95 protein-coding genes, 4 tRNA genes, 1 pseudogene and 1 other annotated feature (1 of these 101 running past the window's edge) are annotated in these 115,343 nt (G+C 44.8%); of the genes and pseudogenes, 60 read left to right on the forward strand and 40 right to left on the reverse strand.

The window, feature by feature from the left end; translation table 11 throughout:
- Positions 1 to 453: 453 nt before the first annotated feature.
- The 3 genes from ITG12_RS00005 to ITG12_RS00015 all read left to right on the forward strand — a co-directional run bounded on the left by ITG12_RS00005 (position 454) and on the right by ITG12_RS00015 (position 5,059).
- A complete protein-coding gene (locus tag ITG12_RS00005; protein ID WP_248873281.1) occupies positions 454 to 2,523 on the forward strand; it encodes a UvrD-helicase domain-containing protein in 2,070 nt (689 codons plus the stop codon).
- Between the two features lie 502 nt (positions 2,524 to 3,025).
- Positions 3,026 to 4,000, forward strand: coding sequence for a DUF1852 domain-containing protein (locus tag ITG12_RS00010; protein ID WP_248873282.1), 975 nt, complete (start codon positions 3,026 to 3,028; stop codon positions 3,998 to 4,000).
- Positions 4,001 to 4,030: 30 nt separating this feature from the next.
- Positions 4,031 to 5,059, forward strand: a complete 1,029-nt coding sequence (locus ITG12_RS00015) for a methionine synthase (protein ID WP_248873283.1) — start codon at positions 4,031 to 4,033, stop codon at positions 5,057 to 5,059.
- A gap of 606 nt (positions 5,060 to 5,665) precedes the next feature.
- Here ITG12_RS00015 and ITG12_RS00020 read toward each other — a convergent pair.
- Entirely contained in the window at positions 5,666 to 6,685 is a 1,020-nt protein-coding gene (locus ITG12_RS00020; protein WP_248873284.1) for a DUF2955 domain-containing protein, read from the reverse strand.
- A 9-nt stretch (positions 6,686 to 6,694) separates the two neighbouring features.
- Entirely contained in the window at positions 6,695 to 7,759 is a 1,065-nt protein-coding gene (locus tag ITG12_RS00025) for an HlyD family secretion protein (RefSeq protein ID WP_248873285.1), read from the reverse strand.
- Between the two features lie 114 nt (positions 7,760 to 7,873).
- On the opposite strand from ITG12_RS00025, the gene ITG12_RS00030 reads away from it, so the two are divergent.
- The 3 genes and pseudogenes from ITG12_RS00030 (at position 7,874) to ITG12_RS00040 (ending at position 9,924) form a co-directional block, all read left to right on the forward strand.
- Entirely contained in the window at positions 7,874 to 8,734 is an 861-nt protein-coding gene (locus ITG12_RS00030) for a LysR family transcriptional regulator (RefSeq protein WP_248873287.1), read from the forward strand.
- 116 nt (positions 8,735 to 8,850) lie between these two features.
- Positions 8,851 to 9,393, forward strand: a complete 543-nt coding sequence (locus ITG12_RS00035) for a hydrolase (protein WP_248873288.1) — start codon at positions 8,851 to 8,853, stop codon at positions 9,391 to 9,393.
- A gap of 54 nt (positions 9,394 to 9,447) precedes the next feature.
- A pseudogene (locus ITG12_RS00040) lies at positions 9,448 to 9,924 on the forward strand (GNAT family N-acetyltransferase).
- 129 nt (positions 9,925 to 10,053) lie between these two features.
- Here ITG12_RS00040 and ITG12_RS00045 read toward each other — a convergent pair.
- The 3 genes from ITG12_RS00045 to ITG12_RS00055 form a co-directional block, all read right to left on the reverse strand.
- Positions 10,054 to 11,496 carry a hypothetical protein gene (locus tag ITG12_RS00045; protein WP_248873289.1) on the reverse strand — a complete coding sequence of 481 codons (1,443 nt, stop codon included), beginning with the start codon at positions 11,494 to 11,496 and terminating at the stop codon, positions 10,054 to 10,056.
- 96 nt (positions 11,497 to 11,592) lie between these two features.
- Positions 11,593 to 12,927 carry a LysM peptidoglycan-binding domain-containing protein gene (locus ITG12_RS00050; RefSeq protein ID WP_248873290.1) on the reverse strand — a complete coding sequence of 445 codons (1,335 nt, stop codon included), beginning with the start codon at positions 12,925 to 12,927 and terminating at the stop codon, positions 11,593 to 11,595.
- Positions 12,928 to 13,257: 330 nt separating this feature from the next.
- A complete protein-coding gene (locus tag ITG12_RS00055; protein ID WP_038871923.1) occupies positions 13,258 to 14,154 on the reverse strand; it encodes a 1-aminocyclopropane-1-carboxylate deaminase/D-cysteine desulfhydrase in 897 nt (298 codons plus the stop codon).
- A 264-nt stretch (positions 14,155 to 14,418) separates the two neighbouring features.
- On the opposite strand from ITG12_RS00055, the gene ITG12_RS00060 reads away from it, so the two are divergent.
- Complete coding sequence (locus ITG12_RS00060; protein ID WP_248873291.1) at positions 14,419 to 15,657, forward strand: leucine-rich repeat-containing protein kinase family protein; 1,239 nt, start codon at positions 14,419 to 14,421, stop codon at positions 15,655 to 15,657.
- 110 nt (positions 15,658 to 15,767) lie between these two features.
- Here the strand turns inward: ITG12_RS00060 and ITG12_RS00065 are convergent, their stop codons facing one another.
- On the reverse strand, positions 15,768 to 17,066 hold the full coding sequence (locus tag ITG12_RS00065) for a HAMP domain-containing sensor histidine kinase (RefSeq protein ID WP_248873292.1): 1,299 nt from the start codon (positions 17,064 to 17,066) through the stop codon (positions 15,768 to 15,770).
- A complete protein-coding gene (locus ITG12_RS00070; protein WP_038880564.1) occupies positions 17,063 to 17,740 on the reverse strand; it encodes a response regulator transcription factor in 678 nt (225 codons plus the stop codon). The genes ITG12_RS00065 and ITG12_RS00070 overlap by 4 nt, the downstream gene beginning before the upstream one ends.
- Positions 17,741 to 17,892: 152 nt before the next feature.
- Here ITG12_RS00070 and ITG12_RS00075 point away from each other — a divergent pair, with 152 nt between their 5' ends.
- The 8 genes from ITG12_RS00075 (at position 17,893) to ITG12_RS00110 (ending at position 27,696) form a co-directional block, all read left to right on the forward strand.
- Positions 17,893 to 18,933, forward strand: a complete 1,041-nt coding sequence (locus tag ITG12_RS00075; RefSeq protein WP_248873293.1) for a glycosyltransferase family 2 protein — start codon at positions 17,893 to 17,895, stop codon at positions 18,931 to 18,933.
- Between the two features lie 2 nt (positions 18,934 to 18,935).
- The gene (locus ITG12_RS00080) at positions 18,936 to 20,342 is read left to right on the forward strand and encodes a glycosyltransferase family 39 protein (protein WP_063344526.1); all 1,407 of its coding nucleotides are present in this window, start codon (positions 18,936 to 18,938) and stop codon (positions 20,340 to 20,342) included.
- Positions 20,343 to 20,346: 4 nt separating this feature from the next.
- On the forward strand, positions 20,347 to 20,733 hold the full coding sequence (locus ITG12_RS00085; protein ID WP_248873294.1) for a GtrA family protein: 387 nt from the start codon (positions 20,347 to 20,349) through the stop codon (positions 20,731 to 20,733).
- A 389-nt stretch (positions 20,734 to 21,122) separates the two neighbouring features.
- Entirely contained in the window at positions 21,123 to 23,219 is a 2,097-nt protein-coding gene (locus ITG12_RS00090) for a methyl-accepting chemotaxis protein (protein ID WP_042603293.1), read from the forward strand.
- Between the two features lie 554 nt (positions 23,220 to 23,773).
- Positions 23,774 to 24,442, forward strand: coding sequence for a PAS domain-containing protein (locus ITG12_RS00095; RefSeq protein WP_039974952.1), 669 nt, complete (start codon positions 23,774 to 23,776; stop codon positions 24,440 to 24,442).
- A 24-nt stretch (positions 24,443 to 24,466) separates the two neighbouring features.
- A complete protein-coding gene (locus ITG12_RS00100; RefSeq protein WP_010447452.1) occupies positions 24,467 to 24,850 on the forward strand; it encodes a RidA family protein in 384 nt (127 codons plus the stop codon).
- 40 nt (positions 24,851 to 24,890) lie between these two features.
- On the forward strand, positions 24,891 to 26,297 hold the full coding sequence (locus ITG12_RS00105) for a cation:dicarboxylase symporter family transporter (RefSeq protein WP_020197900.1): 1,407 nt from the start codon (positions 24,891 to 24,893) through the stop codon (positions 26,295 to 26,297).
- A gap of 76 nt (positions 26,298 to 26,373) precedes the next feature.
- The gene (locus tag ITG12_RS00110) at positions 26,374 to 27,696 is read left to right on the forward strand and encodes a CoA-disulfide reductase (RefSeq protein ID WP_248873295.1); all 1,323 of its coding nucleotides are present in this window, start codon (positions 26,374 to 26,376) and stop codon (positions 27,694 to 27,696) included.
- Between the two features lie 80 nt (positions 27,697 to 27,776).
- On the opposite strand, the gene ITG12_RS00115 is transcribed toward ITG12_RS00110, so the two are convergent.
- The 5 genes from ITG12_RS00115 to ITG12_RS00135 form a co-directional block, all read right to left on the reverse strand.
- Positions 27,777 to 28,730 (reverse strand): hypothetical protein, encoded by a 954-nt coding sequence (locus ITG12_RS00115; protein ID WP_248873296.1) that lies wholly within the window; start codon positions 28,728 to 28,730, stop codon positions 27,777 to 27,779.
- 3 nt (positions 28,731 to 28,733) lie between these two features.
- Positions 28,734 to 29,681, reverse strand: coding sequence for a hypothetical protein (locus ITG12_RS00120; RefSeq protein ID WP_248873298.1), 948 nt, complete (start codon positions 29,679 to 29,681; stop codon positions 28,734 to 28,736).
- A 3-nt stretch (positions 29,682 to 29,684) separates the two neighbouring features.
- The gene (locus tag ITG12_RS00125; protein ID WP_248873300.1) at positions 29,685 to 33,206 is read right to left on the reverse strand and encodes a T6SS effector BTH_I2691 family protein; all 3,522 of its coding nucleotides are present in this window, start codon (positions 33,204 to 33,206) and stop codon (positions 29,685 to 29,687) included.
- A gap of 380 nt (positions 33,207 to 33,586) precedes the next feature.
- On the reverse strand, positions 33,587 to 34,069 hold the full coding sequence (locus ITG12_RS00130) for a hypothetical protein (RefSeq protein WP_248873302.1): 483 nt from the start codon (positions 34,067 to 34,069) through the stop codon (positions 33,587 to 33,589).
- 308 nt (positions 34,070 to 34,377) lie between these two features.
- Entirely contained in the window at positions 34,378 to 36,741 is a 2,364-nt protein-coding gene (locus ITG12_RS00135) for a YgiQ family radical SAM protein (protein ID WP_248873303.1), read from the reverse strand.
- A gap of 409 nt (positions 36,742 to 37,150) precedes the next feature.
- Between ITG12_RS00135 and ITG12_RS00140 the strand changes: the two genes are divergently transcribed.
- The 3 genes from ITG12_RS00140 (at position 37,151) to ITG12_RS00150 (ending at position 40,777) form a co-directional block, all read left to right on the forward strand.
- Positions 37,151 to 39,607, forward strand: coding sequence for an EAL domain-containing protein (locus ITG12_RS00140; RefSeq protein WP_248873306.1), 2,457 nt, complete (start codon positions 37,151 to 37,153; stop codon positions 39,605 to 39,607).
- A 75-nt stretch (positions 39,608 to 39,682) separates the two neighbouring features.
- Positions 39,683 to 40,393, forward strand: coding sequence for a hypothetical protein (locus tag ITG12_RS00145; protein ID WP_038871898.1), 711 nt, complete (start codon positions 39,683 to 39,685; stop codon positions 40,391 to 40,393).
- 183 nt (positions 40,394 to 40,576) lie between these two features.
- On the forward strand, positions 40,577 to 40,777 hold the full coding sequence (locus ITG12_RS00150) for a DUF4250 domain-containing protein (protein WP_005445023.1): 201 nt from the start codon (positions 40,577 to 40,579) through the stop codon (positions 40,775 to 40,777).
- A gap of 21 nt (positions 40,778 to 40,798) precedes the next feature.
- Here ITG12_RS00150 and metR read toward each other — a convergent pair whose 3' ends face one another.
- Entirely contained in the window at positions 40,799 to 41,710 is a 912-nt protein-coding gene (gene metR, locus ITG12_RS00155) for an HTH-type transcriptional regulator MetR (RefSeq protein WP_038871949.1), read from the reverse strand.
- 263 nt (positions 41,711 to 41,973) lie between these two features.
- Here metR and metE point away from each other — a divergent pair, with 263 nt between their 5' ends.
- A complete protein-coding gene (gene metE, locus ITG12_RS00160) occupies positions 41,974 to 44,256 on the forward strand; it encodes a 5-methyltetrahydropteroyltriglutamate--homocysteine S-methyltransferase (protein WP_038880533.1) in 2,283 nt (760 codons plus the stop codon).
- 103 nt (positions 44,257 to 44,359) lie between these two features.
- On the opposite strand, the gene ITG12_RS00165 is transcribed toward metE, so the two are convergent.
- The 8 genes from ITG12_RS00165 to ITG12_RS00200 form a co-directional block, all read right to left on the reverse strand.
- Entirely contained in the window at positions 44,360 to 44,761 is a 402-nt protein-coding gene (locus tag ITG12_RS00165) for a GspS/AspS pilotin family protein (protein ID WP_038880531.1), read from the reverse strand.
- A gap of 3 nt (positions 44,762 to 44,764) precedes the next feature.
- Positions 44,765 to 45,061 carry a YciI family protein gene (locus ITG12_RS00170; RefSeq protein WP_038871892.1) on the reverse strand — a complete coding sequence of 99 codons (297 nt, stop codon included), beginning with the start codon at positions 45,059 to 45,061 and terminating at the stop codon, positions 44,765 to 44,767.
- Positions 45,062 to 45,181: 120 nt separating this feature from the next.
- On the reverse strand, positions 45,182 to 45,577 hold the full coding sequence (yciA, locus tag ITG12_RS00175) for an acyl-CoA thioester hydrolase YciA (protein WP_038871890.1): 396 nt from the start codon (positions 45,575 to 45,577) through the stop codon (positions 45,182 to 45,184).
- A 137-nt stretch (positions 45,578 to 45,714) separates the two neighbouring features.
- Positions 45,715 to 46,287 (reverse strand): septation protein A, encoded by a 573-nt coding sequence (locus ITG12_RS00180; protein WP_038871887.1) that lies wholly within the window; start codon positions 46,285 to 46,287, stop codon positions 45,715 to 45,717.
- A 132-nt stretch (positions 46,288 to 46,419) separates the two neighbouring features.
- Positions 46,420 to 46,662 carry a hypothetical protein gene (locus tag ITG12_RS00185; RefSeq protein WP_038871884.1) on the reverse strand — a complete coding sequence of 81 codons (243 nt, stop codon included), beginning with the start codon at positions 46,660 to 46,662 and terminating at the stop codon, positions 46,420 to 46,422.
- A gap of 94 nt (positions 46,663 to 46,756) precedes the next feature.
- Positions 46,757 to 49,300, reverse strand: a complete 2,544-nt coding sequence (locus ITG12_RS00190) for a hybrid sensor histidine kinase/response regulator (RefSeq protein ID WP_248873308.1) — start codon at positions 49,298 to 49,300, stop codon at positions 46,757 to 46,759.
- The gene (locus ITG12_RS00195; RefSeq protein WP_038880524.1) at positions 49,293 to 50,492 is read right to left on the reverse strand and encodes an acyl-homoserine-lactone synthase; all 1,200 of its coding nucleotides are present in this window, start codon (positions 50,490 to 50,492) and stop codon (positions 49,293 to 49,295) included. Before ITG12_RS00195 ends, ITG12_RS00190 begins: the two co-directional genes overlap by 8 nt.
- Before the next feature lie 158 nt (positions 50,493 to 50,650).
- Complete coding sequence (locus ITG12_RS00200) at positions 50,651 to 51,910, reverse strand: dicarboxylate/amino acid:cation symporter (protein WP_038871875.1); 1,260 nt, start codon at positions 51,908 to 51,910, stop codon at positions 50,651 to 50,653.
- Positions 51,911 to 52,063: 153 nt separating this feature from the next.
- Between ITG12_RS00200 and ITG12_RS00205 the strand changes: the two genes are divergently transcribed.
- Positions 52,064 to 52,213, forward strand: coding sequence for a hypothetical protein (locus tag ITG12_RS00205; protein WP_248873310.1), 150 nt, complete (start codon positions 52,064 to 52,066; stop codon positions 52,211 to 52,213).
- A 35-nt stretch (positions 52,214 to 52,248) separates the two neighbouring features.
- On the opposite strand, the gene trpA is transcribed toward ITG12_RS00205, so the two are convergent.
- The 7 genes from trpA to ITG12_RS00240 all read right to left on the reverse strand — a co-directional run bounded on the left by trpA (position 52,249) and on the right by ITG12_RS00240 (position 59,302).
- Positions 52,249 to 53,055, reverse strand: a complete 807-nt coding sequence (gene trpA / locus ITG12_RS00210; RefSeq protein ID WP_248873312.1) for a tryptophan synthase subunit alpha — start codon at positions 53,053 to 53,055, stop codon at positions 52,249 to 52,251.
- A complete protein-coding gene (trpB, locus tag ITG12_RS00215) occupies positions 53,055 to 54,245 on the reverse strand; it encodes a tryptophan synthase subunit beta (RefSeq protein WP_005376781.1) in 1,191 nt (396 codons plus the stop codon). Before trpB ends, trpA begins: the two co-directional genes overlap by 1 nt.
- 64 nt (positions 54,246 to 54,309) lie before the next feature.
- Complete coding sequence (gene trpCF, locus ITG12_RS00220; protein WP_248873314.1) at positions 54,310 to 55,749, reverse strand: bifunctional indole-3-glycerol-phosphate synthase TrpC/phosphoribosylanthranilate isomerase TrpF; 1,440 nt, start codon at positions 55,747 to 55,749, stop codon at positions 54,310 to 54,312.
- A 13-nt stretch (positions 55,750 to 55,762) separates the two neighbouring features.
- Positions 55,763 to 56,773, reverse strand: coding sequence for an anthranilate phosphoribosyltransferase (trpD, locus tag ITG12_RS00225; RefSeq protein WP_248873316.1), 1,011 nt, complete (start codon positions 56,771 to 56,773; stop codon positions 55,763 to 55,765).
- Positions 56,774 to 56,810: 37 nt separating this feature from the next.
- Complete coding sequence (locus ITG12_RS00230) at positions 56,811 to 57,419, reverse strand: aminodeoxychorismate/anthranilate synthase component II (protein ID WP_038871864.1); 609 nt, start codon at positions 57,417 to 57,419, stop codon at positions 56,811 to 56,813.
- A gap of 16 nt (positions 57,420 to 57,435) precedes the next feature.
- Positions 57,436 to 59,001, reverse strand: coding sequence for an anthranilate synthase component 1 (locus tag ITG12_RS00235; RefSeq protein ID WP_038880509.1), 1,566 nt, complete (start codon positions 58,999 to 59,001; stop codon positions 57,436 to 57,438).
- A gap of 125 nt (positions 59,002 to 59,126) precedes the next feature.
- Positions 59,127 to 59,230, reverse strand: a sequence feature (Trp leader region).
- Entirely contained in the window at positions 59,177 to 59,302 is a 126-nt protein-coding gene (locus tag ITG12_RS00240) for a trp operon leader peptide (RefSeq protein WP_038880506.1), read from the reverse strand. Its footprint overlaps the feature before it by 54 nt.
- A gap of 94 nt (positions 59,303 to 59,396) precedes the next feature.
- Between ITG12_RS00240 and ITG12_RS00245 the strand changes: the two genes are divergently transcribed.
- Both ITG12_RS00245 and ITG12_RS00250 read left to right on the forward strand, forming a co-directional pair.
- Complete coding sequence (locus ITG12_RS00245; protein WP_038880503.1) at positions 59,397 to 60,272, forward strand: PHP domain-containing protein; 876 nt, start codon at positions 59,397 to 59,399, stop codon at positions 60,270 to 60,272.
- Between the two features lie 39 nt (positions 60,273 to 60,311).
- Positions 60,312 to 60,932 (forward strand): L-threonylcarbamoyladenylate synthase, encoded by a 621-nt coding sequence (locus ITG12_RS00250; RefSeq protein WP_038871858.1) that lies wholly within the window; start codon positions 60,312 to 60,314, stop codon positions 60,930 to 60,932.
- A 112-nt stretch (positions 60,933 to 61,044) separates the two neighbouring features.
- On the opposite strand, the gene ITG12_RS00255 is transcribed toward ITG12_RS00250, so the two are convergent.
- Positions 61,045 to 61,755, reverse strand: a complete 711-nt coding sequence (locus ITG12_RS00255) for a calcium-binding protein (protein WP_038871856.1) — start codon at positions 61,753 to 61,755, stop codon at positions 61,045 to 61,047.
- Between the two features lie 345 nt (positions 61,756 to 62,100).
- Between ITG12_RS00255 and rluB the strand changes: the two genes are divergently transcribed.
- Complete coding sequence (gene rluB, locus ITG12_RS00260) at positions 62,101 to 63,039, forward strand: 23S rRNA pseudouridine(2605) synthase RluB (protein ID WP_248873317.1); 939 nt, start codon at positions 62,101 to 62,103, stop codon at positions 63,037 to 63,039.
- A 164-nt stretch (positions 63,040 to 63,203) separates the two neighbouring features.
- Here rluB and ITG12_RS00265 read toward each other — a convergent pair whose 3' ends face one another.
- On the reverse strand, positions 63,204 to 63,524 hold the full coding sequence (locus ITG12_RS00265) for an HI1450 family dsDNA-mimic protein (RefSeq protein ID WP_005431208.1): 321 nt from the start codon (positions 63,522 to 63,524) through the stop codon (positions 63,204 to 63,206).
- A 2-nt stretch (positions 63,525 to 63,526) separates the two neighbouring features.
- Positions 63,527 to 64,093: an elongation factor P-like protein YeiP gene (gene yeiP, locus ITG12_RS00270; protein WP_005431209.1), complete on the reverse strand. Its 567-nt coding sequence runs from the start codon at positions 64,091 to 64,093 to the stop codon at positions 63,527 to 63,529.
- Between the two features lie 187 nt (positions 64,094 to 64,280).
- On the opposite strand from yeiP, the gene ITG12_RS00275 reads away from it, so the two are divergent.
- A complete protein-coding gene (locus tag ITG12_RS00275; protein WP_038880500.1) occupies positions 64,281 to 65,048 on the forward strand; it encodes a nucleotidyltransferase in 768 nt (255 codons plus the stop codon).
- 26 nt (positions 65,049 to 65,074) lie between these two features.
- Here ITG12_RS00275 and ITG12_RS00280 read toward each other — a convergent pair whose 3' ends face one another.
- Complete coding sequence (locus ITG12_RS00280) at positions 65,075 to 67,438, reverse strand: DNA polymerase II (protein WP_248873319.1); 2,364 nt, start codon at positions 67,436 to 67,438, stop codon at positions 65,075 to 65,077.
- Between the two features lie 429 nt (positions 67,439 to 67,867).
- Between ITG12_RS00280 and uvrY the strand changes: the two genes are divergently transcribed.
- The 10 genes from uvrY to nspC all read left to right on the forward strand — a co-directional run bounded on the left by uvrY (position 67,868) and on the right by nspC (position 78,162).
- Positions 67,868 to 68,512 carry a UvrY/SirA/GacA family response regulator transcription factor gene (gene uvrY / locus ITG12_RS00285; protein ID WP_005434947.1) on the forward strand — a complete coding sequence of 215 codons (645 nt, stop codon included), beginning with the start codon at positions 67,868 to 67,870 and terminating at the stop codon, positions 68,510 to 68,512.
- Position 68,513: 1 nt separating this feature from the next.
- A complete protein-coding gene (gene uvrC / locus ITG12_RS00290; RefSeq protein ID WP_096030925.1) occupies positions 68,514 to 70,346 on the forward strand; it encodes an excinuclease ABC subunit UvrC in 1,833 nt (610 codons plus the stop codon).
- A 46-nt stretch (positions 70,347 to 70,392) separates the two neighbouring features.
- A complete protein-coding gene (pgsA, locus tag ITG12_RS00295) occupies positions 70,393 to 70,950 on the forward strand; it encodes a CDP-diacylglycerol--glycerol-3-phosphate 3-phosphatidyltransferase (RefSeq protein ID WP_005530466.1) in 558 nt (185 codons plus the stop codon).
- A gap of 399 nt (positions 70,951 to 71,349) precedes the next feature.
- Positions 71,350 to 71,423: transfer RNA gene (locus ITG12_RS00300), tRNA-Cys, on the forward strand.
- A 21-nt stretch (positions 71,424 to 71,444) separates the two neighbouring features.
- Positions 71,445 to 71,520: transfer RNA gene (locus ITG12_RS00305), tRNA-Gly, on the forward strand.
- Positions 71,521 to 71,600: 80 nt separating this feature from the next.
- Positions 71,601 to 71,687: transfer RNA gene (locus ITG12_RS00310), tRNA-Leu, on the forward strand.
- Positions 71,688 to 71,698: 11 nt separating this feature from the next.
- A tRNA-Gly gene (locus tag ITG12_RS00315) sits at positions 71,699 to 71,774 on the forward strand.
- Between the two features lie 753 nt (positions 71,775 to 72,527).
- Positions 72,528 to 75,419, forward strand: coding sequence for a pyridoxal phosphate-dependent class III aminotransferase (locus ITG12_RS00320; RefSeq protein ID WP_248873321.1), 2,892 nt, complete (start codon positions 72,528 to 72,530; stop codon positions 75,417 to 75,419).
- A gap of 18 nt (positions 75,420 to 75,437) precedes the next feature.
- Complete coding sequence (locus ITG12_RS00325; protein ID WP_009706907.1) at positions 75,438 to 76,691, forward strand: carboxynorspermidine synthase; 1,254 nt, start codon at positions 75,438 to 75,440, stop codon at positions 76,689 to 76,691.
- Positions 76,692 to 77,028: 337 nt separating this feature from the next.
- The gene (gene nspC, locus ITG12_RS00330; RefSeq protein ID WP_248873323.1) at positions 77,029 to 78,162 is read left to right on the forward strand and encodes a carboxynorspermidine decarboxylase; all 1,134 of its coding nucleotides are present in this window, start codon (positions 77,029 to 77,031) and stop codon (positions 78,160 to 78,162) included.
- 78 nt (positions 78,163 to 78,240) lie between these two features.
- On the opposite strand, the gene ITG12_RS00335 is transcribed toward nspC, so the two are convergent.
- Positions 78,241 to 78,753: an ACT domain-containing protein gene (locus ITG12_RS00335; protein ID WP_038871841.1), complete on the reverse strand. Its 513-nt coding sequence runs from the start codon at positions 78,751 to 78,753 to the stop codon at positions 78,241 to 78,243.
- Between the two features lie 240 nt (positions 78,754 to 78,993).
- Complete coding sequence (locus tag ITG12_RS00340; RefSeq protein ID WP_038871838.1) at positions 78,994 to 79,896, reverse strand: DUF3943 domain-containing protein; 903 nt, start codon at positions 79,894 to 79,896, stop codon at positions 78,994 to 78,996.
- Positions 79,897 to 80,095: 199 nt separating this feature from the next.
- Between ITG12_RS00340 and ITG12_RS00345 the strand changes: the two genes are divergently transcribed.
- Both ITG12_RS00345 and ITG12_RS00350 read left to right on the forward strand, forming a co-directional pair.
- Positions 80,096 to 81,328, forward strand: a complete 1,233-nt coding sequence (locus tag ITG12_RS00345) for a CinA family nicotinamide mononucleotide deamidase-related protein (RefSeq protein WP_039977600.1) — start codon at positions 80,096 to 80,098, stop codon at positions 81,326 to 81,328.
- 122 nt (positions 81,329 to 81,450) lie between these two features.
- Positions 81,451 to 82,654 (forward strand): IS3 family transposase gene (locus ITG12_RS00350; RefSeq protein WP_248873087.1). Its coding sequence is split into 2 segments (ribosomal slippage): positions 81,451 to 81,833 and positions 81,832 to 82,654, totalling 1,206 coding nucleotides; the frame shifts between segments, so codons are not numbered across the junction.
- A 46-nt stretch (positions 82,655 to 82,700) separates the two neighbouring features.
- Here ITG12_RS00350 and yfaE read toward each other — a convergent pair.
- The 4 genes from yfaE to ubiG form a co-directional block, all read right to left on the reverse strand.
- Positions 82,701 to 82,979, reverse strand: a complete 279-nt coding sequence (gene yfaE, locus ITG12_RS00355) for a class I ribonucleotide reductase maintenance protein YfaE (RefSeq protein ID WP_038871832.1) — start codon at positions 82,977 to 82,979, stop codon at positions 82,701 to 82,703.
- Positions 82,979 to 84,112 (reverse strand): class Ia ribonucleoside-diphosphate reductase subunit beta, encoded by a 1,134-nt coding sequence (gene nrdB / locus ITG12_RS00360; RefSeq protein WP_038871828.1) that lies wholly within the window; start codon positions 84,110 to 84,112, stop codon positions 82,979 to 82,981. The genes yfaE and nrdB overlap by 1 nt, the downstream gene beginning before the upstream one ends.
- Before the next feature lie 80 nt (positions 84,113 to 84,192).
- The gene (gene nrdA, locus ITG12_RS00365) at positions 84,193 to 86,475 is read right to left on the reverse strand and encodes a class 1a ribonucleoside-diphosphate reductase subunit alpha (protein WP_038871826.1); all 2,283 of its coding nucleotides are present in this window, start codon (positions 86,473 to 86,475) and stop codon (positions 84,193 to 84,195) included.
- A gap of 498 nt (positions 86,476 to 86,973) precedes the next feature.
- Positions 86,974 to 87,681: a bifunctional 2-polyprenyl-6-hydroxyphenol methylase/3-demethylubiquinol 3-O-methyltransferase UbiG gene (gene ubiG, locus ITG12_RS00370; protein ID WP_248873325.1), complete on the reverse strand. Its 708-nt coding sequence runs from the start codon at positions 87,679 to 87,681 to the stop codon at positions 86,974 to 86,976.
- Between the two features lie 309 nt (positions 87,682 to 87,990).
- On the opposite strand from ubiG, the gene gyrA reads away from it, so the two are divergent.
- The 3 genes from gyrA (at position 87,991) to ITG12_RS00385 (ending at position 91,981) form a co-directional block, all read left to right on the forward strand.
- Entirely contained in the window at positions 87,991 to 90,639 is a 2,649-nt protein-coding gene (gyrA, locus tag ITG12_RS00375) for a DNA gyrase subunit A (RefSeq protein ID WP_038876068.1), read from the forward strand.
- Between the two features lie 121 nt (positions 90,640 to 90,760).
- The gene (locus ITG12_RS00380; RefSeq protein ID WP_248873327.1) at positions 90,761 to 91,384 is read left to right on the forward strand and encodes a tetratricopeptide repeat protein; all 624 of its coding nucleotides are present in this window, start codon (positions 90,761 to 90,763) and stop codon (positions 91,382 to 91,384) included.
- Between the two features lie 42 nt (positions 91,385 to 91,426).
- Positions 91,427 to 91,981 carry a hypothetical protein gene (locus ITG12_RS00385; RefSeq protein WP_039977597.1) on the forward strand — a complete coding sequence of 185 codons (555 nt, stop codon included), beginning with the start codon at positions 91,427 to 91,429 and terminating at the stop codon, positions 91,979 to 91,981.
- A 105-nt stretch (positions 91,982 to 92,086) separates the two neighbouring features.
- On the opposite strand, the gene nrfA is transcribed toward ITG12_RS00385, so the two are convergent.
- Complete coding sequence (gene nrfA / locus ITG12_RS00390; RefSeq protein WP_248873329.1) at positions 92,087 to 93,514, reverse strand: ammonia-forming nitrite reductase cytochrome c552 subunit; 1,428 nt, start codon at positions 93,512 to 93,514, stop codon at positions 92,087 to 92,089.
- A gap of 449 nt (positions 93,515 to 93,963) precedes the next feature.
- Between nrfA and nrfB the strand changes: the two genes are divergently transcribed.
- The 15 genes from nrfB (at position 93,964) to ITG12_RS00465 (ending at position 108,477) form a co-directional block, all read left to right on the forward strand.
- On the forward strand, positions 93,964 to 94,566 hold the full coding sequence (gene nrfB, locus ITG12_RS00395) for a cytochrome c nitrite reductase pentaheme subunit (RefSeq protein ID WP_038871811.1): 603 nt from the start codon (positions 93,964 to 93,966) through the stop codon (positions 94,564 to 94,566).
- Position 94,567: 1 nt separating this feature from the next.
- The gene (nrfC, locus tag ITG12_RS00400; protein ID WP_248873330.1) at positions 94,568 to 95,254 is read left to right on the forward strand and encodes a cytochrome c nitrite reductase Fe-S protein; all 687 of its coding nucleotides are present in this window, start codon (positions 94,568 to 94,570) and stop codon (positions 95,252 to 95,254) included.
- Positions 95,251 to 96,222: a cytochrome c nitrite reductase subunit NrfD gene (gene nrfD, locus ITG12_RS00405; protein ID WP_248873332.1), complete on the forward strand. Its 972-nt coding sequence runs from the start codon at positions 95,251 to 95,253 to the stop codon at positions 96,220 to 96,222. Before nrfC ends, nrfD begins: the two co-directional genes overlap by 4 nt.
- Positions 96,223 to 96,231: 9 nt before the next feature.
- A complete protein-coding gene (gene nrfE, locus ITG12_RS00410; RefSeq protein WP_248873334.1) occupies positions 96,232 to 98,139 on the forward strand; it encodes a heme lyase NrfEFG subunit NrfE in 1,908 nt (635 codons plus the stop codon).
- Complete coding sequence (locus tag ITG12_RS00415) at positions 98,117 to 98,650, forward strand: DsbE family thiol:disulfide interchange protein (protein WP_038876074.1); 534 nt, start codon at positions 98,117 to 98,119, stop codon at positions 98,648 to 98,650. Before nrfE ends, ITG12_RS00415 begins: the two co-directional genes overlap by 23 nt.
- On the forward strand, positions 98,637 to 99,047 hold the full coding sequence (gene nrfF, locus ITG12_RS00420) for a heme lyase NrfEFG subunit NrfF (RefSeq protein ID WP_104048554.1): 411 nt from the start codon (positions 98,637 to 98,639) through the stop codon (positions 99,045 to 99,047). Before ITG12_RS00415 ends, nrfF begins: the two co-directional genes overlap by 14 nt.
- A 144-nt stretch (positions 99,048 to 99,191) precedes the next feature.
- Complete coding sequence (locus tag ITG12_RS00425) at positions 99,192 to 99,368, forward strand: hypothetical protein (RefSeq protein WP_038871948.1); 177 nt, start codon at positions 99,192 to 99,194, stop codon at positions 99,366 to 99,368.
- 227 nt (positions 99,369 to 99,595) lie between these two features.
- Positions 99,596 to 100,243 carry a GTP cyclohydrolase II gene (gene ribA / locus ITG12_RS00430; protein WP_170946265.1) on the forward strand — a complete coding sequence of 216 codons (648 nt, stop codon included), beginning with the start codon at positions 99,596 to 99,598 and terminating at the stop codon, positions 100,241 to 100,243.
- A 177-nt stretch (positions 100,244 to 100,420) separates the two neighbouring features.
- Positions 100,421 to 101,683: an imelysin family protein gene (locus ITG12_RS00435; RefSeq protein ID WP_248873336.1), complete on the forward strand. Its 1,263-nt coding sequence runs from the start codon at positions 100,421 to 100,423 to the stop codon at positions 101,681 to 101,683.
- A gap of 94 nt (positions 101,684 to 101,777) precedes the next feature.
- The gene (locus ITG12_RS00440; RefSeq protein ID WP_038871799.1) at positions 101,778 to 103,160 is read left to right on the forward strand and encodes a di-heme oxidoredictase family protein; all 1,383 of its coding nucleotides are present in this window, start codon (positions 101,778 to 101,780) and stop codon (positions 103,158 to 103,160) included.
- Between the two features lie 10 nt (positions 103,161 to 103,170).
- Positions 103,171 to 104,208, forward strand: coding sequence for an imelysin family protein (locus ITG12_RS00445; protein ID WP_248873337.1), 1,038 nt, complete (start codon positions 103,171 to 103,173; stop codon positions 104,206 to 104,208).
- The gene (locus tag ITG12_RS00450) at positions 104,189 to 105,271 is read left to right on the forward strand and encodes a DUF1513 domain-containing protein (RefSeq protein WP_045422410.1); all 1,083 of its coding nucleotides are present in this window, start codon (positions 104,189 to 104,191) and stop codon (positions 105,269 to 105,271) included. Before ITG12_RS00445 ends, ITG12_RS00450 begins: the two co-directional genes overlap by 20 nt.
- A 104-nt stretch (positions 105,272 to 105,375) precedes the next feature.
- Complete coding sequence (locus ITG12_RS00455; RefSeq protein WP_038876084.1) at positions 105,376 to 106,968, forward strand: L,D-transpeptidase family protein; 1,593 nt, start codon at positions 105,376 to 105,378, stop codon at positions 106,966 to 106,968.
- A 173-nt stretch (positions 106,969 to 107,141) separates the two neighbouring features.
- Positions 107,142 to 107,690, forward strand: a complete 549-nt coding sequence (locus ITG12_RS00460) for a DUF882 domain-containing protein (protein ID WP_038871788.1) — start codon at positions 107,142 to 107,144, stop codon at positions 107,688 to 107,690.
- 130 nt (positions 107,691 to 107,820) lie between these two features.
- Positions 107,821 to 108,477 (forward strand): MBL fold metallo-hydrolase, encoded by a 657-nt coding sequence (locus tag ITG12_RS00465; RefSeq protein ID WP_038871786.1) that lies wholly within the window; start codon positions 107,821 to 107,823, stop codon positions 108,475 to 108,477.
- 25 nt (positions 108,478 to 108,502) lie between these two features.
- Here the strand turns inward: ITG12_RS00465 and ITG12_RS00470 are convergent, their stop codons facing one another.
- Positions 108,503 to 109,171, reverse strand: a complete 669-nt coding sequence (locus ITG12_RS00470) for a DUF2982 domain-containing protein (protein ID WP_038871784.1) — start codon at positions 109,169 to 109,171, stop codon at positions 108,503 to 108,505.
- Between the two features lie 271 nt (positions 109,172 to 109,442).
- On the opposite strand from ITG12_RS00470, the gene ITG12_RS00475 reads away from it, so the two are divergent.
- From ITG12_RS00475 to ITG12_RS00500, 6 genes are all read left to right on the forward strand, one after another.
- A complete protein-coding gene (locus ITG12_RS00475) occupies positions 109,443 to 109,832 on the forward strand; it encodes a MarR family transcriptional regulator (RefSeq protein ID WP_038871782.1) in 390 nt (129 codons plus the stop codon).
- Positions 109,833 to 110,244: 412 nt separating this feature from the next.
- A complete protein-coding gene (locus ITG12_RS00480; RefSeq protein ID WP_038871780.1) occupies positions 110,245 to 111,339 on the forward strand; it encodes a TRAP transporter substrate-binding protein in 1,095 nt (364 codons plus the stop codon).
- A gap of 131 nt (positions 111,340 to 111,470) precedes the next feature.
- Positions 111,471 to 112,010 (forward strand): TRAP transporter small permease subunit, encoded by a 540-nt coding sequence (locus ITG12_RS00485; protein WP_248873339.1) that lies wholly within the window; start codon positions 111,471 to 111,473, stop codon positions 112,008 to 112,010.
- A 12-nt stretch (positions 112,011 to 112,022) separates the two neighbouring features.
- The gene (locus tag ITG12_RS00490) at positions 112,023 to 113,309 is read left to right on the forward strand and encodes a TRAP transporter large permease subunit (protein WP_038871776.1); all 1,287 of its coding nucleotides are present in this window, start codon (positions 112,023 to 112,025) and stop codon (positions 113,307 to 113,309) included.
- 134 nt (positions 113,310 to 113,443) lie between these two features.
- Positions 113,444 to 114,799, forward strand: a complete 1,356-nt coding sequence (locus tag ITG12_RS00495; protein WP_042602708.1) for a cache domain-containing protein — start codon at positions 113,444 to 113,446, stop codon at positions 114,797 to 114,799.
- Positions 114,792 to 115,343 carry the 5' portion of a response regulator transcription factor gene (locus ITG12_RS00500; protein WP_038871772.1) on the forward strand. 87 nt of this gene lie beyond the right edge of the window, so only the first 552 of its 639 coding nucleotides appear in the window; its start codon is at positions 114,792 to 114,794; its stop codon lies beyond the right edge, outside the window. The genes ITG12_RS00495 and ITG12_RS00500 overlap by 8 nt, the downstream gene beginning before the upstream one ends.

The raw sequence follows: 115,343 nt of genomic DNA on the forward strand, positions 1-115,343 counted from the left end.
GTAATAAAAACTTATATTTGTGGAAAAACTGCAAGTAAAGATGAAAAACAGCCTGTTAAGTTACCTGCCGCTTTAGATTATTATGAGTCAGAGAATGGTAGATTTAAGCTTGTATATCAGAAAGATGAGATTAATAATTACTATTCTTCAAGTTTTGAGGAGGCTTTTATTCTCACGAATTATGATAATCTAATTTTAAATAAAACTCTCAAAGAGCTAAAGCCAAAAATTTATGAACGTATAGTGGGTAAAGATCTAGAATTAGATTATGAAAAAAATAAAATTAGCTCCTATGAGTGGCAGAAAAAACTGAACAGTAGTAAAAGCGACTTTGCTAATACACTCATATACTACATGCTTTCTTCAGACTCAGAAGACCCTAAGATGCCATCATACATTAATAGTGGGATTGATTGGCTTAAGTCTAAACTAAATGCTTAATTGGAGTGCGTAATGGAACTATCTATTGAGAATTTAGAAAAACTAGAAGATGAAAAGAATTGTCAAAATATCATAGAGAGAAAAATTGACTCTATGAGTGACTTTGTCTTTGAAGCAGGAGCTGGATCTGGTAAAACTTATGCGTTAAAAGAAAGTATTAAATATATTCTGGTTACAAAGTCAAAACAACTAAATAGAAATAACAAAAAAGTTCTTTGTATTACCTATACAAATTCGGCTTCAAGCGAGTTAAAATCTAGACTTGGTAATACCAAATTAGTTGAGATATCAACAATTCATGATGCTCTTTGGGGGATTGTCTGTAATCAGAAAAAAGCTCTACGTAATGTCCATAGAAGTAAAATAAATAGAGAAATAGACATTACAGAGAGAGATTTTTTAGAAAGCGATAACGGAAAGGTTAACTCTTGGTTTAAAAGCCAGAACGATATTTTTATTAGAAAGGAATTTATTCAGAAGATATTGAGCAAAGACTTTCTTGATTTGTATTTTTCAAGAAAGAGAAGAAAAAAATTAAAAGAATTTAAGGATGAAGTTGAGTCATTTGGTTATACATTCAATAAGAATCAAGGAAAGTTTGAAAAAACGGTTTACTACGTTAATAAAATCTCAAAACTAATACGTGCTAAGGATAAACTTGATACAGAAAATAATATATTGGTAAAGTATGACCCCAATACCAATAGGGATGCTCTACACAAGATGAAGTTTAGTCACGATACATTGTTAGAGCACTCGCTATCTATCTGTAATGAATATCCTTCTATGCTTGATATCATAATAGATAAATATCCATACATATTCGTTGATGAGTTTCAAGATACCAGTCCGACAGTAATTAGTCTTCTTAGTAAAATTTCGACTAGAGCGAAAGAGCGAGCAAGGGATATGTGTGTTGGATACTTTGGTGATCCAATGCAGGCAATATACAGAAAAGGAATTGGTAGTAAAGTTCATTGCGTTCATAATGGACTTTGCACTATAAACAAGCGTCACAACCGAAGGTCTTTCAAAGAAGTAATAGAAGTATTTGATAAATTCAGGACAGATGACCTTTCTCAGTTTTCTATTTATGATGATTGTGAAGGAGGCTCATTCGAATACTACTATTGTAAATTAGACTCCGGAGATAAGACCTCTGATTTAGTTAAAGTATTTCTACCTGAAATTAAAGATAAGCTAGAGTTAGGTGAAGATGATAAAATATGCTGCTTAGTATTGAAAAATTCTACGATATCTGAACTGGTAGGATTTCCGGATCTTTATAGATCTTTTAGCAGACTTTTTTATCATGAAGATGCATCCAGACTTATAATTAGCAATAATGTTAACAACTTAGATCAATTTATCAGGCGTGTATATAATATAATCAACTTTTTATATAAAAGTGAGGCTAAAAATAAGTCACTTAGATATTTTACAGAAAATACTTCTAGAAATATTACTCTTAAGGAAAGTCTAAACTATATCAAAGAAGTTAGGAGCATAAAACTAGATCGAGATGTTAGCTTGTCAGAGGTAATAAATGATGTTCTGTCAAGCTATAGCTCCTATTCTAGATTATTACAAGAGAATATTCAGGATTTGTTTTTTATCTGTAATGGTGAGTACAATTTAGACCAATTCATTAATAACTCTGTGAAAGAAGTTTCCGAGTACTTGTTTAAGGATATTGACGAAGTAAATGATATAATTACGGAAGCTCTCGGCTTAAAATTAGACGAGTTTATAAAATGGTATGAATACTTAGATAAAGATATCAAAAGTAATGAGGTCTTTATGACTTGTCATAATTCAAAAGGTCTAGAATACAAGAATGTTGTTGTTTTTCTAGAAGAGAGGTTTGAGAGAAAGTCAGATTACATTTCTGCATTCTTTGATGACATTGACAATGAAAAATACCAAAGCAGAAGAAATCTACTCTATGTTTCCCTTTCTAGAGCAGTTAAAAACTTGATTGTATGTTACTTGTGTAATGATGAAGAATCTGCAAGTAAACCGCGTCCATACTTCGGTGAACCTAAAAAGTGGGTATTAGGTAGTAGATTGTCTAACTCGTAGAAGATTGTGAAGTAGGAGTGCTGAGGTGTTCCTACTTCATTGAAGCTGAATCGTCTGTAGTCTTTTTGATATAATCATTATATGTGTGGGGTTAATCTAGCTTGTCCTTTAAGGTATTGATCTCCAAGCGACCATATTCGTCCCATACTCCCCGTCACTATCTAGCTGTTGGAACATTCTGGGCAGTTCAGTGAGGTACGGAAAAATTGCAGAGTAACTAACAATCGTTGTGTCTCTCTATCTCAAACAATCCCAAAAACTCAAACCATGAAATTCCTTCATGTTCAACGTGAAGTATTACCAATGTTATTCAAGTAACGAAGCAAGTATAAAAAACAGACTGCTCTGGTGTTAGGCACTGTGACAGCTGTTTTTGAACTGAATTTTCGAAGTAAACGCTGCACACACTGACGATTGGGAAAATCAAAAAACACAACCATCCCCAAGAACAGAGTTAGGAATCAGTCAGCGTTTATCTAAGGAAATAGGATACCAACTCACCATGAATAACGATTTCAACTTTGCTATTAAGAGCATCCGTTTTGATGAGAACTACCAACCATCAGACAGCACGCGCATCACGACCAACTTTGCCAACCTAGCTCGTGGTGATAGCCGCCAAAATAACCTTCGCAATGCACTGCGAATGATCGACAATCGTTTTAATGCCTTGGCACATTGGGATAACCCAAATGGCGATCGTTATAGTGTCGAGTTGGAAATCATCTCTGTGGATATGGATATCCAAGGCAGTGGTGAAGCGTTTCCTTCTATTGAAGTGCTCAAAACCAACATTATTGACCGCAAAACTAACGAACGTATCGAAGGTATTGTCGGTAACAACTTCTCTTCTTATGTGCGTGATTACGACTTTAGCGTTCTGCTGCTAGACCACAACAAAGACCAGCCTCAATTTAGCATTCCTGCTGATTTTGGTGAGTTGCACGGCAAGCTGTTTAAAGCGTTCGTGAAGTCGGAATCGTACCAACAACATTTCCAAAAGCCGCCAGTGATTTGCTTGAGTGTGTCGGACAACAAGGTTTACCGCCGTACTGACAACCAGCATCCAGTGTTGGGTTTTGAATACCAGCCAAACGAATCGTCATTGACCGAGCGGTACTTCAAAAAGATGGGCTTACAGGTGCGCTACTTTATGCCGCCAAACAGTGTCGCTCCGTTGGCGTTCTACTTCTTCGGCGACTTGTTGAATGACTACTCAAACCTAGAGCTGATCAGCACAATCAGTACCATGGAGACGTTCCAAAAGATTTACCGCCCAGAGATTTACAACGCGAACGCGGTAGCAGGTCAATGTTACCAACCGAACTTGAAGAATCTCGATCACTCGTTAACCCAAATCGTTTATGACCGCGAAGAGCGCAGCCAGCTTGCGAAAGAGCAAGGGAAGTTTGCTGAGGAGCATTTCATCAAACCTTATCAAGCGATCCTTGAGCAATGGTCTGCAAATTACGCGTAATCGAAAACGAGAATCTAGAAGGGAATGACGATGAAAACACTATTACCGACTTCAACGGCGGGCAGCTTACCTAAGCCTTCTTGGCTGGCTCAACCAGAGACGCTTTGGTCACCGTGGAAATTGCAAGGCGACGAACTAATTGATGGCAAACGCGATGCGCTGCGAGTCTCTTTACAAGAGCAAGAGTTGGCAGGGGTCGATATTGTCAGTGACGGTGAACAAACGCGCCAACACTTTGTGACGACCTTTATTGAACACCTAAACGGCGTAGACTTTGAGACCCGCAAAACCGTGACCATTCGTAATCGCTATGACGCGAGTGTACCGACGGTCGTTGGCCCAGTAAGCCGAACCAAACCTGTATTTGTGGAAGATGCGAAGTTCTTACGTCAGCAAACCAAACAACCGATCAAGTGGGCGCTGCCGGGGCCAATGACGATGATCGATACGCTGTATGATGATCACTACGGTAGCCGTGAAAAGCTGGCTTGGGAATTCGCAAAGATTCTTAACCAAGAAGCCAAAGAGCTTGAAGCGGCGGGTGTCGATATTATCCAATTTGATGAGCCCGCATTTAATGTGTTCTTTGATGATGTGAACGAGTGGGGCATTGCGTGTTTAGAGCGCGCTATCGAAGGGCTAAAGTGCGAAACTGCAGTGCATATCTGCTATGGCTATGGCATCAAAGCCAACACAGATTGGAAGAAAACATTGGGCTCTGAATGGCGACAATACGAAGAGGTGTTCCCGAAGCTCCAAAAGTCCAATATCGATATTATCTCGCTTGAGTGTCACAACTCGCGTGTACCTATCGAACTATTAGAACTTATCCGAGGCAAAAAGGTGATGGTTGGCGCAATTGATGTGGCAACTAACGAGATTGAAACACCAGAAGAGGTTGCAGAAACTCTGCGCGAAGCGCTCAAGTACGTCGATGCCGACAAACTTTACCCATGCACCAACTGCGGCATGGCGCCTCTACCTCGCGAAGTTTCAACTGCGAAGCTCAATGCACTCAGCGCAGGCGCAGAGATCATTCGAAAAGAGTTGGCTGGCTAATATCAAAACTTAGGTTCGACGCAATAAACTAAAGTCAGGGTCATTCCAGCGAATCTAAGCGAGACTAGGAATCTGCTAACCACTCGCTGGAAAACGGCGATAGCCTTCGAACTTCACAGCACTCGGTAGGTAGATCCTGAATCACCTCGTCCCTCGCTGTTCAGGATGACGGTTGTTGGGAGATACGTTGCTCACGATGTCCTTATAAGTGGAGTGTATCCAAAGTCGGGTCATTCCAGCGAGTCTAGACGAGACTAGAAATTCACTAACCACTAGCTGGAAAACGGCGATAACCTTCGAACTTCACAGCACTGGGTAGGTAGATCCTAAATCACTCGTTCCTCGTCGTTCAGGGTAACGGACGTTGGTAGATACGTTGCTCGCGATATTTTTATATTTGGTCTGTATCCAAAGTTGGGTCATTCCAGCGAGTCTAAACGAGACTAGGAATCTGCTAACAACTCGCTTGGAAAATGGCGATAACCTCAGGACTTAATAGCACTCTTTGGGTAGATCCTAAATCACTTCGTTACTCGTCGTTCAGGGTGACCGGTTCTAAATAAAAATGCCGCTCCCAGTAAAGTGAGCGGCATACTTCGTTTCCCGTCAATTCAATTCCACATTCTTCATCTCAGGATGCTTCAATAACATCACGCGAATCCAGTGGTGTACTACCCACATCACCATTGCGGTAAGCATTACCGCTACGAATATCGAACTGAATCGGTACCAGATGGAGAAGAACGCGTCTTTCTGCTCAGGCACCAATGACGTGGTCAGTGGAACAGACAGGGCAGACATCGCCGAGAACGCAATGGCGGCTTTGACTTGTCCTTTCGTTAGCCACAAACAGAATGGCCCCATAGCGATGGTAAACGCCAGCCAGAACAACAGTCCATGACCAAACCAACTGCCCAAGATTAACTGCACCGCCATACCTGCGATACAACCCAACGCTGTACCGATGATGCGGATTTTCGCCATGGCCATTGAGCCTGCCAATGTCATTGGCGTTAGGATGATGAGGATCGAAGCCTGCGCCGAAAGTGAGTCGTACAAATCACCTATTTGGAACACCAAAAATGCGGCCATGGCAACCACCCAGCCCATTGCTACTTGGCTGATGTAGTCGATATCGCTTTTTACTGGCGTAGTCATTTCTGTTTGTAAGATCTTCGATTCTGGCTCTGGGAATAGCCAATAGGCGAGGGCACAGACAAAGATATTGCTGAACGAAATCACCCAAAGGTTGACGTTGAACTCCTCGATATCCATGAAATCGTAGCTCGCGAAGTTCAGCACGATCGAGCCAACCAATAACCCCATGTAGCCAAACAGATAGGTTTTTGGGTTCATCATTGCGATGCATTTAAACAGCATCATAATGCCCACTGCCGCGAACATCAGTGTGGGGTGGAACTGTAAGTATTCGAGAATAAAGGTGGCTTGAACTGTCGTCCAAACCGCCGAGAACAGCACCATCAATACCAATGGCAGACTGAAGTGGTCCATACGGCCGAGTACAAACAGTGGTAGCATGACGGCAAAGAAACCGTAAGACCAACCAAAGATCATGCTCAACGCCAAACCCATTGAGCAGCCAAACCAAATACGTAAGGTTTTCATCGCAGCCGCCTAGTAGATAAAGTGGAACCAGCTAGCAAGGTAGATTTGAACTTGTGCCATCAGCGCCCAAAACGGACTGTTGTCTGGGTAAAGCACGATGGTGGCACGAGAACCAACGAACAGAGAGGAAGGCAGTGCTTCTTCGCTGGTTAGGTTCACACGAGTGCGCTGCGCATCACGTACCCAACGGTTGTTCACTTCAACTTTGGTCAATGCACCGTTTGGAGTTTGCTGTGCCGCGGCAACGCCGTAATCTCGACTAGATAGGTCGAAGTCATAAACCGAACCTGGGTTAGCATCAAACGCAACCATTGCGTGGTAACTGTTGTCGACGCCCGCTACCGATTTCTCACGAAAATCCGCAACAACCCACATTGATCCGGTTGGTACAAAGGTAAGCAATGGCATGTTGGTGTTTGCCATGGTGCCGACTTCCAATTGCAGGTTAGTTACTACGCCGTCACTCGGAGCAAGGACTGCGGTATTAGTTAGATCGAGTTGAGCTTTCTCAATGCCATTTTGAGCAATGCGTACTGCGGTGCTTTGGCCTTTTTTGTCCCCAAGTTGTGCTTCAATCACTTTCAAGTTTTGTTGCTCGGCTTTGAGCGCAGCTCGTGACACTTGGTTTTGTGCGTAGGCACTGTCTAAGTTGGATTGAGAAATGACTTTTTGCTTCGACAACTTTTGTAAACGTGAGTACTCACTGTGCGCGTTGTTGTAAGTCGCTTGAGCACGAGCAATGTTTGCCAGTGCAGCTTCCCGCTGCGAATACAGTGTTGCTTCTTTTTCGTAAGCGGATTGCAGTGATAGCTGCGCTTGTTCAAGGGCGATTTTGTATTTACGAGCATCAATGGTGAACAGCACATCGCCTTTGTGTACAGACTGGTTGTTGGCAATCAGCACATCGGTCACTTTACCTGAAACTTCTGGTGCAACTTGCACCACGTAACCTTGGACTCGCCCTTCGGTCGTGATTGGTGCGTGTCGATCCGCAATGATGATGTAGAAAAATAGTACAATGAACAGGACAATAAGTGTTCGCATCCAGTGTTTGAATTTATGATCTGCCGTCATAATAGATACCTGAATTTATGGTGCTCGCAAGCAAATTAGACAGGCGATTATAGAGAACTTGGTCACAATTCAGTAGAATGACAATAAGCACATGAATGACCTAAAAGTAGGACAATGAACGTTAGTTTTGATGATCTTCACCTGTTTAGCCAAACCGTCGTGCACGGTGGTATCAGTGCGGCGGCAGAGGCGAACCAGTTACAACGCTCTAAAGTGAGCCGACGTTTGCAAGAATTAGAGAAAGCGTTGGGCTGCCAATTGCTGATTCGAACCACGCGAACCATTGAGTTGACCGAGCACGGCAAGCGTCTGTTTGAGCTGGTGGGGCAACCCATAGAGCACATTCAACAAGGTTTGAATGTGATGCATGAATACCAACAAGAGTTGACGGGTAAAGTGCGTGTTGCGATTCCTTCTGCATTGATGAGCTCGGCGGCGTTTAATTCGATCATTAACGAATATACGACCCGTTACCCTGAGATGTCGGTAGAGATTGAGAACCACCAAGAGAGTGTCGATCTTAAGCGACAAGCGTTTGATCTTCAGCTTTTACCGAGCGTAGCGAAAGTCTCGGACGACAGCTATGTTCAGTTCAGCTTATTGCCTTATCGCAGCCATTTTGTGGCGTCTAAAGCCTACCTAGAGGCGCATTCACCATTAAAAACCATGGAAGATTTAAAGCACCATCGTTTGCTCACCAACCGTTACAACGCGGATTTACTCGACTCTGAATTGCATGTGGCATTGAAATCCGACGATTTGAATTTACTTCGTTCTATGGCGATCGCAGGCAACGGCATCGCCTTTATCCCGCAAGTGCACTCTAAGCCAGCTTTAGAAGACGGCCAGTTAGTCGAAGTATTGCCAGAGTTCACGCACCCTAAACAACATCTGACGTTGATTTACCCGTCTAATTTGTTTTTACCCAACAAGGTCAAAGTGTTAATCGAACTGTTTCGAGAACGATTCAAATAGCGTGAGCGGACAATAATTTTGCGAATTTGCTCATCTGATTATGCTGGGCTTCTGGTACATTCTTTATATTCAAATGCTTGAGCAGAGTTATGCTCTTGTCGCTCTAGGAGATGAGAATGTTATCGAAGAATACCACGGGTCTAATTGTTGTCGACGTGCAGGGTAAACTGGCAACGCTAATGCACGAAAGTGAAGCACTGATTGAAAGTACGACTAAGTTAGTCAAGGGCGCAAAGGCTCTCAAGCTCCCTATTGTTTGGCTTGAACAAAACCCAGACCGATTAGGCCCGACGGTAGAACCGATCCGCGAAGTGTTAGCGAAGGACCATTTGCCGATCGCTAAACACACTTTCGATGGTTGCAAAGAACCGACATTCAAACTCGCGGTAGAAAACGCCAAAGTCGATACATGGTTAGTTTGTGGTATCGAGGCGCACATTTGCGTGTATCAAACCGCGGTGTCGCTGCGTCAAATGGGCTACCGAGTGGAACTGGTGACGGATTGTGTCTCTTCCCGAACGCCAGCCAACAAAGCGTTAGCGCTGGCAAAACTGACTGCGAATGGCGTTGGTCTAACAGGCGTAGAAATGTGTTTGTATGAAATGGTAGAAGATTGCCGAGCACCAGAGTTTAAAGAGATCTTAGGACTCATCAAATAGTAAACAATAGCAGTAGCAGACAATTGCTACGGTGAAACAATGGCAGAGATGAAGATGGAACTGAGAGCATTTGAAAAGGAAGATTACGAGGTACTCATCCGTTGGATTGATTCAGAGCAACTGAACTATCAATGGGGTGGGCCAAATTTCAACTTCCCTCTAGACCACCAACAGATTAGCCTCCATTGCGCGAAACCTGAAGTCTTCCCTTTTATGCTCGTTTTTGACGGGAAGCAGGCTGGCTATGTTGAGCTGTTTAAAGAGTCTCAATCCCAATTTAGAATTTGTCGTGTTTTTGTTTCCAATGATTTTCGAGGGAAAGGTCTTTCGAAAGTCATGCTCACGCAGCTCATCGAACTGTCTCAAACTCAGTATCATGCTTAAGTCTTGTCGTTGGCGGTCTTTGAACGTAACACCGTGGCCAAGAATTGTTATGAATCTCTTGGGTTTGAAGTGACGTCGCGTGAATCAGGAGAGCGTTCTTTTGATGGCGAGATCTGGGATTTGTTATTCATGGAAAAGCGTTTTTAGCACGAATATAACCCCCCTTACTATCGACAAATTCAGGAAGAAACAAACACCACAACGTGAGCAGTATGAGTTTGTATGCATCTCCCCTGGCGCTATCGGCCTGCCAAGGGAAACACGTCTTATTATGGCTTACGCTTCATCATGTGTATGACTCGACTCTTCATATGGATAGAGTGCGGCATTCGTCTCATCTAACCCTTCCGGCTCAAACTGATAGCCAGACCCCATGCTCATGTCTTTGTACTTCACCAACATCTTTTCAATAACGAGAGACTGAATACGCAGAGGATCTTTTCCTAACGTTGAGGCGATGTATTCACTGAACGCCTGAACCGTCACGTTATGCTTTTGTACGTTTGGTTTTGTACCAGTTTTCACTTGAATGACGAGGTTTTTTTCGTTCTCAGATATTTGAGTCAGATGCGCTTTAAACTTGTTATTGTAAACGTTGGATGTTGCCTTTAATCGCAGCTTGTTGATTCTTGGATACTGACTTTCGAGTTCGTCATCGAGCTTTTGGTGTAGCTTCAGATCTTTTAACGCAATGGATTTTTGCTGATCAATGCTGTTGAAGAACTTCATTTCGTTGGAGACATCAATATCTTCTGAAGAAGAGATAAATGCAGGGTCAAACAACACATTGCGGTTGAGCATAGTGAACTGTTCGATTGGTCTGCCTTTTACTGCCCCTTCATTGAGCAAGCTGTTTGGTGCTTTTGCGCCTTTCTCGTAGGTGTCACCACTTGTGACACCAAGTGCAATATACAGCGTGGTATCGTCTTTGACTTCTGATGTCGCCTCTTCTGCGGCTGAGATAAGATCCATTTCAGACATGAGTACGTTGCAGTCCATCATGGTGATTTTTTTAAGGTGGTTGAGTTTACAAAAATCCACGACAGCTTTTCTTGTTGCACCGAAACCAACGGTACCGGACTCGAATGACCACCCAACCAAACCTACGCCAGCAGCTTGAAGTAGTGTCCCCATTTGTTCTTGATATAAGTTCAGCTCACTTTGGTGGACGAACAGATAGACGGGGCGACTCATCCCCTCAGTGTACCAATACAGTTCTTGCAGCTTTTCTTTGGATTTAAACTCTTCCGGCATTCCGACAGAAGGTACCATTAACGCGGTACCTGAGTTGGATTGAGGTGGGATCTTAATATCAAATTGAGACATGCTTTCCGAAGCAGAATCGCGGCTTTGTTGCCGAGTTTGCATTGGGCTTGGGTCATTGATTTGTCGGCGATAATAAACGCGCTCTAGCTCATCATAGTTATTTAAAACCTGATCGACGGTGACTGGCTCGTACTTCAATGCGCCGGTGTTGTCATTAACGACATAACGGTAGTTAAAACGAATTAGCGCTTCTGGCGGTCTGTCTTGGATTGCCAAGTCATTTTCTTCAACGTGGTTTTGCCAGTTGAGTTGGAACTCGTTCCACTTCGCTAAGTTTTGAACGTCTCGTAATCGTTTCGCCGGAGCGCCTTCTTGTGAATGGTGAGACGCGTCATTCTTTCTTTTTTTTGTTTGGCTTGAAGAAGAAGCCGGTTGGTTATTTTCACCGTACATAAACGTGTTCACTTTTTTAAATTCAGGCGACGATAGGCTGATTCTTATCGTATTGGCATTTGGTTAGGCGCTTTGTTCGAGCGCAGCTGGCGGCCTTTAAGCCTTTGATACACTGGTTATATGCGTCAGTTGTATGTCGTCTTCAATAAAAGAAACGGCCACACGTAACAACCGATTTTCCACCTTCTGTACATTCAACACAGGTGTATTCTGTGACAAGTTGGAATGGTTAAAGATATTGATGACGGTTGATGGTTGGTTTGCACCGCAATACTCTCCCCATACATCTCGCTTTGAATATTTTCCCCAAATATCCCCAAGCGGATAGGCATGTCCGACGATGAAGTCGTTCTGTGGGCAACTTTGGTCAGAATTGCCCGTTGCTTGAGCCGGCTGCGTAATGTTGACCGTTAGCACATCGCCAACTTTTAATGAAATAGGATCACTTTCAAACGTCGGATTGAGTTTGAGCAGCGCTTTTGCTGACAAACCGTAGAGAGGAGCAATGTCTGTCCACCATTCTTGTTTTCCGTCGTCTTTTGTTCTCACCTTATGATTTTTTATGTGGACGGGTTTAATGTCCGATTCAGTGGTTGTTTTGGTTCGTGGCAGCAAAGGCTGCTTCCCCACAGCTTTAAGTGCAGCAATATCGATTAAAGTGGCGTGTTGATCGAGCCAAGTTTGGTTGATTTCTGCAAGCGCGTCATTGGTAAGTTTTTCGCGACGATAGAAAATATGTTGCGCCGCTGCCTTCTTACCTTCAATAGCGACAGGGGCGAGTATCATGTTAAACGTTTTTGGGCTAATGAGCTCATCTGTCATGCCGTTGGCCGTAGAAGCCGTCACTTGCCAAGAGAATTTATCATTCCCTAGGATCGCCATTTCATACATTAGCTTCCCGTCATGGAAATAATAGTAATAACCTTGCGCTGCCCATCCTAATAACCCCTTGGTTTCTACCGCTGGAATAAATGGTAAGAACTCAGCATTAATATATTCACTACCAACTGGCTTGGGGGTGATTTTAAATTTTTGATTCAGGCCGATGTCTTGAAAAAGTTCATGTAAAAGGGTTTTGTCTTCGGCTTCGAAACACTCGGCAGATAACACCGTGCAGAGTGATGGTTGATTTTGCTCCAATTTGCTCCAGCGTTTTATCAACGGTTCATTTTGTGTTTTCGCTAAAGAAAAAACACCAGACTGCAGGGTATTTAAGTCATCTTTGGGAGCATGAATTTTTATTCGACATTCGAATCCAGCCTCGGCTTGAGATTGACTGTTGCTAACAACCGCACCGTAGCTTGCTTGAGTCGCGTTCTTTGACGTTGATGAGTAGTTTGTGCGTGAGCGGTTACTTGACGAAGACGTTACTGAATCGATAAGTGGCGCGTAGCCAGCTCCCCTCACACGTGTTGATGTTGGACGCTTCATTAATATCGCCTCTTGAATTTAATTGGTGATAGCTTAGCGGCAAATAAAAGAACGCACTATAGACAAAACAACCAATTCCTTTTGCTTACTTACTAAATCTATAGTCAGAACGAAAGTCACGCAGGGTAAGGTATTTAATGATAATAATGTTTTTTAAAGCGAGGAGGTGATGCAATAAATATTATTAATGCGAAGGGAGGGTAGATATATTTAAGGTTTATTTTAGCAAAGCGTGAAGCGCTAATTATTGGTTATTATTGACGAAAACTTAATAACCAATAACTGTTAATCACTCACTAGCGCTGTGGCTTATTAGAAGTACTAACAAGCTTATTCAAACTCTCTTTGGTATCTCGGCAGCATGGACTCATTGCCAAGCAACCCGCCTTGATGGATGTAGATGAGCGTTTTATCCTCGTTTTCTGCTAACCAAGGCTGCAAACATTGCCACATGTAAGGATCATAAAGCAGGTCAAACTCGAGGTTGGTATGGTCGTACAAGGCATTCCAGGTTTCGTAGTCGCTTTGGTATAAACGGCCAAAATGGTGTTTATTGCGCACCGAAAGTATGGTTGGGTGGTTTTCAGTTTCCAGTGTATTGAATTGCTCAGTCAGGTAGTCGGCATCCCCTACGCAAGCACAGGTAAGGACTTCGATTCCATGTGGCTTTAGGTGTTTACTCAGGTACAACGCGGTGGTTCCGGTTCCCGATGGCAACGCTACGGCAAACTGTTTTTTGCCTTCAAGGCGTGTCCAATCAAGCAGTTCACGCGCCAGTTGTTTTACCCCGGCTTCGGCAATCGTCGCTTTTCCGCCTTCTGGGACAACCAAGGTTGTGTCGTCCAACCCACGTACTTGCTCGATATACTCGGTTGGATGCAAAGTGGACTCGATGTCCTGCATCGCCGTGATATTCATACCTAAATCGAGCGCGCCTCGATAGTTGCCGATAGGGGAGTCTTTAAGCCAAGACGGAATATGTTGAACGTAGAACTCGAAGTTCCAGCCTTTGATTTGCGCCAGAGCGGCAAGGGAATACATCGCGTTGGATTGAGCTGAACCGTAACTGATGAGTGTTTTGATTTGGCTATTTTGCGCTTCCATCAGCGCCATAAATTTACGTGCTTTGTTGCCCGAAAAGTGAGAATGAAGCATGTCATCACGTTTAAGAAAAAAGGTGTGACCGTAAAAGTTATGTTGAGTTATCGGGCTTTCAGAGAGTTTCATGCTACTGCTGACGTGTCCAACCACGCGACCTGCCGTTCAAAAGGGCGCGTAGTGTAACGCCATTAAATCCAGATCAAAAGTCTGTGTTTGAGCGGTAGCCGGATTCGACTTCTTGTTAAAGTGGCAACCTTTCTTCACGCCCCGTTTCAGTTAATGTCCTTTTTTGAGTGTTTTTTTTTTGTGACATTCTTAACGTTCCTCGCCTTTCAAGGTTAAGACACGTAAACTACGCCGCTTATTTCAACTCAATCAGAAGGCTTGGTTTTGCAAACTCTAGAACAATTAAAAACAGGACAATTAGTAGGAACGAAACAACTGAAGTTGGCGGAAGGGCTAACTGAGTTTCCTATGGAAATTTTAGAGCTTGCAGAAACGCTTGAAGTGTTAGATTTATCTGGTAACGCACTGTCAGATTTGCCACCAGAACTGGAACAGTTGACCAAGCTAAAAATCATCTTTGCTTCTAATAACCAGTTCACGCACTTACCAGAAGTCTTGGGCAAGTTGCCAAACCTAGAAATGGTTGGCTTTAAAACCAACAAGATCAAAGTGGTGAGTGAAGCCTCACTACCAACTCAGTTACGTTGGCTTATTCTGACCGATAACGAGATTGAAGTTCTCCCAAACAGTCTGGGTGAAAGACCGCGCCTAAGAAAGCTTGCACTGGCGGGCAATCGCATCAAGCAACTGCCAAATAGCATGGAAAACTTGGTTAATTTGGAATTGATTCGTCTCTCAGCGAACCAGCTAGAGCAGTTCCCTGATGTGTTGATGAAGCTGCCTAAGTTGGCGTGGTTTGCTTTTGCAGGTAACCCATTCTGCAAACACCCATCGTCGCTAAATAGTGTGCCGAGAGTGACCACAAACAGTTACTCGCTTAACCATGTTCTCGGGCAAGGTGCGAGTGGCGTGATTTCTCATGCTAACTGGACTGACGTTCAATACGACTTCCCGAATGAAGTGGCGGTAAAAGTGTTTAAGGGCGAAGTGACCAGTGATGGTTACCCACATGATGAACTTGAAGCATGCTTGCAAGCAGGGCATCACAACAACTTGGTGAAATCCATCGCGCAGGTGGATGACGGTAATGAGCTTGCTTTGGTGATGGAGCTGATCCCAAACAGTTACTACAACTTAGGTTTGCCGCCAACGTTGGAAACCTGCACCCGAGATACATTCCCACAAGGGTTTACGCTGACGGTCGAGCAAGTGAATTCTATTGTTGAACAGATGGTGGACGTGTTTAATCATCTGCACGACAACAAGGTGTGCCATGGCGATTTGTATGCGCACAATACTTTGGTGAATGACCAAGGTGAGATGATCTTCGGCGATTTTGGTGCGGCGAGCATTTACGGTTACTTATCGGACGAGCAGCAAGCCGCAATCAGAGCCATTGAATCGAGAGCGTTGAAGTGCTTTATCGAAGATGTGTTTTCTGTTTGTGAAGCGTCGGAATCGGCATCGCAAGCATTCAATCGACTCGCTGCGCTTGCGGCATAAGACTTTATTTAACAGCGAAAGGTCGACAGACGATAGAAAGAGGTATCGAATTGCTCGTTTTAATACTGAGCCAATGAGATACCTCTTAATTGAATCAAGTGCTGAGGAAGTTACTCTGAGCAAGTCTCTTGATGCTCTGACGCAAGATCAATCATTGCCTCACATCCACCCTCTGGATGTGTACCAATCTTAAATTGCCAGCCATAACGCTGGCATAAATCATCCACAATCATCAAACCCAATCCGTGCCCATCAGAATGTGGAATGGTCGAAAAGCCTTCGCCTTCATCACGTACCGAGATGGTGTTCTCCCCCATGCTGATATGAATTGATCCCGATGGTGTCGCGGCGATGCCGTTGCGAATAAGGTTGCCAAGAATAATGGTCAACACAGCATTGGTCGCGCGCGTTTTTGGGTTTCCGTCGATCTGTACATCAAAGCTGAGTGCTTTCTCATCCGCCTGAGCTTGGCTTTGGAAGATGATTTGGTTGAGTTCTTCTTCGGTGATGCTACGCACCGGTGAATCGTCTGCATTGCGCTCGTAACGCACTAAGCCGAGTAGGGCATCCACCATGGTCGACATCTGCTGCGTTGCATCTTGAATTCGGTTCACTTGGCGGGTTTGGAAATCCGTGTTCGCACTTCTCGCCAGTAAGCTACTTGAGCCTTTCATCACGGTTAACGGTGTGCGCAGTTCATGGCTCGCGTATCGCGCAAAAGCTTGTTCGCGTTTGATGACCTGATTAATTTTATGACGGTATTCATTCAGCTCATCGGCAAGGGCTTGGAACTCTTTGGCTGAGCTGTCTGGCACATTGAACGTTTGTGAAGGGTCACCTTGATGTTGGTCTAGCTGGTTTTTCAGGGTGTTGACTGGTTCAATCAAACGTTGCGACAGACGGAGCAATAAACTGCCAAACAAGAAAATCAAAACCGCAACGATAGAAAGCACCATGGCGACGACCATAATGAATTCTTCAGAGGTAATTTCGATTTCATCGATTAAGGAAATCAGAATGATGGGGTGTTCGACACCTTTGTAAGTGTACGTGCTCATGTAGATCATTCTGGAGCTTGGCTCGTCACCCACTTCGTCTAAAAATCGGCTTTTTCCAATCAGGTATTGTTGGAACTGTTCTGGTATGAGCTGAATGTCATTGTATGCGGTAGTGAGAACGTCGAGTTTAATCACGCCTTGCTCAGGGTGAGACTGAAAGTGCTCGATGGCTTCTTTTTTATCGATCATGATACGGCGTTCACCGACACGATCCTCAGACCAAAGCAGTGCGCCTGTAATCAAAAGAAAACAAAAAATGCCAATCACGACCGACACCAAAGAGAAAAACAGAGCGAGCCGCCCTGTCATACTTTGTGTGCTTTGCGTGCTAGCAAGTAAGCGATTGATCATGCATCTGGCTCCAAGCGAAAGCCAACTTTCGGCACGGTGATCAGCACATGTTGTTCAAATGGCTTATCGAGTTGGTTACGTAGCTGGTAAATGTGGCTGCGCAGAACGTCGTTATTCGGCTCGTTCTCTTGCCATAGCTGGAAGGCGATTTCTTCACGCGTCACCACATCCGGTGCGCTTTTCACAAGCATTTCCAGAATGGTGTAAGTGGTTGGATTGAGCGCCAGCAGCTTATCTTGACGGTACGCTTTACGCGTTCTTTGGTCGATAGACACTTCACCGTATTCCAACTTGCTCGATGCGACCGTGCCACGGTAACGACGAATCAGTGCCATCATGCGCGCTTCAAGAATATCCAGATCGAAAGGTTTGGTCAGGTAGTCATCGGCGCCGTGTTGGAAGCCTTTGAGCATATCGTCACGGCTATCAAGTGCGGTCAGCATAAGTACCGGTGTGTTGTTGCCCGCATCGCGAAGTTTATTACACATGGTCAGGCCATCCATGCGTGGCAACATGAGATCGAGCAAGATGATGTCGAAGGTGTTTTCCATCGCCAGTTTCAGGCCGAGCTCGCCGTTGTCTGCATAATCGAGTTCCATACCTGCACACTCGAAATAATCGAACAACATGCCTGCGATTTCTCGATTATCTTCGACTAAAAGTACGCGTTTCATGTATTTCTCTCCAAGTGGGCGGGTTTTCGAAAATAAGACTTCGTCTTAACCGAACATTATTCACTAAGAACGTGAAAAAGATGTCAACAACATCTCTTTCACATTGATGTTTGTAGACTGGATTCATTCATCGGATTTAGTGGAAGAGTAGCATGTCAACCTTCAACATTCACGCTGCAGCCTTTTCAAAGGTGAGCCAAAACACTGAGCCTAAAACAGTTTTGTCTGTTGTGGTGCCATTCTTTAACGAGCAAGAAGTCTTGCCTGAATTTCATCGTCGTTTAGCCGCCGTTTTGGATGAAATGCCAGAACGCTGCGAAATCGTTTATGTCGACGATGGCAGCAAAGACGACAGCCTAATGATCGCGCAAAGCTTTTCTCAATCTTCTAGCGACGTTCGTTGTATTGCATTAAGCCGTAACTTCGGCAAAGAGTCCGCCATGAGTGCGGGTTTGGAACACTGCCAAGGTGAAGCGGTGATCGTGATTGATGCCGATTTGCAAGACCCGCCTGAGTTGATCCCGCAAATGGTATCAAAATGGCGTGAAGGGTATGACGTGGTGAACATGCAGCGCAGTGAACGCCACGGTGAAACTTGGTTCAAACGCTTTTCGGCCGCTTGCTTTTACAAAGTGCTTAACAGCATGGTGAAATTGGATGTGCCGGAGAATGTGGGCGATTTCCGTTTATTGAGCGCAAAAGTGGTTAAACACATCAATGCGCTGCCAGAGCGTAACCGATACATGAAGGGCATTTTCTCGTGGCCTGGCTTCAAACAGGTGACGGTGCAGTTTGAGCGTGATGCTCGTTTCTGCGGCGAGACCAAGTGGAACTACCTCAAGTTGATTGGCCTAGCAATGGACGGCATTACCTCGTTCTCGATTCGTCCTTTGCGTTTAGCGACGTTAGCGGGTGCGTTAGTGGCGTTAAGTGCCTTTCTTTATGGCGCATTCATCGTGATGAAAACCGTAGTATTTGGGGAACCTGTGACGGGTTACCCATCCATGATGGTGGTTCAACTCGCATTGGGAGGCGTTCAACTGCTGTCGATTGGCCTTTTGGGCGAATACATCGGGCGTATTTTTGTCGAGACCAAGCAACGTCCTCTTTATCTTGTTCAGTCTGTTTATGAGCAGCCTGCAAAACATCAATCCATCCAAACCATGAAGTTTAAACTGGGAGAAACCGCGTAATCATGAGTATTAATAAAACCCATCTGTGGTTGTTGTTGGCGTTTGCTCTTTTACTCCGTCTTATTTCACTTGCCGCTTACCCTTTGATGGACACCACAGAAGCCCGCTACGGCGAAATGGCGCGCTTAATGGTGGAAACCGGCAATTGGCTTACCCCACAGTTTGATTACGGCGTGCCTTTTTGGGGGAAACCACCCCTATTCACGTGGATGAGTGCTTACGGCATTGAGCTGTTTGGATTGAATGAATTTGCAGTGCGCGCGCCTCATTGGTTAGCGGGTGTTGCGACGATTGTTTTTGTTGCTTTCATGGCGCATCGTGCAGGCTTTAATGCAGTCATCGCAGCGTTGGTATTAGCGACGTGTGGCATCTTTTCAATTGCGGCGGGCGCAGTGATGACCGACATGGCACTGACGTTGGCAATGACCATGGCGATGGTCGGCTTTTACTATTGTTGGCTCGGCAAAGACAAACACAGCCGATTGTGGGGTTACCTCGGTTTCTTTGGTTTGGCTTGTGGGTTGTTGGCAAAAGGTCCCGTAGCGATAGTGATCATGGGCATCGCAGTATTTCCTTGGCTTGTGATTCAGCATGGTTTCTTTGGCGCTTTTAAAGCCTTGTGGCAGCGGTTTCCTATCGTATCGGGTTTGGCGCTTATGCTGGCGGTTGCTCTGCCTTGGTACATCATGGCAGAAATGGCAACGCCGGGCTTTATTGATTACTTTATTGTTGGTGAGCACTTTAAGCGTTTTGTTGTCAGCGGTTGGGAAGGGGACCTGTATGGCTCTGCTCATGATCAACCACGTGGGATGATCTGGGTATTCTGGCTGCAGTCGGCTGCGCCTTGGTCAATTGTATTGCCTATCTTGGCGTGGAAACGTCGTAAGGTACTCAAAGCCATTGAAACTGATCATCAAGGCCTATTTAGCTTCCTGATGTGTTGGCTGATTTCCCCAATGATCTTGTTCACCATGGCAGGGAATATTTTGCCTGCTTACGTACTACCGGGTGTGCCTGCATTGGGTATCTTGATTGCGATGCTGGTGGATAAACACGATTTTAAATGGTTGACTGGAACGGCGGCGGTGTTACCAGCTTTGCTGATGATTGCGATGTTGGTTTTGAATATGGGCAAAGCAGACAGCCGCAGCGACCGCATCATCTTCGCACAAATTAATGACAACGCTCCGGTATTTTACATTGGTAAGCGCCCGTTCTCAGGCCAGTTCTATAGTCATGGTCAGGCGAAAAAGCTTGAAGATAAGAATGACTTAAACAATCTGAAGAAATTCCACCTGATTGGTAAATCGCAGCAAGTGGATAGCATGATTCATGAAAATGCGTTGAGTTGTACCAACGAGTTCACAGCAAAATCGAAACGCTCACTCTACACCTGTGTGATTGGGTAACGGAATGCACAAATTAATCAGGTTTGCTCTGGTTGGTGGTGTCGGCTTTATAGTCGACACCCTTATCTTTTCGCTGTTGTTCCATTGGTTTGGTCTGGAGCTGATGTTGGCTCGTGGGATAGCATTTTTGTTTGCGGCAACCACGACTTGGCTTGGCAATCGCTGGCTGACTTTCTCTCAAGCAGAAAAAACCGATCCGTTTGCTCAATGGCAAAAGTTTATGGTGAGTGTTTGTATTAGTGCAGTGCCGAACTTTGCGGCTTTCAAAGGTTTGACGCTTATGTTTGGGACTCAAAACTATATGGTGTACGTCGCGTTGGTTTTCGGAATATTGGTAGGCATGATGAGTAACTACTTACTCAGTACAAAATGGGTATTTAGCGAACATTGATCCTAGCTTATTTGCTTTAATACTGAATAACTGCATTAAAAACAGGGAGATGAAGAAAATTAAACGTGACTCAAGTCACGGTTTGGCTAATCTAATACTCAGTATAGGAGAGTGAATAGCTATGGGTACTTTCGTATAAGATTCATCTTGAATGTTGATTTTAAATTCTATAAATACAATGACTTAATGATCGATTCTCTAGGTTTTATTTATTGTGGGGCTCATGCGCTTAAAATATAAAACTGGCCTCATACGTAACCCTGTTAATAAGTTTGATCTTTCCATTCTCTTTTCATTCATATCTTGACGTCTTCTGTTCACCTCTGTTGTTTAAAATCCATGAAATTTCAGAAAATAATGCCAATCTATCATCAGTTACAGAGGTGACTATGTTTAACAGTATACGTACGCGAATCGCAGTCAGTGCGGGCGGTGCCATGGCCTTCACCTTATTGATTGCAATGGGTATGACAACCAACGCATTTACTGACGTGAACAAGCAAGTGAACGAGAAAGTAAAAGCGCAATTGACGGATGCGACTAGCACCGATTTGCAAAATACCGCGATTCAGCAGGGGTTGGATATTGCTAACCAACTTGATCCTGTATTGGCAAACTTAAAACAAGTACGTTCGATCATTGAGTTGAGTGCAGAAACCAACGCAAGCGCAGACCTTATTGTTAAACAGTTTACTGCCGCGCTAGAAGCACAGAATAAAGCCGTATTTGCGGGCTACATGGTTTGGCAAGACAAAACGTGGCCAGAACAAGTGACGTTTAATCCAGAAGAGGGTTTTAACAGCCAAGGCTATCTGGCGCCTTTCTTCTCGCCAAATGACCAAAATAGCTTTGATGCAGTGGCGATGGAGAGCTTTAGCAACACGGAGCTAAATAGCAGTGGTGAACGTAAAGACGATTGGCATTTAATGCCTTATGAAACGGGTAAAACGTTCGTCATGGAGCCGTACTTTTATCCTGTACGTGGTAAGCAAGAGCTGATCACAACGATCAGTCAACCAATCAAACAAGGTGGCAAAATCATTGGCTCTCTTGGGTTTGATCTGTCTCTTTATGAGCTACAAAGCCAGAGCGAGCAATCTGCACGTAACTTGTTTGATGGCAAAGGTAAAATCCTCATCACATCATGGAAGGGCATCACCCTAGCGAATAGCCGCGCTGCTGATATGGTCGGTAAGAAGGTCTCTTCTGAACTGGCCTCTGAATGGTCTAACATCCAATCTATTGCAAAACGTCAAGGCGCTGGTCTTGTGACCTTTGGCGGTGATGAATATGCGATTACTTCTATCGATACGAGTGACGCTCCATGGGTAGTCATGGTGTCGGTTCCCAGTAGCCACCTTGCAAGAAGCGTCGATGACTACGCGCAATGGAGTGATGAACAGAATTCAAAAGCGCTTGAAAAAGGTGTGTGGGCGGGGATCATCGCTGCTCTTCTAGGTATTGCCTCGATGGCTTTGATCGCGAACTCTCTGGGTAAAGTGCTAAACAATCTGGTTGAGCGTTTTAAAGATGCCGCGCAAGGTGAAGGTGACTTAACTTACCGTATCGAAGTGAAAGGTAAAGATGAAACTGCGCAATTGGCACATTGGTTCAATACTTTCCTATCGCGTATGCAAGAGATGCTGCTGACCGTGATGGTGACTGCTGATCAAGTCGATAAGAATGCGACCGAAGGTCAAACGCGCGCTGCGGCTTCTCGCGATCAATTGAATACGCAAGTGAATGAGGTGAACTCATTAGCGACGGCCATCAATGAAATGAGTGCAACCGCGCAAGAAGTGGCGAACTCTGCGGTCCAAGCGGCAGCGGCGGCGAGCCAAGTACAAAGCAACAGTCTAAATGGTATGACTCGCATGGACAATGCTGCGAGTGCGGTAGATAGCTTGGCAATGCAAGTCAACGATGCGCAGCAACAAACACAAAACCTAGTGGATTCTAGCACGGCGATTCAAGGTATTTTGAGTGAGATTGGTGGCATTGCAGAGCAAACCAATCTGCTGGCTCTGAACGCGGCTATTGAAGCTGCACGTGCAGGTGAAGCGGGTCGAGGCTTTGCGGTGGTTGCCGATGAGGTTCGTAACCTTGCAAATCGTACTCAAGGATCAACTGAAGAGATTCGTACGATGCTGGCCCGTCTAGAACAAGAAACTCAATCAATTGTGGTCTTGATGGAACAAAGCCAAAAGCAAGCTAATGATACTAAAGGTGAAACACAAGCTGCCCACTTAGCGCTGTCTGAAATCAACCAAGCGATTGAAGTCATCAATGATATGAACAACCAAATCGCTTCGGCAGCAGAAGAGCAGAGCTCAGTATCAGAAGAGATTAACCGCAATGTAGTGATCATCAACGACACGGCGGTAGAGGTGATGGATACGATGACCTCTTCAGTAGAAATCAGTAACGAGTTGACGGTAAAAGCGAGCGATCTTCACGGTGAGCTGAGTAAGTTCAAGCTGTCTTAATTCGTCTTTCCTCATTTTTCATACAAAGCCGAGCAGGTAAATCTGCTCGGTTTTTTTGTTCTGTACTTTCATTTTTGCACTTCAATAACCGCTTTTTCTCGGTATTTTCTTCAACGTTTGCGTCTTTTTAAAATTCACGTCGTCTTATCAGCATGGACTAAGGTTGGAGAGAGCAGTTATTGATGTTTTATTCATTCACAACCATTGTTTTGTATCGTAAATGAATGGCATTTTATAAATATTATCGCCTTTTAAATTTGTTATTACCGTACGCGATTTTTACTGACTTTAAGAACTTGTTCTAGATCATTAAAGTGTTCAAAAGTGCAATCTTTGATTTTAAATATTTAAACTTTGATGAGGTTTAAGAAATTAAACCCAATTCATATGTTTTTGGTGATCTTGTTCAACTATTGTGCGTGATTTCGATCAATTCTTCGGTTTTTGGCGGTGTTTTAGACGCATTTTTTAGGTTTACAGAAGTTTACCCTGTATTGCTCAACTAACTCGAAAGGAGTACTTTTTAGTCATTGAGTTCAAAAATGTAAACCGAGATGATGAGTGTAAAGCAAGTTCGATTCACCGACGAAGACAGAGAATGTTTAAGCAATTATTTTCGTTTAGCAGACACGATTGCCGATTTAATCGGGCCGTACTGCGAAGTGGTCATTCATTCATTTGAAAGCTTAGAAAATTCAGTCGTGAAAATCGTCAATGGTCATCATACTGGCCGCGAAATCGGCTCGCCTATCACGGATTTGGGTCTACGTATGTGGAGCACATTCGAGAAAACCGGAGAGGTCTCGCCAAAGAGTTACTTCACTAATGCTGCGGATGGTTCGTTACTGAAATCGACCACATGCATTTTGGCGGGCCCTGAGCAAAAGCCGATTGGCATGCTTTGCATCAATATGAACTTATCCTTCCCATTCCCAGAAATCGTTAAAACGCTTATGCCGCAGTGCAATGTGTCTCAAACCTTAGTCAGTGAGACGTTTAGCAAAAATGCCAATGAGGTCATTCAAAAAGCCTTGAGCGCTGCGATCACAGAGGTGGAGCAAGACGAGACGATTTCTTGCAAAGGCCGTAACAAAGCCATCATTCGTTGTCTGTTTGATAACGGCGTATTTGAGCTAAAAGAGACGACCACACAAGTATCAGAGCAGCTTGGGATCAGCCGTCAGGCCGTTTACAAGTTTATCCGTGAATTTAAATCAGAATAAAATTAATAACTTAGGAGTTACATCGTGAAACAGATCATTGCCACTGAACAAGCACCAGCAGCTATCGGCCCTTACTCACAAGGTACGGCTTATGGCGACATGGTTTACACATCAGGTCAACTACCACTGGTTCCAGAAACCATGCAGTTTGTTGAAGGCGGCATCAAAGAGCAGGCACGTCAGTCTCTAGAAAACTTAAAAGCGGTTCTAGAAGCAAGCGGTGCTGGCTTAGACACAGTATTGAAGACGACATGCTTCCTATCAGACATGGAAAACTTCGCCGCATTTAACGAAGTGTACACAGAGGTATTTGGTACAGAAAACGCACCAGCTCGCTCTTGTGTTGAAGCAGCAAGACTACCAAAAGACGCATTGGTTGAAGTTGAAGCCATTGCATACAAAAAGTAACCGATTTTCGGACATAAATGGGTATCAATAGGAGATTCTCATGAGCGTTTCATTTATTGGATTGAGCATCCTGTTCTTTGGGTTCTACGCACTACTTGCGAACTTCAAAAAACAAAAGAAAAGCTTTAACTTCCGCGTACTGAGTGCGCTTGCTGCTGGCCTGTTATTCGGCGGTGCGATTCAGCTCGTATTCGGTGTAGGCAACGTTGCAACGGCAGGTTTTGCTGAACTGATTTCTGTGTTCGGTAAAGGCTACATCAAGCTTCTACAAATGATCGTAATCCCGCTAGTATTTGTGGCGATGATCTCTTCGATCATGAACGTAGAAGGCGGTGGTGCACTATCGCGTATCGCACCAAAAATCATCGGTATTCTACTTTTCACTTGTGCTATCTCTGCGGCAGTGGGCATCGCAAGTATTTACCTATTCGGTATCGATGCTAACGCGCTAGTCAGTACTATCGGCACTAACAGCGCTATCGAAGCGCGTGGTGACTCTCTGATTGCAACACAAGATGCGATGGCAAGCAGCGGTCTGTCAGGTATGGCGCTGTCTATCATCCCAACTAACATCTTTGACATGCTAACGGGCTCTCAACGTACTTCGACGCTATCAACGGTATTGTTCGGTATGTTCCTTGGCTACTGTATCCTGCAAGTGAAAAACCGTAAGCCTGAGAAAGTGCAAAACTTCGTTGATTTCATCAACTCTGCAAAAGAAGTCGTACTTTCAATGGTACGTGAGATTCTGAAACTGACGCCTTACGGTGTATTCGCTCTGATGACCACGTTCATGATGACAAACGATTTGTTCGCACTAGCAGAAATGGGTCGCTTCCTACTAGCAAGCTACGTGGCAATCGGTGTAATGTTCGCTATCCACTTCGTGATGGTGTCTATGTTCGGTCTGTCTCCTGCGAAGTTCATGAAGAAAATCTGGCCAGTGCTAGTATTTGGCTTCGGTTCTCGCTCAAGCATGGCGGCAATCCCACTAAACGTTGAAACTCAAACTCAACGTCTAGGTGTGGACGAAGAAACAGCAAACATGTCAGCAACATTCGGTACCAGTATCGGTCAGAATGGTTGTGCGGGTATCTACCCAGCAATGCTCGCTATCATGGCGGCTCAAGTAATGGGCATGCCAGTTGACCTAGGCTTCATCCTACAACTGATTGCTGTAATCGCGATTGCTTCATTCGGTATCGCAGGTGTTGGTGGCGGTGCAACGTTCGCAGCAGTAGCAGTACTGACTATCATGGGTCTAGACATTACGGTTGTGGCGATTCTGGTTTCTATCGAAGCGCTTATCGATATGGCTCGTACCGCGCTTAACATCTCTGGCTCAATGTTGTCAGGTGTACTAACCGCGAAGAAGAATGGCTCACTAAACACTGAGCAATACAATGCTGACGTTACTGCAACAGTAACGAAAGAAGCAGCAGTGTAATTTCCAAACTTAATAAAGAGCACCCAACGCGGGTGCTCTCCGTTTTTCCTGAGTTCAGGTTATCTAGGTAATAAATATGAAAGTTGTTGTCGTAGGCGGTAGCGCTGCAGGTATGAGTTTCGCAGCGAAATACAAACGTAATCAGCCATCGGATGAAGTGATTGTGCTGGATAAGCGCGATTACATCTCGTTCGGTGCGTGTGGTTTACCTTACTTTGCTGGTGGCATGTTTGATGACACTGAGCGCATGATTTCTCGTACGCCAGAACAAGCGATTAAATCTGGTTTAGACGTACGCATTGAAACCGAAATGGTGGCACTAGACCGCACAGAAAAGCGGATTAAAGTTCGTCACCAAGGTGAAGAAAGCACCATCGATTACGATATGTTAGTGATTGCCACGGGCGCACGTCCAATCGTGCCATCTTTCGGTGAGTTCAACCCAGAACACGTATACACGCTAACCAGCATGGAAGATGGTTTGGCAGTAAAAGAAGCGCTTAAGGACAGCAACAAACAACGCGTTTGCGTTATCGGCGGCGGTTTTATCGGCTTAGAAGTGTTCGATGCAGCGCACCTACTAGGCAAACACGTCACCATCATCGAGCGTGAACAACACGTGATGAGCCGTCAGTTCAGCCCAGAAATGATTGAAGTGGTAGAAGGTGCGATTCGTGAATCTGGCGCTGAGCTAAAAACCGGTTGTAGCGTATCAGCCATTCGCGACGCAGAGCAGGGCGGTTACATCGTAGAAACCGACAACGGCAATGTTGAAGCAGACGTTGTGATCATGTCACTTGGTTTCAAACCAAACACAGAAGCATTCGAGTTACCAAAAGCAGCGAATGGCGCATTGTTAGTCGATGAGTTTGGCGCAACAGAAGATGCACACATTTACGCTGTTGGCGACTGTGCAGTGGTTCACCACATGGCGCTAGGTAAATCAGTGTATGTTCCACTGGCAACCACAGCTAACAAGCAAGCGCGCATGATGGCTGACAAACTTGCTGGCAAAGACACTTACATGACTGGTTTCTTGGGCTCGTCTTGCTTGAAAGTGTTAGATTACGAACTGGCATGTACAGGCGTATCGGAACTTCTAGCTAAAGAATACGGTTTGGAAGTGAAGGTTTCAACCATTTCAGATAAGAACCAAACTGATTACTACCCAGGGCAAGAAGACATTAAAGTGAAGCTGGTTTACCACCCTGAAACCAATGTACTGCTTGGTGGCGAAATCGTTGGCAAGAAGGGCGCAGTGGGCCGAATCAACGCACTCGCTGTTGCCATCACAGCGAAGATGACCACACAGCAACTAGGCTACATGGACTTCTGCTATGCACCACCATTTGCACGCACTTGGGATGCACTAAACGTTGCAGGTAACGTAGCGAAATAATTTAGCTATCCAAGTTCATTCAGACAAAACAAAAGGGCTCCAGAGTTATCTCTGGAGCCCTTTTTTAGTGCTTGTTTGAACTATGAAGCGGGAGTGGCTTGCTGTTCACCAGCCGCTTTTAAGCGTTCGATTTCTGATTCAGTTTGCCACTTACCGTTGTAAAGGTATTCACGCTCAGGAAGCGGGGCATTTGACGCCCTTAAATCAAATACCTCATCGGCTTTATATTCTCTATTACAAACAGGAATGTTAAACAGTCTAGCTTCTGGCTTCGATTCAAACAGCTTTTTGTGGTCATCTACCTCTGTACAATCCAGCTTATATTCCGTAGCTAACTGATTTACCATCGATTCTAAGTCCGTTTCAGTTTTGAAAAATATGTAGCAATCAGATCTACTATGTGAACGGACAATAGTGTTGTGTTCCATATCGATATATTCACACTTATCCTGCTTAAAGTAGAACTGGATCACTTTGCGCTTTTTGTTGTAGTCGGCAAACAACCAATCTTCACGCTCTCCAACTCTCACTTCTGTTGGCTCATCAGGCTGACGTTTTAACATACCAAATGAAAGCAAAATGAAGGCACCTGCTCCCGCTAATGCCATTGGACCAACCAGTGCTACCATAACCACACACACCACTGCGCCTATCCAGCCAACAGCTTGCGTAGCGGTATTTACCCATTTAGGCATATTGCGACGTTTTTTCATCACAAAGCCTTTATCTGAAAAAATGTAGTCATATCGATAATCGAGGCCAATCGTAAGGTAAAAGACTCCGGCCATCATCACTGACAAAATAAAGGCAAAAATGGTTGCACCAACCGTATCGCTTGTATGTATAAAAAAAACCATTAGGAATGGTGCGATCACAAATGGAAGCGCAGTTAATTTGTAATGGTAGCGAAAAGGCTCCTCTACATCATACTTATGCCATGTTGTTAAATTATCCCCTGTAAGAATCTCTTGCTCTTGCGCTTCTTGATAAACCGCCAATTCTTCTGGGGTGATATAAAATGGTGAATATGCCAAGGGTTACTCCTTGGCTGTTGTTGGTTCAGATTTAGATTTTTCAATCTCAGATTCGGTTTGCCACTTGCCGTTGTAAAGGTATTCTTGCTCTGGGAGCGGGGTTTTCGAAGCCCTAAAATCAAATACCTCATCGGTTTGATATTCTTTACTACAAACCGGAATACTAAAGAGCCTTGATTCTGGCTTTGCTTCAAACAACTTTTTATGGTCATCAACCTCGGTACAATTCAGTTTGTAGACCTTTGACAGTTGCGCGACCATGGATTCTAAATCCTCTTCAGTTTTAAAGAAAACATAACAATCTGATCTATCTTGTGAGCGAAAGATAGTCTTATGAGCAGTATCTCGATATCTGCATATGTCATGCTTAAAATAGAACTGGATCACTTTCCTTTTCTTGTTGTAGTCCGCAAAAAGCCAATCTTCTCGTTCGCCCACTCTCACTTCTGTTCGTTCATCAGGCTGGCGTTTTAACATACCGAATGATAATAAAATAAGGGCACCAGCTCCCGCTAACGCCATCGGGCCAACTACCGCAACCATCACTACACACACTACTGCGCCTACCCAGCCAACGGCTTGTGTGACGGTATTCACCCACTTAGGCATGTTGCGACGTTTTTTCATCACAAAGCCTTTGTCGGAAAAAATATAGTCATAGCGATAATCGAGGCCGAACATCGTGTAACTGATGAAATAAGTTATCAAAGTAACAATGATGGCTACTGTATCCTTTATAAAGCCTCCACTCCAAAAACCCACTAAGTAGAAAATTGCAACTGCTGGAATCATAGCCCCTAAAGAGAAGAGTAAATAGAAATATCTATTTGGCTCCTCTACATCATACTTATGCCATGTAGTCACATTATCGCTTTCCAGTATTTCCTGCTCTTGCGCTTCTTGATAAACCGCCAATTCTTCTGGGGTGATATAAAATGGTGAATATGCCAAGGGTTACTCCTGAAAACCTAGTGTGCCAACAACGGGGGTCAGTGCTTTTTTTATAATGTCTTGTTTAGTATTGTCTGAAATCATGCCATAAGTTGCACTCTGTTTTATGCTGTTTTGGAACCAATACTCACGCTTAGTTGGGGCATCATCTTCCATATCGTACGTCACTTGAATAGCGAGGTATTGATCGGCTTCTTTAATCGGTAATGTCACCTTATACACCAGTAATTCTTTGCTAGCTTGGTTCTGGGGTTGTAGCGTGACTAAATCTGCGTTTTGATGCCACGAGCCGGACGTTAAATCATCTTCTGTTGCCTTGGTATTGGTACTCACTGTAATACCATTCGTTGCTGCTCGTCTTGGCAGTTGAATATGCACTTCCAAACCGATTAACTCACGATGCGTGTAACCTGGGTAAGCTTGTACTTTTTCAATAGGTTGATGGTATATTGTAGGTTGCTGAATAATCGACTGTAAGTCAAACAGAGCTTGCTGCACCAAGGCTGAATTATGTTTTTCTCTTTCAGGCAAGCTCGCAGATTGGCTCCAATGAGTTCGAGACGGATGGTACCCCCATGGCAGTTTATCTAACCATTTTTGGTAGTCATCTTGCTTTAATTTACTCAAAATATTATTCGCAGTTAAAATAATTATGGCTGCTACAACTAAAGCAGCCATAACTGGGGCACCAAACAAAAAGTTTGTAGAAACAGCACCGCTAGAGGCTCCCAAAAGCTGGAACACACCAACCGCACTTGTAAAACCGAGAGTAACGGTATTTATAGTTTGAAACACTAACTCTCGACCATACAACTCATCTTCCCGTTGCCAAGAACGGTAAGCCTCTATACCTGAAGCTAGCGCACCTAAAGCCCCTGTAATCGCGAGCCATTTATTAAAGACTTTTAAGTCATCAAGAATCAGGTTTTCAAAGCCTTTCGTATTTCGTTCTACTAACTTTTTAAGAGTTTTTAGCGAGTGCTCTCTGAGTTCGTCATTTCCCTTAACTTTATCCCATAACTTCCCTGTTCGAATGCCCGTCCAAGCACCGGCCGTGTAAAACAGCTTTTGTTGAATATCTAAGAAATCATCTTGTGACATTAACCCTGTTTCTTGAATACTGTTCATTGCATCAGCAAGTGCGAGGCAGTTGAAAATCAGAGCTAAGAAGCCTAGACCGCCTACATTTTCAAACCGTTTATTAAGGTTTTTTAATCTGTTATCCCATATGTCTTTACGCATTTGAATTGTTGCCTCAAGTACGTCATCTGGAAGCTCTACGTACTGTGGGTATTCAAACGTCGCAACGGCTAAGCTTTTTTGAAGGTGCCGCTGTTGCTGGAGAGCCTTCTTATACTGCGTATTTGATATAGTTTTATCACCCTTGTTGAAGGCTGCTAAAACTTCCTTGTTTTGGTTCGATGCGATGAGTTTTTTATCATGATTGGATTTCCAAGAACCAAAATTTTGTGCGTAGCCTTTGTTGACATTGAGTGGAGTATCCATCGACAAACGCTCTACAACGGCAGCTCTTAGGTAAAAACTTGTTCGGGTGAGCGGTTTTGACAATAGAGATATCATTAAGATAGACGCTTGGGCTGTTAGGCTAACGCCAACCTCTATTACCCCCTTGAGTAAAGCGCTGTTAGTCGCTTTGAATATGCTATCTAGCCCATCGAATCCTTTTGCTATATCTCTTAGAAACTCGGTTTCTGCAGTATTTGGGTTAGAAATAAAGTCCATTACTTTTGCATACATACCCACACGGTTACTTGCTGCCGAAACGTAGTCCATAAATTGTTTGTCTGAGCTTTCAGTGTTTGGAACAATTTTAGCGACGTCTACTTCACCTACCTGATTTGAAACTTGTTCAGGAATTAACTTCTCCACTTGTTTAAAGAGACTACGACTAAATCCGGAAGTGTAGAGAGCGAGTAAGCTGGTTGGTTTCTCCCATTGGCTTTCTGCCCATTGGCGGTCTTCTTCTTGTACCACCAAAGTAAATGACTCAACCGCTTGCTTATGAAGTTGATACAAGCTGTATTGTGTGTCTTCACTATATAGGTCGAAGGTTCTCTCGAGATGATGCGGCGTCAAAGATTCCATTACAGCAATAAAGTCCCTTTTTACCGAGACAATCTGGGCTAGCATGACTTCTTTTTGTTCTGACAGCTCTTGCATCTCGCTCAGCATTTGCTTCCAGTTGAGCTGCTTACGCCAGCGCTCAGTCGCTATCCATTGTTCGTATTTACCAAATCGGCTTGCAGAAATTCGATATTTGTCCTGTATTGCTTTGGCAATGTCACTTTGGGTATGTTGGTGTGATTCAATCGCTCCAGCGGAAAATTTAGCAGGATAGCCTGATTGAACTGAGCTTTTATTTTGCTCTGCCAAATCAAGTTGGTTAGAGGAATCATAATACTCAGCCATGTCGGTATAAAACGACAGCTCTTCGCCGTTACGCTTAACGCTAGCTGGCATGTCTATCTCGTCACTTGCCCCGAACATGCACAGTTGCATGGCGGTCTGCATCAAGCTCCACTGGTTCGAAAACTGGTCAGTGAAAAGACGGTAAGGGCTTGCAGCGCCAACAAAATGCAGCGACATATCTTGAATGTCTGCAGCGTAATCTTTTATCGCGACGAAGTAGCCTGACTCTTCTTCTGGAATCGCAGAGGTTAAATCACTCTCGGCTGCGACAGGTTTAAAGACAGAGCCATCTTCGTCAGCTTTGGTGGCGATGCCAGAATCTGCAAATCGCCCATCATCAACGGCAGAAGGTTCAATATCAGCCACTTGAGTTAACTTATCGATTGGTGCAATGTTGGGTTGATTCTCGTTTGCAGACAGAACAACAGTCTGCATGCGATCGATATGATTACTCGGATTGTTAAGGACGCGCATGAACATGTTCCATGTCCAACGGTGTTCAGAGTAACAAATCGACAGCACGCTCCCGTCGTCGTAAGTAAGAAAAGGTTTTGCACCTTCTGGTGTTCCACGCTGTTCGGATTCTGGACTTTCCGACTCTCCCAGCTTGTAGAGCGTGAATTGCGTTCCTTTGATTTCGTATTCGTCTAGGCTTTTGTTGATTGCATCATAGACATACAACCAACCATCGCGAAGCTGACGCAGGGTGTAGCCAACGGTATTGAGTTTAGCTGGGCCTTGGCCTTTCCATTCTTCAGGCAAACCAAAAGGTTGTGCTTCTTCTGTTTCTAGCTGATCGATGGCGTAGCGAACAGGGATGAAGTGTGCAGGTAAAGCCTCTGTTGGTTCTTTCTCGGTTTTTAAATTGAGAGGTTCTGGTTCAGACGGCGGTGGCGGATCGATTTTTTTTGTTTCTCCCTCCCAAAACATACTGCGCTCTGGAGGCGAGCCAGCCATATCATCGGATGCGGTGGTTGGAACGGTATTTAGAGATTTCAACGTGCCATCGCTTTCAAATGCCTGAACAGCTTCTCCGTGGGTATAGCTGTTGTCGTGCCAAAACATCGAAGTTTTTGGAGGAAGTGGATTACTCATCGTCAGCCTATGTTTAAGAGTTTTACTCCATTAGGCAAATATCGCACCAAAATAAAACGACTAAAAATCAGTAGTTTAATTCTTTCCAGATCCTGCTTTAACCAAAAAGTTGTTTGTTTTTCCAATAAGTTGGTTGGCGTATACCATTTTTTGTATCGATAGGGCTTAAGTTTGAGTTAGGGCTTAATTGTGAGTTGTTATCGGGACAGTTAGAGCTGCATACAAAACAAAAAGGCCCCGGAGTTACCTCTGGAGCCTCTCTAGTATCTGTTTCTAGGATGATTTTTGGGGAAGCTGATGGCTTTAAAAGGGAATATGAAGTTTAGAGCATCAGTTTTATTACCATCGATTACTGTAGGGGAGCTTAGCCCCAAAATCGCTTAGTAGTTTCTGGTCATGAGACCAAGAATCGAAGCGCTATTCTCACCAAAATGCAAAGTGACGGACTTCGTTTCTCCTTGAGCGAATTTATCATCCTGCTCAATCGACGAAGGGGGTAAGTACACTTGGCCACCAAAGTACGCTTTGATTTGAGATGTTTTGAGCTTAATACCACCGCCTGAGTTGTTGGTGATAACGGCTTGAATCATACGCTTGCCAGAAGGGCTGCTGAATATGTCGTAGCTCTCTATCGAGAAGTAACTGTAAGAAGGCATATCTTTACTGTGTTTGGGTTCCGGCACAAAGGTTGAACCAGAAACCGATCTCACGAATTGCATGGTGTCTTGCGATTGAGAGAGGCTATCTTGGATATCGCCAATTTTGTTTTTAATGTTATCAATGTCATCTTTGCTTTCCGCATTCGCACTCGAGGCGAAGGCACACAACAGCATTAAGGTGGTTACATAGTTCTTGTTTGACATACTTAGACTTCCTGTTTTAATTATGCGAAACACAGTAAAATTGATTTAGATCAATTATGTCAATGTTGCGTCAATTCAGTAATTTGTATTCTTGCGCTCTTGTACATGACTAGATATCACGTGCTTGCTTACCTTAATCCGATTATAGAAAGGGATACTCGGATGCTCTAGAAAGGCGGTTCTCTGAGGGGGTAGTTTCTAGTGTGAAGTTCTTAATGGCATCGCAGTGATAGTCACAAACGAAAGACAAAACAAAAGGGCTCCAGAGTGACCTCTGAAGCCCTTTTTTCTATTCAAGCTCTATTGAATTAACGGCGCTTAGGTTTGCGTTGACCCGCTGGTTTGCCTTGTCCTTGAGGACGACCTTGACCTTGTGAACCTGTACCGTTTGAGCGGCTTTGGTTGTTGCTACCAGGACGTGATCCCGTATTAGGACGCTGACCGTTTTGGTTGCCACGACCTTGGCCGTTTTGACCACCTTGCGCTTTACCTGAACCGTTGCGGTTGCCAGATGGCTTGCCGTCGCGAGAGCCGCCTTCAGAGCGTTTATTCAAGTGACCACCGAAACCCGGTTGGTTCTTGGTGTGTTTGGTCGCAAAACGGTTTGCACCGTGACGACCAGACTTACGACGCTGTGCTGGAGTTTGCGCATCAATGTCTTCTGCCGGAACCAAACATGCTGGCTTGTCACCAATTAGGTGCTTCTTGCCCATGTTGATCAGCGCTTCACGGATCATTGGCCAGTTCGCTGGATCGTGGTAGCGAAGTAGGGCTTTGTGTAGGCGACGCTGACGTTCACCTTTCGCCACTGGTACATCTTCACGTTGTTTGTACTTCACGCGTTTCAGAGGGTTTGTCTCTGAGTAGTACATAGACGTTGCGTTACACATTGGCGATGGATAGAAGTTCTGTACTTGGTCACATTCGAAGTTGTTCTTCTTAAGCCATAGTGCCAAGTTCAGCATGTCTTCGTCTTCTGTACCTGGGTGTGCTGAGATGAAGTAAGGGATTAGGTATTGTTTTTTACCTGCTTCCGCGCTGTACTTCTCAAACATCTCTTTAAAGCGGTCATAAGTACCCATGCCCGGCTTCATCATCAGATCCAGTGGACCTTTTTCTGTATGCTCAGGTGCAATCTTTAAGTAACCGCCGACGTGGTGCGTCACAAGCTCTTTCACGTACTCTGGTGATTCAATCGCGAGGTCGTAACGTACGCCAGATGCGATCATAACTTTCTTCACACCTTCCACTTTACGCGCCGCACGGTAAAGATCGATGGTGTGTTTGTGGTCGGTATTCAGTTTGTTACAGATGCCCGGGAACACACAAGAAGGGCGACGACAGTTTGCTTCTGCTTTTGGATCGCTACAGCCAAGACGGTACATGTTTGCTGTAGGACCACCCAAGTCAGAGATCGTGCCAGTAAAGCCAGGCACTTTGTCGCGGATTTCTTCCAACTCATTGATGATGGATTCTTGTGAACGGTTTTGGATAATACGGCCTTCGTGCTCGGTAATCGAACAGAAAGAACAGCCACCAAAACAGCCACGCATGATGTTAACCGAAGTTTTGATCATGTCGTAAGCAGGGATCTTTGCCTTGCCATACATAGGATGAGGAACACGCGCGTACGATAGGCCGAATACGTAATCCATTTCCTCTGTAGTCAAAGGGATTGGCGCTTGGTTCACCCAAAGCTCACGGTCACCATGACGTTGCAATAGAGCACGACCCGAGTATGGGTTGGTTTCTAAGTGCAGCACACGGCTTGCATGCGCATAAAGAATGCGGTCGTTGTGCAGTTTTTCGAAGGTTGGTAGGCGCACTGCTGTGTTCGCTGCATCATGACGTGATGGGCGAATAGTGATTGGCTGTGCAACAGGCTCTTCTTTTTTGGTATCGCACTGAGTTTCCACTTCGTAAGGGTTCTTTGGTACGAACGCTTCTTTACGAGGTTTCTCAATACGAGAAGAATCAATAACGGTGTAACCTTCTGGTTCGGCTGGCAGGTTAACCGCAGTACCGCGAATGTTGGTCATGGTCGAGATGTCTTCGCCATCAGCAAGACGATGCGCGACTTCTACGAGGGCACGCTCAGCGTTACCAAAAAGAAGAATGTCTGCTTTTGCATCGAACAGAACAGAGCGACGAACTTTGTCTGACCAATAATCGTAGTGAGCAACACGACGCAAGCTGGCTTCGATACCACCAAGAACAATAGGTGTGCCTTTGTAGGCTTCACGACAACGCTGTGAGTACACCAAGGTTGCACGATCTGGACGCTTGCCGCCTTCATTGTTTGGAGTGTAAGCATCATCGTGACGAAGCTTTTTGTCCGCCGTGTAACGGTTGATCATGGAGTCCATGTTACCCGCAGTGATCCCGAAGAACAGATTTGGCTTACCAAGCTGCATGAAAGCGTCTTTGTTGTTCCATTCTGGTTGAGCAATGATACCGACACGGAATCCTTGTGCTTCCAACAGACGACCAATGATTGCCATACCAAAGCTTGGGTGGTCCACGTACGCGTCACCCGTGACAATGATAATGTCACAACTATCCCATCCTAGGGCGTCCATTTCTTTGCGGCTGGTCGGCAAGAAAGGTGCCGTACCAAAACACTCAGCCCAGTATTTTTTGTACTCATGAATAGGAGTAATGTCGTTGGTCATATTTTGCTCTCTGTTCCAGGGAGCGCGAATTATAGCGATTTGATGATCAGGTATCTATACCCAAGTGATTATATAAAGCTTTGTTCGACTAGATTTATTTGGAGATGAAAATCACTCTCAATTCCATCGCTGAGTTTTACGCCATTATGTCCTTCAATCCCTTATGGTTATTGAGTTTTTTAACCTTGTAAAAATTAGCAATAAGCAATGGTGTGCTTATCGAATTCTGTTCCTATAATTGTATTAGTGCATACTAAAATGCACGCGCTTGTTGACTGAAGCGTGCCGTAAACATCGTTGATGTTTCAAATGGTATTGACCGATTTGCAATCAAAAAACTACAGCAAACAATCGTCATACATGGGTGGCGCTCTCAAAGTCTTAAGCCGATACAATAGGGGGCTAGGTTATGAGTGAAATGCTATCCGTAGCACAAGGAGAAGTGCAGCCTGCGTCCGGTCATTCTCAAGTGATCGAGTGGTCTTATGATATAGAGACACATGAGTTTGAATGTGACCAGCAAAGCATGATGTCTGTTTTGGGCTTAAAACAGACAGTGAATAGTTTGGATGATGTTTTTCAATACATGTTGCTTGGTCAGGGTGACAGCGCGAAGCGACACATCTTAGATGTAGAACAAAATGGTGGGCATGGTAAGTTTTCTGGTTGCCTGATGCTAGATAATGACCGACTCGTGCATGTAGCGTTGAGCTTTGAGTGCCTTAATGGTCATATCGTGCAAGGTGCCATCATCCCGCAATTGAGTATTACCGGGTGCGAAGAGTTAGCCAAAATTCTGGAAACCATTTTCGATTTACCCAACGTAGGCGTTTTGGTCGCTGATCAAGACACTCGCATATTAGGCTGCAACCCAGCGTTCGAGCAGCAAATGGGTTATGAAAACCGTGACCTTGTTGGTCTGAAAACATATATTTTAAGTTCTGAACATCATAGTAAAGCGTTTTACGAACAGATCTGGCAAGACATTGATACTGAAGGTTTTTGGAGTGGTAACCTTCTTAGTCGTACCGTGAATGGGAGTAACCAAGCGCATCATCTTTGCATTTATCGGTTAGTGTTCAATTCTGGTCGTACGCTTTACCTCGGTTTTTCTACCGATATTTCTGCCTCATTATTGTGGATGAAAAAGGCCAGTGACCAACCTCAACAGTGGACTACGTTTCTTCCCCCTCGCGAAGAGTTTGAACAACAGTTAGCACGGTTAGTGGATGAAAATAGCCACAAAGATCTCAATATCATCGTGACAATTAGACCGAAATTCTCACAGCAGTCCCTACTTGAGCAGCAGTTAGGTTTTTCCGATTTTGTGATGCGAAGTCGCCACGCCAGTATTGCGGGTCAGTTGTCGCGGGACGTATTTGTAGTGTGTTTGCAAACGCCTCGATGCCAATGGTTAAGCCCACTGCGTCTTATTCAGATTGCGTTACGAGGCTTTTTTTCGGAATTAAGAAGTGAGTTGGGATCAAGTATGCATGATGCAATAGTAGAAGGACAAACTGGTGTGTCGGTGCTCGGTTACGATACTGATAATCCAAAACAAGCACTGGTGCATGCAGCGCAAGCGATGGTTTCCTCTCCGAGTGGAGGCCAGAACTACTTCAGTTTTTATAATAGTGAACTGCATGATGAACTCGTCAAGCGTCATCATCTCGAAGCCTTTCTAAGAACACAAATTGAGAGCCAACTTGTTGATGTCTATTATCAGCCGATCATTGAAACACGTACGGGAAAAGTGGTGAAGTTCGAAGCGTTAGCGCGTTTCTATCATCAGAATAAAACCTATGATACCCAAGAGATGATCGCAGTTGTCGAGGATTTAGAGTTGATTGCTGCGTTGGATGATCTCGTTTGCCGCACAGCACTCAAGCAACTTCCTCATATCCAGAAAGTTTATGGAGAAGAAATAGGATTAACGTTGAATCGTTCACTGAATACCAAGTTGGATGCGCTGCAAGTTTTGCAAAGTTCCTATGATTTGATTGCTGGAAGTGGTGTTGATCCGAATCGAATCACTATCGAACTCACGGAAACTGCGTATTTTGAACAAGATAAAGAGCATACCCTTGCTTTGAGTGAACTGCGTGACAAGGGCATCAAGATCGCTATTGATGATTTTGGTACTGGCTACTCTTCCTTTTCTTACCTTGAAGAAGGGCAGTTTGATCTGCTCAAAATAGATCGAAAATTTATCAGAGGTATCGAAGAAGGGAGCACTCGTTACAACATCGTCAAAATGATCACTGAGTTAGCACACAAGCTTGGCGTGAAAGTGGTTGCTGAAGGGGTTGAGTCGCAACAAGAACTAACAGAGCTTGCAGACCTTGGTGTTGATTTTATGCAGGGTTTTTTGTTTTCTCAAGCGGTACCTGTGGTGCTACTGGACAAGCCACAGTGTCACAAAAAGCACTTTAACAACGTGAAAGTAAAACCGACGCAAGATGCACCACTGATGTCTCTCAGCCATACCGATGTTCGTCGACTTGATCCGGGTGAGCCATTGTCACTCGCCGTTGAGTACATGAACTTGAGCCCGACGGCGCCTTTGGTGGTCATTAATGAAAAGCAATGCGTTGGTCTGATTACTAAAGCTCAAATCAACTTGCACTTAACACCAACGATGGGGACTGATTTGGAATCGGAACGTGAGAATAGGATTTGGAAGCGACCAGTGAATCAAATCATGAGTACAGAGTTTGAGCTGGTGGATGCGAACTTGCCTGTCTCGACCGTTCGAGAGCTAGTGACAGCAGGAACGGTCTTTCCATGGATACTTTGTGATTCACAAAATCAGTACCGTGGTTTGTTAACTCAAGAAGATGCGTTGAGTTATTTGTCTTCGACCTAGCACAAATAAACGGTTTGAGCGTGTTGCGTTTAGGTGGTTTGGCGATAGGTGATTTGCTATTATCGCCACCCCAAAATGACTTTTGAGTTTGCATTCAACATGATTCAACAATTGCTGTTAACTTTTCCTCCAATGCTATTTGGCGCTCAAGCGCTGTTGACCTTACTTTTGATTAAGGGTGATATCTGCCCTGGTCAACGTGGTCGCCTGCATAAGATGTTGCCATCAATTGGCGTACTTTGGTTGGCAGTGGCGTCGCTTCGTATTGAAGCTTTCATGATCGTATTCGCGATCTTTTATTTTTACTCTCAAGTTCAGACTAAGAAGACACGTGAGAAAGGGCCATTATGGGCTCTGCATCTAGCGAACGGTTTGGCGTTCGCGTACGTGAGCATTCAACTATTTGAGCAACCGCATTGGGCGGCAAGCGCTTCAGTGGCATTGATGATCTTCTTCTTAGGTGCCGTGTTTGCGCAGTTACTTCTGGTTATCGCACGTAGCCGCTTGCAAGCATTTCACCGAATCTTACCGGTTACGGGTGTTGTTTCGGGCATGCTGTTGGTCGTGATGACGTTGTTTTCTGCTTATCAGTTGGATGAAGCGACATTGAATGGCGTGACACAACATATTCTAGCGTCACTGGCGATGCTGATTATGGCAATCGTGGTTTGGTGCTGGCATATCTTCACTCATAAAGCGCCAAACAAAGTGCAATTGGCGGCAGCGTTGCTTCTTGCTTTGGCTTCAATGACAAGCTTACAGGGGCTGTTCCTATTGGGGGCATAGACCGAACGAACTAACACTTCTGTCTTCTTTTCTTTTTGTGAGCTCGGGATTTAGATCGAGCTCACTTTCAAAACATTCGATTAAGTCTACGCTTTAGTTATAGCCTCATTCATTTCAAGAGAGTCTTGACGCACGTGCTCAACGGAATTGGGGTCAAATACCTTGTCTTAGAGGAGTATCGCGATGGATTTAAGCAACGTAAGTAACTGGGACAGCATTATCTTGTTGGGTATCGTTAATGAAAAGCTGCGCTTAGAATGTGATAGCTTTGAAGAGTTGGTATCGATGTACGAGATGGATGTGGAATCGGTAGTGGGCAAGCTCGATATGCTTGGCTATCAATATGACCCACTGACCAATCAATTTAAATCTTACGAACGTTAGTTTCGTTTCAATGGTCGATCTTTAAGCCATCTTGATCCCATCAAGGTGGCTTTTACATTGCTGGCGAGCTGTTGCAAAGAAAGCCTGTAAGTAACGCTTCTCTTTTTCTGAGTTACGTGTTGCTGCGAACAATCTACGCCATAACCCCTCTCCAAAAGGCATGCTGGTAATCAAACCTTGGCGCGAGAACTCAGAAATCGCCCAATTTGGTAATGCTGCTACCCCCAATCCTGCTGACACCATTTGTACGAGCATTAACGTGTTGTCCGCTTGTTTCCACTTGGCTGGCTCAACTCCCGCAGGGTGTAAGAAGTGTTTGACCACATCCAATCTTTGTTTCTGTACTGGATAAGAAAGCATGGTTTGATCAGCAAGATCTTCAGGCTCAATGACGTTTTTGTTCGCTAATGGGTGGCTAGTCGAAGTAATCAAGCGCATTTCGAAGTCAAACAACGGTTCATAATGGACTTCGGAGCGTGGCTGAATGTCTGATGTAATGACCAAATCAAGCTCGCCAGCCAACAGGGCTGGTAGAGGTTCAAAACCGAAGCCGGAAGAGAAATCGAGCGTCACACTTGGCCAAGTTAATTGGTATTCCTTCAGTGCTGGCATTAACCATTGGAAGCAAGAGTGGCACTCAATCGCCATGTGCAAACGACCGTTCACGTCCTCTTTCAGGCTTGCAAGCTCGTTTTCTGCTTTGGCGAGTTTTGGCAAGATTTCATCAGCGAGACGAAGCAAAATTTCACCTTCTGAAGTGAATTTAACGGGGCGGGTTTTGCGCAAAAAAAGCTGCCCACCAATACGAGATTCAAGATCTTTGATTTGATGAGAAAGGGCAGATTGCGTCAGGTGTAAAGCGGTTGCGGTTGCCGTTAATGAACCAGTATCCCTCAGTGAAGTGAGTGTGCGTAAGTGTTTCAACTCTATCATGAATCCCATTCATCCTTTTATGTCTGCCATGAGCTTTATTAACTTACCCATAAAAAATGGATATGTAAACGTCTAGACGTCCATTTGTTTTAGTCTAGTGCGAGTGAGATCGCTCAATATGAAATTTTTTAATAAACAAGTTGAATAATTGGATGTTGTTCAATGCGGTTGCCAGAGCGATAGTTTTAGCCATCCAGACATCTTGATGGGTTTTCTCTCGATGCTCTGACCTCAACATCAGACACTGAATAAGGAATACGGACATGGCAACGACAACGCATATTCTTGGTTACCCACGCATTGGTGAAAAACGAGAACTTAAGTTTGCTCAGGAAAAATACTGGCGTGGTGAAATCGATCAGGCGGAGCTTAAGCGAGCAGGGGCAAGCTTGCGAGCACAAAACTGGAACACACAAACAGAGGCGGGTTTGAGCTTCACAACTGCGGGTGATTTTGCTTGGTACGATCATGTCTTAACCACAACATTGCTATTGGGCCATGTACCAAAGCGACACGCAAGTGGGTTTCCAGATTTAGACACACTATTTAAAGTCGGTCGTGGTCAATCTCAATCTGCTTGCGACTGTGGGGCGGCGGCAGCCTCTGATATGACGAAGTGGTTTAATACCAATTACCATTACATTGTGCCTGAGTTCAGCAAGGACGATACGTTTGAAGTCAGTTGGCCACAGCTTTTTGAAGAAGTGAATGAGGCAGTCAAAGCCGGCCACAAAGTAAAACCTGTTTTGCTTGGGCCGCTCAGTTACCTCTATCTAGGTAAGGAAGTGGAAGAAGATTTTGATCGTTTGACTTTATTGCCAAGGCTACTCACCGCGTATCAAGCCATTCTTTCTAAACTTGCTAGTCAAGGTGTGGAATGGGTACAAATTGACGAACCGATTCTCTCGCTTGAGCTGGAAAGTAAATGGTTGGATGCGTTCAAGCTAGCTTATCAGGTCATTCGTAGTGACGTAAAAGTGTTGCTAACCACTTATTTTGATTCGGTCACGGACACGTTGGATAAAATCATCGAGCTTAGTGTTGATGGACTTCATGTCGATTTATCTGCATCGCCTGAGCAGTTCGAAGAAGTGGTAGCAAAACTGCCTAGTGGCTGGGTATTGTCTGCGGGCGTGGTGAATGGACGTAATGTGTGGCGATCGGATTTAAGTGCTCAATTAGAGCGCTTACAGCCCGTTAAAGAAAAACTTGGCGACAATTTATGGGTAGCCAGTTCGTGTTCATTGCTACACAGCCCGGTAGACCTAGAGTTAGAAACGGAGTTAAGTGACGAAGTAAAAAGTTGGTTTTCTTTCGCCAAACAAAAAGTAACGGAAGTTGCCTTGCTTGGCCGTGCGCTTGATGGAGACCAAAATGCGATTTTAGCTTGTGATACGTATAGTCAACCCATTAAAGATCGTAAAGCCGCTTCACATGTTAACAAACCACACGTTCAGTCTCGTTTGAACCAAATCACGGCGGCGCTCAGTCAGCGCAGTGCACCTTATGAAGAGCGTGCCGTACACCAAGCTGAAGTGCTTGGCTTGCCAATCTTGCCGACTACGACTATCGGGTCTTTCCCACAAACGGGAGAAATTCGGGTTCAGAGAAGTGCGTTCCGCAGTGGTCAACTTTCAGAATCAGATTATAAACAGGCATTGAAAGGACACATCGCTGATGCGGTGAAACGCCAAGAAGCGCTCGATCTTGATGTTCTTGTGCATGGTGAGGCTGAGCGTAATGACATGGTGGAGTATTTTGCTGAAAACCTGGCGGGCTTCCAAACCACTCAATTTGGTTGGGTACAGAGCTATGGTTCTCGTTGTGTCAAACCAGCGATTGTGGTCGCAGATATTGAGCGCATAAAACCGATTACGGTGGAATGGTCGACGTATGCACAATCGTTGACCAGCAAGCAAATGAAGGGCATGTTGACCGGTCCAGTGACGATTCTGTGTTGGACATTCCCACGTGAAGACATTACTCGCAAACAAATTGCAGACCAGTTGGCCTTTGCACTTCGTGATGAGGTCTCTGACTTGCAAGAGGCGGGTATCAACATTATTCAAATCGATGAGCCAGCGATTCGTGAAGGCTTACCATTGAAGAAGCGTGACCATAAAGAATATCTAAATTGGGCCGTCGATGCGTTTAAGATCTCTGCGGCTAGCGCAAAACCAGAAACGCAAATTCATACTCACATGTGCTACAGCGAGTTTAACGAAATCATTGATTCAGTTGCCGCGCTTGATGCCGACGTGATTACTATCGAGACATCGCGATCCAATATGGAATTGCTGAAAGCGTTCGAAGACTTTAATTATCCGAATGAAATTGGTCCGGGTGTGTACGACATCCATTCTCCGAACATTCCAACGGAGGAGTGGATTGAAGGCTTACTCAAGAAAGCAGCTGAAAAAATACCGGCGCAACGCTTGTGGGTGAACCCTGATTGTGGACTTAAAACGCGTAATTGGGCAGAAACTGAAGCCGCATTAGGTAACCTTGTCTCTGCTGCTAAGAAGCTCAGAGCTGAACTCGTATAAGCGCTTAGTTTTTCAAACTGGCCGCAGAAACAAAAAAGCGAGGATATCTATCCTCGCTTTTTTATTTTATCGAGCGTCTAACTCAAGAAGATTGAGTCGCGTATTACTGTACTTTTTGACCTGCGCTGCATGTTTGCGCTGACACCAACTCATCCGCCATTAATTGGCCGCGGGAGTTGCGTACTTTGATTCGGTACATCAAGCCCATATCAATTTGCTCACGCACCGCTGGTGTATTGCAGTAAGTGTATATACTGGTGTTCACTACTTGATTTAACGGCTTGGCACCAAGCGCATCATCGTTATAAATCATCATCATCTCAACCACATTTTTGTTGGAAGAAATGCGTAAGATTTTTAATGGACCGTATTCAAGCGGTAAACCTGCAGAAAGAACACCAGCGCGGTTAGAAGCCATCAACTCAAGTTGATGTTGCTTGTCATCACTTGATGAACAACCTGCTAGTGCACCGAATACGAGGAAAAGACACAGTAATTTTTTCATAACTTAAAACACTTTCTTGAACGGTTTTACGATGACATTTTCGTAAACGCCCGCTGCAATGTATGGATCGGCATCAGCCCATGTTTGAGCTTCTTCCAAAGAGGAAAATTCTGCTATGACTGTCGAGCCAGTAAAGCCTGCTTCACCCGGATTATCGGAATCAATGGCTGGCATTGGACCTGCAGTGAGTAGACGTCCTTCGTCTTGAAGTTGCTGCAAGCGCTCAAGATGTTGAGGGCGAACACTCAGACGTTTTTCTAATGAGTTCTCGATGTCCTGAGAAAAAATGACGTACCACATAGCATATTTCCTTAATTGGTAGGGTAAAGTCCTAATTTAACGCCTTTTTTGTGCCACTCACAAGTCAACAATGGAATTTGTGAGGTTGTTCCTAGCAATTCGTTATATTAAACCAAGTTATTACTTTTGAACTGGGCGTGGTTTACCTTCGCTATCGATCGCAACATAGTTGAATGTGGCATCACAAACCATGAAGCGCTCTTCTACACCGTCGACTTTAACAGGCTTCACCCATACTTCTAGGTCTACACTCATCGAAGTTCTGCCGATCTTTGAGCATACTCCGTAACAACAGACAACATCGCCGACGCTGACAGGTTTTTTAAATGTGATGCTAGAAACCGAGACAGTAACAACTCGGCCTAAGGAGATTTCTTTAGCCAGAATCGCACCAGCTAAGTCGAGTTGGGACATGATCCAGCCGCCGAAGATATCGCCATTGGCATTAGTATCAGCGGGCATAGCAAGGGTGCGAAGCAATAATTGGCCTTTTGGTGTATGACCTTCTTGATTCATGATGACATCCTACAATCTTTATTAAGCTCAAAAATGGAGCAAATAATGCACCAAGATTTCTGGCGCAAACAACAAAACAGCGACCCTGAGGTCGCTGTAAATAATCAATGTAAGAAGATTATAGCAAAATTGAGCTTTTAATCATCAACCGAAACATCGGATGAGTTTTCTTTCTTCTCTTTTTGATCTTTTGGCATGTGCTTGTAGATGTAGAAGCCCGTAGCGATCATGTAAGCGAATGTCGCGATCAGTAAACCGAACACTTTGAAGTTAACCCACACATCGAGTGGGAGCTTAAACGCTACGTATACGTTTAGGCCGGCACAGAACGAGAAAAAGCCAACCCATGCCCAGTTGATTTTGGTCCAGACCGCTTCAGGCAAAGTGATTTCTTTACCAAGCATGCCTTTGATCGCGGACTTGCCCATAGCATGACTTACGGCTAAGCCAACAGCGAACAGTGCATAGATGATGGTTACTTTCCATTTGATGAAGTTGTCATCGTGGAAAAATATGGTCATGCCACCGAAGATAGCCACCATTGCGAAAGTAACCAATTGCATCTTTTCTACTTTCTTGTAGAGAGCAAACGTCAACACGATTTGAATAGCCGTTGCGATGATAAGCGCGCCTGTCGCAACATAGATATCGTGCATCTTGTATAGGACAAAGAAGACAATGAGTGGAATAAAATCAAGGATTTGCTTCATGATGCAAAAAACTACCTAGTTATTGAGTTGAGGACAGTCTAGCGGAATCTGAGGCAATGTGAATATTTATAGAATATAGAGGAAAGAAATAGCCGCATTCAGCGGCTATTTTGTTGGACAGAAGGAAGAGGTTCAGGCAACGTTTTGATAACGAGTGATGAGGTTTTTCACATCTTCCAAATAGCCTTCGCGTAACAGGTTATCGACTGTTGCTTCTAGTTCGTCATGGGACATGGTGAAGCAGGTTGATTTTCCCGTCATCAGGTTGAGGTACTGATGGTATTCTTCTTCTGTATAGTGTCCAACACGGTCTAAAAGTAAGGTTTTAATACCGTGGTGAATCAAGCCGTAATAAGTATGTCGATGAAGCATCATGGTCATCTCCTTATCAAGTTTCCCCGCTAATAAAGAGAGGGCTTGAATCTATGGATAATTCGTTTGTACTTCAGTAATGCATATCAGATGCCAATTATTCATTCTCAATTTCGAAAGAACTCGACGCGGTGTCTTTGTTCAGCCAGTTGTTCAGGACATGCCTGAGGGCATTTAAAGTCGTTGGCTTTTCCAAACGCCCATCCATGAGCTTGGCAATCATTTCAAGCTCGCGTTCTCCAGACTCTCCTGAGAGCGCAATGATCGGCGTGTTAGGCGATAGCGCTTTTATCTTCTCACTGGCTTCAAATCCATTCATTACAGGCATTTGCACATCCATTAAAATCAAATCGATGTGGTTACCTTCAAACAGTTCGACTGCATTCTCTCCGTTCTTGGCTTGCAAGCTATTCACACCAAGTTGGTTTAAATACATTTGCACTAATGCTCGTTGCACTTCTTTATCATCAACAATGAGTACGGTTGGTGCGTGTTTATCTATTTGTACGTTCGATTTGGCTTTTTGTTCAGTGTGACTATTCTTCCAATCCGTGAAATAAGGCGTACGTAAGGTTTCAGCTTTTGGCGCATTAGGAACAACAGGGAAATAAAGGTGAAACTCGGTGAACTCTTCCAGTTTTGAGTGGCACTCAATTCTCCCGCCAAATGAACGCATTACGCGTTGGCAATAACCAAGCCCCAAGCCGCTACCACCACTTTTCTGGTAAGAGAAGAAGTCGTCAAAGATTTTGTGAGAGATGGTCTCGTCGATACCAGGACCGGTATCGCGGAACACAAGCACGTTTTCATAAGCCCCAGTACTGGTGCTGATTTCAATTTGACTATCTGGATAGGAATCAAAATAGTAAATTGCGTTACGAATGAGGTTAAAAATAACGAAGTTAAATAAGGTCTCATTTAGCTTGGCCACAAAATCAGTATGTTGTGGTAAACGAATTCTCTCAATTATCTTCTCATTTTCAAAACCGTAGTGGCTGACCGCTTGATCGACCGCTTTATGAATTGAAGAGAGGGCAATGGGCTCATGTTCAGGGGCGCTGTCGCTGACCTCCCGAAGAATGATATCAATCAACTGACGGCCACGTTGGATGGCCGCCTGACCATTTTCGATGTCAATTTTTATCTGCTCAATCGGCGCTTGGTTTTCAATATGCTGCTTCAGAGCCTCAAATTGCAATTGAACTTGAGCGAGAGGATTACGCATTTCGTGGGCAATTGAGTTAGCCAGCGCACGGCTTTGACGAATACGTCGATCGGCCTCAATGGTGCTTTGAACACGTGTAAGCAAGGTTTGCAACGCGGAGATCTCTTCATTTGAGAACAACTGATTGTTGATCTTATGTGGTGAGACCAATAGGTGCGTCACGGATTTGCCTTGCCCGAAGAGTGGCATAACCAAAGCCGTATTGTTTGAACTCATTTTTTCGTACAAGGCTTTTACGGAGCCCTTTGATGAGGTTGCATAGTCAATCTCGTCAGAGAGTTCGTCTAACACTAAGACAGATTTGTTTGACGACAAGTAGTCTTCGTAAAATGTCTCAGTGTAATTACTGGTCACCAAGCGGAGCTTGTCGTTCGGGATTTGAAGTAATATTCCCAAACGTCTCATCGCATCATCAATCGACAGTTTGAACTCATCCTCAAGCGCTAAGATTTGTTGCACGGGTGTTTTCTTATTGCCGTAAATCAAAAACGATGAATAACGGCTTACTCGTTTATAAAGTAGATGCCAAGTAATGCCGATTAGGGCGCAGATTGGTGTGGCGATTAACCATTGTTTGCTATCTGTCATTGGGATGAAGATTGCACCTAAAGGCAAAACGAATATCGCGCATACGAGCAATGCGCTGAGTGACATGTATGCGAGGTATTTGACGCTATAAAAACGTGAGGTGAGTAGCGCATAACCTACGAATAACATTTCACTGATAGACAACGCTGGTGGTAGCCAAGTCAGTGAAAAGTCACCCATGAAGTAAGTCATGCCAAGGTGTATGGTTGCCGTTGATAGCATGAACACCAAGATGCCTGCGATCATGTAGTTGGTTTTGGCTAGCGTTAGTCTGCTGCTGTTAGCGCGCATGGCGACTAAGTTGACCAAAGTGAGCACAACGAAACTTACCAAACCTATGAAGAAGTAGGAGGTCTGTGGGCCAAACTCAATGACAAACTCACTAGGCCCAACGATTTCGACATGCTCTACCGTTAAGTTCGGTTGTAAGTTGATAAATAATGAGTAGACCGTCAGGGTGACGAAGATCAGTTGTTGCCAAGGGTGTACTTTGCCCTTTCTTTGCTCGGCAGAGAGTTGGCAAGAAAAGTAATAGGCGAACGCAAATGCGAAGAAGGACGCAAGGTTAGCAAACTTTGCCATAAAGATGCCGACATCCGGCCCCAAATCAGGCAAGAGCTCAGTATGGAAATACGCATTGCTGCTTATCCAAGCAATGATGCAAACAGAGTAAGCAATGTAAGGCGCGTGATGCGTCCCAAAGATAACCTCGTTTTTTTGTTTTAAGCGAAAGCAGTAGTAAATCAGCCACATAAAAACCACTGCTACCGTGGCAAGTAGCGTAATGGCTTTTGCGTAGATGATTGTCTCTAAACCGAAATCAAACATATTCATCCCTTTCGGATGACGCTCGTTTTCGGTTGGCTCTCACTGCGCGTTTGTAGGCGCGGAAATCGGTTTGATTGAATGCTTTGACCATCATTTCGAAATTCCAGAATCCCCGGTAAGTTTCTTTGCCGTCATTATTGAGATCGCAATATCCAGAATGGAAATACGCTTTCTTATCGATCGACTGATAAAAGTTGAGCATGAAAGGTTGCTCAATGATGGTGAAGCCTACTTTATAACCAGCTTGATACAGTACGTTCATTAGCTCTTTTTGTGCAAGGTAGAGAAAGTAGAGTTTCTGCTGGGCATTTCCACTTACTGTCAAGCGCAGGACTTCACACACGGATTGTGTATCGGATAATAGTAACTTGAATTCGCGATCAAATTCTGGGAGAGAGTAACATTTTAACAGTGTAGATGATGTAAAAAGCTGTAATCGCGTTAGTTCTTCGTACCCATGGTTTGGTAAACAGTAGTGCCATTGTTCGTTGCTAAATTGTGGTGCGTAGCTCAACCAACGGTTGTGAATCGCCCAATCCTGAACCAAAGCAGAGGCAACAAGGGTAGGGACCGCTTCATTGTCTGGATGTTTTAGTAATATAAAGTGCTTCCCTGTTTGCGACAGCGACAGTAACGGCAGCATTTCGTACCACTTTTCACCTTGTATAAAAAGCTCAAGATTACTTAACGTGACTGCATCACTCAGTGATATTGCTTGAGAGTGAGAGGGTGTTTTTACCATAAGTTGAGCATCTTCTATGCGTTCAATCATGGCACCGTAATAAGCGCTATCTTCAAAGGGCAATTTGGTACTTATTGTAGAGATTTCCTGTACAGGAGGCTTCGTCTTGATTGCTGCAATTTCACATTCACACCAAAACTCCAGCCAGTGCGTAAAGCACTGAGATGCGACAAGCTCTAACGCCGTAATGTAAGGCGATAAGGTGGAAGGGTAACGTTGTACTAAATCACGATAGTCCATCGATTCAAACAGCACTGAAAAGCTCTTAGCCTTATGTTCTGGGAAGAGTGCAATGAGTTGATTTCTTCGGTAATCAGTAACGGATTGGAATATAACTTGACGTTCTTGCGTATCGAAACCACTAAGAACCGCATTGATCAGCGCGAGCTGCTTTTTTTCAATAGGCATGCTGCTCGCAGATAGCACCCCTAAAGACGACGTAAAATTCATGAGATAACCTAGCCAAGGTTTATGGTTTTTTATTTGTGCCGCTCTTATATCATTTAAAACAAAATATGCCATTAGTTTCTATTTAAACGGTTACCTAAGGCAGGTTTATCGTAAAAAAAGCCGCTCGATGGAGCGGCTTGAATGAGCGTTAATTTAAATTATGCTTCTTGCTTTTGCAGCTCAGTTTGTTGTGCTTCTTCTTCAATAAGTGCATCCACGATAACGGCACATGCTGCGTCACCTGTGATGTTTAGTGCGGTACGAATCATGTCGAAGATACGGTCAAGCGCAAACAATAGTGGGAGACCTTCGATTGGAATACCAGCAGCAAGCAGTACCGCGACTACTAGGAATGAAGGACCAGGAACACCCGCTTGGCCTACTGCGCCCAGTGTCGAAGTGACGATGATCGCAACGTAAGCGCCCATGCCTAGGTCGATGTTGAACAGTTGCGCAAAGAAGATTGCCACTAGGCCGTAGTAAATCGCGTTACCTGACATGTTGATGGTTGCGCCTAGCGGCAAAACAAATGAAGCGGTTGAGTTTCTTACGCCCAACTCTTTCTCACACGTATCCATTGTTACAGGCAGCGTTGCCATTGAAGAGGCGGTAGAAAGGGCAACTGCTTGTGGCTTCTTCATTGCTGATACGAATTTCTTCGCCGATGTCTTAGTGAAGATATGTACCATTGCTGGGTAAACCACGAAGCCGAACACTAGGATTGCCGCTACGTAAACGACGAACAGTTTGAAGACCACCATTAGGGCACCAAAACCGAACGTACCTACCGCTTCAGCCATCAGACCAAATACACCGATAGGCGCAATGATCATCACTTTGTTGATCATCCAAACCATAGCGTCAACGATGCAGTTAACACCATTGATGATTGGCTCGCGACGTGATTTTTCTTGTTTTGAAATCGCGATACCGAAGAACATACAGAACACAAGGATCTGAAGGATGTTCGCTTCGTTTAGTGATTGGAAAACGTTAGTTGGGATCATACCAGTGATGGTTGCCCAGAAAGTAGGTAATTCACCTTTTGAAGCGTATTCAGCTGAGAACATACCTTCAACGCCAGAAACGTCGATGCCCATGCCTGGTTGGAATACTTCACCCATAAACAGTGCTAGTGCGACAGCTAGGGCAGACGTTAGACCAAAGTAACCTAGCGTTACCAAGCCCACTTTACCTGCAGATTGGCTGTTGCCTAGACCTGCTGCACCTGAGATAAGCGCTACTGCGACCAGAGGGATCACAAGCATCTTGATCAGGTTGATGAAGATAGCACCTAGTGGTGCAAATACTGTCGCGCTTTGACCCATGAAGGCACCAACGGCAGTACCTACGATCATTGCAATGACGACTTGTACGCCAATGTTGTTTAGCAAACTCTTTTTGTTTAACACTTCCATAACCTCTGTGCTAATAAAATGTAAAATCCTAAAATTACCCACCAATATAAAGTTGTTATTTGGATAATTATATCGCCTTGCTTTTTACACTTATCATTCACAATTAGCAATACAATTTCCGTACAAACTTATCAACTGATCGGGAATTCATTGATGAGTGGTAGTTTTTTAATCGCAAGCAAACGATTGCCATCGATCGTGCTGATATTTTCACTTGGTGGTGTTTATAAAATATATGGTAAGAAAGAGGGGGAATTTAGAGAATGGATGTTAAAAAAAAGATCGATTCCGAATGGTAAATAAGGAATCGATCTCATATTTATGCGAGTAGTAATACGTTATTTTTGTGTTGCTGCTTTCATAGCAGAAACGAATTCACTTAGCTTGTCTAGCATGATTTGTGGCTGCTCAACGTGCGCTTCAATGATCTTCACCACGGCTGAGCCAGAAATCGCACCAGCGGCACCAGATTCTAGTGCTTGTTTCACCTGTGCTGGCTCAGAGATGCCAAAACCAAGTAACGCTGGTGGCGCATCAAATTGGTTCAGCCTATCGAGCATGTGACCTACAGGCATGTTTGCTTTGGTTTCTGCGCCAGTAACACCTGCACGAGATAGTAGGTAAGTGTAGCCGCCACCCAGCTTCGATACTTGCTTCAGTGTTTCATCACTTGCCGTTGGTGGTGCAATGAAGATTGGGTGAATACCAAACTTCTCTGCAGCTGCGACAAACTCTGCACTTTCATTGGTTGGTACATCTGCGATCAAAACAGAATCGATGCCTGCTTTTGCACAACGCTCATAGAAGTTCTCGATACCACGAGAGTAAACAAGGTTCGCGTACATCAGAAGACCAATAGGCAACTCTGGGTACTTAGCTCGGATCTCACCAATTTGCTCGAAGCAGATATCTGGTGTTGCGCCTGAGTCTAACGCGCGAATGTTAGCGCCTTGGATGGTTGGGCCATCGGCTAGCGGATCTGAGAATGGAATACCAAGTTCAAGGGCATCTGCGCCAGATTCAACCAGTGTTTCCATGATTTTGTAAGACTGCTCTGCGTTTGGATCGCAAACCGTTACGAACGGTACAAATGCGCCTTGGTTTTTCTCGTTTAGACGCGAGAACATCTTTTCATAACGGCTCATTAGATCGCTCCTTTTTCTTCTAGGATGGCATGCACAGTGAAGATATCTTTATCACCACGACCAGATAGGTTGACTACCAGCAATTGTTCTTTCTCAGGATTCTCACGAGCCATACGCAGTGCGTGTGCCACTGCGTGAGAAGATTCTAGGGCAGGGATAATGCCTTCATGGCGTGCAATCTCTTGGAATGCTTCTAACGCTTCATCGTCTGTTACGTTGTCGTATTCTGCACGACCAATTGCGTTTAGGTGTGCGTGTTGTGGACCAACTGAAGGGAAATCAAGGCCAGCAGATACTGAGTAAGACTCTTCAACTTGGCCGTTAGGATCTTGCATCAATGGCGCTTTCATACCAAAGAAGATGCCTGTTTTACCATGCTTAAGTGGCGCACCGTGCTGGTCAGTATCGATACCTTTACCTGCTGGCTCAACACCAATTAGGCGAACACTTTCTTCTTCGATGAAGTCAGCAAACATGCCAATCGCGTTTGAACCACCGCCCACACATGCGATAACCGCATCAGGAAGACGACCTTCACGTGCCAAAATCTGATTCTTCGTTTCTTCACCGATCATGCGTTGGAAGTCACGCACGATCGTTGGGAATGGGTGAGGACCTGCCGCTGTACCTAGTAGGTAGTGCGCGTCTTCGTAAGTTGCAGACCAGTCGCGCAGCGCTTCGTTACATGCATCTTTAAGTGTCGCTGAACCCGAGTGGACAGGAATAACTTCTGCGCCCATTAGCTTCATACGGAATACGTTCGGGCTTTGACGCTCAACGTCTTTTGCACCCATGTAAACGCGACACTTAAGTCCAAGCAGCGCACACGCTAGTGCGGTTGCAACACCGTGTTGGCCTGCGCCTGTTTCTGCGATGATTTCGTTTTTACCCATGCGTTTCGCAAGCAGAGCTTGACCTAACACTTGGTTGGTCTTGTGCGCGCCACCGTGAAGTAGGTCTTCACGTTTTAGGTACAGTTTGGTTTTCGTACCTTTGGTTAGGTTACGAGTTAGAGTCAAAGCCGTTGGACGACCCGCATACTCTTGAAGAAGTGTCATGAATTCGCTGCGGAATTCTGGATCTTCTTGCGCGTCGATAAACGCTTGCTCTAGTTGCTCCAGTGCTGGAACTAGAATTTGCGGAACGTACTGACCGCCGTATTCGCCAAAGTAGGCATTCAGTTTTGCCATCGTTATATTCCTTCTCGTATTTTTCGCTACGAATAGCTTTAAATTTTTTAGCTGATATCCAGCTTTAGTAGTTGCGAATGGCGGTGAATGCCGCAAGCAACTTCTGTGAATCTTTTTTGCCTGGTGCGCTTTCTACACCAGAGTTTAAATCTAATCCCAAGCAACCTAGTGTCGCTGCTTGTTGAGCATTTTCTGGCGACAGTCCGCCCGCTAGCATAATTTGACTTGGGTCGCCGATTAGTGACCAGTCGAACACTTGACCGGTTCCGCCAGTTTGGGTGCCAACTTGCGCATCTAGTAGATGGCGGTCAATGTTGTCTGCAAGCAGTTCTGGCTTCGCATCTGTCACGCCGTAAGCTTTCCAAATTTCTACCGCTGCTGGCAGTTCGGCTTTGAGTTGGTTTACGTAAGCTTGGTCTTCTTGCCCGTGCAGTTGCACCGCTTTTAAGCCCAAAGAGGTTGCGACTGAAGCAACAAAATCGATATCGTGATTTTGGAAAACGCCAACGTAATTCAGTGGGGCACCGCTCATGGTTAAGCGAGCACCTTCAAGGTCAACCGCACGCTTCGACTTCTCGACAAAAATCAGGCCACCAAATACTGCGCCAGATTGATACGCTTTTGCTGCGTCATCTGGGTGCGTTAAGCCACAGACTTTGTTTTCGCCTAACGTCACTTTACGTACTGCAAGTTCAAGGTTGTCTTCTGCCATCAGAGAACTACCAATCAAGAAGCCGTCTGCGTATTCCGCTAAATCACGAACTTGTTGATGCGTATAAATGCCAGACTCTGAAATCACGGTCGCGTTTGGTGCTAATTCGCGAATTGTCGGTGCCAACTCTTTAGTACGATTCAAATCAGTACTTAGGTCGCGCAAGTTACGGTTATTGATGCCGATAACACGTGCGCCTAGCTTAACGGCACGATGAAGCTCTTCTTCGTTGCTGACTTCGGTCAGGATGCCCATGTTCAGGCTGTGTGCTGCTTCTTCTAGCGCTTTGTACTCTTCGTCATTGAGGACAGACAGCATTAGCAAGACAGCATCAGCACTGTAATGACGCGCTAGGTAAACTTGGTAGGTATCTACCATGAAGTCTTTACAAATAACTGGTTGTTTGACTTGACCACGCACTTGAGGAAGAAAGTCAAAGTTACCTTGGAAGTACTTTTCGTCTGTTAAGACTGAAATGGCATCTGCATGGTTGTTGTAAACCGATGCGATGTAATCCAAGTCGAAGTGATCACGAATCAAACCTTTAGAAGGAGATGCCTTCTTACATTCGGTGATGAATGCCGTCTTTTCGCCACTCAGAGCATCGTAGAAGCTGCGGTCCGATGGCAGCAAATCAGACTGAAATGTGCTTAGCGGTTGAGACACCTTACGGTCTGCTACCCACTGATATTTGTCGCGGACAATTTTCGCCAGTACTTCTGCCATTTCTGCTTCTTTCTTAGAAACGTGTTCAGACAGGTTGCCAGCTTGCTGAGTGTTGAAGTCAGTCATCTTCTTCAATTCCTTAAGCGTGTGCGGCAAGTTGTTGTACCAATTGGTACGCCTTGCCTGAATTCATTGCCTCAATCGCTTGTTGCGTGTTGGCTTTTAAATCTTCGTGGCCGAATAGACGCATTAGCAGAGCAACGTTTACTGCCACTGCGCCCAATTGTGCGTCTGTACCTTTACCCGTCAGAATATTGGTAATGATCGCTTTGTTTTCTTCAGGATCGCCACCTTTGATCGCTTCTAGTGGGTGTGCTTCTAGACCGAAGTCTTCAGGCGTTAGTTTGTATTCTGTGATCTTACCGTCTTTGATTTCGGCAACGGTTGTTTCACCGTGAATTGCTACTTCGTCCAAGCCACTGCCGTGTACCACCGCGGCGCGCTTCATACGCATTTGTAGCATGGTTTCTGCGATAGGACGAACCAGTTCTTCACTGTAAACACCCATCAATTCGATGTTTGGACGAGCTGGGTTAATCAGTGGGCCAAGAATGTTAAAGATGGTACGTGTTTTCATGGTTTGACGCACTGGCATCGCATGGCGCACACCACCGTGGTATTGAGGTGCAAATAGGAAAGCAACACCGATATCGTCTACCGCTTTGCGCGTATCTTCTGCGCTCATTGCTAGATTGATACCAAATGAATCAAGAAGGTCAGAAGAACCAGATTTGCTCGAAACGCTGCGGTTACCGTGTTTCGCTACTTTTAGACCACATGCTGCAGCAACAAACGCGGCAGTGGTTGAAATGTTGATGGTGTTGTGACCGTCGCCGCCAGTACCTACGATATCTGCGAAATCGTAATCTGGGCGAGGGAATGGGTTTGCGTTTGCCAGAAGTGCTTTCGCCGCGCCTGCAATTTCATCTGGTGTTTCGCCTTTGATTTTTAGTGCAGTCAGTGCTGACGCCATCAAAATTGGGTCTAGCTCACCACGGATAATGATGTCGAATAGCTGTTGGCTCTCTTCCTGAGTAAGCGATTCTTGCTCGTACAGTTTAGTAATAATAGGGTTGATGATTGCTTCCATATTTCCTCTCCTAAATTTCTTATGTGCCAAGTGCTTTTTAAGCAGTGAGTGGGTTCGCTGAAGTTTGTTCTTCAAGTGCCCATTCAATGGCATTGGCCAACAGTGTTGCTCCGTAGGTCGTCATAATAGATTCCGGGTGGAACTGGAACCCGCAAACTTTATCTTCTTCTTGTACAACAGACATTACCAAGTCATCCACTTCTGCTGTGATGGTTAGGCTTTCAGGAACCTTAGTCGCAACCAACGAGTGGTAACGTGCAATCGCAAGTGGTGATGGTAGGTTTTGGTAAATCGCATGGTTTTGGTGCTCCATCATGGAGACCTTACCGTGAATGATTTCGCCTGCGCCAGCAACGGTGCCGCCGTACGCTTCAACAATCGCTTGGTGACCAAGACAAATGCCGATCATTGGAACTTTGCCTTTCATCAGTTGAATCAGTTCTGGCATTGAGCCAGCTTCTGACGGTGCACCAGGACCAGGCGATAGCAGAACCACTGGGTTTTCAAGCTCGTTCACCGCTTGTTCAATGGTTTGCGCTGGGATGTTATTTCGGTAAATCTTGACTGAGTGACCTAGCGAGCGGAATTGATCCACAAGGTTGTAGGTGAACGAGTCAAAGTTGTCGATAAAAATGATATTAGCCATCTCTGAACCCTATTCCTTATTGTGACTTATGCGCTGCTTGGATAGCAGAGATTACTGCTTGTGCTTTGCCGCGCGTTTCGTCTGCTTCCGCTTGTGGATCAGAATCGAATACCACGCCAGCACCAGCTTGAACTTGAGCAATGCCGTTCTCAACGTACGCTGAGCGGATCACGATACAGGTGTCGAGTGTGCCTTCACCAGTTAGGTAACCCACAGCACCACCGTAGCTACCGCGACGTGCGCCTTCTACATCGCGAATCAACTGCATTGCACGAATCTTTGGTGCACCAGTGAGCGTGCCCATGTTCATACAAGCTTGGTATGCGTGCAGTGCGTCTAGGTCTTCACGTAGTTGACCAACCACACGAGATACCAAGTGCATTACGTGGCTGTAGCGGTCGACTTTTAGAAGGTCTGCTACGTGGCGAGTGCCAGCTTGAGCAATACGAGCGACGTCGTTACGTGCCAAGTCAACCAACATCATGTGTTCTGCGTTTTCTTTCTTGTCGGTGCGCAGTTCAAGTTCGATGCGGCTATCTAGGTCGAAATCAATCTCGCCGTTAGGGCGCTTGCCACGGCGACGAGTGCCTGCGATTGGGTAGATTTCAATTTGGTTGGTATCGGTTTCGTACTTAAGCGCGCTTTCTGGTGATGCGCCAAACAAAGTGAATAGCTCATCTTGCATGTAGAACATGTAAGGGCTTGGGTTGCTCTGTTTAAGTTCTTTGTAGGCTGCCAATGGAGAAGGGCAAGGTAGCGTGAATCGACGAGATGGTACGACTTGGAATACATCGCCTTTCACTACGTACTCTTTAAGGTCACGAACGATTTGGCAGAAGTCTTTATCTTCGATGCTAGGTTGAGCGTGAACATTCTCAAGTTGGGCTGCACTAGGTAGCAGCTTAGGAGAAGTACATTGAGTACTGATTTCTTCGATTCTTGCTTTTAACGCTGACTTTTGAGAATCATCGACAAACAAAGTTGCCTGCAAATGGCAAGACTCTGTCTGATGATCCACAACCAATAGCGTTTCTGCTACGTAAAACACGTAGTCTGGGCATTGGTTAGTTGCTTCTGCATTGCCCAACGGTTCGAAGTTCGCAACTAAGTCGTAGGCAAATAGACCACCAAGGAAAATTGCGTGTTTGTCTTGCTCTGAGATATCGAAGCTGTGCTGAACCAAGCGAAGTGCATCAAAAGATGACGCTTCACGTAGACGAGAATCTTCATCCAGTGTGTCGCATGGTTGTGTAAATTCTAGCGTTAATGTGTCAACGTCAAATTGACGAGAGACATCACCACGGACATTTTGGTTTAAGTGTGCTAGTAGGTTTTTGCCGTTATCCGTGAGAGCTTGCATGGTGACAGTGTGACCAAAGCAGACGATACGAACTGCCGAATCAACCAGTAACAGGGATTTCAAGTCTTGCTTTGAATCGATTTCAGCAGATTCCAGCAATAGGCTGTCAGTTTTGTTCTCACATAGCGTGTGGAACAAGCGAGTCGGGTCTTGAGTATAAGGGACGGAAGCCGTTAGCACTTCAAGCTGTCCAAGTTTCTTAATTTCAATGGCCTTGTTCACAAGACCTCCTTATAGCTGTTTACATCTTCCTGCCGTACATAGTCGCATAAAGCAAACGTTCACCCAATCAAGTTTTGGTCATATTCGATGAATGTTTAAGCAGTTGAATGTGAGATGGACGACAAAACAAAAAGCCCGCTGAAGTAGCGGGCTTTGTGACATTTAATTCTCTAAACTAGAAGTACACGTTCGCCCACCAAGAACTTGTCCAAGTGCGCCACCAAGCAACGTCTACGGAATTCATCTTATTCAGACGAACCGAAACTTTCGCTTTCTGGTTTTGGTTAAATTCTTGTAACATGGTGAGCCTTAAATAGGTACTTCGTATTTGTGTACTAGTTAACTAGTGCAGAGATAAAAAGTCAACCCCAAAACAGCATTAAAACGACAAAAAGATGAGAATTGATTTACACAGCCACACTACAGCCTCGGATGGTCGATTTGCACCGAGTGATTTGGTGGATCGGGCACTAAGTTTTGATATCGAGGTTTTGGCGATCACGGATCATGATACGGTTGACGGCTTAGCTCCGGCCAAGCAATACGTTGAAGAAAATAATCTGCCGCTCAAAATCATTAACGGTATCGAGATCTCGACTGTTTGGCAGAACAAAGACATCCATATTGTGGGTTTGAATATTGATCCGGAAAGCCCAGCATTGGTTGAGTTAATTCAGCAACAGAAAACGCATCGCGTAGCAAGGGCGCAGCTGATTGCAGAGCGTCTACAGAAAGCCACTCGCGATGGGGTGCTCGAAGAAGTTCAGTTAATTGCCGGTGATGCGCCAATCACACGAGCTCACTTTGCTAAATGGCTTGTGGACAATGGCTACGCAAAGAACATGCAGATGGTGTTCAAGAAGTTTTTGACGCGTAACAATCCAGGTTATGTCCCACCAAACTGGTGTTCGATGAAAGACGCTGTCGACGCGATTCATGCTGCTGGTGGACAAGCGGTTTTAGCACATCCAGGGCGATATCAACTTACCGCCAAATGGGTGAAGCGAATGCTGGCTGCGTTTGTGGAGGCGGGTGGTGATGCTATGGAAGTGGCTCAGCCCCAACAAGCACAACAAGAAAGACGCAACTTGGCTGATTATGCTATACAATACAAACTATTAGCTTCTCAAGGCAGTGATTTTCACTATCCGTCACCGTGGATGGAGTTGGGAAGAAACCTCTGGTTGCCTGCGGGTGTAGAACCAGTTTGGAAAGATTGGGGTATTGATCCTTCGTTGAATGCTCAACCTGACGAAGTCGAAACGCCATAAAAAATATAGAGCCGAGAGGTTCGATAATGAGGAATTACAATGAGCCAGTTTTTTTACGTTCATCCAGAAAACCCACAGGCTCGCTTGATCAATCAAGCAGTAGCAATCATTCGTAACGGCGGTGTGGTGGTTTACCCAACCGATTCAGGTTACGCACTAGGCTGTCAATTGGAGAACAAGCAGGCGCTGGAACGAATTTGTCAGATCCGTCGTCTGGATGACAAGCATAACTTTACGTTGTTGTGCCGCGATTTGTCGGAGCTTTCTCTGTACGCACGAGTGGATAACTCGGCATTCCGACTACTAAAAAACAACACACCGGGTCCTTACACTTTTATCTTCAAAGGCACAAAAGAAGTGCCGCGTCGTTTGATGAACGCAAAACGCAAAACGATTGGTATCCGTGTTCCAGATAACCGTATCGCATTGGACTTATTAGAAGCGCTTGGCGAGCCGTTGATGTCAACATCGCTAATTTTGCCAGGTAGTGACGTGACGGAATCGGACCCTGAGGATATTCGTGACAAATTAGAGCACGCGGTTGATGTCATCCTTAATGGTGGGTATCTGGGTGAGCAACCGACAACAGTGATTGACTTTAGTGATGGTGAGCAAGTGATAGCGCGCGTAGGTTCTGGTGACCCAGCGCCATTTGAGTAAGCTCGTCAACTCAAAAGCAAATACGAAACTAGCACAAAGCTAAATAAGAAAGGGAGGCGAAGACGCCTCCCTTTAATTTTTGAATCAATGAGTAGAAGTTCACATTCGTGGATTATGCGAAGTCAAAGATATCGATATTGTGGTGCTCAATGTAGTTCATGTAACCCGCATCAATACCTTTCAACGTTACTTCCACATTAAACTCGTCGCTAGAGAACACAGCCCAACCAAAGTCGTTGTATGACAGCGTTAGGTCATCTGCGGAATCGAGGAACGTGTCGCGAATACCATCGTCGTTGGTATCGAGACCCATATCAAATACAAGCTTATCGTGGCAAATGTTGAAGTCTAGGATCTCTGCTTTCACTTCAATGTCGTTTGAGGAAACTGGCTGATCTGGAACGCCAACCGCAAGACGGTTTGTCATTACGAACGTGTCATCACCACATCCACCAGCAATCACAGAGTTGCCATCACCAACGACGACCGTATCATCACCCCAACCGGCATTGATGAAGTTGTTGCCAGAGTAGTCGAAAATCGTATCGTCACCACAACCACCAAATAGAGAGTCATTACCCAAGCCGCCAGACAAGTAATCGTCGCCTGAACCACCAGCCAGTAAGTCATCACCTCTGCCGCCTAATAGAGTGTCGTCACCACGGCAACCAAAGACATAGTCATTTCCGTCGAAACCAACAAACTTATCATCGCCACCAAAACCGACGAAAACGTCGTTGGTATCTGAGCCTTTTGTTCCGGTCATGTTGTCGTCTTCTGAGGTGCCAAATATCCAATTTAGGTCAAGATTTGTATGAGACATTTATTATTCCTTTTCATCTGATTAAGGGAGCTAGCAAGCTGAACAGTTATCTTTCTTATAACCTTGATAATTTTATCAGGTGCACCAAAAATTCAGAGGTGTGGACAGACCCATAATAGTGCGGTTCTACCCTAGTGCGGCTTAGTACTAAGTTGGAGAAGATGATGAGTTAAGTGTGAGTTTTAGAGCGAGATTTTAACGAGAGAATCTGGACGATTTCACTTACATTAAATGGGAGAATCTCGTATAATGTCCGACCGAAAAAATCCCATTTACATGGGTAACTTGCAAAATGAAGACCAATTCTGGTCTCGACGTCTGTGAAGACGACACATAGGTAGATAAATGAGCGAAAAGTTACAAAAAGTATTAGCACGCGCAGGTCACGGTTCTCGTCGCGAGATTGAATCGTTAATTAAATCTGGTCGCGTTAGCGTGAACGGAGTCGTAGCTAAACTTGGTGAAAGACTAGAAGATGAGAACAGCGTAGTTCGTATCGATGGTCACGTTGTGTCTGCGAAGGTACAAGAAGAAGTGATCTGTCGTGTTTTGGCTTATTACAAGCCAGAAGGTGAACTGTGTACTCGTCACGACCCAGAAGGTCGTCGCACTGTTTTCGATCGTCTGCCAAAGATCCGTGGTTCTCGTTGGATTTCAGTAGGTCGTCTTGATGCTAACACATCAGGTTTGCTGCTGTTTACAACAGATGGGGAACTGGCGAACCGCCTTATGCACCCAAGCCGTCAGGTTGAGCGTGAATACCTTGTTCGTGTTTTCGGCGAAGTAACTGAACAGAAAGTGAAAAACTTAGTTCGTGGTGTTGAACTTGAAGATGGTATGGCACGTTTCGAAGATGTGGTATATGCGGGTGGTGAAGGTATGAACCACACGTTTTATGTTGCTATCAACGAAGGTCGTAACCGTGAAGTTCGCCGTCTGTGGGAATCGCAAGATACGACGGTTAGCCGCCTAAAACGTGTTCGTTACGGTGATATCTATCTGGATAAGAAACTGCCTCGTGGTGGTTGGATGGAACTTGATCTTAAAGAAGTAAACTACCTACGCGAATTGGTAGAGCTTCGTCCAGAAAAAGAAACCATGCTTGATCTGAACAAAGACAACACCTCACGTAAACGTGAACGTGCTCGTAGCCAAAAAATCCGTCGCGCTGTTAAGCGTCACGAAGAGCGCGTAAATACGCCTAAAGGCCGCAGCAGCAACCCTTCTCGCCGTAAGCCAAAGAAGAGCGCAGGTGATCAGGGTGCACGCAACAAGCATCGTTAATCGATAGCGAAAATTAGAAAGGCTTGCCACTTGGCAAGCCTTTTTCTTATCTAGCGTTTCGCGTTCGTAATCTTTCGTGTTTGCCAATCACACGTAACTTTAACTTACTGACATAAAAAAACACCAGCGAGAGGCTGGTGTTTTTGATCATGATGAGGAAATCGTTAATCACGTTTCCAAAGCATATGGCAGAACTTATGTTCTGGGTCTCGACTGATTAGCATACGAGCAAACACGTCATCAAGTACGTCATTTTCCTCGTTTACTAAGCCGATTCGAACTTCTGCATACACTTCTTTGTCGATGTCGAAGCCAACATGTTCAACCCAGTCATCACCGGTTTCAACAAGTTCTGCGGCACCACGATCTTCAAATTGCGCGGTAAACAGAATGACATCAGCTGGCTCTAGGTTATCTGGAGCCATTTCAAGGAAGATGTCGTACGCAGCGTCGATAACGTCGTCGTAAGAAATCAAATCAGACATGCTTATGCTCGGCTCATGTATTTACGTTCAGTCGTGTTGATGATCACGCGGTCACCAGTCGCGATGTACTCAGGAACTTGAATTACAAGGCCTGAAGCAAAGCGTGCTGGTTTAGTACGTGCAGATGCAGATGCACCTTTAATTGAAGGGTCAGTTTCTTCAATCACTAGCTCAACAGAAGAAGGAAGCTCGATACCAACAGCAGAGCCGTTGATTAGAATAAGGTGGATACCTTGAGTGTCTTCGTTGATGAACAGAAGCTCATCTTCAACTTCGTTGTGTTTGAATGTGTATTGTGAGTAGTCTTCGTTATCCATGAAGATGTGCTCATCGCCATCAGCGTATGAGTACACAACTGCACGTTTGTTCATTTCTACCGTTTCAACCACATCATCAGATTTGTAACGCTCATCTACACGAGCGCCAGTGTTTAGATCTGTACAACGCATTTTGTAGATCTTAGCGCCGCCACGACCACCAGGAGTCGTAACTTCGATGTCTTTAACTAGAAGAGTTTTACCATTAGACTCGATTGCGAAGCCTTTTTTGATTTCACTTGCCTTTGGCATTGTATTTTCCTATTTACACTTATTAAGCAAAACTTGGTGATTATAGCGCTAACTTGTTTGTCTGGCACCAAAATTAATCGTTGTTGTTTAATCCTAATGAAACGGCTGAATGGGCTTGATTCAAAACCATAGCTAGTGGATCATATTGACCATCGTTCGCTAAAAACTCGAGATCGCGTTTCAATCAATGTCTCTCTCTGTTATCAATCCAAAACAACCTTTCCAACCAGAATTTGAACCTCTTATTCGAGAGGTGCTAGCGTGCCTAAAAGGCGGCCTCGGTGCTAACCTGCATAGTGTTTACGTGTATGGCAGTGTTGCGCGAAAAAGTGCCATTGCAGGTAAATCAAATCTTGATCTGGTGGTGGTAACGAAGTCCAGTTTTGAAAACAATCGAGCAACAATACTCAACACCATCAAATGGCGAGCGCAGCAGGGACACCCACAAGTTCAAGGTGTTTCTATTCGTACCGCGCTGGTGAGTGAGGTAGCAAACCTAGACAGTATTTTTACTTGGGGGTTTATGCTCAAGCATTGTTGCGTTTGTGTGTATGGTGAGAGCTTAGGCGATTGTTTTGGCGATTATGTTCCAAGTTGGGAAATTGCTAAACACTGGAATATGGATGTGGAAGATTGGATCTCAGTCTATCGAAGTAAGATTAGTCAAGCCAGCAGCGTAAAAGAGCAGGTAGCGGCACAAATCGTGATTGCGAAGAAATTACTGCGGGCGTCTTATTCGTTGGTGATGTATCGAGATAAACGTTGGTTTGATGATCCTGTTGAATGCGGTGAGGTATTTTTGAAGTATCACCCTGAAAAGCAATTGGAGATCGAACGTTTGGGTATCTTGCTGGCTGGTCGAGCAATTCCCAAACGCTCTGTACTTGGTTTGATGGATGGCTTTGGAAGTTGGCTTGTAAAGCAGTATCAAAAGACCGAGTTCCGAATAGGTTAAGCCACGCCATCTATGCGCAGTATCTTCTAAAATAATCCCATTTGAGGCGCTGACAGTTGCTCAAAGTCAGTGCCGATAAACGGCAGAATAGCATCGGCGACCGGCTTTAGTTGTTTATCAATGTAATGTTGGTAATCGATAGGACTGTTTAGGTATTCGTGTGGCTCTGGTCCATTTACGGTAATCAGGTATTCGATTCGACCACGGTTTTGATACTGCAACGGTCTCCCAAGTTTAGTATTGATGTCATCTGCTAAGCGTGCGGCTCGTACCTGTGGTGGAATGTTCTTTTGGTATTCGTGCAGCTTTCGACGTAGGCGTTTCTGATACACCAATTGATCATCGAATTCGCCGCTGTTGGTTTTCTCGACCATTTCTCGCACGTAGTCACTTGGATCTTCACCGTGAAAAACCATTTGATACAAGGTGTTCTGGAACTTCTGTGCCAGAGGCGTCCAGTCAGTCCGAGCGCTTTCTAATCCTTTGAAGATAATGCGCTCTTGTTCGCCTTCGCCAATCAGCCCGGCGTAACGTTTCTTAGAGCCTGTCTCTGCCCCACGAATTGTCGGCATTAAGAACTTGCGGTAATGGGTCTCGTATTCAATTTCGAGAATAGACGTTAAGTTGTATTCACTCCGTAAGTGTTCCGTCCACCAGTGGTTGATGTAGTCGACCAGCGTATTCCCAACCTCATCCGCCTCTTCTTGGCTATAAGCGCCATTTAAAGATACGAAGGTGGAATCGGTATCGCCATAAATCACTTGATAGCCTTTGTCTTCAATCAGCACCTTGGTTTGCTTCATGATCTCGTGGCCACGCATGGTGATGCTTGAAGCAAGGCGGGTATCAAAGAAACGGCAGCCAGACGAACCTAGCACACCATAGAATGAGTTCATGATGATCTTAATTGCTTGCGAAAAGGCTTTCTCGTTATTCTTTTTGGCGACATCACGCGCGGCCCACAGCTTCTCAATCATCTCCGGTAGGAAGTGTTTCGAGCGATGGAACTGACCGCCACGGAATCCCGGGACGGCTTCATCATCTGCCTTGCCGATTTCAAGTTGTAAACCTTCGACTAAGCCCATTGGGTCAATCAAGAAAGAACGAATGATCGATGGATATAGGCTTTTAAAATCCAATACCAAGACTGAGTCATACAGATTCGGAATAGAATCCATCACATAACCGCCTGGGCTAGCGATCCAGTTCTCGGGGTGTAGGTTAGGTGCGACATAACCTGCACGGTGAATCTGTGGCAAATACAAGTTAGTAAACGCTGCCACTGAGCCCCCTACGCGATCCAGTTCCACTCCCGTTAAACGTGATCGTTCAATAGCGAAGTCGAGGAGGTGGGTATGGTCGAAAATCTTATTTACCAAAACGCAATCTTGCAGGTTATATTTTGCAAGAGAGGGCTTATCCAATCGGTACATGCGATTGATCTCGTCCATTCGGTCATGCACGTTATGAATTTCTTTACCTTCGCCAAGCAACTCTTGAGATACAGACTCAAGTGACCATGAACGGAAATGATATGTTGCTGTCTTTAAGGTATCGATACCATCGAGAACCACACGGCCGGGAATCGAGATAAACCCTTGCTGGCTTTGCGCTGAACTCCGGAAAAAGCTGGCTTGATCCGCTCGACCAATCATTAGCTTCATACTGTGCCATTCTGCTCGTTTGTGTAAGAGGCGGAAGTCGAAGTCAATGACGTTCCAGCCAACAATGACATCCGGGTCGAACTGCTTAAACCAATCAATCATAGCTTCAAGTAATGCTCTCTCGTCTTTCACCCATTGGATTTTTGTTTCTGCGGGCTCCGGTTCACCAATCATGATTACGCGAGAATCTACAGGGCTGTCTAAACCGATTGAATAAAGAATGCCTTTCTCTGAACATTCCAAATCAAGGGAAACAACGTGCAGATTTGGTTCATATTCGCCACTACGGCATTTCGCATTTTGGACACGTTGGAAGCCATTAAGGAACTGTCGGTTGCCCGTAAACTCAATACTACCTTTGATAAAACGTTCCATAAGGTAGCGATCAGCTAAGCGCACATCCCCTTCATAATGAATGATGTCATTTTGTGTCAGAGCATCTTGCAAAGCGAAAGCGTCTTTGGTGTTGTGGGTGTAGCAAGCCGCGAGAGCTGAGTGTTGGAAGTTTTTGAGTTGGAGTGGTTTTACTGACACCTCGATCTGTTTTGAAGCAGCCAGCATATTGACTTGTTCAAGGTGCGCTTGTTCAACAAAGAACACCGGTTTTTCCCCATGAATCAGCAATTGAGTTGGTCCGTACTCTGTCGAAAGCCAAAGTTCAATTTGCGTTTGGCCTTTGATGTCTCGTGCTTGACGAGTGAGTAGGAAGCCTTGTTGGATATTCAAAAGAGAGAAACCTTATAATTCTTTGAGTTCACTATTCTAACATTAAGAACTGTAAAAATAACCAGTAAAACCCTGAGTCGGTATGGGGGAAGAAGAACCCATGTTTTCGCTTGTTAGGCCATGTTTGCTCGCTTATGGAATAACCATTTAGGGTTGATATTGCGCACTGCTAAACAATATGAAACCTAGTTGCTTGATTTATGGGAATTTCTGTTGTTAATTAGCTTGTCTTAAATTTCGGCTTTGCAGGTCTTTCACTCAAATAATAGAGTGGTTTATGAATAAGTTCTTGCCAAATTTTGCGTTTGAGCACATATTCATAGAAAGCAATTTTTTGCCTAATGCGTTATTATATAGGCACTCATACTGATATCCACATTTAACCAAGTTATGTGGGTGCAGAGCCAATAAAAGTGTGGAGATACAAGTTTGATAAATGTTTTCCTTGTAGATGATCACGAGCTGGTTCGCACAGGGATACGACGTATTATTGAAGACGTCCGTGGAATGAACGTAGCAGGAGAAGCTGACAGCGGTGAAGAAGCAGTAAAATGGTGTCGCAGTAATCATGCCGACGTTGTTTTAATGGATATGAACATGCCAGGAATTGGCGGCTTGGAAGCCACGAAAAAAATTCTTCGCGTGAATCCAGATGTAAAAATCATCGTACTAACCGTTCATACGGAGAATCCGTTCCCTACTAAGGTGATGCAGGCAGGGGCTTCTGGTTATTTGACCAAAGGCGCAGGCCCTGATGAAATGGTTAATGCAATTCGTGTTGTTAATAGTGGGCAGCGTTATATCTCCCCAGAGATCGCGCAACAAATGGCGTTGAGTCAATTCTCACCAGCCTCTGAGAACCCATTTAAAGACCTTTCAGAACGCGAATTACAGATCATGATGATGATCACCAAAGGTCAGAAAGTTACGGATATTTCTGAACAATTGAATTTAAGTCCAAAAACAGTCAACAGCTACCGCTACCGTCTGTTTAGCAAACTGGACATTAACGGTGACGTTGAGTTAACACACTTAGCGATTCGCCATGGAATGCTGGACACCGAGACCCTTTAGTGTGAATCCTCCCTTCGATTCGGCTTCCTTTCTCAAGACAGTAACTCATCAGCCCGGCGTTTACAGAATGTACAACGCCGAGGCTGTTGTTATTTACGTAGGCAAAGCCAAAGATCTTCAAAAGCGTCTTTCCAGTTACTTTCGTAAAAAAGTAGACAGTGAAAAGACCCGCGCCCTCGTTAGCAATATCGCCAAGATTGATGTCACAGTAACTCATACAGAGACGGAAGCGCTCATTCTTGAGCATAACTACATCAAGCAGTATTTACCCAAGTACAATGTCCTACTACGTGACGATAAATCCTATCCTTACATTTTTATTAGTGGACATAAACATCCTCGATTATCTATGCATCGTGGTGCTAAAAAACGTAAAGGTGAGTACTTTGGTCCATATCCTGATTCTGGTGCAGTGCGCGAGACGTTGCATTTATTGCAAAAAATCTTACCCGTTCGACAGTGTGAAGATACGGTTTACTCTAACCGAACTCGACCGTGCTTGATGTATCAAATTGGTCGCTGTGCAGGACCTTGTGTCAGCACCATTATTTCCGACGAAGAATATGCTGAACTGGTGGGTTTGGTCCGGTTGTTCTTGCAAGGCAAAGATAAGCAAGTGCTAGAGCAACTCATCGAAAAGATGGAGTTGGCCAGTCAGCAGCTTCGCTTTGAAGACGCGGCTAAGTTCCGAGACCAAATTCAAGCTATTCGCCGTGTTCAGGAGCAGCAATATGTTTCTGAAGACAGCATGGACGATATGGATGTACTCGGTTTTGCACAAGAAAACGGCATCGCTTGTATCCATATCCTGATGATCCGTCAGGGTAAGGTGCTAGGCAGTCGCAGTCATTTCCCTAAGATTCCGCACAATACCAGTCAACAAGAAGTCTTCGATAGCTTTCTTACTCAGTACTATTTGAGTCATAACGAGGCGCGCACCATCCCTTCTCGCATTATTTTGAACCAAGAGCTAGGTGAGGATGTGTTGTCTATACAGCAAGCGTTAAGTGACGTAGCAGGGCGTAAGGTGCAATTTCATACTTCACCGACAGGCTCTCGTGCTCGTTACCTCAAACTGTCCAACACCAACGCATTGACGGCGATTACGACTAAGATTAACCATAAGATGACCATTAACCAACGCTTCAAAGCGCTGCGTGAGGTGTTGGGAATGGAGTCGATAAGTCGTATGGAATGTTTCGATATCTCGCACACGATGGGCGAAAGTACGATTGCGTCGTGTGTGGTATTTAATGGTGAAGGCCCGGTAAAACAAGAATATCGCCGTTACAACATCACGGGCATTACCGGTGGTGATGACTATGCTGCGATGGGGCAGGCGCTAGAGCGTCGTTATTCAAAGCAGTTGGACGTAGAAAAGATCCCAGACATCATCTTTATCGATGGTGGTAAAGGTCAGCTAAATAGAGCTCATGAGATCATTTCGCAATATTGGGGAGACTGGCCAAAGCGTCCAACGATGATCGGTATCGCAAAAGGGGTAACCCGTAAGCCGGGGCTTGAAACCTTAATTACCGTAGATGGTGAGGAGTTTAACTTGCCAAGTGATGCGCCAGCACTGCACCTCATTCAACATATTCGCGATGAAAGCCATAATCATGCTATTGCAGGCCATAGAGCCAAACGCGGAAAAACCAGACGTACCAGTGCGTTAGAAGGGATTGAAGGCGTTGGCCCCAAACGTCGTCAAGCTTTGCTGAAATACATGGGCGGTTTACAAGAACTCAAGCGGGCAAGTGTCGAAGAAATAGCCAAAGTGCCAGGAATTAGTCACTCTTTGGCAGAAATTATTTTCCAAGCATTGAAACAATAAGGAAAATCCCGCAACATTAACACGCAATGTGTAAGAGAATAATAAAATGCGTTTGAATATCCCGAACATTCTGTCTCTACTTAGACTGTTCCTAATCCCAGTTTTCGTGGTTGTTTTCTATCTACCTTACTCTTGGGCTCCTTTTGCTGCGGCAATGGTTTTCTGGGTTGCGGGTTTTACCGATTGGTTAGATGGCATGTTAGCCCGTAAGTTAGGCCAAACCTCTCGATTCGGTGCTTTCATTGACCCAGTAGCAGACAAGGTACTGGTGGCGACAGCGCTGATTTTGATTACTGAGCATTACCACTCGATTTGGGTAACGATTCCAGCCGTCACAATGATTGCTCGTGAAATCATCATCTCTGCATTGCGTGAATGGATGGCAGAAATCGGTAAACGTGCGAGTGTTGCGGTTTCTTGGGTCGGCAAAGTCAAAACCGTATCTCAGATGTTCGCCCTTTGGGTTCTGATCTGGCGTTACGACGACTGGATGGTATGGCTTGGCTTTGGAGCGCTTTACGTTGCCACGTTCTTAACATACTGGTCTATGGTTCAATACCTAGCTGCGGCGAAAGATGATTTACTTAATGAAGAACATCACTAAGTAATCGAAACAGATGAATTTAGAAAGCAGGCTATTAGCCTGCTTTTTTATTACTTGAGGGAAAGCTGCCTTAAATAATAACTGTGATCTAAGTCAGGTTTTTACTCGCTGGGCCGTGGTCGGATACTCAAGTACGAATTTCTCTACTGTTGGGGGCTAGCGGAATACATGATAACGGGAAGGAAAGTAGCCCAAAATTCATGATAAACAAGTGTATTTGGGAGATTCTCAGTATTAAAACTAATCAATTTACCGTCTTTCGCACAAAATCTGGTCAAACGATTTAAAAAAATAAAAATAGTGTTGACTCGATCGCTCGAATCCGTAGAATGCATCCCGTACCCAAGAGAGCATTGCTCGAAAGGGTGGTGAAAGAAGTTGACCTTCCTTCACAAATGAGGCGCCTTGGCAGAGTGGCTATGCAGCGGATTGCAAATCCGTGGACCTCGGTTCGACTCCGGGAGGCGCCTCCATTATTCTCTTTGAGAATGAATGCGACACTAGCTCAGTTGGTAGAGCGCAACCTTGCCAAGGTTGAGGTCACGAGTTCGAACCTCGTGTGTCGCTCCAAATAAAAATGATATGGCGTTAAGCGGTATCAGACGATGGTGTTTTACTTTTCTGTAAAGGCATCACAAAGAAATTTGTGTGCCCTGGTGGTGGAATTGGTAGACACAAGGGATTTAAAATCCCTCGACGTTCGCGTTGTGCCGGTTCAAGTCCGGCCCGGGGCACCATCTCAAAATCTGCGACACTAGCTCAGTTGGTAGAGCGCAACCTTGCCAAGGTTGAGGTCACGAGTTCGAACCTCGTGTGTCGCTCCAGATTCGAAAGCCCAGCATTTATGCTGGGCTTTTTCGTATCTGTCATTCCGCATGGCTGTTTTCATCAAGGCTTCATTTTTAGTGGTGGGCTTTGAATATGCCTCTCACGCTTTTTCTTTTCAGATCTTCTGAGCCGTTTCTTCCGTTCCTCGAATCGCTGTTATCGATAGTCTGTTTCCTCTAAAGCACGAACCTTTGCGGTGCAAAACTGCAGCGATACGGTTTGATATGATTAAAAATGAGTGGAGTAAACGTTTGCTGTTGTTTGTGATCTCAATCAATATGCAACCTGTGAAAACATATTGCCAGAAGATTTTATTTTGTGATAAATTCGCGCGCAATCTCGGAGCGTAACTTTTACGACATTTGATTCTCTGGGGGATACGCGTAGTGACCATTCAAGCTGATTGTGACACTACGTAGGGTAGGTATCGGCAAAGCCATTTGTCGATAGACGGGATACTAATGCTGTAAACGCAGCATGTTTATGGGAAACCCAACATTGAAACCTTTTAACAACCACACACTAATCAGCTTCATACTGCCGAAATGTCCTGTTTTACAAAACGGATGCATTACGGAACCTTGATTACTTCCCAATATTTATAAAAGTCGCGCTTGTCGTGACGGGTTATCTGTATTTGTCATTTAAGTAATGGCGAATGCGGAGGTGTATCTGTATCTCCTGTTATTTAATACTAACGATAATAAATACAGGAAAGAGAATCATTATAATTCAAGGGATTATGTAGTATGAGCACTGCCTTTGAAGTCGATAATACTATCGCAAACTTTTTTTCTTCCCAGGTTCCTGTAGTTGAAGGAACGTATGATTTAACGCCAGATCAAATTCTTATTGATCAGGCGGAGCATGAATCTGAGGTTCGATCTTATCCACGTCGTCTGCCAATCGCGATAAAACAAGCCTATGGTTGTTTGGTTGAAGACACTCGTGGTCAAATCTTCTTAGACTGTCTTGCGGGGGCGGGCACTTTGGCTCTGGGTTATAACCACCCAGAAATCAACCAAGCGCTAAAAGAACAATTGGATTCTGGTTTGCCGTACCAGACTCTGGATATCGCAACATCTGCGAAAACGCATTTCATTAAGTCTGTTAAAGGCTTCCTACCTCAAGAGTTGAGCGACAACTGTGTGATTCAGTTTTGTGGCCCTTCTGGTGCAGATGCTGTTGAAGCCGCGATCAAACTGGCGAAGCAAACCACAGGTCGTAATACCATGTTTGCTTTTCGCGGTGCCTACCACGGCATGACGAACGGCACTATGGGCATGATGGGTAACTTGGGCACTAAGGCTCGTCGTACCGGTTTGATGTCAGACGTACACTTTATGCCCTTCCCATACAGCTTACGCTGTCCGTTTGGTCTAGGCGGTGACGAGGGTACGAAAGCGAGTATTCGTTACATCGAGCGTCTACTGAACGACGACGAAGCAGGCATCATGAAACCTGCTGCAATCATTGCAGAACCGGTACAAGGTGAGGGCGGTGTTATTCCTGCTCCTGCGTTCTGGCTACGTGAACTACGCCGTATTTGTGATGAGCATGGTATCTTGTTGATCTTCGATGAAATTCAATGTGGTGTTGGCAAGTCGGGCTACAACTTCGCGTTTGAAGAAGCGGGTATTGTTCCTGATATTTTATGTTTGTCTAAAGCGATCGGTGGTGGCTTGCCAATGTCACTATTGGTGATCAACAAACAACACGATACATGGAAGCCAGGTGAGCACACTGGTACTTTCCGTGGCAACCAGTTAGCAATGGTGTCAGGTGCGAAAGCTCTAGAAATCATCCAGCGCGACAACCTTGTAGAGCATGCAAACGTTGCAGGCCAGTACCTACGCTTTGGTCTTGAGAGCATTCAAAAACGCGTTAACTGTATTGCAGATGTTCGCGGTAAAGGCTTAATGCTGGGTGTAGAAATTAAGAGTCCAAACGGCGAACTAAATAAGTTCGGCGAGCCTTTGTCGGATGGCCAACTTACTCTAGATATTCAACGCGCGGCACTTGAACGTGGCTTGATGGTAGAAAAGGGCGGCCGTGACGGCTCTGTGATTCGTTTCCTTCCACCACTTATCATCTCTTTCGAGCAAATCGACTTTGCCCTCCGAGTATTGGAAGACGCCATTATCGCGGCGGGTGGTAGCCACGTTGAAACAGACCCACAAGAAGAGTGGAAGAAGCACTTCATTCAAACCGGTGAGCTTGGTGGTACTGAGTTTGCGTCTGTGATGAATCACATGACTGCGGCAATGAAGTCAGTGTTTGAGCAGGTGAATTCACCATACTCGGGAATGGAGCCAAAATTGCTGGAAGCGGCGATTAACGCGGTCGACCTAGACAACAAAAACGCATCGCTAAAATCAGTGATTGATGAATCAGCAGAGCTTGTTGCGAAGAATGCGATTTTCACTCAGCACCCTGATTGTATTGCTCACTTGCATACGCCTCCTCTCATGCCTGCGGTAGCGGCAGAAGCCATGATTGCAGCGTTGAACCAATCAATGGATTCATGGGATCAAGCATCGTCTGCGACTTACGTTGAGCAGAAGGTAATTAACTGGCTGTGTGACAAATTCGAGCTTGGTGATAAGGCGGATGGCATCTTCACTAGCGGCGGTACACAAAGTAACCAGATGGGCCTGATGCTGGCGCGTGACTGGGTTGCAGACAAGCTTAGTAACCACTCAATCCAAAAGCTGGGTCTTCCTGATTACGCAGACAAACTGCGCATTGTGTGTTCTAAGAAATCACACTTCACGGTTCAAAAGTCAGCATCTTGGATGGGGCTAGGTGAGAAAGCCGTGATGACCGTCGATGCGAACGCTGACGGCACAATGGACATTACTCAGTTAGATCATGTTCTAACGCAGGCAAAAGCAGAAGGTTTGATTCCATTCGCTATTGTTGGCACAGCAGGTACGACTGATCACGGTGCAATTGACGATTTAGATTTCATTGCTGATATGGCAGCGAAACACGAAATGTGGATGCACGTGGATGGCGCTTACGGTGGTGCATTGATTCTTAGCAGCTACAAATCACGCCTGAAAGGTGTAGAGCGTGCACACTCAATCAGTGTCGACTTCCACAAACTGTTCTACCAAACAATCAGTTGTGGCGCGTTGCTGGTGAACGACAAATCGAACTTTAAGTTCTTACTTCATCATGCTGACTACCTAAACCGTGAACATGATGAGCTACCAAACTTGGTCGACAAATCCATCGCAACCACGAAGCGTTTTGATGCATTGAAAGTCTTTATGACGATGCAAAACGTCGGTCCTAAGACGCTTGGCGATATGTACGACCACTTATTGGTACAAACGCAGCAAGTTGCTGACATGATTCGCAACCACGAGCAGTTCGAACTTCTCGCTGAACCAGCACTTTCTACAGTTCTATTCCGTGCAACAAACGTTCCCGTAACAAACGTGTGTGCTGACCTAGATGAACTGAACAAAGCATTGCGTCTTGAAGCGTTGGCTCGCGGCATCGCAGTTCTTGGTGAAACCATCGTTGATGGTAAGACCGCTCTTAAATTTACGATTTTGAATCCTTGTCTAACGACAGCGGACTTTGAATCTTTGCTCTTGAAAATCAACACGCTAGCAGTTGAGCTAGTTTAATAAAGGTAACGGAAAACTATGGCAGTTCTACAGATTGGTGCAGGCGGCGTTGGCTGGGTTGTTGCACATAAAGCAGCACAAAACAACGACGTTCTGGGTGATATCACAATCGCATCACGTACTATCGGTAAGTGTGAGAAGATCATCGAATCGATTCAGAAGAAAAACAACCTGAAAGATTCAGCTAAGAAACTAGACGCGCGTGCAGTGAATGCTGACGACGTAGATTCTCTGGTTGCTCTTATTGAAGAAGTAAAACCGGATCTAGTGATTAACGCGGGTCCTCCGTGGGTTAACATGCCAATCATGGAAGCGTGTTACCGAGCAAAAGTTTCATACTTAGATACATCAGTAGCAGTAGACCTATGTTCTGAAGGCCAACAAGTACCAGAAGCTTACGATTGGCAGTGGGGCTACCGTGAGAAGTTCGAAGAAGCGGGTATCACAGGTATCCTAGGTGCGGGTTTCGATCCAGGCGTAGTATCAGTATTTGCGGCGTACGCAGTGAAGCATCTGTTTGATGAAATTGACACTATCGACGTAATGGACGTGAACGCAGGCGACCACGGTAAGAAGTTTGCGACGAACTTTGACCCAGAAACGAACATGCTTGAGATCCAAGGTGATTCGTTTTACTGGGAAAACGGCGAGTGGAAACAAGTACCTTGTCACTCTCGTATGCTAGAGTTCGACTTCCCGAACTGTGGTTCACACAAAGTGTACTCAATGGCGCACGATGAAGTTCGCTCAATGAAAGAGTTCATCCCTGCTAAACGCATTGAATTCTGGATGGGTTTCGGTGACCGTTACCTAAACTACTTCAATGTAATGCGTGATATCGGCCTATTGAGCCCAGATCCGCTAACGCTACACGATGGTACAGTCGTACAACCTTTACACGTATTAAAAGCGATGTTGCCAGATCCAACGTCTTTAGCGCCAGGCTACACTGGCCTAACGTGTATCGGTACTTGGGTTCAAGGTAAGAAAGACGGTAAAGAGCGCAGCGTGTTTATCTACAACAACGCAGACCACGAAGTGGCTTACGAAGATGTAGAGCATCAAGCGATCTCTTACACAACGGGCGTGCCAGCAATTACAGCTGCGTTGCAATTCTTCCGCGGCGAATGGGCAGATAAAGGTGTGTTCAACATGGAACAACTAAACCCAGACCCCTTCCTAGAAACGATGCCAACTATCGGCCTTGATTGGCATGTTCAGGAATTAGAAGCAGGCCAAGGTTTGCCGCTGATTCACGAACTGAACAAATAAGTTTAACGTCAAACTTATTTAGATAACTCGAGCAGTCATGGCATGAAGCCGTGGCTGCTTTTGTCGTATTTAAGGTTAACCCCTCCCAGCCTCCCCTTGAAAAGGGGAGGAGCAAAGACAGGCCGAGCTTAGTTTCAAATCTTCCACCTTTAAAAGGGGGGAAGCTGAGGCAAACCGAGTACGGTTTCCACTTTCCTTTGTAAGGAGAGGAACAGGGATTTACTGGGTGTAGCTTCAATCTTTCCACTTTTTTGGCAAGAGTAGAGGTGGCTTGGTTTAATCCTCCCCCTTTCTAAGAGGGAGTTAGAGGGGGTTAATCGTTGATAAATGGTTAGTTATGAGTAAAGAGCAACTGAAAACCCCGTACTTCATGATCAATGAAGACAAGTTGGTTGAGAACTTAGAGAAAGCAAAACAGCTGAAAGATATCTCAGGTGTGAAACTGGTGTTGGCACTGAAGTGCTTCTCAACATGGGGTGTGTTCGACATCATCAAGCCTTACTTAGACGGGACAACCAGCTCTGGCCCGTTTGAAGTAAAGCTTGGCTATGAAACTTTCGGCGGAGAGACACACGCATACAGCGTGGGTTACAGCGAAGATGATGTCCGTGAAGTAGCCGATATCTGTGACAAGATGATCTTCAACTCTCAGTCACAGTTGGCGGCATACCGTCATATTGTTGAAGGCAAAGCGTCGATTGGTTTGCGCTTAAACCCTGGTGTGAGCTACGCAGGTCAAGACTTAGCGAACCCTGCTCGTCAGTTCTCTCGTCTTGGCGCACAAGCAGACCATATCAAGCCTGAAATCTTCGATGGCATTGATGGCGTGATGTTCCACATGAACTGTGAGAACAAAGACGTCGATGCGTTTATTGGCTTGTTGGATGCCATCTCTGAACAGTTTGGTGAGCATTTAGATAAGCTTGATTGGGTAAGCATGGGCGGCGGCGTGTTCTTCACATGGCCGGACTATGACATTGAGAAGCTAGGCTTAGCACTAAAAGCTTTCTCGGAGAAGCACGGTGTACAAATGTATTTAGAGCCGGGCGAAGCCATTATTACCAAGACCACGGACCTTGTGGTTACCGTAGTGGACGTCGTAGAAAATGTGAAGAAGACGGCGATTGTGGATTCTGCAACGGAAGCGCATAGACTAGATACCTTGATTTACAATGAGCCAGCGTCGATTCTAGAAGCGTCTGAAAACGGCGAGCATGAATACGTTATTGGTTCATGTTCTTGTCTGGCTGGTGACCAGTTCTGTGTGGCGAACTTTGAGCAACCACTAGAGATTGGCCAGCGTCTGCACATTCTGGATAGCGCGGGTTACACCATGGTGAAGCTGAACTGGTTTAACGGTCTACGTATGCCGTCTGTGTACTGCGAGCGTTCAAGTGGCGAGATTCAAAAACTGAACGAGTTTGATTACTCAGATTTCAAACGCTCTCTGTCTCAATGGACAGTGAAGTAATTATTTCATTTGGTTGAACGTAAAAAGAGCAGCATAACGCCGCTCTTTTTTATTGGATGAAAGCGTTTGAATAGTGCTTTAACCTTCCACAATAACGCGTGTATCTTCACTTAATGCTTCAAGCTCATTTGCTACGTCATCAATGCCCAACTCACTTGGTAACTTAATCGCCATTTTTGCACTGAAGAGGCTTGAGCTAACGCCACCTCCACCAGCAATAAACACACGTTGGCAGTCCATATCGAGAATAGAGATGCCTTGTCCGTCTAGGACATGAGTGATTTCATTGACGATACCAGCTCGATCGTTCGCATCCAGACGTAATTGAAAAACCGTATCTTCTGAGTGAGCATGCGGCTCTGAATCCACAAATTTTACGACCAATGTTTGGCACGCTGAAAACGCTTCTTTAACAATGTCTGCGTTTTCTTCAGGAAGCTCAACCTTGATAACACCGGCGACCTGATCTTCAATAAAGTTCACTTTACTGATTAACCATTTGCCGTCGTTTTCGTGTGTAACAGCTGCAAGCTGTTTAATGGTCGCTGGTGATGCCTGACCGACAAAATTAACGATAAACACTGTGTTCATAATGTCCCCTCCCGGAATAAGGTTTGGGTGCGGCACGGTAGACGTATCGCTATAGTTATTTGGGCTTAAGGTTCAAGAACTTAAGTTAATAGAGTTTTTCCTTAAATTCAGTGTAGATGTTGGGGGAGGGTTAGGTTTGACAAAGGTCAATTTTTCACACTAATTCGTGATGTAAATAATGAAAACTATGCTTGGGGCACAAAAAAAGCAGCTCGTGAGCTGCTTCTTAAATGTTTGGTTTTAGAAGGTTACCTTCATTTCAAAACCGTAGAAGACGTTGTCGTAGCTTGCGCCTGCGTCCATCGCGAATTTCGCGGCATCTTGGTTGCCGAACCAAGGCGATGAACTGAATTGGAATTCTGCGCTACCACCCCAAGCGTCGGATACCCAATAGTGGATATGACCAACCGGGTTTAGGAAGAACAGAGACACATCCCCCATTGTTTCTGAACCCATCACCTCGCCACCACCTGCAATAATGTCTTGCTCGGCTGTTAGCATCATCTCACCAACCACGGCACCAAAAAATGGAGTAATAAACAAGTCTTGCCATGATGGGATTTCTGCAAATGCTTCTACGCCGTATTCCCAGAAGAACGTCGACATGGTCGCAGAATATAAAAACGATTCAAACTCGTTGTAGCCTGCGTGACGTGCAGCCGTATAGTAAACACCGCCAAAGTAAGGGTGCATAACGTAGTTTAGGAAGTGTTCATCACGATCCCAAACTGGACCGCTTGAAACGTTGTCTTTCCATTTACTACCAAGCTTACTCATGTCACGATCTTCATCGTCCCATTTCGTGATGCTTTCAGGTAACAGTGTCATCAAACCGACGGTTGCGACACTCAAGCCAAGAATGGTGTATGTCTGCCCCATTAAATAGTCCCAATCTTTATCTTTAGGGATGATGAGGTGTTTTGGTTGAAGACCAGCGTCAAGGTTTAAAGAGTCATCATTATCCAGACCCATAGCGAAACTACGATTTTGTGGCTCGAAGCTATACAGAGTGGTTGTTTCGCAGTAACCTGACAAGCAATCAGGCGTGTAAGAAAACTCAATATGATTAGTCATATCGTACTGGCTTGCGTTTGCTGAAGCAGATGCTGTCAGAACAAGACCACTTAGCGTTTTCTTGAACATGGATGATTTTGACACAGAGGTCTCCGAGTTGTTGGTTTGATGATCGGGCTCACAATTATCCCTTAAAAGAACAGCCATTTAAATACTTGACCTACATTTAATCTCAACAATTTGACTAAGAGATTAGTCTAATAAAAAGAAAACGATATAGGCACAATGTCGAAAAAAAGTGAATTTTGCCTATTTCCAGGAGTCAGTTGTGAAAATTGCGATGCTTAGTACCGGAGAAGAAGTGCTTCACGGTGATATTGTTGATACGAATGCAGCTTGGTTGTCGAGCTTGTTTTATCAACATGGATTTGGCTTAACCAAGCGCTCGACGGTCGGAGATAAACAGTCGAGCCTTATTGAAGAATTTCTCATGCTTAGCTTTAACAACGATGTTGTTATTGTTAATGGAGGTTTGGGCCCAACTACAGATGATATGAGCGCCGCGGCAGCGGCAAAAGCCGCCGAATGTAAGTTAGTACTGTTCAAAGATTGGTTAGAGAATCTGGAGTCGATGTACGCTCGTCGTGGTATCCCAATGCCAGACAGCAACCTCAAGCAAGCGATGTTGCCAGAGACGGCAGAAATCGTAGATAACCCAATCGGCACCGCTTGTGGTTTTAAGATGCTGATCAATGATGCGGTTTTCTATTTTACCCCTGGTGTGCCAAGTGAATTTAAGTTGATGGCAGAGGCGCAGATTCTGCCTGATTTAAAAAAACAGTTTCCTGAAATCGAAAGCTCGTCATGCAGTCGAATTTATACCTTTGGTCTCTCTGAATCTGGTATTTCTGACAAGCTCGATCAAATGAAATTGCCGCAAGGTTATGAGCTTGGCTACCGCTCTTATTTGCCTTTTATTGAAGTGAAGCTGTTTGGGCCATCTAATCAACTAGAGCAGCGTATGAAGCTCATGCAGCTCATTCACAAGCACCTTGAGAGCAACACGGTGAGCGTTGACACACCAATGGTTGAGCACGTCGGCCACTTGCTGGTGGAGAAAGGGTTAACCTTATCGGTTTCTGAGAAGAGCAGTGCCGGGCATTTAACTTATTGGCTCAATGGCGATGAGAACGTCGAAAAACAATTTGGACATGGATGGGTGCTCTCAGCGCAGAGCCAAACCATTACTGATGAAGGTGATCCGTTAGCGGCGACGTTTGCGCTGGCGGGGGCGACGCGTGAGAAGTGTGGTACTGATTTAGCGTTAGTCACAGGTAAGCTTGATGAGGGCGTTTTCTCTGTCGCACTTTCCACTTCAACGGGAGAGTGGGGCGCGTTGTATAAGTTATCGAGAAAATACCAACGTGACGACCAAGTGAAAGTCATCAGCGCGGCGGCACTAGATATGCTACGTCGTTATTTGGAACGCAAGCCAATGTCTGCACAATACGCTTTCTTAGAGAAAGTCAAAGAAATGCACATTCCAAGTAGTGCGCTTTAGGCTAATGGCAGACTGCCCAATTTACATAGCAAAAAGCCAAGACGATTGTCTTGGCTTTTTTGTATTTGTTGTACCGTCCTAAATAAGGTTGACACATTTCCAACATGAAATTGGAGAATGTCATGAAATCAACGAGTAAACGAACCCAACGAGATTATTCTCTTGCCTTTAAATTGACGGTTGTTGACCAAGTAGAAAAAGGTGAAATGACCTATAAACAAGCTCAAGAGCGATACGGGATACAAGGCCGATCTACTGTCTTAGTTTGGCTTCGTAAGCACGGTCAGCTAAATTGGTCTAAAGGAATAGAGAAACCAAACACAGTAGGTAATGGCATGCCTGATTCTCCTTCTACTCAAACTCCAGAACAACGGATAAAAGAACTCGAGCAACAACTTGAAGAAACTCAACTGAAAGCGGACTTCTTTGAGGCTGTCGTAAAAGTAATGGATAGGGATTTCGGTGTCCGAATCTCAAAGAAGCGCAAAGCCGAGTTATTAAGGAAAAACGGTCAAAAGGCTCACAGTAACTAAAGCTTGCCACTTCATCGGGATTACTCGGCAGGCGTTTTACAAACGCTACGCGCTCGAGCTTCAGCGAACTCAGAAAGAGCAATCTGTCATTGGGTTCGTCAAAGAGCAAAGGATTCAACATCCTCGATTAGGAACTCGAAAGCTCAAGTACTTACTCAGTCAGAATAACATTGATATAGGGCGAGACTGTCTGTTTTCGTTGCTAAAACAGCATCGACTGTTGGTCTTAAATCGTAGGGCTTATCATCGAACAACAAACAGCCATCACCGGTTCCACTGCCATCCAAACCGAATCAAAGAGGGCATGGTTCCAAATAAACCGGAGCAGTTATGGGTCGCTGATATCACTTACTTGGCAACACGAGCGGGAAATACTTATCTCAGCTTAATCACTGACGCCTACTCGAGGAAGATAGTTGGGTATCATCTAGATGATAATATGAAGACGCCAGCCGTTAAAAGTGCATTCCTGAAGGCTTTGAAAGAGCGGCTATATGAGGGCGAGCTTATTCATCACTCTGACCGAGGTATTCAATACTGTTCTGAGGAATATCAGTCACTACACAGAAAATATCACGTGACATGCTCTATGACTGATGGATACGACTGCTATCAAAATGCTCTAGCTGAAAGAGTAAATGGTATTTTAAAGATGGAGTACTTGCTGACTAAGCCGAACGACTTGAATGAAGCTAAGAAAATGGTTGCTGAGTCGGTGAAACTCTATAATGAACAGAGGCCACATACAGCTCTAAAATACAAAACGCCCGATGAAGTTCATCGAGCGTTTTAACTAAAAGTGTCAACCCATATCAGGACGGGTCATGTTAGAGCTAAGCTTATGCGCGTTTTTCTTTCATCGCATAGTTTACGCCACTAAGCGAAACACTGGATTTCGCTTTGCAAATACAAGGCAGAATCTCATCTGGCTGAGTGTAAGCCATTGCAAAACCTACATACTCTACCTCACCAGATTCTAACTTGCAGCGACAAGCACCACAGTGGCCGTCTCGGCAGTTATATTCTGGTAACAGTCCAGCTTGCTCCATCGTCTCCAAAATAGTATTGGATGGGTTGGACTCAATGCTGACGAGTTTGTTGATTTTGATGGTTGGCATTACAGCTCAAATCCTTCGAAGTCGTCTGCGCTTACTTCGTTGTCAATTTGACCAACAAGGTAAGAAGAAATCTCTGCTTCTTGTGGCGCTACTTGAACGTTATCCGATGACAACCAAGCGTTGATCCATGGGATAGGGTTCGTTGTTGCTTCTGGGTATGCCATTGGTAGACCTACCGCTTGCATACGGATGTTGGTGATGTACTCAACGTATTGGCTCAGGATATCTTTGTTCAGACCGATCATTGAACCGTCTTTAAATAGGTACTCTGCCCATTCTTTTTCTTGCTCAGCCGCTTCTTTGAAAAGATCAAAACAGTCTTGTTTTGCTTCTTCAGCGATTTGCATGAATGTGAAGTCATCTTGGCCGTTGCGTAGCAAGTTGATCATGTGTTGCGTGCCGTTCAGGTGAAGGGCTTCATCACGTGCGATCAGCTTGATGATTTTCGCGTTACCTTCCATCAGCTCACGCTCTGCGAAAGCGAATGAACAAGCAAAACTTACGTAGAAGCGGATGGCTTCTAGTGCGTTTACTGACATCAGACACACGTACAATTTCTTCTTCAAGTCGTACAGGCTAACTTTAACCGTTTCGCCATTTAGAACGTGCTCGCCTTCACCGTAGCGGTGGTAGTCATTTGTCGCTTGGATCAAATCATCATAGTAGTGTGCAATGTCTTTCGCGCGCTTTAGGATATGCTCATTTTCAACGATGTCATCGAATACAACACTTGGATCATTCACGATGTTACGGATGATGTGCGTGTATGAACGAGAGTGGATCGTTTCAGAGAAAGACCAAGTCTCAATCCATGTTTCTAGCTCTGGCAAAGAAACAAGCGGAAGTAGTGCTACGTTCGGGCTACGACCTTGGATTGAATCTAGAAGCGTTTGGTACTTCAAGTTTGAGATGAAGATGTGCTTCTCATGATCTGGTAGCTTGTTGTAATCGATGCGATCGCTTGACACGTCAACTTCTTCTGGACGCCAGAAGAACGACAATTGTTTTTCGATTAGCTTTTCGAAAATTTCGAATTTTTGTTGGTCGTAACGAGCAACGTTCACGGATTGACCAAGGAACATTGGTTCTTTTAGCTGGTCATTTTTGTTCTGGTTAAAAGTACTGTAAGCCATAATGCCTCAATTCCTTTTAGACCTCCCCAAGAGGGGAGGTGTTCGATAGTCTGTTTTTACGTATTGTTCAGTGGGGAAGATTAAATCTTACAACCGCCGCCTGCACAATCGTCATCTTGTGGTTGAACTGCGTCTTTCTGGTCGTCTTTCGCGCCATCACGAGTGTTATGGTAGTAAAGTGTCTTCACACCAAACTTATACGCAGTTAGCAGGTCTTGAAGAAGCTTCTTCATTGGAACCTTGCCAGTTTCGTAACCTGATGGGTCGTAGTTTGTGTTAGCTGAGATCGCTTGGTCAACGAATTTCTGCATGATACCCACAAGATGCAAGTAACCGTCGTTAGAACCGATGTTCCAAAGCAGCTCATAGTTGTCTTTCAGCTCAGTGAAATCAGGCACAACTTGCTTCAGGATACCGTCTTTCGATGCTTTTACTGATACATAACCACGTGGTGGCTCAATACCATTTGTTGCGTTTGAAATTTGAGAAGAAGTCTCTGATGGCATCAGCGCAGTCAGTGTTGAGTTACGTAGACCGTGTTCAACGATTTCTTTGCGTAGACTATCCCAGTCGTAATGGAGTTCTTCTTCACAGATAAGATCGATGTCTTTCTTGTAAGTGTCGATTGGCAATAAGCCTTTCGCGTAGTTCGTTTCGTGGAACGAAGGACACTTACCTTGTTCTTTCGCAAGTGCTACCGATGCTTTCAATAGGTAGTATTGAATCGCTTCGAATGTACGGTGCGTTAGACCGTTTGCGCTACCGTCAGAGTATTTAACACCGTTCTTCGCTAGGTAGTATGCGTAGTTGATAACACCAACGCCCAGCGTACGACGGTTCATTGTCGACTTGTATGCTGCTGGTAGTGGGTAATCTTGGTAATCAAGTAGTGCATCTAGTGCACGGACTACAAGTTCAGATAGCTCTTCGAAATCATCAAGAGATTTGATTGCACCAAGGTTGAACGCAGAAAGCGTACATAGTGCGATCTCGCCTGAGTCATCTTCAACGTTCTTCAGAGGCTTAGTTGGCAGTGCGATCTCTAAACATAGGTTTGATTGACGAACTGGCGCGACTTCTGAGTCGAACGGGCTGTGAGTGTTACAGTGGTCTACGTTCTGAATGTAGATACGACCCGTTGATGCACGCTCTTGCATTAGCAGAGTGAACATTTCAATCGCTTTAACGGTCTCTTTCTTGATTGAAGGATCGTTCTCGTATTTCACGTATAGACGTTCAAATTCTTCTTGGTTTTCGAAGAATGCGTCATATAGGCCTGGTACGTCAGATGGTGAGAACAGCGTGATGTTGCCACCCTCTACCAAGCGTTGGTACATCAGTTTGTTTAACTGAACACCGTAATCCATGTGACGAACTCGGTTCTCTTCAACACCACGGTTGTTCTTAAGAACCATCAGTGAACGAGCTTCACCGTGCCATAATGGGTAGAACACCGTCGCAGCACCACCACGAACACCACCTTGAGAACAACATTTCACTGCAGTTTGGAAGTATTTGTAGAATGGGATACAACCAGTGTGGAATGCTTCACCACCACGGATTTCAGAACCTAGCGCACGGATACGACCTGCGTTGATACCGATACCAGCACGTTGAGATACATAACGTACGATTGAGCTCGCCGTTGCGTTGATAGAATCAAGGCTATCACCACACTCGATCAGCACGCATGAGCTGAACTGACGAGTAGGAGTACGTACACCAGACATGATCGGTGTAGGTAGAGAAATCTTAAATGTCGATGTCGCATCGTAGAAACGCTTGATGTAATCAAGGCGTGTTTCTTTCGGGTAATTTGCGAACAGACAAGCTGAAACTAGGATGTATAGGAACTGAGCACTTTCGTAGATCTCGCCAGATACACGGTTCTGTACGAAGTACTTACCTTCTAGCTGTTTTACAGCAGCGTAAGAGAAGTCTAGATCGCGTTTGTGGTCTAGGTACGCATCAAGTTCGTCTAGTTCTTCTTTTGTGTAGTCTTCCAGAATGTGCTGATCGTACTTACCCATATCAATAAGACGAGCTACGTGATTGTATAGCGTTGGCGGCTCGTATTGGCCGTATGCTTTTTTACGTAGGTGGAATACCGCTAGGCGAGCAGCTAGGTATTGGTAGTCCGGTGTTTCTTCTGAAATCAGGTCTGCGGCAGACTTGATCATCGTCTCATGGATATCTGACGTGGTGATGCCGTCGTAAAACTGGATGTGAGCACGCAGTTCTACTTGAGATACTGAAACGTTGTTAAGACCTTCGGCAGCCCAAGTGATAACGCGATGGATTTTTTCCAGATCGATAGTTTCTTTACGGCCATCACGCTTGGTGACGGTAAGTTGTTGGTTCATTCTGCTTTATTTCCCTAAGAAAACTGATAAAAGCCGTGTTTTTGTTTGTTTATGTGCAAAACTTGTAAAATTTGCGGCGGCTTTGTGATCAAAGTCTATCTATATATTGTAGCTTAAACACAACATATAGGGGTTAATTTGTTTTCGAGTTACAAGATAGTGCTGTTACCCCAATTTTTCAAGGCACAGGTTTGGGATGACTTGTGGATAACTAACAAAATAAAAAAAATCAGTAAGTGAACACTAACCGATGAGAAAAGGGCGGACTTGAATGGGGAAAATTACGTTTTTCAGATCGGTTCATAAATAACCGCATGTAAAAATATTTTCCTTGATCTTTGATAGTTTTTGTCTGTTAAAAATAGATTGGTCAAAATGGAATCTAGAGCACTATTTTTATACAGAATATGACAAAAAAAGCGGTGCATTTATGCTACCGCTTTTCACTTAATTTCATATTTTAATGAAAGGATATCTCTTGGCGAGATGGTGACATTATCAATACTTCTGAGTGTGCACGATGTAGTTTACATCCACATTACGGCCTAGTTTGTAACTGTCGTTTAGCGGGTTGTAATGTAAGCCGGTGATGCCCATTTCTGTTAGGTCAGTTTGGTCTATCATCTTCATCATTTCTGCTGGCTTAATGAACTTTTCATGGTCGTGCGTGCCTTCAGGAACAATCTTTAATAGTTTTTCAGCACCCACAATCGCAAACAAGTAAGATTTGATGTTGCGGTTTAGTGTAGAGAAGAAGACATGGCCACCAGGTTTCACAAGTGCTGCACACGACTGGATAACCGAAAGCGGGTCTGGCACGTGCTCAAGCATTTCCATACAAGTGACGACATCGTAAGACCCCGCATTTTCTTCTGCATGGTCTTCAATCGTGCTTTGGATGTAAGTCAACTTGGTGCCTGTTTCAAGCGCATGAAGACGAGCAACTTCGAGAGGCTCTTTACCCATATCTAGCCCGGTAACGACGGCGCCTTCTTTTGCCATACTCTCGGCAAGGATGCCACCACCGCAGCCAACATCGAGCACTTTCTTCCCAAACAGGCCATCGGCTTTGTCTAGGACATAGTTCAAGCGAAGCGGGTTAATTTGGTGAAGAGGTTTGAACTCGCCCTCTAAATCCCACCAACGAGAAGCCATCTCTTCGAATTTCTTAATTTCACTAGGGTCGACGTTTTGTGCTTTAGTCATGATAGTTATATCGCTTCGCTAATAGTCCTTTGGAAGGCGAGATTATACTCCAATGGTACGATACGTTAAAACTGCTTCTTTTCTCACAATCGCTACAGGGGAGATTTTTGAACGACGTTGGTGGAAATATAGTCAGTTTTCAGAAAGATATGGGATGAATGTGCAAATTCTCTTCATTTAACTCATAACGAAGCTCACAACCTGATAAAAGGAGCGGGAAAGTGATGCCCCGTTGATGAATTGTGTGTTATATTTTTGCACCTTACACGTATCGTAATTACGATCAGATAATAGAGGGATAATGGCTCTATGAGCGATTTAGCTAAAGAGATCACGCCCGTAAACATTGAAGATGAGCTTAGAGGTTCATACCTAGACTACGCGATGTCAGTAATCGTGGGTCGTGCTCTTCCAGATGTGCGTGATGGCCTAAAACCAGTACACCGCCGCGTTTTATTCGCGATGAACGTACTAGGCAACGATTGGAACAAACCATATAAAAAATCAGCCCGTGTTGTCGGCGACGTAATCGGTAAATATCACCCACACGGTGATAGTGCTGTGTACGACACAATCGTACGTATGGCTCAGCCGTTCTCACTTCGTTACATGCTGGTCGATGGTCAAGGTAACTTTGGCTCGATCGATGGCGACTCTGCTGCGGCAATGCGTTATACCGAAGTACGTATGGCGAAAATTGCCCACGAGCTTCTGGCTGACCTAGATAAAGAAACCGTGGACTACGTACCTAACTACGATGGTACAGAGCAAATCCCAGCGGTTCTTCCAACGAAAATTCCTAACCTATTGGTAAACGGTGCTTCTGGTATCGCGGTAGGTATGGCAACCAACATCCCGCCACACAACCTTGGCGAAGTGATCGATGGCTGTCTTGCATTCATCAATAATGAAGAAATCACCATTGATGAACTGATGGATTACATTCCTGGTCCTGATTTCCCTACGGCAGCACTTATCAGCGGTCGTAAAGGCATCGTAGACGCGTACAAAACTGGTCGCGGCAAAATCTACATGCGTTCAAAAGCGGACATCGAAGTGGAGAAGAATGGTAAAGAAACCATCATCGTCACTGAAATCCCTTACCAGGTAAACAAAGCTCGCTTGATCGAAAAGATCGCTGAGCTAGTGAAAGATAAGAAAGTAGAAGGCATCAGTGCACTGCGCGACGAGTCGGATAAAGACGGTATGCGTATTGTTATTGAATGTAAGCGCGATGCAGTGGGTGAAGTTGTACTAAACAACCTTTACGCACAAACTCAGCTTCAAACCACTTTCGGTATCAACATGGTTGCGCTAAACAACGGCCAACCACAGCTATTCAACTTAAAAGACATGTTGAAGTGCTTCGTTGACCACCGTCGTGAAGTTGTAACTCGTCGTACTATCTTCGAACTACGCAAAGCGCGTGAACGTGCTCATATCCTTGAAGCACTGTCTCTTGCTCTTGCAAACATCGATGAAGTTATTGAGTTGATCAAAAACGCACCAACACCAGCAGAAGCAAAAGTTGGCTTGGTATCGCGTGGTTGGGATCTTGGTAACGTAGCATCAATGCTTGAGCGTGCTGGTACTGATGCAGCTCGTCCAGAATGGCTAGAAGATCAATACGGTATCCGTGATGGTCTGTACTACCTAACTGAAACTCAAGCGCAAGCAATCCTAGAACTTCGTCTACACCGCTTAACCGGTCTAGAGCACGAGAAGATTCTTGATGAATACAAAGCACTTCTAGAAGAAATTGCAGAGCTAATGCATATCCTTGCAAGCACTGAGCGTCTAATGGAAGTGATCCGCGAAGAATTAGAAGCAGTTCGTGATAGTTACGGTGATGTTCGTCGTACAGAAATAACAGCAGCAACCCATGACATTGACATGGAAGAGCTGATTGCTCGTGAAGACGTGGTTGTGACTCTGTCTCACGAAGGTTACGTTAAGTACCAAATTCTAAGCGACTACGAAGCTCAGCGTCGTGGTGGTAAAGGTAAGAGTGCAACGAAGATGAAAGATGAAGACTTCATCGAGCGTCTACTTGTTGCAAATACTCACGATAACATCCTATGTTTCTCTACTCGTGGTAAGACTTACCGTCTGAAAGTATACCAATTGCCGCATGCAACTCGCACTGCTCGTGGTAAGCCGATCGTAAACATCCTTCCGCTAGAGGAAGGCGAGCGTATTACTGCAATCCTTCCTGTTGATGAGTTCTCTCCAGAGAAATTTATCTTCATGGCAACGGGTGACGGTACGGTTAAGAAGACCCCACTGAACCAGTTTGCAAACGTACGTTCAAACGGTCTAATCGCTGTTAACTTGCGTGATGATGACTCGCTAATTGGTGTTGATATCACCAACGGCGATAGTGACATCATGCTGTTCTCTAAAGCAGGTAAAGTGGTTCGCTTTAGCGAAGACAAAGTACGTGCAATGGGTCGTACAGCGGCGGGTGTTCGCGGTATGAAGTTAGCAGACGATGACCAAGTGGTTTCTCTGATCGTTCCATCGAACGAAGGTGACATCCTAACCGTTACTCAAAATGGTTATGGTAAACGTACTGAACTAGCAGAATACCCAACGAAAGGTCGTGCAACTCAGGGCGTTGTGTCTATCAAGGTTTCTGAACGTAACGGTCCAGTAGTTGGTGCGGTACAAGTAGAAGAAGGCGACGAGATGATGATGATCACCGACGCTGGTACTCTAGTTCGTACACGTGTTGCAGAAGTTAGCCAAGTTGGTCGTAACACTCAAGGTGTGACTCTGATCCGTACAGCAGAAGACGAATCAGTGGTTGGCCTACAGCGTATCGATGAAGTTGAAGAAGTTGAATTGCCTGAAGGCGAAGAAGCAGAAGCAGCCGAAACGACAGAAGTGAATGCAGAGCAACAAGCACCTGAAGCGCCAAAAGCAGATGACGCAGAAGAAGGCTCTGAAGAAGAATAATCTTCACCTTCATAGCTAAATGTGAAAGCCGAGCGAAATGCTCGGCTTTTTTGTATTTGTATCACCGCAATTCAAATCATAAACCAGTAAACTGTGCATACATTCTCCGATAGGTCGTGTTATGTCTGTTTGGTTTTTTGTTGCCATCACGTTGATGGGTTTGTTCATCGTCTTGTTGTCCTTGAGCGCGTCTCGAATAAAACCGGCAAAATGGTTTGGTTTTTGCGTATTAGTTTTCGTTCTGACGACCGCTGGCTTTTTGCTATTTCGACAACCGCCGCCACCGCCGATTCAAGCCGAAATGTCACGCATGATGACCACTCGCGACATCATGGAAGAGATTCAAACCCAACTTCGGGATGAGTCTAATAATGCCGAGCTTTGGTTCCAGCTAGGGCAGGGCTATTTGCTCGAAGGAGAGTTTGATGGTGCTCTTATTTGTTTCGACTACGCGATCCAATTGACTGACCCAGTCAGTGCTACTCAGCTTGCCGCTAAAGCGACGACCCTGTATTACATTCATAAGCAAGCAATGACGGATGAAGTGGGTTTGTTGCTTGAACAAGCGCTACAACTTGAACCTCACAATGAAGCGGCTTTGTCTTTGATCGCAAATGACCATTTTTTGTCATTCCGCTTTCAGGAAGCCATTGATACTTGGGTACTATTATTAGATTCTAATGATCCAAACTTAGATAGAGTGCAAATCATTAACTCTATCAACAAAGCAAAAGAGCTGTTGTAGGCGTACAATTTAATAAGCAGTAGAGGGAAAGGTGGGCAACGAATGAAAAATAAAGCACTGAGCATATTGGTTTTGCTGTGCGGCTCTATATTGGCGGGTTGTAGCTCTTCCGATCATTCTGGCTCTTCCTCTTCGGTTTATTATTCTTCAGGTTACTATGATCCTTGGTGGTACGATCATGACGACTACTGGATTTATTATTACCCGGGTTGTTGCGACAACGACGATGAATACAAAGAGAAGCTCGAAGAATGGTGGAATGGCTTAGATGAAGACCAACAGCAATCGATTAAAGACAAGGTAGAAGATTGGAAGGACGATGATATGTCCGCCAATATTGACAATATGAAGCGTCAGTTAGACGACCATTGGCAATCGCTTCCTGAAGAACAAAAGCAGGAGATTCAAACCAAGTGGGAAAATCGTCCGGAGCGTATTGAGCCTGCAGCTTTACAAGACAAAGCCGTGAAAGAAAAGGTTCAACAAAGAAAAGCATTACCGGAAACGAAAATCCAGCGACCAGTTGCTCGTCCAAATGTGCAGATGCCTAAAGCACGTCCAAATATCCAACCTAGGCCGAGGCTTCCTCGTCGCTAGTGAATCTAATTTTTATCTCTCGATAAGATTGAGGATGAAGAAATAAAGAAAGGGGCGTACTGTGCGCCCCTTGTCGTATCTATTTACCCATATCTGTCAGTTTAATTAGTACGTGGCTTCGCGTTCGGCTGCAGCCTTATCCCAATCTGGAGCAATGGTTTCTAAGAAGTCTTTCTTATCGGCGTTCATTTTCTCCATATCCATACCGAGTGCTTGCTGCGCTTTCGCTTTAGTGGAGATGTCCGGGATCTGTACTGGTTCGGTAATGCCTTTCTTCGCAAGTAGACGAACAAGTTTAGTTCGCGCATCTGCAGCACGGTCAACGGCGGTACCGAGCACTTCGAGCGCAACTTCAGGTGCATGCATGTGGACACCGTGAGACGCTATTGCATAGTCCCAACGCCATTGTGCGTGACGGATGTCTTGTAAGATTGGTTGCATTTCTTCTTCTGTTGCACCGGCATCCCAAGCCACTCCTGCTTCAAAGTGTGCAGCAACGATTTGTTTCTCGGCGGTTAGCTTCATGTTCAATACTTGCGCCTTACGTGTTGAAACGATGCCCTGTAGCTGCTCTTTTGTTTGAGTGTGGCATTGCGCGCACGTATCATCAAAGCGATCAAATGGGTTACCGACTTTATGATCGGTATACACAGTGCCATCTTCTTTGGTTACTTTCGGCATGTGGCAGTCTACACAAACTACTTTGTTCTTACCGTGGATGCCTTCTCGCCAAGTTTCGTAACCAGGGTGTTGTGCTTTTAACATGGGTGCTTTAGAAACGGCATGCGTCCAATCTTTGAAGTTTAGTGCGTCGTAATACTTCTCCATGTCGTTTACTGAAGTTCCCATATCCCAAGGGAATTTGACCGCTTTTGTTGGGCCTGTGAAGTAGTATTCAACGTGGCATTGTGCACAAACAGAGGCTTGTTGATCGAGGCGGGATTGCTCATCAAATTTTTTGCCAATCGTATCAAAAGCTCGCTCAACATACGGGCGAGTGACCGCAAGTGCTGGCTCGCCATTTTTGAACTCCTCAGAGCGAGTATCGTGACAGTCAGAGCAGCCAATAGGATTTACGATTTCTGAGCCCAAGCGTGCCCATTTTCCCTCGAAATACCCATCTTCACCTCGTTCATCAATCACACGTGCGACATCTGGGCTCTTACAGCTCCAACACGCCATTGGCATGGGGCCTGATTTTTCATCGGTGGGCGCACCAGTGCGAAGTGTTTGACGAACATCATCGAGAGCGTAAAAGTGCCCGCGAGCCTTATTGTAGTCTTTAGCGAAGCCATAGCCAGCCCAAAGAATGACCATATTAGGGTCTTCTCCGAGTGCATCTTCAATATGTTCGCTTTCAGATGTCGCTTTCCAAGAATGGTATTGGTCAGGGTGGTTTTGTTCGAAGGCGTCATTGCGTGGATCGATGAGACCTTTATCTTCCGCCGCCAACGGAGCGCCGACCAAAAATAATTGGCTGGCGAATAAGGTCGCAACCGCGATAGGTGTGCTCATCCAGTGTTTTATGCTCACGGTGTTATCTCCATATTCATTTTTATTAGCAGCGTTGTGAGAAGCTATTCCAAATAAGAATCGGAGATCTACTGTTTATAATATGGCTTAATTAAATAGATGAAATAGTGAGCGGAACTTGTTTTGTTTTAGATCAATTTATACCAGTGATCTCAATCATGTTTGAATTTATATAACCCTAAAGGGGTAGTCATCAATGCTTTGTTTGATAAGGGGTTAGCTTTTTAACCATTTTAAAAATAGGGTGATTAAGCTCGCTTTTTGAACGGTTGTCTCTACCTCTTATGAATAATAGAGGTATTATAAATATAGGTTTAGCGTTGTGGCTTTCTGAAATAAGAATTGATGTCATTTGAAGATGTTAAAAATATCTTCAGAGGAAATTAATTGTCGCTCAAATAAATAATTGAGAATAATTATCACTTATTTAAGAGCTAAGGAAAGAAAATATGGGCAATATAAAATTGGCCATAGAGACAATGTTGAAACTTCTCTTCATCTTTGCCGTCTATGGTTTTTCCATCGCCGCCCATGCGACTTCTTCAGAGCCAGTTGAAGGTGCTCAAACTGAGCGCCATCAAGTCGAGTTAATCCGTGACAGAGACTATAAATGTCTCCAGTGTCATAAGGACGCCAAAGATACTCTGAATCTATCGCATGACCCGCAAGCGCTATTAAGCCAGGGCAAACAGCTCAACTGCACGAATTGTCATAGTAATATCGGACCCGATCACCGTGAAGGTGCTTCGGAGGTGATTAAGTTCTCCGCAGCACAATCTCAAGCCGTTCACGATAAAGTCTTTCTTGATCCAAGTTTAATCCTTAAAGCCAATAGTCAATGTGTGGATTGTCATACACCGTTGAAGTTACGTGAAAGTCACTGGACGCATGATGTACACGCGAAAAACCTGACGTGTTCAAATTGTCATGATGTGCATGCTGCGAAAGCCAAAGCGCTGGCATACGACCGTAAAGAGCTGATTAAGCAATGTGTCGACTGTCACTCTGAATTTGCCATCGAGCCTGAACTTGCAAAAGAGGAGGAGAGATAGCATGAAATGTTCTAGAAGAAATTTCTTAGCCGGTAGCGGCGCACTGATTTTGACCACAGGCGTTGCAGGCACTTCCGTTGTGAGCTCTTCTCTTTATGCCAGTGACAGTGAGCGAGCTAAACGTTTAGGTATGGTACACGATGAAACGGCTTGTATTGGTTGCACCGCGTGTACTGATGCGTGTCGTGAAGTGAATAATGTTCCGGAAGGTGTGACTCGTCTTAAAATTCATCGAGGAGAGCCGATAGGGGAATTCCCTGATGTGGAATACCAATTCACTCGTGAATCTTGCCAGCACTGTGATAACCCACCTTGTGTGTATGTTTGTCCAACAGGTGCTGCATATAAAGACGAAAAGACAGGCATCGTCGATGTGCACAAAGAGAAATGTGTCGGCTGTGGTTATTGCTTAGCGGCCTGCCCTTACCAAGTGCGCTTTTTCAACCCTGTTGACCACTCTGCAGATAAATGTAATTTCTGTCGCGATACCAATTTAGCGCAAGGTAAACAGCCAGCTTGTGTGGAGTCTTGTCCGACGAAGGCACTGATATTTGGTGATTTGAACGATCCGACGAGTGAAGTGAGCAAAGCGATAGAAGACCACGTTGTTTACCGGGATAAATCGCACCTAGGTACGCAACCTAAGCTGTATAAAATTCCGCAGAGCAAAGGGGAGGTGTCATCATGAACGGCTTTGAAAGTGCTTTCCACTTTGACTCGTTAGTCTGGGATTGGATTATCGCGATCTATTTGTTCTTAGCGGGTATGTCCGCTGGTGCGGTGATGATTGCCATCTATCTAAAACGTAAAGTCATCGAGGGTGACCCAGCAAATAACGGCATCATGAAGGCCATGGCTTGGTTGGCGCCATTTGGTATCATTGCTGGTTTGGTTATTCTGATTTTCCACCTAACTAAACCGCTAGAGTTTTGGAAGATCATGATTTACTACAATCCGACTTCCGTGATGTCGATGGGCGTTATCCTGTTCCAAGTGTACATGATTGTGTTGTTTGCCTGGATCGGCGTAATTTTCCGCCATCCAATCATCAACTTCTGTGAAGGAAAGCTGCCAAGTAAGCTACTGGACTTTGCTGATGGTCTGCTTATTAAGTTAGGTAAAGGCAACAACGCCATAGAACTTTTTCTGGGATTCTTAGCGATAGTCTTAGCTGCATACACCGGTTTCTTACTGTCTGCATTGAAGACCTACCCAATGCTTAACAACCCAGTGCTGCCTATTTTATTCTTGTTCTCGAGCTTGTCTTCTGGCGCAGCGGCTTGCTTGATGTTCGGAATTCTCGTCTTTAAAGAACCGACTAGCAGCCCTAGCGTGTCTTGGGTTCACGGGTTTGAACGCCCAGTGGTGTTGTTCGAATTGTTCGTATTGGTGACATTTTTCACGGGCTTAATCTTCAGTGGAGGGCAAAATGAAGCAGCTGCGTGGAACGCGATATCCAGTGGCTTTTGGGCGCAGTGGTTCTGGGTTGGTGTAGTACTAATAGGTATGCTAACACCTCTTACCATGAACTGGCTGATACCTTCAGAAGTGCGCCATAAAGGCAGTTATGTCTTTGTCGTTACCACTTTGAGCTTGGTCGGTGTACTCATGCTACGTACGTTCATCCTTTATGCAGGCCAAATGACGGTTGTATAAGGAGGTAAAATGGAAGCTGAATTGGGGTTTTTCTTACTGGTATTGGTGGTCATGGCGTCCAGCAGCGCGGCATTGTTGCACTGGTTTCGACGTGCTATCGGAAAGAACGTGGCGTTACCACATCAAATTGCCACGTCGCACATCATCAGTTTAGCTTCCGTTATCTGTCTATTGCTTCTTGTTCTTTGTTTCATTAAAGACAACTTCGCTCTTGAATATGTCATAGCTCACTCTAATAGCCATTTGCCAGTCGCTTTTAAGGTTGCTGCCGCATGGGGAGGGCATCAAGGCTCGATGCTGTTTTGGGTGGTAACGCTTAGCGTGTGGGCGTCATTTATTGCGTTCAAATCTCCTATTAGTACGCAATATACAGGTGACTGCTTAGGCATCATGAACGTGTTAATAGCCGTCTTTGCTTGGTTCACATTAACAACTTCTAACCCCTTTGAATACGCTCAAGTCCTAGCTACAGAAGGACGAGACTTGAATCCGATGTTGCAAGACATTGGGCTTATTATTCATCCACCACTGCTTTATTTAGGTTATGTCGGTTATGCCGCGATATTGGCCTTTGCTTTAGCTGCTTTGCTGGGTAAATGTCCTCTGAATGAATGGTACGGGATTGCTCGTCGTGCCGCTTTCTTTGCTTGGGGGACACTCACTGTCGGTATTTTGGTTGGCTCTTGGTGGGCTTACAACGAGTTAGGGTGGGGCGGTTGGTGGTTCTGGGACCCAGTAGAAAACGCTTCATTATTACCATGGTTAACCGGAACTGCACTGTTGCATAGCGGAGTTCTAGCTCAAAGACATAAAAGTGCTCTATGGAGTACCTATGCGTTGGCATTTGCGACTTTTAGCTTGAGTATTTTGGGAACATTCATTGTGCGCTCTGGGGTTCTTACCTCGGTGCATGCTTTTGCGGTTGATCCAACCAAAGGCTTATTACTGCTGGCGGTGTTGAGTCTGTTGGTCGTGGTCACTTTTGGGATACTTATCGTTCGAGGTGACGGCATCAAAGCTTTTAAGCTAGTTTCTCTTCTTAGCCGAGCATACTTGACTTACGTTGCGATAGGCTTGTTCGTCATTACTACAGCGATTGTTTTCTTGGGTACGTTCTACCCGATGGTCTACCAACTGTTAGGACTTGGTAATATTTCCGTTGGTGCTCCTTACTTCAACAGCTTTCTATTCCCATTGTCATTATTAGCATTGGGCGTAATGGCGATTATTCCTTTGCTTAGGTGGCAAAAGGGAGCGGATAAAAATGCTTTTATCTTTGCCTTGATTGCTATGTTGGCAGTGGTGAGCTCTGCTTTCGTGTTTGTTTTCTCGGTTGAAAGCGTGCGTACAACCAGTTTGATCACGATTATGTTAGCGGTGTGGGTTGTGGTCGCCCATTTTTTGCTGATATTAACGTCTGAGGCTAAGGTGACGCTGATTCCTATGGTAATGGCACATATTGGTTTTGCCCTCGCCGCAACTGGGGCGGTGATAAACAGTGACTATTCTTATGAATATCATTTGCGAGTTGAGCCTGAGAGCTCGCACCAACGTTCAGACGTTAGTATTGATTATCATGGCATTGAGTGGGTAATTGGTCCAAATTACACCGCAGAACGAGCGAGTATTTATCTTCATTTGGAAGATGGTCGTACCTTGTCCCTTCAACCGGAAAAACGCCATTATCCAGTTCGAGTTATGAATATGACCGAGCCAGCCATTCGTTCATTGTGGCATGGAGACTACTATGTCACGCTAGGCGATAAAGTAGATTCCAATGCCTATGCAATTAAACTTCAGTATCGAGCCGGTATCTGGTGGATTTGGAGTGGTGGGCTAATCGCAGTATTTGGTGCGTTAATGACACTCGCGAACAAAAGAAAAAAGGTGGCACATGGTGTCGAAGAATACGCTTAAGTTGTTATTTCTTGTTAGCGTTGTGGCTTTGTTTGCTGCTCTTACGGCAACCGCTCTGTCTGACAGGCCCAATGTTGAATTGTCTGAGCAGCGCAAGTTGGTGATTCCTAGCTTTACCTCGATATCATTGCTTTCTGAAAAGGAAGTAAACCAAACCGTGTTTAAAAGCGAAGGTTATAAATTGCTGAATATTTGGGCTTCTTGGTGTGGAATATGCAAGAGTGAGCACGATGAATTACTTCTATTAGCAGAGCAGGGTGTACCCATCATTGGTTTGAATTACCGAGACCAAAAACAAGCTGCTCGTGAATATTTGAGCTTTAAACGAAATCCATATAAAGAGGTGATCAGTGATCCCAATGGAAAGCTTGCTGTTGAACTTGGTGTAATAGGTACACCAGAAACTTACTTGATTGATCAAAATGGAATCGTGTTGATCAAATATCGTGGAGAGCTCACTAAAGATAAATGGAATGATATATTTTCGGAGTATTTTGATGTTTCGATTTAATTATCTACTCGCCTGTTTGTTGGCTTTTACGTTATTTTCATCTTTAGTGAAAGCGGAAGACATTAAGCAGAATGTTGATCTATTTCAGTTTCATTCTGTTGAAGTGCAACAACAGGCAACCACTCTAGCCAAGACATTACGCTGTCCTCAATGCCAAAATCAAAACCTTGTTGAATCAAATGCCCCAGCGGCAAAAGACTTACGTTTAAAGGTCTATACGATGGTGAATGAAGGGAGTAGTGAACAAGAGGTCAAAGAATATTTAGTTGCAAGATATGGGAATATTGTTCTTTATCAGCCGCCGTTTAATTATTCCACAGCATTGTTGTGGATCTTTCCTGCGCTATTTTTGATCTTTTTTGTCTTATATTCGATCCGAATGACAAAACGTAATTAATGTGATGATAATTCCACTATTAAAAATAAATTGTGCACATAACAAGCAGAATGTTATCATTTTGCAGAATTTATGAAGGCTCCAGTGAATAGCAGACCATAAAAATGAGCTGGAGAAGTAATAAAAGAACGAAAGGTGTACGCAGTGGATTCAGTTATATCGCAATTAAAAAAGGACTTTTATTCGCAGATTCGTGCATTGCAGTCACCGAAGCTGCCACAAGTCACTTCGTCTCTCGCCGTCTTAACCGACGAGGAAATTCAAGAACTCGAAGCCGTTTGGATTGAGCTCGCGGTATGGAAGCGAAGCCAAACTCATTAAACCGATTCAAACTTAGCGACTTTAAACCCCAGGCAAATTTGTCTGGGGTTTTTTTATTGTAGTTAGCTGTAAATGTTATACTATAACAAATGTAAAGTCGGCAGTTGGGGATCATTTTCGCTATGAATTCTCGCTGTTGCTAGAATAAGAGTACGCCTCGTTGTGATCTCAACATTGAAAAATGCGGTATCAATCCCCATAGTTGAAGAGCAAATGAGAGCAATCCCATGAATGCGATAACGAAAATGCATCAAGCAATAAATCGAGTGAGTGTAGATATGGCGGAAGTACGTGCCAGAGTAGATTTTAAAGTCGGGGCTAACAGCAACATAGATGCCGAAATCCTGTCTTTCCATGGCCTAAAGACAGATAAAGAGCATGTAGCAATTATCTTTAAACAAGCGGATCAAACGCAGGATATGCCTTTAGTGCGTATGCACTCTGAGTGTCTGACTGGCGATGTGTTCCACTCTTCACGCTGTGACTGCGGTGAGCAACTAGAAGAGACCATCAATCGAATGGGCGAATCAGGTGGCATTATCCTATACCTTCGTCAAGAAGGCCGCGGTATCGGTCTTTATAACAAGATTGATGCATACCGTCTTCAAAGTCAGGGTATGAATACCTACGAAGCAAATAATCATTTGGGCTTCGATGATGACTTACGTGACTTCACAGAAGCAGCACAAATGCTTGAAGCACTAGGTGTGAATAAGATTCAGCTTGTTACTAACAACCCTAAGAAGATACGCGAGTTGTCAGAGTACGGAATTGAAATCGCAGAGGTTGTCAATACTTCTGCGCACATCAAAGATGGCAATGAAAATTATCTGAAGGCGAAAGTTTCCCATGGTAAACATCACCTAAAGGTTTAATCTTTAAAGATAAATCTAACAATAAAGCATTTTAAAAGCCTCATATTTATGAGGCTTTTTTTGTATCTAGAGTTGCAAATAAATTGTAAATTTGTATTATCTCGGGACAAAAGTGCAAATAAGAATAATTAGCACTACGAATAAGATTATTAAAAACGCTCAACAAGGATGCTTCTGATGAATGCAAAAAAAGTGTTAGTCCAATCTATTGCTGCATCACTTCTCATTGCTAGTGGTTCTACGGTTGCTGCTTCAGTAACTCAACAACAAGTTGTCGAACATTACGCGGACGTTGCTCATGCTGTATTTGCTGATTCAGTGACAACAGCTAAAGCACTCGACGTAAAAATCGACGAATTCCTAAAATCCCCATCTGCTGCAAAGCTTGAAGAAGTAAAACAAGCTTGGCTTGACTCTCGTGTACCTTACCAACAGTCTGAAGTTTTCCGTTTTGGTAACGCAGTCGTTGATGATTGGGAAGGCCAGCTAAATGCATGGCCACTGGATGAAGGGCTGATCGATTACGTTGCGACAGATTACCAATACGAATTAGGCAACGAAGGCGCCTCTGCTAACATTATTGCCAATACAAGCCTACAGATTGGTGCGTCTAAACTCGATGTATCAAAAATTACACCAGAATTAATTGCGGACTTGAACGAAGTTGGCGGCTCGGAAGCAAACGTGGCTTCTGGTTACCACGCGATTGAGTTCTTATTATGGGGCCAAGACTTAAACGGCACTAACGCAGGTGCTGGTCAACGTGCTTACACCGATTTTGTTGTGGGATCTGAATGTACTAACGGTCACTGTGACCGTCGCGGCGAGTATCTAAAAGCCGCTGCTGATTTGCTGGTTCAAGACCTTGAGTGGATGGAAAAACAGTGGTCTGGAGAAGTGAAAGGCAACTACCGCGAAGAGCTACTTGCTGGCTCGGCTGAAAATGGTCTACGCAAAATGCTATTCGGCATGGGTTCTCTTTCTCTAGGTGAGCTGGCGGGTGAGCGTATGAAGGTGGCACTAGAAGCGAACTCGACAGAAGACGAGCACGATTGTTTCTCAGATAACACGCATAACTCTCACTACTACAATGAGCAAGGTATCTACAACGTTTACACTGGTACCTACAAAGGTGTAAACGGTAAAGAATTGTCTGGTCCAAGTATCGCTGATCTTGTTGCTCAAAAAGATCAAAAAGCAGCGAAAGAGATCCAAAAGCAGTTTGACATGACTCGTAGCCAAGTTGGTGAATTAGTAACGTCTGCTGAGAAGAACAACCAGCACTTCGATCAATTGATCGCAGCGGGCAACGCACAAGGCAACGCGCTAGTAAACGACACCATCATGTCATTGGTAGCCCAGACCGGTGCGATTGAGCGAGCGGCAAACATTGTCGGCATCGACAGCCTAAGCCCTGATACTGCTGACCACGAGTTTTAATCGTTCATAACCATAATAAATAAGGGCTCTTTGTGAGCCCTTTTGCCGTTTGAGCTCGTTGTTATCACCCTTGTTGTATATGTAGAGCAATGATATGAAGCCATACCTAATTTCTGCGCTAGCCGCGCTCCTTTCTTCTTCTGCCATGGCTTACGATGTTAAGTCTGGTGGCAAAACCAGTGTTAAAAAAGACGGCGCGAATGCGTATTCTCTTCCTGCTGCCAACTTGCCGATGAGTAAGCGCCTCGATTTCAGTGTAGGTAACAGCTTTTTTCGTAACCCTTGGGTACAAGCGCCAGCGTCAACAGATGCTCGTGATGGCTTAGGCCCGCTTTTTAACACTAATGGTTGTCAGAACTGTCACATCAAAGATGGCCGTGGTCATCCACCAGAAAAAGACGATTTACATGCGGTGTCTATGCTGGTGCGCTTAAGCATTCCTGCAATGACCCCAGAACAAAAGAAAGCGTTCATCAAAGACGGCGGAATCCCTGAACCAACATACGGCGGCCAGTTACAAGATTTTGCACTCCAAGACCAAAAACCAGAAGGAAAAATCGACATTACCTATACCGATGTTCCGGTGCAGTTTAAAGATGGAACGACAGTCGTTTTGAGAAAACCAAACCTGAAAATTACCGAATTAGGCTATGGTGACATGCACCCAGATACGGAATTTTCCGCGCGTGTTGCGCCGCCAATGATCGGTCTTGGTTTGTTGGAGAGTATTCCTGACGAAACGCTACTTACTTGGGCTGATGAGCAAGATGCCAACAAAGATGGTATCTCAGGCAAAGTAAATAAGGTGTGGGACATTGAGAAGGGTGACTTCTCAATTGGTCGTTTTGGTTGGAAAGCAGGACAACCGACGTTGATGCAGCAAAATGCGGCGGCATTCAATGGCGATGTGGGTTTGACAAGCCATTTATTCCCGAACGAAAACTGCACCTCGAAGCAAAGCATTTGTGACGACATGCCAAATGGCGGCAAACCAGAAGTGAGTGAAAATATTCTCGACTTCGTTGAGTTTTACAGCCAGCACTTGGCGGTGCCGATTCGTCGTAATGTCAAGGATCCGAAAGTGCAACTAGGACAGCAGATCTTTGCATCATCGGGCTGTGAAAGCTGCCATAAGACCAGTGTAAAAACGGCGAAACGACCTGAATTGCCAGCGCTTTCTGAGCAGCTTATCCACCCATACTCAGACATGCTTCTGCATGACATGGGTGAAGGCTTAGCCGATAACCGCCCGGAATACTTAGCAAACGGCCGTGAGTGGCGAACTGCGCCGTTATGGGGCATTGGTTATACCGAAGAAGTAAACGGTCACACGTACTTCTTACATGATGGCCGTGCTCGTAACCTAATGGAAGCGGTGTTGTGGCATGGCGGTGAAGCTGAAACGGCAAAACAAAACGTCTTAGCACTGAACAAAAAAGAACGAGATGCATTGATTGCGTTTCTGAATTCTCTATAAGGAAGCAACCATGAAAAAAACACTGTTAGTGAGTGCGATTACCGCAACGTTAAGTTTGGTTGGTTGCCAATCGACCATTAGTTCGAGCTCTGCAAAGCCTGAGAGTACAAGTCATATTTCTCAAAGCGTGTACGAGGTCGAGTTTCAATCAGCTCAGACGTTTTTAGCGCAAAGCACAGAACTTGAACAACGTTTCGCAGATTATTGTGCATCAGAGTCGAAAAATGATGCTCAAGTAAAGCAGCAATGGCACCAAACCATGTTGTCTTGGATGTCACTTCAAGGCCAAGAGCGCGGTCCTGCTACGGCATTAGAGCAAAGTTGGAATGTTCAGTTTTGGCCAGATAAAAAGAACACCACTGGACGTAAAATGTCGGTACTGACGAAATATGAACAAGAATGGACATCAGAGCAGATTGCGACACAAAGCGTTACTGTGCAAGGCCTGGGGGCGTTGGAATGGTTGATTTACGACAATGCATCGACACTTCCTACCAATAACAACGCTTGTGCAACTGGCGTTGCGATTGCTGAAAACTTGCATGAGAAAGCACAGATCATCGCAGATTCTTGGGCAGAAAATCCATGGAAGTCATTAGAGATGGCGGAATGGGAGTCAGAGTACATTTCTCTTCTGTCGAATCAGCTTGAATACAGCATGAAGAAGCTCAGTCGACCACTAGCGAAGATTGGTAAGCCTCGCCCGTATTTTTCAGAATCGTGGCGTTCAGAGACCTCGCTTTCAAACTTAAAAGCCAACCTTCAAGGGATGGAAGCGTTGTACTTTGCTAACGGAAACGGTCTAGATGCACTACTGAGAGAGCAAGGCCATGCAGATCTCGCAGACCGTGTCGTTCATCAGTTTGAAATGGCGTTAGAAACTTGGCCAGAAGATAAAAGCTTATTTGCTGCACTACAAACAAAAGAAGGCTATCGCATGGTGCTCGCTCAATACAATAAGCTAGAGCAATTGAAGTACTTGATCCACGAAGAAGTGGCGATCGAACTTGGTGTCGTAATAGGATTCAATGCTACCGATGGTGACTGATCAAACCCGCCGCACATTATTAAAGGCCGCTCTGTTTGGAGCGGCAGCGCCCGTTATGCCATTTGGTTGTGCTTCGACAACATCGCGAGAGGCTGCATTGATTGGCTGTTCAATCATAGGCCGAGATAAGTTTGCAGCTGTCGTCGCTGATGAACACGGTATGCCGATCACGACATTGCCGATCCCAGAGCGTGGTCATGGTGTGGCGACAAACCCACAAGGTCATGCCGTGGTTTTTGGCCGCCGACCTGGTACTTTCTTCATGGTGTTTGACTATCGCTCAGAGCAGATGATCAAACTGCAGCTAGCAAAACCGAATCGCCATTTCTATGGTCATGGTGTTTACTCCCATGATGGCACGTTGCTATTTGCCACAGAAGGGGAGAGGGGGACAAGTCGTGGGATCATTGGTGTTTATGATGTGCAAAAGCAATATCAAAAGATCGATGAGTTAACGGGCTTTGGCCTTGGGCCTCATGAAGTGATCATGATGCCGGACGGCGCATTAGCGATTGGAGTCGGTGGAGTACACACCAACGGTCGTGAACCGTTAAACCTCGACAATATGGCACCTAGCTTGAGCTACCTCTCGCAAGATGGCGAGTTATTGGATCAGGTTTCTTTACCAGATCATAAGCTAAGTATTCGTCATTTAGCTCATGATGGTGCGGAAACCGTGCTTTGTGGTCAGCAATATCGTGGCGAACCGGACGAGTATCCAGCCTTGATCTCCATGCACACGCGTGGTGGTGAAATGCAAGATCTTCAAGCTGAGCCTGAAGAGTGGGCCCGATTCAATCACTATGTGGCGAGTATTGCTGCGACAGATGAATGGATTTTAGCGACTTCTCCCCCTGGTAGTTGTTATGGAATCTGGTCTAAATCTACCGGCAAGTTGGTTGAGCTTAATGCCTTGCCGGATGCGTCTGGCGTCGTGATTTATGGCGATGAATTTCGAGTGAGTTCGGGTGCAGGAAAAGTGGTTGAGCAACGGCCATTAGAGTCAAAAAAAAGCTTCTCTAGCGGCATCCAATGGGACAACCATTGGTCGCGAATTATCTAGAAAGATCATGACTTAATTGCTTATTGAGAAATTTGTTGTCGATTTCATCTTCAGATTCTTAATTTTAAAGCTGCAACCCGTGAGATATTTGCCATACTTTTTTTATGGCAAACAACGGAAGGATCGATTCAGTGATTGCTAGATTCCTTATAATAACGGCACTTATGGTGCCGTTTTGCAGCTTTTCTACTGTAGTTTCTCTCGATGCTTCTGCACAAACAGAGCAAGAAGGGGCAGTTGCTCAGCTGTCAGTCGAGAAGATGATCCATTACCCAGAAGTGATTGATCAACTTTACCAAAGCACCAATTACCGCCTGAATTGGGAAAATGACAGTGATGTCGATCGATTAGTGTTCCAGATGAATTTGGTGGCACTAGCAGACGTAACTCAAGAGTTTGACGATCAGCTTCGTCGTATCGAACAAGTTAGAGCACAAGGTGATAAGCTTGACTTTGATCTTGTGATGACGGACTCATTGCTCATGTATCTTAGTTACCTTGAGCAAGTGCCTGAAGAAGGCATCAATTGGTTGTTCGCAAACAAAGACCACATCAAGCTTCCTGCTCCGAGCATTGAAACCCTTTCTCTGTTGAGTAATGAAATCACTGTCGGAAAGATGGGCCAATTTCTTGATGGTCTTCGTTCCCCCCTACAAATGGATGAGTCGTTTAACACGGCATTTGCGTCCTTGTCGACGTACGCCAAATTTGAGTTCCCTTTGTATCAACAAGATCAACGCTTGGCGAAAGTGGGTGACGACTTGTTTGATAAAGCAAGTTTGATTGCACGAATGCAAATTGTCGGTGTTGACGTAGGACATTTGGAGACAGAAACAACACTTTACGATGAAAATCTAGAGCTTGCAGTCAAAGAGTTTCAGCGTATTCATGGCCTAAAACAAGACGGTGTGATTGGTCCAAACACGCTTCGTTGGATTAATTTTTCGCCACAACAACGTTTACATTCATTAGCGTTAAATGCTGAGCGCTCTCGTATTTGGGCAAAAGAGCGTGACAATGTCGTATTTGTTAATGTGCCTGGGTATGAGGTCACTTATTGGCATGATGGCCAAGCTCTGTTTGAATCGAAGGTAGTGGTTGGGCGAGCGTCACGTAAGACACCAATCATGACGGGGACGTTAGATTCCGTCATTCTTAATCCTACATGGAACGTGCCTTGGAAAATCATGGTGAAAGACATCATTCCTAAGGTGAAGCGTAATCCAATGTACCTGATGGAACACAACATTCAGATTATTCGCTCTTGGACATCGCGTGAGATCATCGACCCTACGACGATCAACTGGGCAACCGTAAATCCAAGAACGTTCCCTTACCGCATGCGACAGTCTTCTGGTGCGCACAACGCATTGGGTCTGTACAAATTCAACATGCCTAATCCACAAGCGATTTACTTGCACGATACGCCAAGTAAAAACTTGTTCCAGCAAGATCGACGGGCTTATAGTTCAGGTTGTGTGAGAGTAGAGAATGCCGATCAATTAGCAGAATTGCTGTTCAAAACTCAAGGCTTAGAAGAGCGGTTAGCTAAGAAGCGTCAAAGCTCACGTCGTTCAAATAACTCCGTACCATTGAGTGAACGCATTCAAGTGCATATCATTTATCAAACGGCATGGTTAGAAGAGGGTGTGCTTTACTATCGTGATGACATTTATCAATACGATCATCAAGGGTGAGATTCGTTCTCAATTTAAAAAAATTTACAATTCATAAAATCTGTTTGCTGTTCAATAAGTAAACAAGAATTCCAGCCTAAATGTGACAAGCCGGACCAATTTATGCATTTGACGCGCTAAATTGGTTTCGGTAATGTCCGCTGCTTGTACAGTAAATGAGCAGTATCTTTTAAATGGTAAGTCGTAATTTTTCCCGTCGTGATTTTCTTAAAATGACCGCTGGTGGTGTGGTTGTCGCATCTGCAATGCCAAGTATCTCTTGGGCTGCGTTGCCTGATGAACCACGAGTACTCGCAATGAACAACTTAAACACAGGTGAGTTGCTAGAGTCCTGCTACTTCGATGGTAAAGGTTATGTGGATGAAGAGTTGAAACGCTTGGATCAGTTCTGTCGCGATCATCGCCGTAACGAAGTGCACCCAATGGATCGACGCTTGTTCGACCAAATCAGCCAAATTCAAAAGTTAATTGGGACTGAGTCAGAAGTCATTGTGATTTCCGGCTATCGCTCTCCGGTAACCAATGCATCTTTACGTAATGGCTCTTCAGGTGTAGCGAAGAAAAGCATGCACATGGAAGGAAAGGCCATTGATTTCCGTTTAGATGGCGTGAAGCTCTCTACCGTGCGTGAAGCCGCGCTTAGCTTAAAAGCGGGTGGGGTTGGTTATTATCCACGCAGTAACTTTGTTCATATCGATACCGGAGCAGTACGTTCTTGGTAACACCTTATTGATACTCTATTTTTTGTGATAAATCGCCGTGAACAACCCGTCCCACAAAGCTTGAAGTCGCTTAGGGTTAGTGTCATAGTTGCGGCAGTTTTCATGCAAATTTATTCGGTATAGGTTATCTATGGCTCTGAAATACCAAGTTGTTCCAGTAACATCTTTCTCTCAAAACTGTTCTATCGTCTGGTGTGACGAAACCATGAAGGGCATTGTGGTTGATCCAGGTGGTGATGAAAAGCAACTCGCAATGCTGATCAAAGAACTGGGTGTTGAAGTAGTAAACCTAGTGCTAACACACGGCCACTTGGACCACGTTGGTGGTACAGAGCCACTGTCTGCACTGTTAGGTGGTACTGAGATTGTTGGCCCTCACAAGGCAGATAACTTCTGGTTGCAAGGTTTAGAAGGCCAAAGCCAAATGTTTGGTTTCCCATTGACTGAAGCATTTGAACCGCATCAGTGGCTAAATGAAGGTGACAAGGTCACTTTTGGTAATCAAACTCTAAACGTGATTCACACTCCGGGCCATACACCGGGTCACGTTGTGCTTTACAGCGAAGACGCGCGTTTGGCGTTTGTCGGCGACGTTCTGTTTAACGGTAGCGTTGGTCGTACAGATTTCCCACAAGGTGATTTCAACACGCTGATTAGCTCGATCAAAGAGAAGCTATGGCCTCTTGGCAACGACGTTACTTTCGTCCCGGGTCATGGACCTCAATCGACTTTTGGTCATGAGCGTAAAACTAACCCGTTTGTCGCTGATGAGATGCCGCTATACTAGAGCATGCAGATTTAGCTCTCGTAAATTATGCATCTGGCTCGGCTGCCGCTAGGTACCGTCGAGCCAACCCTACAAACTCTTCCGCCTCTCTATCCAAATCACTGGTCGAAATAAACACATCATAGCCATAGAACTTCCTTTGATATCTCATTCTATTTGCTAGCATGGCTTGTAGGCCGTCGAATTGCATTCCGTCCTCATTGATGTAGGGAGCAGGGTCGAGCACCATGTCTTCGAACTTTGTCTCGCAGTTATTTTGTCTCGCTCCCAAATAGAGCAGTGCGCGTTGGCCCAATAAAATTTCAGTTGCGATACGTGGACATATCGCGTTGAGGTAGGGCGAGTAATGCTTGAGGCGTATGCCTATCCAAGGTAGTGGTTGATGCCACCCTTCTTGCTCATAAGTACACACACCAATGGAGTCGATATTCTTCCAACGGACGACCCATCCGCCTTTGAAAAGGTGCTGCTGAAAATGCGAAGCGGTCAAGGTATAAGATACTTGGCTCTTTTTAATCATCATGATTGCAAAGCCGATGATGATGGCCATCAGCACCACAGAGAGCATCGCTTGCTTCCAGCCAGGTGCAATTAGAACCAGAAACAAGGTAATCAGCACCACAAGGAGCATGATCAGTTTGTTCACTGGGGAGTTGGATTTGAAATGTGAGTTAGTCAGATGCAGCGTTTCCATGCTTTTAACCTCAATGAATAATGAGTCTGAGGTCTCTGATATTGATTACTCAACTTGTTGCTCATTAAGTGCAAAGAACCTCTGTTTTTATACCCAGTATTCAATAAATCCGTTCACAATTTATCTGATTAAATAGTAGACGTTCTATGCAGTGAGCGCATTTTTCATCGCGTTTCGCCGCTAAAACCTACAAATCGCTTGTGAATTTTGGTATAAAACGCGCTTCAAATTTTCATCCCTGCTGAGATGCAGTGAACTGGAGAAATATTCGATGAGACTTGCTCATAAGCGTAAGGTGCAGATGAAACTGCAAAAACGCATTAAAGCGACAGTAGCAAAAGTAGCTGCTGCACCTAAAGCGGCTAAGCCTGCTGTTGAAAAAGCAGCAGCACCTTCTGTTGCTGAGAAAGTTGTAGCTGAAAAGAAAGTAGCTGCAGCAAAAACGGTTGAGGTTGCACTTACTCCTAAGCAGCAACAAGTACTAGACATCGTTGTAGCAAATGCTGAAGGTATTAACCCTAAAGGTATTGGTCAAGCTGCAGGTCAAGAAGACACTAAAGCGGCATCATGGGCTACTGGCGCACTGAAGAAGCTTCTTGAAGAAAACCTAGTTCAAAAAGAGCAGTTAGCAGGTAACAAAGTTATCTATAAAGCAGTTTAATTACCGCTGTAATTCTGTTTTCTAATTAAATGCCTCGACATTGGTCGGGGTATTTTTTTACCTGCGATACGCTTAATAGAGTTTCTAATTGAGAATTCTAAAGATATAAAGCCGTCATTTGTCACATTTTTTTAAATACTGTGTAAATTCTTCTGCAGTCAGATACTTAAGTAGTTCCTTATTCTTATAATCCAGAATGCTAGCTTAACTATCTGATTAATAGACTTTATAAAATTTAGCCATCATAAAGACTACGTATAACTACGTAATACTAATGGCTAAAGCCCGTTTCAAAGCACAAATTTGTGCGTGTTCATGCCCATTTCTTACTTCCATGTAATGTCCCATCTTCTATAGCGAATCCTTATGTAATGGATGACAACAATAACCTTGGTGACAAAGGACGTGAACGATGAGTCTTATCCAAAAATCTCTGAAACGAGTGCTCAAAGCGACAGCGATGGTTGCTGCTATGGCATTTTTAACTACTTCTGCTCATGCTGCTGACGACAAAGTTTATCGCTTAAAACTGGCGGAGACATGGGGGCCGAACTTCCCAATCTTTGGTGATGCGACTAAAAACATGGCGAAAATGGCAGAAGAAATGTCAAACGGGCGTTTGCAAATCCGTATTGACTCTGCGAACAAACATAAAGCACCACTTGGTGTGTTTGATATGGTGAAATCCGGTCAATACGACATGGGTCACTCGGCGTCCTATTACTGGAAAGGCAAAGTACCAAACACCCTTTACTTTACCTCTATGCCTTTCGGTATGTTGCCAACAGAACAATATGCATGGTTCTACTACGGTGGCGGTATGGAGTTGATGGAAAAAGTTTACTCCCCCCACAACCTATTATCTTTCCCTGGTGGTAACACGGATACCCAAATGGGTGGCTGGTTTCAGAAAGAAATCAAATCAGTCGATGACCTACAAGGTCTGAAAATGCGTATCCCGGGCTTTGCTGGTGAAATTCTTGCAGAACTGGGGGCGAAGCCTACCAATATCGCACCGGGTGAGCTGTACACTTCTCTTGAGCGCCGTACTATCGATGCATTGGAGTGGGTAGGTCCTTCTCTTGATTTACGTATGGGCTTCCACAAAATTGCGCCTTACTACTACACAGGTTGGCATGAGCCGGGCACTGAGCTGCAGTTCCTAGTGAACAAGCGTACTTGGGAACGTCTACCAGATGATTTGAAAGCGATCCTTCAAGTTGCGATGAAAGCCGCCGCGTACGACATGTACACTCAGTCTAAGCACGAGAGTGGTAAGAACTGGGCATCAATTCAATCAGAATACCCTGATGTTCAAGTCAAAGACTTTCCGCCGGAAGTTATCTCTGCGCTACGTGAAGCGAACGAACGTCTTCTAAAACAACATGCGGAAAAAGATGCATTGGCAAAAGAGATTCAAGAATCTCAAGCGAGCTATATTGAGCAAGTGCGTCCTTGGTCTGACATTTCTCACCGAGCTTACTTAAACAGCCAAGCTCAACAGTAACTTCAATATGCTGGCTGAATCTATTGGTTCTAGCCAGCTAGCGAAGCCCAAGAAAAACTTCTCTTAGAGAAGATCATAACAAGTGCTCCGCGAGCCAGCGGAGCCAATTCACACGTTCCATGGAGTTCGGAATGAGAAGCCTTATTTATATTGAGCGAATCTTTAACCGCTTCGGTGATTTTCTGGGGTGGTTATCCAGCATCCTATTTATATTGTTATTAGCGAACGTGGTGTACGACGTTGTCATGCGTTACGTGTTTAATGATGTCTCTATTGCCTTTCAAGAAATGGAATGGCACCTCTTTTCTGCGGTATTTTTACTCGGTGTTCCTTACGCGATTAAATCCGGTGGTCACGTTCGAGTGGATATTTTCTATGAGCGTTTATCTTATAAAGCTCAATCCGTTATCGATCTCTTAGGCACACTCTTTTTCTTATTTCCTTTCTGTCTATTGGTGGCTTGGTACGGCATCGACTTTGCCAAAGAAAGTTATGCCTTGGGTGAAACATCGGGTGATCCTGGTGGCTTACCATATCGTTGGATTATCAAAGCAATGATCCCACTTTCTTTCTTGTTCATGGCAATCAGTGGTATGGGATTGCTGCTGCACTCCATCAACAAAATTGTTAACCCTCATCTTATCTATGTCGGTAATAACGGTAAGTCGTAAAAGGAATTCAGTATGATCGGTATAGTGATGTTTTTTGTCGCCTTGTTTGCGCTACTGCTCGGTTTTCCTGTTGCTTTTACTTTTGGCGGGATCGCATTAATTTTTGGCGTTTGGGCAGAAGGGATCGAGATGTTCGCCTTCATGCCATATCGCATTCAATCCATCATGGAAAACACGGTATTGATGGCTGTACCTCTCTTTGTCTTTATGGGGTTGGTATTACAAAAGACACGGTTAGCAGAGCAGTTGTTGGAATCCATGGGACGTCTATTTGGTGGCGTTCGTGGTGGTATTGCGATTTCTACCGTGCTAGTGGGGGCGTTATTGGCGGCATCGACTGGTGTGGTTGGAGCGTCTGTCGTCGCGATGGGTTTGATCTCTCTTCCCGTCATGCTCAAGTATAACTACGATAAAGGGTTAGCTTGCGGCACTATTTGCGCGTCGGGGACACTCGGCCAAATTATCCCACCTTCGATTGTATTAATTTTATTGGGCGATGTACTTGGTGTCCCAGTTGGCGATTTGTTCCAAGCTGCGGTGTGGCCGGGTATTGTGCTGGTGGGTGCTTATGTTATCTATATTCTGATTTACGCCAAACTTAACCCAGAAGCAGCCCGTCCTATTGATCGTGATGAATCGATCAGTCGCAAAGAGGAAGTGATCACCGCGCTGAAAGCTGTATTGCCGCCTTTAGCATTGATCATTGTGGTGCTGGGCTCTATTTTTGCGGGCATTGCGACGCCAACAGAATCTGCTGCACTCGGTGGTGCAGGTGCGATTGTGCTGTCACTGTTGTATAAACAGTTTAGCTGGTCGATGGTGTACGAAGCATCGAAAGAGACCGTCAAAGTAACCGCGATGGTATTTGCTATTTTGTTGGGTGCGACGGCGTTCTCTATGGCATTTACTTATACTGGTGGTGACTACTTGGTAGAAGAGTGGATGCTGCAAATTCCGGGAGAAAAGTGGGGCTTCTTGATCATCACCATGCTCGTGATTTTGATTCTCGGTTTCTTCATCGATTTCGTTGAGATTTGTTTCATTATTGTCCCAATCATTGCGCCTGTTGCTGAGCTCATGGGCATCAACATGACGTGGTTTGCGATTCTGATTGCTATGAACTTACAGACTTCATTCCTCACACCACCTTTTGGTTTTAGCTTGTTCTATCTGAAAGGGGTGGCGCCAGCAGGTGTGACAACACGAGATATTTATAAAGGGGTAATGCCGTTTATCGCGATTCAAATTGTTGTACTCGCCTCTCTGTTATTCTTCCCTGGTTTCTACGGCATGTCGTAATACGCATGCAGTGACATTAGCGTAGCAATGCAAAGGTGAAAGGCGAATTTGTGAGCTGAGAGTTTTTACCTTTTGAGACAAGTTGTTAAGCTGATTAGTCATTAAGCTAATCAGCGTTTCATTGGAGGAAAGGGATGCCTCTTAAAGCCAAACTTATCTTGCTGGCGTTGATCCCCGTGTTGTTGGTGTCCGCAAGCATCAGTTGGATTTCCATTTATCAAGCGAAGACGCTAGGTCAACGAGAGGTGGAAATCTTTCATCAAAGCTTGATTCAATCTAAAGAAGTCGCGTTGAAAGACACCGTTGATTTGGCTTTCGACGCGATTTCGCACATCTACAATGATCCCACCATAGAAGAGCATGCTGCCAAAGCACGAGTGAAAGCGATCCTCAATCGACTTCGCTACGGTTCCGATGGCTACTTCTTTGCCTACGATAAACACGGAACCAATTTAGTTCATCCTATTTTGCCCGATTTGGTTGGGCAGAACTTACTGCATATCCAAGATGAAAACGGCGACCACCTCATCGAAGCGTTGCTCTATCAGGCTCAGCTTGGAGGCGGCTTTCATCAATACCTTTGGCAGAAGCCTTCCACGGGGGAAGTCGTGCCTAAGTTGAGTTATGCCGCTTGGCTGGATAAGTGGGAGTGGATGATTGGCACAGGTTTGTATATAGAAGATGTCAGTCGCGAAGTGGCTAATATGCGCGCCGCTGTGAATCAAAATATCGAGACAACGTTTTTCACCGTGGTTGTCATTTTGGTGGTGACAGTCGCGGTCATCATTGTTCTAACTCTTGCAATCAACCTACATGAGCACAGGTTAGCCGATAAACATCTAAAAGAGCTCGCTCACAAGACGGTGATGTTCCAAGAGGACGAGAAGAAGCATTTAGCTAGAGAGTTGCATGATGGCATTAATCAGTTATTGGTTTCGAGTAAATGCCATTTAGATCTAATGGGGCATCGGATCGACGATGAAAAACTCAAATCACACCTCGATAAATCTCAGCGTTCGTTGATTACCGCAATCAATGAAGTTCGCCACATTTCCCATCAGTTGAGACCAAGTGCGTTGGATGACATTGGTCTTGAGGCGGCGCTATCAACCTTATTGCAAGATTTTCATTCGCATTCCGGTATTGATATCGACTGCCATTTTGATACCAACCATGTGAAGTTAAAATCCGAAGTAGCGACAACGTTGTATCGCGTTGCTCAAGAGTCGTTGAACAATATTGAGAAACACGCGAAGGCAAAAAAGGTCACGGTAATTTTGCAAAAAATGGGCAATATGCTGCAATTACTGATACGTGATGATGGTACGGGGTTCTTAGTTAACCAATCGGTTCATCGGCAAGGTATCGGATTGCGTAACATGCGTGAGCGGGTCGAATTCATTGGGGGTGAGTTTGAACTGATGAGTGAACCAAGGTTAGGGACAGAGATTACCGTTTTGTTAGATTTGGATGGATTAGTTTATGGATAAACCGATTAGTGTGGTGATTGTGGATGACCACCAAGTCGTGCTTGATGGTTTTATGGCACGCTTGGAGCTTGAGTCTGACATCAATGTTATCGGTACTGCGAGTAACGGGCTGGAAGCCATCGAAGTCGCTAAGTTACTTAACCCTGATGTCATCTTGATGGACATCAGTATGCCGATCATGAACGGTATCGAAGCCACGGGGGTGATTAAGGAGGAACGACCCGAGAGTAAAATCTTAATGCTTACCATGCATGACAATCGTGAATACATCATGAAGGTGATGCAAGCGGGTGCGGTCGGCTACATGCTTAAAGAAATCTCGGCAGAAAAAATGGTACAAGCGATAAAAACCGTCAACCAAGGTTCAACATATTTTTGCGAATCGGTTACTCAAACATTATTTACACAAGATGTTGTACCTGCGGCACAAAAGCCGAACCCACTCAGTCGCCGTGAAGAAGCGGTATTGAAACTGGTGGCTCAGGGCAATAGCAGCAAAAAAATTGCTACGCTTTTAGATATTAGCTATCGAACGGTTGAAACG

This window comes from Vibrio sp. ED002, from assembly GCF_023277445.1.
GTDB lineage: Bacteria > Pseudomonadota > Gammaproteobacteria > Enterobacterales > Vibrionaceae > Vibrio > Vibrio jasicida.

Coding starts and splice junctions, on each gene's coding strand:
- ITG12_RS00005 (WP_248873281.1), top strand. CDS start 454: ATGGAACTATCTATTGAGAATTTAGAAAAACTAGAAGATGAAAAGAAT.
- ITG12_RS00010 (WP_248873282.1), top strand. CDS start 3,026: ATGAATAACGATTTCAACTTTGCTATTAAGAGCATCCGTTTTGATGAG.
- ITG12_RS00015 (WP_248873283.1), top strand. CDS start 4,031: ATGAAAACACTATTACCGACTTCAACGGCGGGCAGCTTACCTAAGCCT.
- ITG12_RS00020 (WP_248873284.1), bottom strand. CDS start 6,685: ATGAAAACCTTACGTATTTGGTTTGGCTGCTCAATGGGTTTGGCGTTG.
- ITG12_RS00025 (WP_248873285.1), bottom strand. CDS start 7,759: ATGACGGCAGATCATAAATTCAAACACTGGATGCGAACACTTATTGTC.
- ITG12_RS00030 (WP_248873287.1), top strand. CDS start 7,874: ATGAACGTTAGTTTTGATGATCTTCACCTGTTTAGCCAAACCGTCGTG.
- ITG12_RS00035 (WP_248873288.1), top strand. CDS start 8,851: ATGTTATCGAAGAATACCACGGGTCTAATTGTTGTCGACGTGCAGGGT.
- ITG12_RS00045 (WP_248873289.1), bottom strand. CDS start 11,496: ATGTACGGTGAAAATAACCAACCGGCTTCTTCTTCAAGCCAAACAAAA.
- ITG12_RS00050 (WP_248873290.1), bottom strand. CDS start 12,927: ATGAAGCGTCCAACATCAACACGTGTGAGGGGAGCTGGCTACGCGCCA.
- ITG12_RS00055 (WP_038871923.1), bottom strand. CDS start 14,154: ATGAAACTCTCTGAAAGCCCGATAACTCAACATAACTTTTACGGTCAC.
- ITG12_RS00065 (WP_248873292.1), bottom strand. CDS start 17,066: ATGATCAATCGCTTACTTGCTAGCACGCAAAGCACACAAAGTATGACA.
- ITG12_RS00070 (WP_038880564.1), bottom strand. CDS start 17,740: ATGAAACGCGTACTTTTAGTCGAAGATAATCGAGAAATCGCAGGCATG.
- ITG12_RS00075 (WP_248873293.1), top strand. CDS start 17,893: ATGTCAACCTTCAACATTCACGCTGCAGCCTTTTCAAAGGTGAGCCAA.
- ITG12_RS00080 (WP_063344526.1), top strand. CDS start 18,936: ATGAGTATTAATAAAACCCATCTGTGGTTGTTGTTGGCGTTTGCTCTT.
- ITG12_RS00085 (WP_248873294.1), top strand. CDS start 20,347: ATGCACAAATTAATCAGGTTTGCTCTGGTTGGTGGTGTCGGCTTTATA.
- ITG12_RS00090 (WP_042603293.1), top strand. CDS start 21,123: ATGTTTAACAGTATACGTACGCGAATCGCAGTCAGTGCGGGCGGTGCC.
- ITG12_RS00095 (WP_039974952.1), top strand. CDS start 23,774: ATGATGAGTGTAAAGCAAGTTCGATTCACCGACGAAGACAGAGAATGT.
- ITG12_RS00105 (WP_020197900.1), top strand. CDS start 24,891: ATGAGCGTTTCATTTATTGGATTGAGCATCCTGTTCTTTGGGTTCTAC.
- ITG12_RS00110 (WP_248873295.1), top strand. CDS start 26,374: ATGAAAGTTGTTGTCGTAGGCGGTAGCGCTGCAGGTATGAGTTTCGCA.
- ITG12_RS00125 (WP_248873300.1), bottom strand. CDS start 33,206: ATGAGTAATCCACTTCCTCCAAAAACTTCGATGTTTTGGCACGACAAC.
- ITG12_RS00130 (WP_248873302.1), bottom strand. CDS start 34,069: ATGTCAAACAAGAACTATGTAACCACCTTAATGCTGTTGTGTGCCTTC.
- ITG12_RS00135 (WP_248873303.1), bottom strand. CDS start 36,741: ATGACCAACGACATTACTCCTATTCATGAGTACAAAAAATACTGGGCT.
- ITG12_RS00140 (WP_248873306.1), top strand. CDS start 37,151: ATGAGTGAAATGCTATCCGTAGCACAAGGAGAAGTGCAGCCTGCGTCC.
- ITG12_RS00145 (WP_038871898.1), top strand. CDS start 39,683: ATGACTTTTGAGTTTGCATTCAACATGATTCAACAATTGCTGTTAACT.
- ITG12_RS00150 (WP_005445023.1), top strand. CDS start 40,577: ATGGATTTAAGCAACGTAAGTAACTGGGACAGCATTATCTTGTTGGGT.
- metR (WP_038871949.1), bottom strand. CDS start 41,710: ATGATAGAGTTGAAACACTTACGCACACTCACTTCACTGAGGGATACT.
- metE (WP_038880533.1), top strand. CDS start 41,974: ATGGCAACGACAACGCATATTCTTGGTTACCCACGCATTGGTGAAAAA.
- ITG12_RS00165 (WP_038880531.1), bottom strand. CDS start 44,761: ATGAAAAAATTACTGTGTCTTTTCCTCGTATTCGGTGCACTAGCAGGT.
- ITG12_RS00170 (WP_038871892.1), bottom strand. CDS start 45,061: ATGTGGTACGTCATTTTTTCTCAGGACATCGAGAACTCATTAGAAAAA.
- yciA (WP_038871890.1), bottom strand. CDS start 45,577: ATGAATCAAGAAGGTCATACACCAAAAGGCCAATTATTGCTTCGCACC.
- ITG12_RS00180 (WP_038871887.1), bottom strand. CDS start 46,287: ATGAAGCAAATCCTTGATTTTATTCCACTCATTGTCTTCTTTGTCCTA.
- ITG12_RS00185 (WP_038871884.1), bottom strand. CDS start 46,662: ATGATGCTTCATCGACATACTTATTACGGCTTGATTCACCACGGTATT.
- ITG12_RS00190 (WP_248873308.1), bottom strand. CDS start 49,300: ATGTTTGATTTCGGTTTAGAGACAATCATCTACGCAAAAGCCATTACG.
- ITG12_RS00195 (WP_038880524.1), bottom strand. CDS start 50,492: ATGAATTTTACGTCGTCTTTAGGGGTGCTATCTGCGAGCAGCATGCCT.
- ITG12_RS00200 (WP_038871875.1), bottom strand. CDS start 51,910: ATGGAAGTGTTAAACAAAAAGAGTTTGCTAAACAACATTGGCGTACAA.
- ITG12_RS00205 (WP_248873310.1), top strand. CDS start 52,064: ATGAGTGGTAGTTTTTTAATCGCAAGCAAACGATTGCCATCGATCGTG.
- trpA (WP_248873312.1), bottom strand. CDS start 53,055: ATGAGCCGTTATGAAAAGATGTTCTCGCGTCTAAACGAGAAAAACCAA.
- trpB (WP_005376781.1), bottom strand. CDS start 54,245: ATGGCAAAACTGAATGCCTACTTTGGCGAATACGGCGGTCAGTACGTT.
- trpCF (WP_248873314.1), bottom strand. CDS start 55,749: ATGACTGACTTCAACACTCAGCAAGCTGGCAACCTGTCTGAACACGTT.
- trpD (WP_248873316.1), bottom strand. CDS start 56,773: ATGGAAGCAATCATCAACCCTATTATTACTAAACTGTACGAGCAAGAA.
- ITG12_RS00230 (WP_038871864.1), bottom strand. CDS start 57,419: ATGGCTAATATCATTTTTATCGACAACTTTGACTCGTTCACCTACAAC.
- ITG12_RS00240 (WP_038880506.1), bottom strand. CDS start 59,302: ATGTTACAAGAATTTAACCAAAACCAGAAAGCGAAAGTTTCGGTTCGT.
- ITG12_RS00245 (WP_038880503.1), top strand. CDS start 59,397: ATGAGAATTGATTTACACAGCCACACTACAGCCTCGGATGGTCGATTT.
- ITG12_RS00250 (WP_038871858.1), top strand. CDS start 60,312: ATGAGCCAGTTTTTTTACGTTCATCCAGAAAACCCACAGGCTCGCTTG.
- ITG12_RS00255 (WP_038871856.1), bottom strand. CDS start 61,755: ATGTCTCATACAAATCTTGACCTAAATTGGATATTTGGCACCTCAGAA.
- rluB (WP_248873317.1), top strand. CDS start 62,101: ATGAGCGAAAAGTTACAAAAAGTATTAGCACGCGCAGGTCACGGTTCT.
- ITG12_RS00265 (WP_005431208.1), bottom strand. CDS start 63,524: ATGTCTGATTTGATTTCTTACGACGACGTTATCGACGCTGCGTACGAC.
- yeiP (WP_005431209.1), bottom strand. CDS start 64,093: ATGCCAAAGGCAAGTGAAATCAAAAAAGGCTTCGCAATCGAGTCTAAT.
- ITG12_RS00275 (WP_038880500.1), top strand. CDS start 64,281: ATGTCTCTCTCTGTTATCAATCCAAAACAACCTTTCCAACCAGAATTT.
- pgsA (WP_005530466.1), top strand. CDS start 70,393: ATGCGTTTGAATATCCCGAACATTCTGTCTCTACTTAGACTGTTCCTA.
- ITG12_RS00320 (WP_248873321.1), top strand. CDS start 72,528: ATGAGCACTGCCTTTGAAGTCGATAATACTATCGCAAACTTTTTTTCT.
- ITG12_RS00325 (WP_009706907.1), top strand. CDS start 75,438: ATGGCAGTTCTACAGATTGGTGCAGGCGGCGTTGGCTGGGTTGTTGCA.
- nspC (WP_248873323.1), top strand. CDS start 77,029: ATGAGTAAAGAGCAACTGAAAACCCCGTACTTCATGATCAATGAAGAC.
- ITG12_RS00335 (WP_038871841.1), bottom strand. CDS start 78,753: ATGAACACAGTGTTTATCGTTAATTTTGTCGGTCAGGCATCACCAGCG.
- ITG12_RS00340 (WP_038871838.1), bottom strand. CDS start 79,896: ATGTTCAAGAAAACGCTAAGTGGTCTTGTTCTGACAGCATCTGCTTCA.
- yfaE (WP_038871832.1), bottom strand. CDS start 82,979: ATGCCAACCATCAAAATCAACAAACTCGTCAGCATTGAGTCCAACCCA.
- nrdB (WP_038871828.1), bottom strand. CDS start 84,112: ATGGCTTACAGTACTTTTAACCAGAACAAAAATGACCAGCTAAAAGAA.
- nrdA (WP_038871826.1), bottom strand. CDS start 86,475: ATGAACCAACAACTTACCGTCACCAAGCGTGATGGCCGTAAAGAAACT.
- ubiG (WP_248873325.1), bottom strand. CDS start 87,681: ATGACTAAAGCACAAAACGTCGACCCTAGTGAAATTAAGAAATTCGAA.
- gyrA (WP_038876068.1), top strand. CDS start 87,991: ATGAGCGATTTAGCTAAAGAGATCACGCCCGTAAACATTGAAGATGAG.
- ITG12_RS00380 (WP_248873327.1), top strand. CDS start 90,761: ATGTCTGTTTGGTTTTTTGTTGCCATCACGTTGATGGGTTTGTTCATC.
- ITG12_RS00385 (WP_039977597.1), top strand. CDS start 91,427: ATGAAAAATAAAGCACTGAGCATATTGGTTTTGCTGTGCGGCTCTATA.
- nrfB (WP_038871811.1), top strand. CDS start 93,964: ATGGGCAATATAAAATTGGCCATAGAGACAATGTTGAAACTTCTCTTC.
- nrfC (WP_248873330.1), top strand. CDS start 94,568: ATGAAATGTTCTAGAAGAAATTTCTTAGCCGGTAGCGGCGCACTGATT.
- nrfD (WP_248873332.1), top strand. CDS start 95,251: ATGAACGGCTTTGAAAGTGCTTTCCACTTTGACTCGTTAGTCTGGGAT.
- nrfE (WP_248873334.1), top strand. CDS start 96,232: ATGGAAGCTGAATTGGGGTTTTTCTTACTGGTATTGGTGGTCATGGCG.
- ITG12_RS00415 (WP_038876074.1), top strand. CDS start 98,117: ATGGTGTCGAAGAATACGCTTAAGTTGTTATTTCTTGTTAGCGTTGTG.
- nrfF (WP_104048554.1), top strand. CDS start 98,637: ATGTTTCGATTTAATTATCTACTCGCCTGTTTGTTGGCTTTTACGTTA.
- ribA (WP_170946265.1), top strand. CDS start 99,596: ATGAATGCGATAACGAAAATGCATCAAGCAATAAATCGAGTGAGTGTA.
- ITG12_RS00435 (WP_248873336.1), top strand. CDS start 100,421: ATGAATGCAAAAAAAGTGTTAGTCCAATCTATTGCTGCATCACTTCTC.
- ITG12_RS00440 (WP_038871799.1), top strand. CDS start 101,778: ATGAAGCCATACCTAATTTCTGCGCTAGCCGCGCTCCTTTCTTCTTCT.
- ITG12_RS00445 (WP_248873337.1), top strand. CDS start 103,171: ATGAAAAAAACACTGTTAGTGAGTGCGATTACCGCAACGTTAAGTTTG.
- ITG12_RS00450 (WP_045422410.1), top strand. CDS start 104,189: ATGCTACCGATGGTGACTGATCAAACCCGCCGCACATTATTAAAGGCC.
- ITG12_RS00455 (WP_038876084.1), top strand. CDS start 105,376: ATGGCAAACAACGGAAGGATCGATTCAGTGATTGCTAGATTCCTTATA.
- ITG12_RS00460 (WP_038871788.1), top strand. CDS start 107,142: ATGGTAAGTCGTAATTTTTCCCGTCGTGATTTTCTTAAAATGACCGCT.
- ITG12_RS00465 (WP_038871786.1), top strand. CDS start 107,821: ATGGCTCTGAAATACCAAGTTGTTCCAGTAACATCTTTCTCTCAAAAC.
- ITG12_RS00470 (WP_038871784.1), bottom strand. CDS start 109,171: ATGGAAACGCTGCATCTGACTAACTCACATTTCAAATCCAACTCCCCA.
- ITG12_RS00475 (WP_038871782.1), top strand. CDS start 109,443: ATGAGACTTGCTCATAAGCGTAAGGTGCAGATGAAACTGCAAAAACGC.
- ITG12_RS00480 (WP_038871780.1), top strand. CDS start 110,245: ATGAGTCTTATCCAAAAATCTCTGAAACGAGTGCTCAAAGCGACAGCG.
- ITG12_RS00485 (WP_248873339.1), top strand. CDS start 111,471: ATGAGAAGCCTTATTTATATTGAGCGAATCTTTAACCGCTTCGGTGAT.
- ITG12_RS00490 (WP_038871776.1), top strand. CDS start 112,023: ATGATCGGTATAGTGATGTTTTTTGTCGCCTTGTTTGCGCTACTGCTC.
- ITG12_RS00495 (WP_042602708.1), top strand. CDS start 113,444: ATGCCTCTTAAAGCCAAACTTATCTTGCTGGCGTTGATCCCCGTGTTG.